Here is a 115,343-nt window from a genome sequence, read left to right on the forward strand (position 1 = left end):
CTGCGTGGGAATGCCTCAACGGACGCTCCGCGTTCGGCTTTGAATGGGACGCAGAGCGTCCCGGGCTGCATTCCCACGCGGAGCGTGGGAACGATCACTGACTGAGGAAGCACCCATGATCGAATCCCTGGAAAAAATGCTCGCCAAGGGTGTGGATAACTCATTGCTGCGCTTCGGCCTGGGCAAGGGTTATCTGGATATTGGGGAAAACACCAAGGCCGCAGAGCATTTCCAGCGCTGCGTCGAGTTCGATCCGAAGTATTCGGCAGCCTGGAAGCTTTTGGGCAAGGCTCATCTGGCGCTGGCGGACTACGCGGCGGCGCGGCAGGCCTGGGAACAGGGCCTGGAAGCCGCCCGCGCCCATGGCGACAAGCAGGCGGAGAAGGAAATGACGGTGTTTCTGAAAAAGCTTGAACGTCAGGCGCACTGATCAGAGATAACGCAGGCCAAGATCAAAAGATCTCAGCCTGCGGAGTTATCCACAGCAGCATCAATACCAGCGAGCTTCACCCGGTGGACGCTTCTTGAAGCGCTTCATGCTCCACATGTACTGGCTCGGATAAGCCCGCACATACCGCTCGACCACCTGGCTCATGGCCGCGCAGGAGGTTTCGGTATCGGTGCTGTACATGGCGTCCGGTGCGGCTTCGAGGATCACCTTGTAACCCGAACCGTCCGGCAGGCGCAGGGCATGCAGGAACACGCCGACCGCTTTGCCGCCGGCGAGCATGTTCGGCACGAATTTGCTGGTCAGGGCCTGAGTGGCGAAGAATGGCACGAAGATCCCGGCAGATTCGGCCGGTTCCGGATCAGCCGGAATGCCCACTGCGCCACCCTTGCGCACTTCCTTGATCACGCTGAGGATGCCTTCCTTGGTGGAAGCGGCCACCCGGTTCCCCAATTGCACCCGCTGCTTGCGCAGCAACTCATCCACCGCCTTCAGTTTTGGCGGGCGGTAGAAAATGATCGGTTTGCACTGGCTGCAATAGAAGTGGTTCAACACTTCCCAGTTGCCCAGGTGGCTGGTGATGCCAACCACACCTTTGCCGGACGCCAAAGCCTCTTTCAGAACGTCGAGGCCTTCGACTTCCCGCACCAGTTCAATGGAACGCTGGGCTGGCCAGATCCACGCGCAGGCGCTTTCGGTCAAGGACTTGCCAATGTCTTTCAGGCTCTGGCCGACCAGACGCTCACGCTCGGCCGGGTCCATCTGCGGAAAGCACTTGGCGAGGTTGATCCGCACCACGTCGCGGGAACGGTTGGGGGTTTTCCACATGATCCAGCCAATCGCCGAACCCACCGCCTGCACTGCCCGCCACGGCAGCAGGGCAAACAGCCGCAGAGCGCCTACCAGCAAGGCGCCTTTAAACTTATCCACAGGTCACTCCTGATCTTGTGCTGTGCGCGAGGCGGCTATTCTAACCGCCGTTCGCCAAGGGGGCGTAGCGATCGCAATCACGGGTGTGATCCATGACCATGCCCGAAGCCTGCATCAGCGCATAACAGATGGTCGGGCCGACGAACGTGAAGCCGGCTTTTTTCAAGCCTTTGCTCATCTCGATGGCGGCCGGTGTCACCGCTGGGACTTCACTGCGATCCTTGAAATGATTGATCACCGGCGTGCCGCCGACGAACGACCAGAGAAACGCCACCGGGTCCTCCAGCTCCAGCCAAGCCTGGGCATTGCGCCGGGCGGCGTTGAGTTTGAGGCGATTGCGGATGATCCCCGGATCGAGCATCAACTCATCGATTTCAGCGTCACTCATCTGCGCCACGCGCTGTACATCGAAGCCGAACAGCACCTCGCGATAACGCTCGCGTTTGCGCAACACGGTGATCCAGGAAAGCCCGGCCTGGAACCCTTCGAGCAAAAGCAACTCGAACAATCCCTGCGCATCGCGTAGCGGCGTGCCCCACTCCTGATCGTGATAAGCCATGTACAACGGATCTTCGGTACACCAAAAGCAGCGTGGCATAAGGCTCCAGGGGGCGTGCGCAGGACCGAATCGGGTATACTCCCGCTCTTTAAATCGCAGCCCAAGAAACAGGTGAATTTCGTGAGCCAGCCTACGCCAGCCGTGCGTACCTTCCAAGACTTGATCCTCGCCCTCCAGCAATACTGGGCCGAGCAAGGTTGTGTGGTACTTCAGCCCTACGATATGGAAGTAGGCGCCGGCACTTTCCACACTGCCACGTTCCTGCGCGCCATTGGCCCGGAAACCTGGAACGCCGCTTATGTGCAGCCCAGTCGTCGCCCGACTGACGGCCGCTACGGTGAAAACCCGAACCGTCTGCAGCACTACTATCAGTTCCAGGTGGTGCTGAAGCCGAACCCGGACAACTTCCAGGAACTGTACCTGGGCTCCCTCAAGCACGTGGGTCTGGACCCGCTGGTGCATGACATCCGTTTCGTCGAAGACAACTGGGAGTCGCCAACGCTGGGCGCCTGGGGCTTGGGCTGGGAAGTCTGGCTCAACGGCATGGAAGTGACGCAGTTCACTTACTTCCAGCAAGCGGGCGGCATCGAGTGCTACCCGGTGACCGGCGAGATCACTTACGGTCTGGAACGTCTGGCCATGTACCTGCAAGGCGTGGACTCGGTCTACGACCTGGTCTGGGCTGACGGTCCGTTCGGCAAGGTGACCTACGGCGACGTGTTCCACCAGAACGAAGTGGAGCAGTCGACCTACAACTTCGAACACGCCAACGTCGAGAAGCTGTTCGAACTGTTCGACTTCTATGAAAGCGAAGCCAAGCGCCTGATCGAACTCGACCAGCCGCTGCCGTTGCCGAGCTACGAAATGGTGTTGAAGGCCTCACACACCTTCAACCTGCTGGATGCGCGCCGGGCGATCTCGGTGACCGCGCGTCAGCAATACATTCTGCGTGTACGCACCCTGGCGCGTTCCGTCGCGCAAGCCTACCTGCTGGCTCGCGCCAAGCTGGGCTTCCCGATGGCGACCCCGGACCTGCGTGATGAAGTACTGGCCAAGCTGGAGGCTGCACAATGAGTGCTCAAGATTTTCTGGTTGAACTGGGCACCGAAGAACTGCCACCCAAAGCCCTGAACACCCTGGCCGAAGCATTCCTGGCCGGTATCGACAAAGGCCTGCAAGCCGCTGGCCTGAACTACGAGAGCAAAACCGTCTACGCCGCGCCGCGTCGTCTGGCCGTGCTGATCACCGCGCTGGCGACCCAGCAGCCGGATCGCAGCATCAACCTCGACGGCCCGCCACGTCAGGCTGCGTTCGATGCCGAAGGCAACCCGACTCAAGCGGCCCTGGGCTTCGCCAAGAAGTGCGGCGTCGAGCTGAGCGAAATCGATCAGAGCGGCCCGAAGCTGCGCTACAGCCAAAGCATCGCCGGCAAGCCGACCGCGAGCCTGATGCCAACCATCGTCGAAGACTCCCTGAACGACCTGCCTATCCCCAAGCGCATGCGCTGGGGTGCCCGCAAGGAAGAATTCGTTCGTCCGACCCAATGGTTGGTAATGCTCCTCGGTGACCACGTCATCGACTGCACCATCCTCGCTCAGAAGGCCGGCCGCGACTCCCGTGGTCACCGCTTCCACCACCCTGAAAGCGTGCGCATCACCTCGCCGGCCAACTACCTGAACGATCTGCGTGCTGCTTATGTACTGGCCGACGCCAACGAGCGTCGCGAGCTGATCAGCAAGCGCACCGAAGAACTGGCGACAATGCAGGAAGGTACGGCGATCGTTCCGCAAGCCCTGCTCGACGAAGTGACCGCGCTGGTTGAATGGCCGGTGCCGCTGGTGTGCTCGTTCGAAGAGCGTTTCCTCGACGTGCCGCAAGAAGCGCTGATCACCACCATGCAGGACAACCAGAAGTACTTCTGCCTGCTGGATGCCGACGGCAAGTTGCTGCCTCGTTTCATTACCGTGGCCAACATCGAAAGCAAGGATCCGCAGCAGATCATCGCCGGTAACGAGAAAGTGGTTCGCCCACGCCTGACCGACGCCGAGTTCTTCTTCAAGCAAGACAAGAAGCAAAAACTCGAAGAATTCAATCTGCGTCTGCAGAACGTGGTGTTCCAGGAAAAACTCGGCAGCGTCTACGACAAGGCCGAGCGCGTGTCGAAACTGGCGGCCTACATTGCCGCTCGCATCGGCGGTAACGCTTCCTGGGCGGCGCGTGCCGGCCTGCTGTCCAAGTGCGACCTGGCGACCGAGATGGTCGGTGAGTTCCCGGAGATGCAAGGTGTCGCCGGTTACTACTACGCCCTCAACGATGGCGAGCCGGAAGATGTCGCCCTGGCGCTGAACGAGCAGTACATGCCGCGCGGTGCCGGCGCTGAACTGCCGACCACCCTGACCGGTGCGGCCGTGGCCATCGCCGACAAGCTCGACACCCTGGTGGGTATTTTCGGTATCGGCATGCTGCCGACCGGTAGCAAAGACCCGTATGCCCTGCGGCGTGCAGCGCTGGGTGTGTTGCGGATCCTGATCGACAAGAAACTCGACCTCGACCTGAACGACGCCGTGGCCTTCGCCGTGAATGCGTTCGGTGCCAAGGTCAAGGCTGCCGGCCTCAATGACGCCGTGCTGGAGTTCATCTTCGACCGTCTGCGTGCCCGTTACGAAGACGAAGGTGTGGACGTCGCGACCTACCTGTCGGTACGTGCCCTGAAGCCGGGTTCGGCCCTGGACTTCGACCAGCGCGTACAAGCGGTGGAAGCGTTCCGCAAATTGCCGGAAGCCGCTGCCCTGGCCGCCGTGAACAAGCGAGTGTCGAATCTGCTGAGCAAGGTCGAAGGCTCTGTGCCGACGGTCGTTGAAGCCAAGTACTTCGACAACGCCAACGAGTTCTCGCTGTATTCGGCGATCCAGCAGGCGGACCAGGCTGTGCAGCCAATGGCCGCTGCTCGTCAATACAGCGAATCGCTGGCGCGTCTGGCCGCATTGCGCGAGCCGGTGGATGCGTTCTTCGAAGCCGTGATGGTCAACGCCGAAGACGCCAAGGTGCGAGCCAACCGCTATGCGCTGCTGGCGCGTCTGCGTGGGTTGTTCCTCGGCGTCGCCGACATTTCGTTGCTGGGCTGAGGGGCTGCTGTTGAAACTGCTGATTCTCGATCGGGACGGGGTGATCAATTACGACTCCGACGCGTACATCAAGTCGGTGGAGGAGTGGATTCCACTCCCCGGTTCGATCGCAGCGATCGCGCAGTTGAGCAAGGCCGGCTGGACGGTGGCGGTCGCCACCAACCAGTCGGGCATCGCTCGCGGCTATTACGACATCGCCACCCTGGAGGCCATGCACGCTCGCTTGCGCGAGTTGGTGGCGGAGCAGGGCGGCGAAGTCGGGCTGATCGTCTATTGCCCGCACGGGCCAGACGACGGCTGCGATTGCCGCAAGCCAAAACCCGGGATGTTGAAAACCATCGCCGCGCATTACAACGTTTCGCTGACGAATCTATGGTTCGTCGGCGATACTCTCGGTGACCTGGAAGCCGCCAAAGCCGTCGACTGTCAGCCAGTTTTGGTAAAGACCGGGAAAGGCGAAAAGACTCAGGGCAAGACCCTACCGGCAGGCACCTTGATTTTTGACGATCTGGCGGCGATTGCCGCAGAACTTATCCACAACTAAGGCTCTTCTGACATCCTGGCCAAGGACTGATCGGGAGTGCGCTTGAATAGGCGGGCAGTGCCCGCAACGGTAAATGTCGCCATGTCGATACTGCAGGCCATCAGAACCTTCCTCTTTTACCTGCTGCTGGGCACCAGTTCGTTGCTCTGGTGCACCCTGAGCTTTTTTATCGCGCCGTTTCTGCCGTTCAAGGCGCGTTATCGCTTTATCAACGTGTACTGGTGCCGCTGCGCCTTGTGGCTGAGCAAAGTCTTCCTGGGTATTCGCTACGAAGTGAAGGGTGCCGAGAACGTACCTGAGCAGCCCTGCGTGATTCAGTCGAACCACCAGAGCACCTGGGAGACGTTCTTTCTCTCGGCCTACTTCGAACCGTTGAGCCAGGTGCTCAAGCGCGAACTGCTCTACGTGCCGTTCTTCGGCTGGGCCATGGCCATGCTGCGGCCGATCGCCATCGACCGTGACAACCCGAAAGCTGCGCTCAAGCATGTGGCAAAAAAGGGTGATGAACTGCTCAAGGACAATGTCTGGGTACTGATTTTCCCGGAAGGGACTCGCGTTCCCTACGGCACCATCGGCAAGTTCTCCCGTGGCGGCACCGCATTGGCCGTCAATGCGTCATTGCCCGTGCTGCCGATTGCACACAATGCCGGCAAGTTCTGGCCAAAAACCGGTTGGGCCAAAAAGCAGGGCGTGATCACCGTGATCATCGGCGCGCCAATGTACGCCGAGGGTAACGGACCACGGGCCATCGCCGATCTGAATGACCGGGTGCAGGCCTGGAACGAACAGATGCAACGCGAAATGGGTTCGCTGCCAGCAGCCCCGGCGGCACCGAGTGCGACCGATCAAGTGACTGTCTGAGATTCTGTGGATAACCTGTGTACCGTTTTGTTGAAAATCGCTGTATTTAGTTTTTAAGCTTTTGATTTTCATACATATTTCTTAAGAAGATAAAATTTCGGAAAACGTGCATAAGTTTTTTTCGGACGTAAAAAAACCGGCTGATATAGCCGGTTTTTTTATGCCTGTGAAAAGTGTTCGGCTCATTCGCTCAATAGGGGCAGCTCGACACTGAACGTTGTGCCTTGCCCCACCACGCTATGACAGGAAATCCTCCCGCCGTGACGATCCACTACGGCCTTGACCATGGACAACCCCAGCCCCAGGCCGTCACTGCCGTGAGCCGATGCAAAGCGTCGATACTGACTGAACAGCTCGGGAAGTTCTTCGACGGCAATCCCTCGGCCCTGGTCGGCGATCTCGCACGTCAACCAGCCCTCGGCACAACTCACCCGCACGGTGATCCGCGAACCTGCCGGACTGTACTTGATGGCGTTTTCCAGCAGATTGAACAGTGCCCGTGTCAGTAACGACTGATCAGCCAGGACCAGCGCTTCAGCGTCTTCGTCGAGGTCATGCAGCAACTGAATGTTCTTCAGATGAGCGATGCTCGAGGCCTGGTCGAAGGTATCGAGCAGCAACATCGCGAACATGCTCGGCTGAAACTGATAGGCCTCGGATTCAGCCTTTGCCAACTGCACAAAAGCCTCGGTCAGGTTCAGCGCCTTGCGCACTTGTAATTCGATCTGACTGAACACTTGAGTGTCGCCAGACTCCTGATGCCGTTGAACGTCGAGCAAAGCCAGAATCGCCGAGTGGGGAGCCCTCAGGTCATGAGACAGGAAACGCAGCAACACGGCCCGCTGCTCCTCGGCGTCCCGTTCGACGCTCAAGTCAGTGAGGCTCAGTAACCAGCCAATCACCGAGTCGCCTTCGGCCGGCAACAGCGGCGCCAGGTCCAGACGCAGGCTGCGTGCCTGGGTGTCACGAAACTCCAGCGACTCCAGGGCCGACAACGCAGGTAGCGTTCCATTGGACGGTACCGGGTAACCTAACTCGCTCAGTTGCTCGAGCATGTCCTCGCCCACCAGGCTGCTGGAAAATATCTCTCGAGCCTTGCGGTTGGCCAACAGAATGCGCCCGTTCGGATCGCTGATCAGCGTCGCCACCGGCAAGTACTCAAGGCCATCGGCAATGAACCGCCGGGTGTCACGGGTCCGGCTCATGGCCTGCTCCAGCGCGACGATTTGCCCTTGCAGCACATCGCCGGCCGGGGCCGGGGTGCGGCGGCGTTCGGGAAAGACTTTCGGCTCGCTGTCCAGGCGCGCCAGTTCCCAGCCGAAATAGGCGAGCACCGCATTCAGCCTTCGCCAATTCCAGATCAGGTAACCCAACAGCATACCCAGCAGACTCGCGGCCGGTGACCACCACCAACCAAGACGTAACAGCAGGCCCGAGCCCAGCAGCGCGACCGCCATTGCCCCCAGGGTCAGCCATAGGGCGCGACGCGGACGCACCAACATCAGGCCCAGCAACTCACCGACAATCACCACCGATAACAACGCCGCCAAGCGTTCATCGAGAGCCACAATGTTGCGCTGTTGCAGCAGCCCGTTGAGGATATTCGCCTGAATTTCGATGCCCGGGGTGGTACCGATGCTCGCCGATTGCGGTGTCACGTAACGGTCCCCCAAACCTGGAGCGGTGGAGCCGATCAGGATCAAGCGATCGCGCAGCAACTCGGGCGGGACTTCACCGCGCAAGACGCTGACGTAGGGCACACTGGGAAAACCCGCATCGGAACGGATGAAGGGAATCCGTATTTCGTGGGCTCGCTGCCAGCCTTGCATCGACGGCGGGGCAGGGGTTCCGGGCATCGGTACATTTTCCTTGTCGGCAAGGGTCTGTTCGTACAACAGCCAGGCCAGTTGCGCGCGTGTTTGTTGTGCCGGTCCTTCGCTTAAATACACACTGCGCACGATCCCGTCGGCATCCGCTTGGGCATTGATGTGCCCGATGCCTTTGGCGCAATGGCTCAGTGGCGCCACCGGTTCAATTTCCCCCAAAGGCTGCCCATAACGCGCCACGCCTTCACGCAGCAACGGCACGAAGACATTTCCGGCACGGCAGGCCGCCTGGGCCAGAAGCTGATCGTTGCCGGGATGGCTATCGGGTTCGCTGAAAATGACGTCGAACAGAATGCCTTTGGCGTTCGCGGCGCTGAGCCGATCAAGCAGTTGCGCGTGCATGGCTCGCGGCCAAGGCCATCGGCCAAGCTGCTGCAAGCTGTAGTCGTCGATCGTGACGATGAGTATTCGTGGGTCCACCGGCAGCGGGCTCAGCCGGCGCAGGTTGTCGTATAGCAGATTGCTCAAGGTCAGGCCTTGGCTCATCGACAGCGCCGCCGTCAGCGGCAACAGGATCAGGCTGACCCACAACCACTCGCGGACCATTCGCCGAAACAGCCGCTGAGCCTGGGTCGGCTCGCGACCGTCCTTCCTTGGGCGGCCCTTCATCGGTCGTCGGCCAGGGTGTTATTGGACACGCGTGGTCCTGGGGTAATAGAAAATGTCATACACCCCGGTCTCTCCCTCTAACCCCTGAGCGTCATACGCCGACAGGCGAACATGGTAGAACAACGCTTTCAGCCCGCTGAATTTGACCTCGGGTGTGCTGGAAAACTGCTCTTGCTTGATGTCCAGAAAGGCCGCGTCGGTGGCCACTTGCGCCCGATAACGCGTGGCCCCTTCGATGGGCTTCATGATCAATTGCCAGACAGGCACATTACCCGTCTGACCGGCTTGCCCCAACAAACGCGGGGCGGGCAACAAGTCGATTGGCGTCAACGTGCCTTGTTTCTGAATACGCAACCCCTGACGGGCCATGACCTGGACTTCGTCATCCTCAGGGCCCTGAGTCCGTTTGGCAGTGGAGCGGGCAGAGCGGGGGGGCGACGGTACGTCATCACGATTGACCGCCACTTGCCCGTTCAGCACCTCCAGTAGTGCCTGGCCACCGTCATCGTTGCGCACCCGGAAGTGCGTGCCCCGTACGCCCAGTACACCGACCGGCGTGACGATCTGAAAACGATCATGGTCGCTGGCACGCTTGATCACATAGGACTCGACCTGGCCCTGCTCAAGGATAACCTGAGGGATCGAATGTTCTTCATTGAGGTGCAGCGTGATGTGGGAGCTGGAGGGCAACACTACCCGCGAGCCATCGCCCAGGGACAGGCTGACAAACGCCGAGGGCGAGGTCTTGACGCCTTCCTGCTCGTCGATCGGCATGCCTTCTTGCAGTGGCGTCTGTTTACCCTTGGTGTCCAGTTTCCAGGCTTCGCCGGTCAGGTGCTCGACAGTCGCGGGCAGCGGTTGGCCGCGGCATTGTTGATTGTCATCGATATAAGGCAGACGTTTTGCCGAGATGGCAGCCGCCGATGCACTCTGGGTGAGCAATCCCATCAAGCCGGCAACCAGTAAAAGACAAACGCCAGAACGGCGTGGGAGCAATAAGGTCATGGGGTTCATGGATTGGCTTTTATGCTCTTATACAAATCATGCCGGGAAACGCACGCGCTTGACGCACGATACCTGACCGGATGCTCTGGCAGATAGCCATGGGAGCAAAGGAAATGAGATGACACATCCCTGTGTCGGAGCCGAGCAGGCACTCCGTGTGTTTTCCCCTGAACTGCAGACCCGCCGAAAACCGGCGATCGACGGTCCTGCAGTTTGGCATTGACGCTCCCTGCGTCGGAGCACATCCCGATGCCCCTGTGCCGCTCAGCGAAAACGAATTTACCGGCATAAGCGACCTTGCGCGGTCATTCTCAATATTTGTTCAGAATTGACTGAAGGCGCCTAAAACACCCAACGTTGTTGCGCCGAGCGAATGTCGAGCTGGTCGGCTTCCACCTGTGCGGAGTGCACCGGGGCAAAGCCTGGCGAGTCGCCCATCACTGTGTTTGTCTCTGTTGGACCAAAGTAACGCGGCACAGCCGCCTGATCGATGACTGCAATCGACTGGACCGTGGTGCACCCCAGCCCCAGGCCAGCTGCCAACATCAACGCTGCCAGCCTTGTGAACCCATTAGAGAGAATATTTAGACGCATCTTCCCACAGTCCCTTGAACATTCTGCCGATGATTCAACGCCTACCGGCGAAGTGACATCAGCAGCGTATCCATACTTGGGAAATCCGCAGCAATTCGCCACAATTGTTCAGATTCAATCAATCAGCCTAAACTCCTGTAGGAATTTTCTTAACCGTTGCACTTACGAGATGAAGGAAGCACTCGGCATGCGTGTCGCAATACTGGATGACGAACCCGCCGAACTCCGCCGGGTGGAACAGACACTGCGGCAGATCCCCGTAACGGGGGAGCAGGCGTGGACGTTGCACAGTTACGAGCGGGGAGAGGACCTGTTACGGCAACTTCGCCGGGAAACTTTCGATCTGCTGATCCTCGACTGGCAATTGCCCGATATCAGCGGCCTGTCGTTGTTGCGCTGGACCCGGGAACACATGGACTCACCACCGGCCGCGATCATGCTTACCAGTCGCGATACCGAAAGCGATATTGTCCAGGCCTTGAACGCCGGAGCCGATGATTACGTGAGCAAACCGTTTCGTCCCAACGAACTGATGGCTCGGGTCAGCGCGGTGCTTCGTCGGCATGGGCTGCAACGCACAGCAGCCACCGAAATACTCACATTCAATGACCTCGAATTCGACGACGCCGAACTCACCGTCACCCGTGCCTCCACCCCCATCAGCCTGACCGAACGGGAATACCGTCTCGCCCGCTGCCTGTTCGCCAATCTGGGCCGACCTTTGTCCCGTGAATACTTGTATCAGCGCTTTTGGACCCATGAAGAAATCGTGTCCTCCCGCCCGCTCGATACTCATATTTATCGCCTGCGCAACAAGCTGGGCCTGACGGCTGATCGCGGTTGGCAACTGCTGACGATTTACGGGTATGGGTATCGGCTTGAGAGCGTAGCGACTACCGGCGAATGAAGAGCGGTTACATTTCTACGATCAATAAAAAAGGCCAACGCTTTGCGTTGGCCTTTTTTGGTTTGGCGGTACCGGATCAGAAGTCCAGGTTAGACACCGCCAAGGCGTTGCTTTCGATGAAGTCACGGCGCGGTTCGACCGCATCACCCATCAGGGTGTTGAAGATCTGGTCGGCGCCAATGGCGTCTTCGATGGTCACTTTGAGCATGCGGCGCGAGCCCGGATCCATGGTGGTTTCCCACAGCTGATCAGGGTTCATCTCACCCAGACCTTTGTATCGCTGGATGGTATGACGCTTGGTGCTTTCGGCCATCAACCATTCAAGGGCTTCCTTGAACTCGGTGACGGCTTTCTTGCGTTCGCCACGCTGGATATAAGCGCCATCGTCCAGCAAGGTGCTCAGTTGAGCGCCCAGGGAAACGACGGTCTTGTAATCGTTACTGCCGAAGAAGTCGCGGTTGAAGGTGACGTAGTTCGACAGGCCGTGGGAGATCAGTTCGACCTCTGGCAGCCAGACGTTACGTTCACGGTCTTCGCGCAGGCTGGCCTTGTAGACCAGGCCGGACTTCTCGACGGTGCGCAGGCGAACTTCGTACTGAGCCAGCCAATCCTGCATCGCTGCGTGATCGGACAGTTGCTCCATGCTGACGGCTGGCAGGTAGATGAAGTGCTCAGTCAGCTCCTGTGGGTACAGGCGCGACAGGCGCTTGAGGGTCTTCATCACCAGACGGAAGTCATTCACCAGACGCTCGAGGGCTTCACCGGAGATACCCGGGGCTTCCTCGTTCAGGTGCAGGCTCGCATCTTCCAGGGCCGACTGCGTCATGTACTCTTCCATGGCGTCGTCGTCTTTGATGTATTGCTCTTGCTTGCCTTTCTTGACCTTGTACAGCGGTGGCTGGGCGATGTAGATGTAGCCACGCTCGATCAACTCCGGCAACTGACGGAAGAAGAAGGTCAGCAGCAGGGTGCGGATGTGCGAACCGTCGACGTCAGCATCGGTCATGATGATGATGTTGTGATAACGCAGCTTGTCGATGTTGTACTCGTCGCGACCGATGCCGCAGCCCAGCGCGGTGATCAAGGTGCCCACTTCTTGCGAAGAGATCATCTTGTCGAAGCGCGCCTTCTCGACGTTCAGGATCTTGCCCTTCAATGGCAGGATGGCCTGGGTCTTGCGGTTACGTCCCTGCTTGGCGGAGCCGCCAGCAGAGTCACCTTCCACGAGGTACAGTTCGGAAAGGGCAGGGTCTTTTTCCTGGCAGTCCGCCAGTTTGCCCGGCAGGCCGGCGATGTCCAGCGCGCCTTTACGGCGGGTCATCTCACGGGCTTTACGCGCCGCTTCACGGGCACGGGCCGCGTCGATCATCTTGCCGACGACCAGCTTGGCTTCGTTCGGGTTTTCCAGCAGGAAGTCGGAGAAGTACTTGCCCATTTCCTGTTCGACCGCGGTCTTCACTTCGGAAGACACCAGCTTGTCTTTGGTCTGGGAGCTGAACTTCGGATCCGGCACTTTCACCGAAATGATCGCCGTCAGGCCTTCGCGGGCATCGTCACCGGTAGTGGCGACTTTGTGCTTCTTCGCCAGACCTTCCGCTTCGATGTAGGTGTTCAGGTTACGCGTCAGTGCCGAACGGAAACCCACCAGGTGAGTACCGCCATCGCGCTGCGGAATGTTGTTGGTGAAGCACAACAGGTTCTCGTTGAAGCTGTCGTTCCACTGCAGGGCGATTTCCACGCCGATGCCATCTTCACGCTGGATGTTGAAGTGGAACACCTGGTTGACCGCAGTCTTGTTGGTGTTCAGGTATTCAACGAACGCACGCAGACCACCTTCGTACTTGAACAACTCTTCCTTGCCGCTGCGCTCGTCCTTGAGGACGATGCCGACACCGGAGTTAAGGAAGGACAGTTCGCGAATCCGCTTGGCCAGGATGTCCCAGCTGAAGTGGATGTTCTTGAAGGTGTCAGCCGAAGGCTTGAAGTGAATCTGGGTACCGGTGGATTCGCTGTCGCCAACGATTTTCATCGGCTCTTGCGGAACACCGTGGACGTAAGTCTGTTCCCAGATCTTGCCGCTGCGGCGAACGGTCAGGACCAGTTCTTCGGACAGGGCGTTAACCACCGATACACCTACACCGTGCAGACCGCCGGAAACTTTGTAGGAGTTGTCGTCGAACTTACCGCCGGCGTGCAGCACGGTCATGATGACCTCGGCCGCCGAGACGCCTTCTTCTTTGTGCACGTCTACCGGGATGCCACGACCGTTGTCGCGAACGGTGATGGATTCATCCGGGTGGATGATGATGCTGATGTCGTCGCAGTGGCCGGCCAAAGCTTCGTCGATCGAGTTATCGACCACCTCGAACACCATGTGGTGCAGACCGCTGCCATCGTCGGTGTCACCAATGTACATACCGGGACGTTTGCGTACGGCATCCAGGCCTTTCAGCACTTTAATGCTCGTTGAGTCGTACGTATTTTCTTCGCTCAATGCCTTCACTCCCGATGGTCGTGGGTCTGGGTGATACGGCCCTGTTCCACGTGGAACAGAGCGACTGGCGTTTCCGTCTGCCAGCCTTCCCTCAATAATTCGTGATCTACACAGGTGATAAATACCTGGCAGCGTAAGTCTTCCAGCAAGCGGCAAAGCGCGCGACGGTGGTGCTCGTCCAGTTCGGACGGCAGGTCATCCACCAGATAAATACACTGGCCGCGTCGGGCCTGGCTGACCAAGTGCCCTTGGGCAATCCGCAATGCACAGACCACCAACTTCTGCTGACCACGGGACAAGATGTCCGCGGCGTTATGTGCGCCTAATCGGAGACGCAAATCAGCACGTTGTGGTCCGGCCTGGGTATGACCCATTTGCTGATCCCGCTGAAGGGATCCGGCGAGCACTGCACTCAACTCACGGTCTTTGTCCCAGCCTCGGTAATAGCTGAGCGTCAAGCCCTCAAGCTCAACCAGTTCGCTCAAGGTCTGTTCAAAGACTGGTTTCAAGGCTTTGATGTAAGCGCGGCGGTATTCATCTATTTCATTGCTGGCCTGGCACAGTTCCCTGTCCCAAACCGCTTGCGAAACGGCGTCAAGTGTACCATGCCGCAGCCAAGAGTTTCTCTGGCGCAAGGCCTTCTGCAAGCGCTGCCACGTGGACATGAATCGCGGTTCCACGTGGAACACACCCCAGTCGAGAAACTGCCGGCGAATCTTCGGCGCGCCTTCCAGCAGGCGGAAGCTGTCCGGGTTGATCAACTGCAGCGGCAGGATCTCCGCCAGTTGTGCTGCACTACGGGCGTTCTGCCCGTCGATACGGATCTGGAACTCTCCCTGACGATCGCGAGATATCCCCAATGCGCTGTGCCCGCCCTCGGCCAATTCGACCTGGCCAAATACCGTGCACGCCAATTGCTCGTACTGAATGACCGGCAACAGGCGGGTGCTACGAAACGAACGGGCAAGCCCCAGCAGATGAATGGCTTCCAGAACACTGGTTTTGCCGCTGCCGTTGGCGCCGTAAAGAATGTTGATTCGGGGGGAGGGGGAGAAGGTCACCGGGTGCAGATTGCGCACCGCGGTGACCGAGACGCGACTTAAGGACATCTAGCTTCTGCTGAGCATGATTACAGACGCATCGGCATGACAACGTAAGCCGAGTCGTCGTTGTCGGACTCTTGCACCAGCGCACTGCTGTTGGAGTCGGACAGGATCAGGCGAACCTGCTCGGTGGTCATCACGCCCAATACGTCGAGCAGGTAGCTCACGTTGAAGCCGATTTCCAGAGAGCCGCCGTTGTACTCAACGCCCACTTCTTCTTCCGCTTCTTCCTGCTCCGGGTTGTTCGCCTGGATCTTCAGCTGACCGTTGGCCAGTTGCAGACGGATGCCGCGGTACTTCTCGTTGGACAGAATCGCGGTACGGCTGAACGCTTCACGCAGGGCCTGGCGATCGCCGAGTACCAGCTTGTCGCCGCCTTTAGGCAGAACGCGCTCGTAGTCAGGGAATTTACCGTCGACCAGTTTCGAGGTGAAGGTGAACTCACCGGTGGTAGCACGGATGTGATGCTGGCCCAGCACGATGCTGACGTTGCCGTCCGGTTCGGTCAGCAGACGCGCCAGTTCCAGAATACCTTTGCGTGGCACGATGACCTGATGACGATCCGGCTGACCGATATCGGCCTGCATCGAGCACATGGCCAGACGGTGACCGTCGGTCGCCACGGCGCGGATGATCCCGGCCGAGACTTCCAGCAGCATGCCGTTGAGGTAATAACGCACGTCCTGCTGCGCCATGGCGAAGCTGGTGCGTTCGATCAGACGACGCAGTTTGCTTTGCTCCAGGCTGCAGGTCAGCGAACCCGGGCCTTCTTCCACCGTCGGGAAATCATTGGCCGGCAGGGTCGACAGGGTGAAGCGGCTACGGCCGGCCTTCACCACGAGCTTCTGCTCGTCGACCTTGATATCGATCAGCGCATCGTTCGGCAAGCTCTTGCAGATGTCCATCAGCTTGCGCGCAGGCACAGTGATGGAACCCGGGTCTGCAGGCTCTTCGAGTTGCACACGACCGACCAGCTCGACTTCCAGGTCGGTACCGGTCAGCGACAGTTGCTGGCCTTCGACAACCAGCAGCACGTTGGAAAGCACCGGCAAGGTCTGTCGGCGCTCGACGACGCCTGCGACCAGTTGCAGGGGTTTCAACAGGGCTTCGCGTTGAATGATGAAATGCATGGTCTAGTCCCTTGCCTTAATAAGCTGCGCTGGTGTTCATCAAGTGGTCAGTGTACGCAGCAGGTTCTTATAGTCCTCGCGGATGTCCGCGTCGGATTCCTTAAGCTCGTTGATCTTGCGGCAGGCGTGCAAAACAGTCGTGTGGTCGCGGCCGCCAAACACATCGCCGATTTCCGGCAGGCTGTGGTTGGTCAATTCCTTGGACAACGCCATAGCGACCTGACGCGGACGTGCTACCGAGCGTGAACGACGCTTGGACAGCAGGTCGGAGATCTTGATCTTGTAATACTCGGCGACGGTGCGCTGAATGTTATCCACAGAGACCAGTTTATCTTGCAGCGCCAACAAGTCTTTCAGGGATTCGCGAATCAGCTCGATGGTGATGTCGCGGCCCATAAAGTGCGAGTGGGCGATCACGCGTTTAAGCGCGCCTTCCAGCTCACGGACGTTGGAGCGAATACGCTGGGCGATGAAGAATGCCGCGTCGTGTGGCAGATCGACTTTGGCCTGGTCAGCCTTTTTCATCAGGATCGCTACGCGGGTTTCCAGCTCCGGCGGCTCGACGGCAACCGTCAGGCCCCAGCCAAAGCGGGATTTGAGGCGTTCTTCAAGGCCTTCGATTTCTTTCGGATAGCGGTCACTGGTGAGAATGACTTGCTGGCCACCTTCGAGCAACGCGTTGAAGGTGTGGAAAAACTCTTCCTGCGAACGTTCCTTGCGAGCGAAGAACTGAATGTCATCGATCAGCAACGCATCCACCGAACGGTAGAAGCGCTTGAACTCGTTGATCGCGTTCAGCTGCAGCGCCTTGACCATGTCGGCCACGAAACGCTCCGAATGCAGGTACACGACCTTGGCATTCGGGTTCTTCTTTAATAGGTGGTTACCCACAGCGTGCATCAAGTGGGTTTTACCCAAACCGACGCCGCCATAAAGGAAGAGCGGGTTGTAACCGTGTTTAGGGTTGTCCGCCACCTGCCAGGCCGCAGCCCGTGCCAGTTGGTTGGACTTACCTTCGACGAAGTTCTCGAAGGTGAAAGTGCGGTTCAGGTAGCTGGTGTGCTTGAGCGCACCTTCGACCTGCACAGTGCGCTGCTCGGAACGAACCGGGGCCTGTTGCGAACTGGCGCCCGCCATTGGGTCGAAGCTGTCGCGGGACGGCTCTTCACTGACCTCGGCAACTTTTTGCGTCGAACGCTTGGTCGGTGCCGCCGCCGGAGCAGGGGCTGGAGCGCTGACCGGTGCCGCAGCCGCCTGAGCCTGGGACGCCGCAGCGGCCAACGGGGCATTGGGTGCCGCACGCGGTGCCGAACTGCGTTTGCTGCCTATTAATAAGGAAAGCGCCGGCGCCATGCCATTGCCGTGCTCATCCAGCAGTTCAAGGACGCGGCCCAGGTACTTTTCGTTGACCCAGTCGAGAACAAAACGATTCGGTGCGTAGACACGCAACTCGTCGCCTTCGGCTTCGACCTGTAGCGGGCGGATCCAAGTGTTGAATTGTTGGGCAGGCAGCTCATCGCGCAAAAGCTCCACGCACTGCTGCCAAAGTTCCACTGACACGGATATCCCCTAAGTTGAAAGCCGGTGAGGCAAAAACAAGCGGTCATTGTAGCGGCCAGACGCCCACTTATCCACATGCAGGTTGCGCACAGGGCATGAATTATCAACGCGTTAACCCTCGAAAAGAAGACCAACGGTATGTGCATAAGCTCTGTGGATAACCGCCCATGAGGGCACTGGACAAGTGGGGGCGAAACTCGGTGGATAACCTGGCTGTGGATAACTGACCTTTCCACGCACAGCTTATCCGATAGCGCAGCACAGGCTGACCACCGTTTTCCACCGTAGTTGTCATTCTCTGTACATCACGTTTCTTAAGGGCTTAAGGTAGTTATCCACAGATGATCGTGCCCCTAGCTTTTACAAGCTTTACAGAAAAGCTTTAAATAATTCCCTTCTTTATTTCTATATCTAGCTAACGACCTGCGGACGAGCAAAACCTCTGGAGATCTATTTATAAGGAAACGTTGGTTGGAAATTGACCTAGAGGCTTGCTTTCTCTAGAATCCCCGGTCTCTTAAAACGGGGGCCATTCCGGCCCGTTGTGGACGAACCAGGTAACACGACAATGAAACGTACTTTCCAACCAAGCACTATCAAACGCGCTCGTACCCACGGTTTCCGTGCTCGCATGGCTACCAAGAACGGTCGTGCCGTCCTGTCGCGTCGTCGCGCCAAAGGTCGTGCGCGTCTGGCAGTTTGATAATCCGGCACTGGAGGTGAGTCAGGACTTCAGTCGGGATAAGCGTCTGCTTACTCCCCGGCATTTCAAGGCAGTCTTTGACTCCCCTACCGGCAAGGTTCCGGGGAAAAATCTCCTGCTCCTTGCGCGCAATAACGATCTTGATCACCCCCGTCTCGGGCTGGTTATCGGGAAAAAGAGCGTAAAGCTCTCCGTCGAGCGCAATCGCCTCAAACGTCTGATGCGCGAATCGTTTCGCCTGAACCAGGATTCACTGGTCGGTTGGGACATTGTTATCGTCGCGCGCAAAGGTTTGGGTGACGTAGAAAACCCCGAATTGATTCAGCATTTCGGCAAACTCTGGAAACGTCTGGCACGCAGCAAGCCGGTACCAGCAGTCAAAGCCGAAACTGTAGGGGTAGACAGTCCCGATGCGTAAACTGGCACTCGTTCCGATCCAGTTTTATCGCTATGCCATTAGTCCCCTGATGGCCAATCACTGTCGTTTCTACCCCAGTTGTTCCTGCTACGCGTTAGAAGCCATAGAAAATCATGGCCTTCTGCGCGGTGGCTGGCTGACCTTTCGTCGTTTAGGTCGCTGTCATCCGTGGAATCCCGGTGGTTATGACCCGGTTCCACCTATCCCTACCTCCCGTTCTTCTTCGATGGCCGAGTAATCATGGATATCAAACGCACGATCCTGATCGTCGCCCTGGCAATCGTGTCCTACGTTATGGTTCTTAAATGGAACCAGGACTATGGCCAGGCTGCCCTGCCGACTCAGAATGTTGCTTCCAGTACTACCGCACCGGGCCTACCGGATACGGCGACTGGCAATAATGCTTCCGCCAGTGACGACATCCCGCGTGCCGCAAGCGATACCAGTGCAACTGCAACTGCACCTGCTGAAACGCCAGTGGCTGCAAGCAAAGACCTCATCCAGATCAAAACGGATGTGCTCAACCTGGCTATCGATCCACAAGGTGGCGATGTTGCCCAGCTGACGCTGCCGCTGTATCCACGTCGCCAGGACCATCCGGAAATTCCATTCCAGCTGTTCGATAACGGCAACGAGCGGACTTATCTGGCTCAGAGCGGCCTGATCGGCACCAACGGCCCGGACGCAAGTCCTGCCGGTCGTCCGGTTTACTCCTCCGAGAAGAAGACTTATCAACTGGCTGACGGTCAGGACCAATTGGTCGTGGACCTTAAGTTCAGCAAGGACGGCGTCAACTACATCAAGCGTTTCACCCTGAAACGTGGCCTGTATGACGTGACCGTTTCCTACCTGATCGACAACCAGAGCGCTCAGCCCTGGTCCGGTGCAATGTTCGCGCAACTGAAGCGTGATGCCAGTTCCGATCCTTCTTCCAGCACTGCCACCGGCACCGCGACTTACCTGGGCGCCGCCCTGTGGACAAGTAACGAGCCGTACAAGAAAGTGTCGATGAAGGACATGGACAAGGCTCAGCTGAAAGAAACCGTCAGCGGTGGCTGGGTTGCCTGGTTGCAGCACTATTTCGTGACCGCATGGATTCCGGCCAAGGGCGAAAACAACGTCGTCCAGACCCGTAAAGACAGCAAAGGCAACTACATCATCGGCTACACCGGTCCTTCCCTGACCGCTGCGCCAGGTGCCAAGGTTGAAACCAGCGCCGTTCTGTACGCAGGTCCAAAAAGCCAGGCTGTGCTGAAACAGTTGTCCCCAGGTCTGGAACTGACCGTCGACTACGGCATTCTGTGGTTCATTGCCCAGCCAATCTTCTGGTTGCTGCAACATATCCACGCACTGGTTGGTAACTGGGGCTTCTCGATCATCTTCCTGACCATGCTGATCAAGGGGATTTTCTTCCCACTGTCGGCCGCCAGCTACAAATCCATGGCTCGCATGCGTGCAGTGGCACCGAAACTGGCCGCGCTGAAAGAGCAACATGGCGAAGACCGGCAGAAAATGTCGCAAGCCATGATGGAGCTGTACAAGAAAGAGAAGATCAATCCACTGGGTGGCTGCTTGCCAATCCTGGTGCAGATGCCGGTTTTCCTTTCGCTGTACTGGGTTCTGCTGGAAAGCGTGGAAATGCGCCAGGCGCCATTCATGCTGTGGATTACTGACCTGTCGATCAAGGATCCGTTCTTCATTCTGCCGATCATCATGGGCGCAACCATGTTCATCCAGCAGCAGTTGAACCCGACGCCTCCGGATCCGATGCAGGCCAAGGTGATGAAGCTGATGCCAATCATCTTCACCTTCTTCTTCCTGTGGTTCCCGGCCGGTCTGGTACTGTACTGGGTAGTGAACAACTGCCTGTCGATCGCCCAACAGTGGTACATCACCCGTAAGATCGAAGCGGCTACCAAAGCAGCTGCCTGATTTACACTGTGGATAACCACTCAAAACGCCCCCTAGTGGGGCGTTTTGCTATCTGTCACTTTTGTCTGGATACCGGTTTATGAGCGTTCCTCGTGAAACCATCGCTGCCGTCGCCACCGCTCAAGGTCGCGGCGGTGTGGGCATCGTCCGTATTTCCGGGCCGCTGGCGAGTGTGGCGGCCAAAGCCATCAGCGGCCGCGAACTGAAACCGCGGTTCGCCCATTACGGCCCGTTCCTCAGTGAAAACGAAGAGGTGCTGGACGAAGGCATCGCGCTGTATTTCCCGGGACCGAATTCGTTCACCGGCGAAGATGTGCTGGAGCTGCAGGGCCACGGCGGACCAATCGTCCTGGATATGTTGCTCAAACGCTGCCTTGAACTGGGCTGCCGTCTGGCCCGACCGGGTGAATTCAGCGAACGCGCCTTCCTCAATGACAAGCTTGACCTGGCTCAGGCCGAAGCCATTGCCGACCTGATCGAAGCAAGTTCTGCACAGGCAGCACGAAATGCCCTGCGTTCGTTGCAAGGGGCGTTTTCCCAGCGTGTGCATAACCTTACCGAGCAACTGATAGGCCTGCGCATTTACGTCGAAGCGGCCATCGACTTCCCTGAAGAAGAAATCGACTTCCTTGCCGATGGCCATGTGCTGAGCATGCTGGATAAAGTGCGCGACGAATTATCCACAGTGCTTAGGGAAGCCGGGCAGGGGGCCTTGCTGCGTGACGGCATGACGGTAGTCATTGCCGGCCGGCCGAATGCCGGCAAGTCCAGCCTTCTGAATGCCTTGGCCGGACGTGAAGCCGCGATCGTAACCGAGATTGCCGGCACGACCCGGGACATTCTTCGCGAACATATCCACATCGATGGCATGCCGTTACATGTGGTTGACACTGCAGGGCTGCGGGATACCGATGATCAGGTGGAGAAAATCGGCGTCGAACGGGCATTGAAAGCCATCGGCGAAGCGGATCGGGTGTTGCTGGTGGTCGATGCCACGGCTCCCGAGGCCCTTGATCCATTTGCCTTGTGGCCTGAATTCCTTGAAACCCGCCCGGATCCGGCAAAAGTGACGCTGATTCGTAACAAGGCAGACCTGACGGGCGAAGCAATTGCCCTGGAAGTCAGTAACGATGGCCACGTAACGATCAGCCTCAGTGCCAGGTCCGCCGGCGAAGGCCTGGAGTTACTGCGCGAGCATCTCAAGGCCTGCATGGGTTACGAGCAGACCTCTGAAAGCAGCTTCAGTGCTCGCAGGCGTCACCTGGAGGTACTGCGTCACGCGAGTGCGTCCCTCGAACACGGCCGCGCGCAGCTGACGTTAGCGGGTGCCGGTGAACTATTGGCCGAAGATTTGCGGCAAGCCCAGCAGTCTTTGGGCGAAATCACCGGCGCATTCAGCTCCGATGATCTGCTGGGCAGGATCTTTTCCAGCTTCTGCATCGGTAAATAGTCCTTCTGCGTTACCCACAGACAGGCCGTTCTGGCCTGTCTGCTCCTCTTCTTCTGAAATAGCCCTCCGCTGCCGAGCAGATTTTTCTGCTCGGGCAAATTTTCCGTGCCCGGGATTTGCTCGCTCAGCCCTTTTCTGTGGATTAAGCCCTGTGAATAACTGCCGCTAAGGGCAGTTGATAACAAGGCCTCAAAACTGAAGATAACCGCCTCTGTGGATAACAACCCCTTTCATCCACAGGCTTACACCGGTTATCCAAGGGCCTCCCTAGCACATGACCACAGGGTTTTGAATCTCTGTACACATTGAAAATAAAGGCGTGTATGAATCTATCCACAGAAAGGTGGGTCAGTAGAAATAAACATAAAAACAAAGATTTAATAAATTTCTCTCTTTTTAATTTCTATAACCCCGACTTCTCCACAGCTGGTTAAATTTTGTGCAAAGGGTTCTTTAGGAAGGGCGAAGTCCCTATACTTGCCGACCAGGTCCAAGAACCTGAGCTCAAACTATTCCGGATTACCTGACTAAAGCAGGCACGAGGTGCGTGGTGGATTTCCCTTCCCGTTTTGAAGTGATCGTCATCGGCGGCGGTCATGCCGGTACCGAGGCAGCACTTGCATCAGCACGTATGGGGGCAAAAACCCTGTTGCTGACGCATAACGTGGAAACCCTCGGTGCCATGAGCTGCAACCCCGCCATTGGTGGGATCGGCAAAAGCCATCTGGTCAAGGAAATCGATGCCCTGGGTGGCGCGATGGCCATGGCTACCGATAAAGGTGGTATTCAATTTCGCGTATTGAACAGCCGCAAAGGCCCGGCCGTGCGTGCAACTCGCGCCCAGGCAGATCGGGTGCTGTACAAGGCCGCTGTCCGCGAAGCTTTGGAAAACCAGCCGAACCTGTGGATATTTCAACAGGCCGCGGACGACCTGATCGTCGAGCAGGAACAAGTGCGCGGCGTTGTCACTCAAATGGGCCTGCGTTTCTTCGCCGACTCCGTGGTGCTGACGACGGGCACCTTCCTCGGTGGACTTATCCACATCGGAATGCAGAATTATTCCGGCGGTCGCGCCGGTGATCCGCCGTCGATTGCCCTGGCCCATCGTCTGCGTGAACTGCCATTGCGGGTCGGTCGCTTGAAAACCGGTACTCCGCCGCGTATCGACGGTCGGTCTGTGGATTTCTCGGTCATGACCGAGCAGGCCGGTGATACGCCGATCCCGGTGATGTCGTTCATGGGCTCCAAAGAGCAGCACCCGAAACAGGTCAGCTGCTGGATTACCCACACCAACGCCCGAACCCACGAAATCATTGCCGCCAACCTCGATCGTTCGCCGATGTATTCCGATGCCGGGTTGATCGAAGGTATCGGCCCACGTTATTGCCCATCGATCGAAGACAAGATCCACCGCTTTGCCGACAAGGAAAGCCACCAGGTCTTCATCGAACCGGAAGGGTTGACCACTCACGAGCTGTACCCGAACGGGATATCCACATCCTTGCCGTTCGACGTGCAATTGCAGATCGTGCAATCGATCCGTGGCATGGAAAACGCGCACATCGTGCGTCCGGGCTACGCCATCGAGTACGACTATTTCGACCCGCGTGACCTGAAGTACAGCCTGGAAACCAAAGTCATCGCCGGTCTGTTCTTCGCTGGGCAAATCAACGGCACCACCGGTTACGAAGAAGCCGGCGCCCAGGGTTTGCTGGCTGGAGCCAACGCCGCACTGCGAGCCCAGGGCAAAGATGCTTGGTGCCCGCGTCGCGACGAAGCGTACATCGGCGTTTTGGTTGACGACCTGATTACCCTTGGTACCCAGGAACCGTATCGGATGTTCACATCCCGCGCCGAATACCGCTTGATTCTGCGTGAAGACAATGCCGACCTGCGTCTGACCGAAAAAGGTCGCGAACTGGGTCTGGTGGATGACGTGCGTTGGGCGGCTTTCTGCAAAAAACGCGAAAGCATCGATCTGGAAGAACAACGCCTGAAAAGTACCTGGGTTCGCCCGGGCACCGAGCAGGGCGATGCGATTGCCGAGAAGTTCGGCACGCCGCTGACCCACGAATACAATTTGCTCAACCTGCTGAGCCGTCCGGAAATCGACTACGCTGGTCTGATCGCCGTGACTGGCGGGGGCGCAGAAGATCCACAGGTCGCCGAACAGGTCGAAATCAAGACCAAATACGCCGGTTACATCGACCGTCAACAGGATGAAATCGCACGCCTGCGGGCCAGCGAAGACACCAAACTGCCTGTGGATATCGATTACACGAACATCTCCGGTCTTTCCAAAGAGATCCAGAGCAAGCTTGGTGCGACCCGTCCGGAGACTTTGGGCCAGGCGTCGCGGATTCCGGGCGTGACCCCAGCGGCGATTTCGCTGTTGATGATTCATTTGAAAAAACGCGGCGCGGGCCGTCAGTTGGAGCAAAGCGCTTGAGTTCGTTGGTTACCTCGCAACATGCAGAAGAGTTATCCACAGGTGCTCGCCAGCTCGGTGTCACACTGACGGAAGCCCAGCACGCTCAGCTGCTGGGTTATCTGGCCTTGTTGATCAAATGGAACAAGGCTTACAACCTGACAGCCGTGCGCGATCCGGACGAAATGGTCTCCCGTCACCTGCTCGATAGCTTGAGCGTGATGTCGTTCGTCGAAAACGGTCGCTGGCTGGACGTTGGCAGCGGCGGCGGCATGCCGGGTATTCCGTTGGCGATCCTCTTTCCAGAGTCCCAGGTGACCTGTCTGGACAGCAACGGCAAGAAAACCCGCTTCCTGACCCAGGTCAAACTCGAACTCAAACTGGATAACCTGCAAGTTATCCACAGTCGCGTCGAAGCCTTCCAGCCTGAACTGCCATTCAACGGGATCATTTCCCGGGCGTTCAGCAGCATGGAGAACTTCAGCAACTGGACTCGCCATTTGGGCGACGCCGATACACGCTGGCTGGCAATGAAGGGCGTTCATCCCGCCGATGAGCTGGTAGCATTGCCGGCAGACTTCCACCTCGATAGCGAACACGCCCTGGCCGTACCCGGTTGCCAAGGCCAACGCCATCTGCTGATACTGCGCCGCACGGCATGATTGGGAACACAAGCAAGAATGGCTAAGGTATTCGCGATAGCGAACCAAAAGGGTGGTGTGGGCAAGACCACCACCTGCATCAACCTCGCAGCTTCCCTGGTCGCTACCAAGCGTCGGGTGCTGTTGATCGATCTTGATCCACAGGGCAACGCCACCATGGGTAGCGGTGTGGATAAACACGGCCTGGAAAACTCGGTCTACGATCTGTTGATCGGTGAATGTGATCTGGCCCAGGCCATGCACTATTCCGAACACGGTGGTTACCAGTTGTTGCCGGCAAACCGCGATCTGACCGCGGCCGAAGTCGTTCTGCTGGAAATGCAGATGAAGGAAAGCCGCCTGCGCAGCGCGTTGGCGCCGATCCGTGAAAACTACGATTACATTTTGATCGACTGCCCGCCATCGCTGTCGATGCTCACGCTTAACGCGTTGGTTGCCGCCGACGGGGTCATTATCCCCATGCAGTGCGAGTACTTCGCGCTCGAAGGGTTGAGCGACCTTGTGGATAACATCAAGCGCATTGCCGAACTGCTGAACCCGAACCTGAAAGTCGAAGGCCTGTTGCGGACCATGTACGACCCGCGCCTGAGCCTGATGAACGACGTTTCGGCGCAGCTCAAGGAACACTTTGGCGATCAGCTCTACGACACGGTGATTCCGCGCAACATCCGTCTGGCCGAAGCGCCAAGCTATGGCATGCCGGCGCTGGCGTACGACAAATCATCGCGCGGCGCGATTGCCTATCTGGCATTGGCCGGCGAGATGGTTCGCCGTCAGCGCAAAAATTCACGCACCGCCGCTGCCCAGGCAACTTAAGGAATCCCCATGGCCGTCAAGAAACGAGGTCTCGGACGTGGACTGGATGCACTGCTGAGTGGTCCGACTGTCAGCTCGCTGGAAGAACAAGCGGTGCAAGCCGACCAGCGTGAGCTGCAGCACCTGCCCCTGGACCTGATCCAGCGTGGCAAGTACCAGCCGCGTCGGGACATGGATCCTCAGGCGCTGGAAGAGCTGGCGCAGTCGATCAAGGCTCAGGGCGTGATGCAGCCAATCGTGGTTCGCCCGATTGGCAGCGGCCGCTTCGAAATCATCGCCGGCGAACGCCGCTGGCGCGCCAGCCAGCAGGCTGGCCAGGAAACCATCCCGGCGATGGTTCGCGATGTGCCGGATGAAACCGCCATCGCCATGGCGCTGATCGAGAACATCCAGCGCGAAGACCTCAATCCGATCGAAGAAGCGGTGGCCTTGCAGCGTTTGCAACAGGAATTCCAGTTGACTCAGCAACAAGTGGCCGAGGCTGTGGGTAAGTCCCGCGTCACCGTGGCCAACCTGTTGCGCCTGATTTCGTTGCCGGAAGTCATCAAGACCATGCTGTCTCACGGCGACCTGGAAATGGGTCATGCCCGTGCCTTGCTGGGTTTACCGGAAAACCAACAGGTCGAAGGGGCGCGACATGTTGTCGCACGGGGGCTGACTGTGCGCCAGACTGAAGCACTGGTTCGCCAGTGGTTGAGTGGCAAACCGGAGCCTGTGGAACCGGCAAAACCGGACCCGGATATCGCCCGACTCGAGCAGCGCCTGGCCGAGCGCCTAGGCTCTGCGGTGCAGATCCGCCACGGAAAGAAGGGTAAGGGGCAGTTGGTGATCGGCTACAACTCTCTTGATGAACTTCAAGGTGTGCTCGCACACATCCGCTGAAACAATTCCTCTTGTAGCGTGAAGTCGGAAATCACTACCTGACAGTTGAATAGGGGCAGAACCGCCCCTATACTCTGCGCGCATTTTGTCGGCACAAATTATGCCAAGTTATTGAATTTCGGCAGCCGACCATTGGGGAGCAAAAGTGATGGAAAACCGCACGCCAGACCGCTTGCCTTTCCATCGCCTGGCAGTTTTTCCGGTGTTAATGGCTCAACTTGTCGTTTTGCTGATCGCCGCTTTGGCGCTCTGGCGATGGTATGGAGTCGTTGCCGGGTACTCAGGACTTTGCGGAGGCCTGATAGCCTTGCTTCCCAATATTTATTTCGCTCACAGGGCATTTCGGTTTTCCGGCGCCCGAGCAGCTCAAGCCATCGTCCGGTCTTTTTATGCCGGCGAGGCGGGCAAACTGATTTTGACGGCAGTGCTGTTTGCATTGACGTTTGCAGGTGTGAAGCCATTGGCGCCGTTAGCAGTATTCGGCGTCTTCGTGCTGACCCAACTGGTCAGCTGGTTCGCTCCCCTGCTTATGAGAACAAGACTTTCGAGACCTTAGGGCGTTTGAGGCAACCATGGCAGAAACAACCGCTTCGGGCTATATCCAGCACCACTTGCAGAACCTGACCTTCGGTCAGCTACCCAACGGCGGCTGGGGCTTTGCCCACTCCGCAGCAGAAGCCAAGGAAATGGGCTTCTGGGCTTTCCACGTCGATACCCTCGGCTGGTCGGTCGCATTGGGTCTGATCTTCGTTCTTCTTTTCCGCATGGCGGCAAAGAAGGCGACTACAGGTGTACCTGGTGCTTTGCAGAACTTCGTTGAAGTATTGGTCGAATTCGTCGATGGCAGCGTGAAAGACAGCTTCCATGGCCGTAGCCCGGTGGTTGCACCACTGGCACTGACCATCTTCGTCTGGGTGTTCCTGATGAACGCCATCGACCTGGTACCGGTCGACTGGATTCCTCAGCTGGCCATCCTGATCTCCGGCGACCACCACATCCCGTTCCGCGCCGTGTCGACCACCGACCCGAACGCGACTCTGGCCATGGCCTTCACGGTGTTCGCGCTGATCATTTTCTACAGCATCAAGATCAAGGGCCTCGGCGGCTTCATTGGCGAGCTGACCCTGCACCCGTTCGGCAGCAAGAACATCTTCGTTCAAGCCCTGCTGATCCCGGTGAACTTCCTGCTGGAATTCGTGACCCTGATCGCCAAGCCGATCTCCCTGGCTCTGCGTCTGTTCGGCAACATGTATGCCGGTGAGCTGGTGTTCATTCTGATCGCTGTGATGTTCGGCAGCGGTCTGCTCTGGCTGAGCGGCCTGGGCGTAGTTCTGCAGTGGGCGTGGGCTGTGTTCCACATCCTGATCATCACCCTGCAGGCATTTATCTTCATGATGCTGACCATCGTTTACCTGTCGATGGCGCACGAAGAGAACCATTAAGACCAGTCTCGACTGGTCTGATGTCCCACCCGGTCAAACGGGTGGGTGCCCTGAACGGGCTATGAAACGATTTGTTTTACCGCTTTAAAATCTAAAAAACCTAAACCATACGACGTAAAAGTCGGGAGGAAAGATGGAAACTGTAGTTGGTCTAACCGCTATCGCTGTTGCACTGTTGATCGGCCTGGGCGCACTGGGTACCGCAATTGGTTTCGGCCTGCTGGGCGGCAAGTTCCTGGAAGGTGCAGCGCGTCAGCCAGAAATGGTTCCAATGCTGCAAGTTAAAATGTTCATCGTTGCCGGTCTGCTCGACGCCGTAACCATGATCGGTGTTGGTATCGCTCTGTTCTTCACCTTTGCGAACCCGTTCGTTGGTCAGATCGCTGGCTAATTACTCGGATCTTCCGGGTAATTTGGTGTGATGGACAACGTAACTGCGAGGTGTTGGCGTGAACATTAATGCGACCCTGATTGGCCAGTCCGTTGCGTTCCTGATTTTTGTACTGTTCTGCATGAAGTTCGTATGGCCTCCGGTCATTGCGGCTCTGCACGAACGTCAAAAGAAGATCGCTGATGGTCTGGACGCTGCCAGCCGAGCAGCTCGCGACCTGGAGTTGGCCCAAGAGAAAGCGGGTCAGCAACTGCGCGAAGCGAAAGCTCAGGCAGCTGAAATCATCGAGCAAGCCAAGAAACGCGGTAATCAGATTGTCGAAGAGGCTGTTGAAAAAGCCCGTGTCGACGCTGACCGTGTGAAGGTTCAGGCTCAGGCCGAGATCGAACAGGAACTGAACAGTGTCAAAGACGCGCTGCGTGCCCAAGTGGGCTTGCTGGCAGTCGGCGGCGCCGAGAAGATCCTGGGTGCAACAATCGATCAAAACGCGCACGCAGAGCTGGTTAACCAACTGGCTGCTGAAATCTAAGCGAGGGCGATCATGGCAGAACTGACCACGTTGGCCCGACCTTACGCTAAGGCGGCCTTCGAGCACGCTCAGGCCCACCAGCAACTGGCCAATTGGTCAGCCATGCTCGGCCTGGCTGCTGCGGTGTCGGAAGACGACACCATGCAGCGCGTGCTCAAGGCCCCGCGACTGACGAGCGCAGAAAAGGCCGCCACGTTTATTGACGTGTGCGGCGACAAGTTTGATGCCAAGGCACAGAACTTCATTAACGTCGTTGCCGAAAACGACCGTCTCCCGCTGTTGCCGGAGATCGCCGCTCTGTTCGACCTGTACAAGGCCGAACAGGAGAAGTCGGTAGACGTTGAAGTCACCAGTGCTTTCGCATTGAACCAAGAACAGCAAGACAAACTCGCCAAGGTTCTCAGTGCACGACTCAACCGGGAAGTGCGCCTGCAAGTTGCGGAGGACGCTGCCCTTATTGGTGGTGTCGTCATCCGCGCCGGCGACCTGGTTATCGATGGCTCGATTCGCGGCAAAATCGCGAAACTTGCCGAAGCATTGAAATCTTGAGTTTGAAGGGGCAGCAGAGCAATGCAGCAACTCAATCCTTCCGAAATAAGTGAAATTATCAAGGGCCGCATCGACAAGCTCGATGTGACCTCCCAAGCCCGTAACGAAGGCACTGTCGTCAGCGTATCTGACGGTATCGTGCGGATTCACGGTCTGGCCGACGTAATGTACGGCGAGATGATCGAGTTTCCGGGCGGCGTCTTCGGCATGGCCCTCAACCTGGAGCAAGACTCCGTAGGTGCCGTTGTATTGGGCGCATACCAGTCTTTGGCTGAAGGCATGAGCGCCAAGTGCACTGGCCGCATCCTCGAAGTTCCGGTTGGTAAGGAACTGCTGGGTCGCGTAGTCGACGCACTGGGTAACCCTGTTGACGGCAAAGGTCCACTGGGCAACACCGAGACCGACGCGGTCGAGAAAGTTGCTCCAGGCGTGATCTGGCGTAAGTCGGTAGACCAGCCTGTACAGACTGGCTACAAGGCTGTCGATGCCATGATCCCTGTCGGCCGTGGCCAGCGTGAGCTGATCATCGGTGACCGTCAGATCGGTAAAACCGCTCTGGCGATCGACGCGATCATCAACCAGAAAGACAGCGGCATTTTCTGCGTCTACGTAGCAATCGGTCAGAAGCAATCGACCATCGCCAACGTGGTTCGCAAGCTGGAAGAAAACGGCGCCCTGGCCAACACGATCATCGTGGCTGCCAGTGCTTCGGAATCTCCTGCGCTGCAATTCCTGGCACCGTACTCCGGTTGCACCATGGGTGAATTCTTCCGCGACCGCGGTGAAGACGCGCTGATCGTTTATGACGATCTGTCCAAGCAAGCAGTGGCTTACCGCCAGATTTCCCTGCTGCTGCGCCGTCCACCAGGCCGTGAAGCTTACCCAGGCGACGTGTTCTATCTCCACTCCCGTCTGCTGGAGCGCGCATCCCGCGTTTCGGAAGAGTACGTAGAGAAGTTCACCAACGGCGCAGTGACCGGCAAAACCGGTTCCCTGACCGCACTGCCGATCATCGAAACCCAGGCTGGCGACGTTTCCGCGTTCGTTCCGACCAACGTGATTTCCATCACCGACGGTCAGATCTTCCTGGAATCGGCCATGTTCAACTCGGGCATCCGCCCTGCAGTGAACGCCGGTGTTTCGGTATCCCGTGTGGGTGGTGCCGCTCAGACCAAGATCATCAAGAAGCTGTCCGGTGGTATCCGTACCGCTCTGGCTCAGTACCGTGAACTGGCGGCATTCGCCCAGTTCGCTTCTGACCTGGACGAAGCGACCCGTAAGCAACTTGAGCATGGTCAGCGCGTTACCGAGCTGATGAAGCAGAAGCAATACGCACCAATGTCGATCGCTGACATGGCGCTGTCGCTGTATGCCGCTGAGCGTGGGTTCCTGACTGACGTTGAAATCGCCAAGATCGGCAGCTTCGAACAAGCGCTGATTGCTTTCTTCAACCGCGATCACGCCGACTTGATGGCGAAGATCAACGTGAAAGGTGACTTCAATGACGAAATCGACGCTGGCATGAAAGCCGGTATCGAGAAGTTCAAGGCCACCCAAACCTGGTAAGCCGCAGCGGGAGCCGCAAGGCTCCCGCTTGCTAACCTGATAGGTGTTACATGGCAGGCGCAAAAGAGATTCGCAGTAAGATTGCGAGCATCAAAAGCACGCAAAAGATTACCAGCGCCATGGAAAAAGTGGCGGTCAGCAAAATGCGCAAGGCACAAATGCGCATGGCTGCTAGCCGTCCTTATGCGGAGCGCATCCGCCAGGTTATTGGGCATCTGGCCAACGCCAACCCGGAATACCGCCATCCGTTCATGATCGACCGTGAAGTAAAGCGTGTTGGTTATGTTGTGGTGAGCAGTGACCGTGGTCTGTGCGGCGGCTTGAACACCAACCTGTTCAAGGCCCTGGTCAAGGACATGGCGGTAAACCGCGAAAACGGCGTCGAGATTGATCTGTGTGTCGTTGGTAGCAAGGGTGCGGCCTTTTTCCGCAACTTCGGCGGTAACGTCGTTGCAGCTATCAGCCACCTGGGTGAAGAGCCGTCGATCAATGATCTGATTGGCAGCGTCAAGGTGATGCTGGATGCCTATCTGGACGGCCGTATTGACCGCCTGTCCGTGGTGTCCAACAAGTTCATCAACACCATGACGCAACAGCCTACCGTGGAGCAGTTGATTCCACTGGTGGCAACCCCGGATCAAGAACTCAAGCACCACTGGGACTATCTCTACGAACCGGACGCCAAAGAGCTGCTTGACGGCTTGATGGTCCGTTACGTCGAGTCGCAGGTCTACCAGGCGGTGGTCGAGAACAACGCGGCTGAACAAGCTGCGCGGATGATCGCGATGAAGAACGCTACCGACAACGCCGGTGATTTGATCAGCGATTTGCAGCTGGTCTACAACAAGGCGCGTCAGGCTGCGATCACCCAAGAGATCTCGGAAATCGTCGGCGGCGCTGCCGCGGTTTAACGGTTCAAATATTCAGAGGATCCAGCTATGAGTAGCGGACGTATCGTTCAAATCATCGGCGCCGTTATCGACGTGGAATTTCCACGCGACAGCGTACCGAGCATCTACAACGCGCTGAAAGTAGTGAGCGCGGCTGAAACCACTCTGGAAGTTCAGCAACAGCTGGGCGACGGCGTGGTTCGCACCATTGCGATGGGTTCCACAGAGGGCCTGAAACGCGGTCTGGAAGTTACCGATTCTGGCGCAGCCATCTCCGTACCGGTCGGTAAAGCGACCCTGGGCCGGATCATGGACGTCCTCGGTAACCCGATCGACGAAGCTGGTCCGATCGACACCGAAGAGCGTTGGGGCATTCACCGCCCAGCACCTTCGTTCGCTGAACAGGCAGGCGGCAACGACCTGCTGGAAACCGGCATCAAGGTTATCGACCTGGTTTGCCCGTTTGCCAAAGGCGGTAAAGTCGGTCTGTTCGGTGGTGCCGGTGTAGGCAAGACCGTAAACATGATGGAACTGATCCGTAACATCGCCATCGAGCACAGCGGTTATTCCGTGTTCGCCGGTGTGGGTGAGCGTACTCGTGAGGGTAACGACTTCTACCACGAGATGAAGGATTCCAACGTTCTGGACAAAGTGGCACTGGTTTACGGTCAGATGAACGAGCCGCCGGGTAACCGTCTGCGCGTAGCCCTGACCGGCCTGACCATGGCCGAGAAGTTCCGTGACGAAGGTAACGACGTTCTGCTGTTCGTCGACAACATCTATCGTTACACCCTGGCCGGTACTGAAGTATCCGCACTGCTGGGCCGTATGCCTTCCGCAGTAGGTTACCAGCCGACCCTGGCTGAAGAGATGGGCGTTCTGCAAGAACGTATCACTTCGACCAAGGAAGGTTCGATCACTTCGATCCAAGCGGTATACGTACCTGCGGATGACTTGACTGACCCGTCGCCAGCGACCACCTTCGCCCACTTGGACGCTACTGTCGTTCTGTCCCGTGACATCGCTTCCCTGGGTATCTACCCAGCGGTCGATCCACTCGACTCTACTTCGCGCCAGTTGGACCCGAACGTAATCGGCCAGGACCACTACGACACCGCTCGCGGCGTCCAGTACGTTCTGCAGCGTTACAAAGAACTGAAGGACATCATTGCGATCCTGGGTATGGACGAGCTGTCGGAAGCCGACAAGCAGTTGGTAAACCGTGCTCGTAAGATCCAGCGTTTCTTGTCGCAGCCGTTCTTCGTGGCTGAAGTCTTCACCGGTGCTTCGGGTAAATACGTTTCCCTGAAAGACACCATTGCTGGCTTCAAAGGCATCCTCAACGGTGACTACGACCACCTGCCAGAACAAGCGTTCTACATGGTCGGCGGCATCGAAGAAGCGATCGAGAAAGCCAAGAAACTGTAATCCCGGCGCCCGGCAACGGGCGCTAATTTAGGTTGAGGCAATCAGATGGCTATGACAGTCCATTGCGATATCGTCAGCGCGGAAGGGGAAATCTTCTCCGGCCTGGTCGAGATGGTGGTTGCGCACGGTGCACTGGGTGATCTTGGTATCGCCCTGGGTCACGCGCCGCTGATCACCAATCTCAAGCCGGGCCCGATCCGCCTGATCAAGCAGGGCGGGGAAGAGGAGGTGTATTACATCTCTGGTGGTTTCCTCGAGGTTCAGCCGAACATGGTCAAGGTTCTCGCCGACACCGTGCAACGCGCTGCCGACCTGGACGAAGCCGCAGCTTTGGAAGCCGTTAAGGCTGCCGAGAAAGCCTTGCATGAGCGAGGCGCGGAATTCGATTACGGTTCTGCTGCCGCACGTCTGGCCGAGGCTGCAGCTCAGCTGCGCACCGTCCAGCAGATCCGCAAGAAGTTCGGCCACTAATCGGCCATCGACTTGTTGTGCGATTGATTAAAAAGGGTAGCCTCGGCTACCCTTTTTTCTTTTCCGATATTCATCACCTGGTCGCAGTTGCTGACCACCCAGGATTGGTAGCCAGTCATGTCCCTTGAAATCGTTATCCTCGCTGCCGGCCAAGGCACTCGCATGCGTTCGGCCTTGCCGAAAGTCCTGCATCCGATTGCCGGTAATTCAATGCTTGGCCATGTTATCCACAGCGCCCGGCAACTTGATCCACAGCGCATCCACGTGGTGATCGGCCATGGTGCCGAAGCGGTGCGCGAGCGTCTGGCCGCCGATGATCTGAATTTCGTCCTGCAGGACCAACAGCTGGGTACCGGTCATGCGGTGGCCCAGGCGGTGCCGTTCATCGAATCCGACACCGTGCTGATTCTCTACGGCGATGTGCCGTTGATCGAAGTCGACACCCTGCAACGTCTGCTCAAGCACGCTGCACCGCAGCAATTGGGCCTGCTGACCGTCGAACTGGATGACCCGACCGGCTACGGCCGCATCGTCCGTGATGCCGCCGGCAAAGTGACTGCCATCGTCGAGCAGAAAGATGCCAACGCGGCTGAGCGTGCGATCACCGAAGGCAATACCGGCATTTTGGCGGTGCCTTCCCGGCGTTTGGGCGATTGGCTGGGCCGCCTCTCCAACAACAATGCCCAGGGCGAGTACTACCTGACCGACGTGATTGCCATGGCGGTCAGTGATGGTCTGGTGGTGTCCACCGAACAACCCCATGACGCCATGGAAGTGCAGGGCGCCAACGATCGCAAACAACTGGCCGAGCTTGAACGTCATTATCAACTGCGCGCCGCTCGCCGTTTGATGGCTCAGGGCGTAACCCTGCGCGACCCGACGCGTTTCGATGTGCGTGGTGAGGTTACCGTTGGTCGCGATATCCTGATCGACATCAACGTGATCCTCGAGGGCAAAGTGGTCATCGAGGACGACGTGGTGATCGGCCCGAACTGCGTGATCAAGGACAGCACCCTGCGCAAAGGCGTGGTGATCAAGGCTAACAGCCATATCGAAGGCGCGATTCTCGGCGAAGGCAGCGACGCTGGCCCGTTCGCTCGTTTGCGTCCCGGCACAGTGCTGGAAGCTCGCGCGCATGTGGGTAACTTCGTTGAACTGAAGAACGCTCACATGGGCGAAGGCGCCAAGGCCGGTCACTTGACGTACCTGGGCGATGCGCAGATCGGTGCGCGCACCAACATTGGCGCGGGCACCATCACCTGCAACTACGACGGTGCCAACAAGTGGAAAACCGTGCTGGGTGAAGATGTGTTCATCGGCTCCAACAACTCGTTGGTGGCGCCTGTGGATATCTCGTCGGGTGCGACCACGGCGGCCGGTTCGACCATTACCCAGAATGTGGATAACGCTCAGTTGGCCGTGGGCCGGGCTCGGCAGAAGAACATCGACGGCTGGAAGCGGCCGGAGAAGATCAAGAAGAGTTAAGTTATCCACAGATCAAAAGATCGCAGCCTCCGGCAGCTCCTACAGAGTGAACACGAATTCCCTGTAGGAGCTGCCGAAGGCTGCGATTTTTTTTGAGTTATCCACACATCTTTTTTCTGATGCTGGCTTGACGAAGTTTCGCTGATAGGCTTTGATTGCTTACGTTATCTTTCGAATCGAAACTTACCAAGCCATGTCGAAGCGCAACACGCCCCAACGCCGCCACAATATCCTCGCCTTGCTCAATGAGCAGGGTGAAGTCAGTGTGGACGAACTGGCCAAACGCTTCGAAACCTCGGAAGTTACGATTCGCAAGGATCTGGCGGCGCTCGAAAGCAACGGTCTGTTGCTGCGTCGTTATGGCGGCGCGGTCACCATGCCCCAGGAACTGGTCGCCGACATCGGCCAACCGGTTTCGAAATACAAGCAGGCCATTGCCCGCGCCGCCGTCACGCGGATTCGCGAGCATGCGCGCATCATCATCGACAGCGGCAGTACCACCGCCGCGATGATCCCGGAACTCGGCCAGCAACCGGGCCTGGTGGTGATGACCAACTCCCTGCATGTCGCCAACGCGTTGACTGAACTCGAGCACGAACCGGTGCTGTTGATGACCGGTGGTACTTGGGATCCGCATTCCGAATCCTTCCAGGGTCAGGTGGCAGAGCAGGTACTACGCTCATATGACTTCGATCAGTTATTTATTGGCGCCGATGGCATCGATCTGGTGCGCGGGACCACCACCTTCAATGAATTGCTGGGACTGAGCCGTGTCATGGCCGAGGTCGCCCGCGAAGTGATCGTGATGGTCGAGGCCGACAAGATCGGCCGCAAGATCCCCAATCTGGAGCTGCCTTGGAGCAGCGTCCATACCCTTATTACCGATGATCGCCTGCCGCTTGAGGCCCGCGATCAGATTCAGGCCCGCGGCATCAATGTGATTTGCGCCGCTGTCAGTCAGGAGAAATAGCATGTGTGGAATTGTCGGTGCAGTCGCAGAACGGAACATTACCGCCATCCTGCTCGAAGGCCTCAAGCGTCTGGAATACCGTGGTTATGACAGCGCCGGCGTGGCGGTGTACACCAACGATGAAAAACTCTTGCGCCTGCGTCGGCCGGGCAAGGTCAGCGAACTGGAACAGGCGCTGATCGAAGAGCCTCTGGTCGGTCGTCTGGGCATTGCCCACACCCGCTGGGCGACCCACGGCGCGCCATGCGAACGCAACGCTCACCCGCATTTTTCGGGCGATCTGGCGGTGGTGCACAACGGCATCATCGAGAACCACGAAGCCCTGCGCGAGCAACTCAAGGCCTTGGGCCACGTGTTCACCTCGGACACGGACACTGAAGTCATCGCCCATCTGCTCAACGAAAAACTCAAAGAGCAGCCCGACCTGACCGCGGCCCTGAAAGCGACCGTCAAAGAACTGCACGGCGCATACGGTCTGGCAGTGATCAGCGCTCGGCAACCGGATCGCCTGGTAGCAGCCCGCAGCGGCAGCCCATTGGTGATCGGTCTGGGCCTGGGTGAAAACTTTCTCGCCTCCGACCAGTTGGCCCTGCGCCAGGTCACTGACCGCTTCATGTACCTGGAAGAAGGCGATATCGCCGAAATTCGCCGCGACAGCGTGCAGATCTGGGACATCAACGGCGCGCTCGTCGAGCGTGAAAGCGTTCAGTACCGTGACGGTGCCGAAGCCGCCGACAAAGGTGAATTCCGGCATTACATGCTCAAGGAAATTCACGAGCAACCGGCCGTGGTGCAACGCACCCTCGAAGGGCGCCTGAGCCAAAATCAGGTGCTGGTCCAGGCGTTCGGTCCACAAGCGGCCGAGCTGTTCGCCAAGGTGCGCAATGTACAGATCGTTGCCTGCGGTACCAGCTATCACGCCGGTATGGTTGCCCGTTACTGGCTCGAAGAGCTGGCCGGCATCCCGTGCCAGGTCGAAGTCGCCAGCGAATTCCGCTATCGCAAAGTGGTGGTGCAGCCCGATACCCTGTTCGTGAGCATCTCCCAGTCGGGTGAAACCGCCGACACGTTGGCCGCGCTGCGCAACGCCAAGGAACTGGGTTTCCTTTCCAGCCTGGCAATCTGCAACGTCGGCATCAGCTCCCTGGTGCGTGAATCGGACCTGACGCTGCTGACCCAGGCCGGTCGCGAAATCGGCGTGGCATCCACCAAAGCCTTCACCACTCAATTGGTGGGCCTGTTGTTGCTGACCCTGGCCCTGGGTCAGGTTCGCGGCACGTTGGCCGCAGGCGTCGAAGCCACTCTGGTCGAAGAACTGCGTCGCCTGCCGGCCCGTTTGGGCGAAGCCCTGGCCATGGACAGCATTGTGGAGAAAATCGCCGAGCTGTTCGCCGAGAAGAACCACACACTGTTCCTCGGTCGCGGTGCGCAATTCCCGGTGGCGATGGAAGGGGCGCTCAAGCTCAAGGAAATCTCCTACATCCACGCCGAAGCCTACCCGGCGGGCGAGCTGAAACATGGCCCGCTGGCGCTTGTGGATAACGACATGCCAGTGGTCACCGTGGCACCGAACAACGAGTTGCTGGAGAAGTTGAAGTCCAACCTCCAGGAAGTCCGCGCCCGCGGCGGTGAGCTGATCGTCTTCGCCGACGAGCAGGCCGGCATGACCAATGGTGAAGGCACTCATGTTGTGCACATGCCGCACATCCACGACATCCTGTCGCCGATCCTCTACACGATTCCGTTGCAGTTGTTGTCGTACTACGTGGCGGTGTTGAAAGGTACTGACGTTGATCAACCACGCAACCTGGCGAAGTCGGTGACGGTGGAATAAGTTATCCACAGGTGATCGAAACCTGATCCTTCGCCACACACAAAACGACCCGCCATGTGCGGGTCGTTTTGTGTGTGCTGTCTTGCCTTCTGAACGCGTTCACTCCATCCACGGCTGGCGCCTGCGATGAAGCAGTTTTCAGATCAGAATTTGCCGCTTGCGTAGCCGCCATCGATGGGCATGACCACACCCGTGACGTAGGACGCTTGATCGCTGAGCAGCCAGAGTACGGCGTTTGCCACTTCACCCGCCGTGCCGAAGCGTTTCATGGAAGTGACGTTGATTTTTCTTTGGGTGTTTTCCGGTGCCGCTTTCAAGCGTGCTTCGCTGTTCATGCCGCCCAGAATAGGGCCAGGGGCAACCGCGTTGACGCGGATGCATCCTCCATCTTCCAGCCTGGCGTTTTCGATGGACGCCACCTGGGTCATGCCGTTGATGGCCTGTTTGCTGGCGACATAGGCCACTTGGCCGCCAATAGGGACCACGCCGGCACAGGACGATGTGTTGACGATGGCGCCTGTGCCCCGGCCGAGCATGATTTGCAGTTCATGCCGCATGCAGTGGTAAGTGCCGTTGACGTTGATGTTCATCACCTTCATCCAGTCATCCGGGCACGAGTCCGCCAGCGTGCCATAGCGGGCGGTCACGCCTGCATTGTTAAAGGCGCAATCGAGCCTGCCGTAGAGGGATCGAATGGTGTCGAATGCTTGCTCTACCTGAGTCGGGTCGGCGACATCGCAGGCAATGAACCGGCAGCGTTCACCCAGACGGTCTGCCAACTGCGCACCTTTTTCCGCGTCTCTGCCGAACACAATCACATCGGCTCCCGCCTCGATCAGGCGTTCGCTGACACCCTCGCCAATCCCGCTGGTTCCACCTGTTACCAGGCACACTTTTCCTGTGAAGTCGTACATGTGTCGCATCCTTATGCCAACGAGGGTCTCAAGTATTTCGGGTTCACGCAGCAATACACCCGGTCCAGGCGCGGATTGCTTTTGTCGCTGAAGCATTGACTGTCCCACTGGCATTTATGGATGTCGTTGGAACGGCCCTGAAGCGTTTTGTTGATCAGGTCGTTGTCGGCGAACAGGGCCCTGGACATCCCCACCCAGTCGCAGACGCCATCGGCCAGCAAGTGTTCGGCCTTGTCCAGCCCATCGATGAAGCCGGCATACCCCACCGGTACCGTCGACACCGCCTTGATGGCCCTGACACCGGCTTGCAGGTAGTCATCCATCGTGGAGGAGTGGACGATCAGCTGGCCGAAAGTTGCGCCCATGCACATCGAACACTCCAGTGCGGCAACGCCGGCCTGGCAGAGGGCCTGGACGGTTTCCTTGATATCCGGGAATTGCAGCCCCTGATCCCCCAGACGATCGTCGATACCCAGCCTGATGGTGACGATCAGCGCACCCTGCGTTCGTTCGCGAATGGCCCGGACCACTTCTAGCAGCAGGCGGGCACGGTTCTCTTCGCTGCCGCCGTAACGATCCGTGCGCTTATTGGTGTGTGGGGACAGAAAGCTGCTCAGCAGATAACCGTTGGACGCCTGCAATTGCACCAGTCGGGCACCGTTAGTCCAGGCCAGCCAGGCGGAATGGGCAAACTGCTCGATCACCAGGGCAATGTCGGCTTCGTCCATGATCCGAACCCGATAGTCCGGATCAAGCTTGGACACGCGCGGGCAGGGCACGCCACTGGGCGTCAGCACGGCAACGCCGGTGTGCGTCGTAGTGCCCTGACCACCGTAATGCTGCAACTGCACACCCACTGGCGTGTTGACGCGCTCAGCCATCTCGAACATGGCTTTGAGCGATTCGCCCTGGTGTTGCTCGAACAGCCCGAGCCCGGTGCTCTGCAGTCGGGACTGGGGCGATACCGTGGCGTTGCACAGAAACGCCATGGAACAGCCGCCCTCCATGATGCCCTGATAGAACTCGATCATGGCGGGCGTCACGCACCCGCTGTGATCGGCCAGATCCACGCCCATCGAAGCGAAAAACAGACGATTGCGCAGCTCCAGCCCGCCTGCCAGCCGAAGCGGCTCAAGCACATGGGGATAACGGTTCGTCATGCCTCGGCCCTTTGATCTGGCATTGGCGACGTCTGGCTGGACGTCATCCAGACCGGCTGCTCGAGAGCGGGGACGGGGGCTGTTTCCTGATGGGAGAAGTAAGTGAACTGCTTGAGCACTTCTCGCCATTTGAATCGCAGCTGCGAATCCAGCTCCGCCAGTTGCAGTTTGAGCTGGCGGCCCTTTGGCGCATCCGTTTCATGTACCGATTGCACAGGCAGGCTGATCATTCCCTCGTTTTCCAGATACAGATAGACATGCCCCTGCGCGGGCGTGTCGAGCGGGCTGTCACACTGCATTTGCAGTCCGGCCATTGAAAGCAACTCCAACCGGCCGGCCAGATGATGACCGGATTCAAGGCGTACCAGCACTTCATGCCGTATACCTTTGAGCGGCCGGAACCAGTGGGCCGGATCGATATTGATGTTTCGCATGCGCTTGAAGACCGGCATTTTGATGACTTCGCCGTGTAGCCGGATATCGGCCACCAGTTCGCCCCTCTGGAAGAAACGTGCGCGTTTGTCGACTTTTCGTGCCCGAGGTTGTGCCAGTTCGTCGTAATCGCCGACGAGTACGTCGACCTGAAAGGACGACTCGGTGTAATGGGGAAAGCTCGACAGCAGGTCCACGATGGAAATCGACACCTCCCCACGCGTGTACCCACTGTGTTCGTAGAATTGCGCGTACATGGCCTGGCGGGCGGCTTCGATCAACATCAGGCCGGGAACGTGTTCGTGGTGCTTGCGGTAAAAGAAGTAATTGGAGGTGTCGTTGAACAGGGTGAAGTACAGCAGGCCTTGCTGTGGGCAACCGTCCAGCTGCTTGAGGACATCGTGCACCCGCCGCCGTTGGCCGACGTCGAGAATGTCGTCGTAACCCAGCAGTTGCGCCAGCTTGGCTTCGGTACTTTCCAACACCCAGACACCGGTCAGTATCAGGTGATCGGTGGCTTTTTCGTAGCAGGCCAGAAGCTCTGGCAGACAGGCCGACATACCCGCCTGTTCGAGTTCGTCCAGGCCGATAATCGTCGGTAACGAGCGCAGCACCAGTCGATCGCTGTCCAGGCGATAGGCCTGGTTTACGGTGTCGAGATCCGCTGGATCAAGGTTCGCCCGCTGAACGATGGCGGCGGACAGCCAGGCGGGTAGCTGGTGGCGAGCGTCGTAAATCAAGACATCGTCATCGTGGCCTTTATGGACGATGTCTTTTCCAACCTTCCTTTCCATGTCGATCATGATCTTCCCTCTGTGTTGAACGTTGGTTTTCCTACTGCACGGTGATGTAACAGGCCCCCAGGGTACGGTTGTCCAGCACTTGGGGCGGCGCGAGCCATTTGAAATCGATACCGCCGCGCTTCAACAGACGACCGATAGCGACAGGGGAAACCGACACCAGATGCGAAACACCGCGGGTTTTGGCGTAATCCAGGGTGGCCATGAACAGGCCGACGGTGGTTTCGTCGGACATCATTTGTTCGTCTTTGCCGGCAGGAGCATCGAGGTCCAGAGAGGTAAAGCGTGACAGTTCCCAAATGTCATCCTGGCAAGGGGCAGGAACGTCGCCCAGCAATGAGGTGAACACTTCACTCAATAGATACGGCTGGGTGGTGGGTAAAAGGCGTGCGCATCCTTTTATGTTTCCGTCGTCCTGTTCCGCGACGATGTAATGAGTGCCACTATGGTCAAACTGGTCGAACTCGAAGTCGGCAGGGGTCGACAATTGCCAGCCGAGGCGTTCAACGAACACCTGATACCGATAATGTGCCAACCGCTGACGCTCTACTGTCGTTAGCTCGTCATAACGTCCTGACATGTAATCCATCACATCTTCCTTTTAGTGACTTATTGGGTTCCGATTAGAGCGCACGGTGAGATTGCGCACTACCTGTCACCCTTGACAGCTATCGGAAACATTTGGAAATATGCTAGGCATGTTGGCACGACGCCGATAGCAATAAAGAAGAGAAGGAATCTCTATGTCGCACTGGCAGGCTGAACTGTTGGAAAATGCTATGTCTGCAACGGATGTCGAATTATTGTTCGACAATATTAAGAACGTTGCCCGGCAGTTGGAGTTTGACTATGTGGCTTATGGCTCGAGAAGACTCTTCCCTATCACCAAGCCTAGCCTGTTACTCCTCAACAATTATTCACCCGTTTGGCAGGCGGCCTACTCGGACAATCGCTACCTGGAAATTGACCCCTACGTTATCCGGGCACTGAGAAGCGTAAAACCCGTGCTGTGGGATGCTGAACTCAAAGCCCAGGCTCCCGATTTCTGGCAGGAAGCGCAATGTCATGGGCTCTCGGAGGGATGGGGGCAAACCCTGCTCAATAGCGAGGCACAGGGCCTGGTGACGTTCGCCCGCGGCAGCGACCCGATCACCGCCCTGGAGCTCGAGACCAAACAGGCTGAGCTCTCCTGGCTTGCACAGATCACCCATTTGGGCATGACTCGATTACAGCTGCGGGGGGTGGGATCTGTTCTACCGGTACCCATTGAGTTGTCTCAACGGGAAAAGGAAATTCTGCAATGGACCGCTGATGGAAAAACATCGGACGATGTTTCCATCATCTTGGGCATTACCAAGAGAACGGTCAATTTCCATATAAACCATTGCCTCAAAAAACTGGGTTGCCAAAACAAGATTGCCGCTGCGGTCAAGGCGTCCCTTATGGGGCTTCTCTGGAAATAATTACCGTTGGTGAGCAAATCGATGTTGGGTTTTTAATGAACCAACTAGTGGGTACCAGAAAGGGCTATGCTCAAGAACTAACATCCGTTATTTGCTTATTGAATAAGCTTATTCTCAGAATGTTATTTTTTGAGTGCAATTAATTAGTCAAAAACTTAAGTTATGTAGACACCGCTGACACTCTATATTTACGCTACACAACCCTAAGAATCGCGGCCTACGGTGGCGATTTTTTTTATCTGAATGAAGGACATGCCCGATGGACCGATTCCAGGAAATGCAGGTCTTCGCTGCCGTCGCCCAGGAACAAGGCTTCTCGGCGGCGGCGCGGCGTTTGGGGATGTCGGCGGCCAGCGTCACCCGGGCGGTGGCGGCGCTTGAGCAGCGCATTGGCACTCAGTTGCTGACGCGCACCACCCGCAGCGTGCATTTGAGCGAGGCGGGTCAGCGTTATCTGGAGGACTGTCGGAGAATTCTCGCCGAGGTGCAGGAAGCCGAGGATTCGGCCGCCGGGAGCCATGCCCAGCCCCGTGGGCAACTGACGATCACGGCACCGGTATTGTTCGGCGATTTGTTCGTCACACCGCTCATGGTCGGTTACCTGACTCAATTCCCTGAAGTCAGCATCAACGCTGTACTGGTCGATCGGGTGGTGAGCATGGTCGAGGAGGGCATTGATGTGGCCGTGCGCATCGGTGAGTTGCCTGACAGCAATCAGCATGCAATTCGAGTGGGCGAAGTGCGGCGGGTGATCTGCGCTTCCCCCGGTTTCCTGACTGACCATGGTCGGCCTCGGCATCCTGCAGATTTGAGCCGCGCCCCGATCATCGCCACCTCGTCCATTGGGCAGCCCAGAAGCTGGCCGTTCCTTGAAGCGGGAGAGCCGATCAGCGTTCGTCCGGAGCCACGTCTGGTGGTCTCCGCCAATCAAGCGGCGATCACTGCCGCCGCCATGGGCCTGGGACTGACCCGAGTCCTGTCGTATCAAGTGGCGAGCAAGATCGCCGCCGGTGAACTGGAAATCGTTCTGGCTGACTTCGAACTGCCGCCATTGCCCATTCATGTGGTCTACCAAGGTGGGCGCAAGGCCCCGACGCGGGTTCGCAGTTTTGTGGACTTTGCGGTGAAAGTGCTGCGCGAACACCCGGCCCTGCACGGCTGAAGGGTTATTGCGCTGGCTGAAATAATGGATTGCGTTTGCTGGTTATTCTGTTGCTTTGGTTGCAGATGGAAGATAGCCCTCCATCGGCGCTGATCTTTCCTGAGCGGCGCCACCACCCAGCGGAGTCGACCATGCAAGCGATCAAACTCTACAACTTCCCACGTTCCGGCCATGCTCACCGTGTAGAGCTGATGCTGTCGTTGTTGCAACTGCCGACCGAGCTGATCTTCGTCGACCTGGCCAAGGGCGCACACAAACAAGCGGATTTTCTTGCGCTCAACCCCTTTGGTCAGGTTCCGGTGATTGAGGATCAAGGCATGGTGCTGGCTGACTCCAACGCGATCCTGGTCTACCTTGCGCAGAAATACGGCAACGGTCGCTGGCTGCCAACCGATCCGGTCGGTGCAGCCAAGGTTCAGCGCTGGTTGTCGGTCGCCGCCGGGCCGATTGCCTTTGGCCCTGGCAGGGCAAGGCTGATCACTGTATTCGGTGCGCCTTACAACGCTGAAGAGGTGATCGCTTATTCCCATACCTGGCTCAAAGTGATCGATCAGGAACTGGGTGCAACGGCCTACCTGGCTGCCAATGAGCCGACCATCGCCGACATCGCCGCGTACAGCTACATCGCCCATGCCCCGGAAGGCAATGTGTCGCTGGACGACTACGCCAACATCCGCGCCTGGCTGGCGCGGATTGAAGCCTTGCCAGGGTTTGTCGGCATGCCGCGCACCGTTGCCGGTTTGCAAAAAACTGCCTGATGTTCACGGCCCGATTCAGTTGGGTCGTTCATATTGCGCAATGAGCGCAGGGGAGAAGCCGTTATGGAACGTTCACCTTGGCACGCAGGCGAAAAACAGTTGCAGGCTCACGTGGGTGTCGCCGAACGAATGGACGCGTTGGGTCGTAGGGTGATTCGCGGCGAAATGCTGGACCAGCACCGCATGTTCTATCAGCAACTGCCATTCATGCTGTACGGCGCGGTGGATGCTGACGGCAACCCTTGGGCGAGCATTCTTGAAGGGCCGCCGGGCTTTGCGAAGTCCCCCGCGCCCGGGCTGTTGCAGCTCGGCAGCCTGCCCGGCCGTGACGACCCTGCACAACTGCAAGACGGGGCGGCGATCGGCCTGCTCGGTATCGAGCTGCACACCCGACGTCGCAACCGCCTCAATGGTCGAGTCGGCGCTGTAACGGCGAGCGGTTTCGAGGTGACGGTGGAGCAATCCTTCGGCAATTGTCCGCAATACATTCAATTGCGCCAGTTTCGCTCGGTGCCATTGGCGGATCCGGTGACCCGTATCGCGCAGCATCTCAATGGGTTGGATGACACGGCCAAAGCCATGATCGCCAGCGCCGATACCTTCTTCGTCGCCAGTTATGTAGACGTCGATGGCCAACGCTCGGTGGACGTTTCTCATCGGGGTGGCCAGGCCGGTTTTGTCCAGGTAGAAGGCAATTGCCTGACTATTCCGGACTTCGCCGGCAACCTGTTTTTCAATACCTTGGGCAACCTGCTGATAAACCCACGGGCCGGTTTACTGTTCATCGATTTCGAGTCGGGCGACCTGCTGCACCTCAGCGGTCGTACGCAAGTCATCCTCGAAGGCCCGCAGATCGAAGCCTTTCAAGGGGCCGAGCGGCTGTGGACATTCGAGGTTGAGCATGTGGTGCGTCGGCCCGCAGCACTGGCCTTGCGTTGGCGCTTTGACGGCGTATCGCCCACCAGTTTGCTGACCGGCACCTGGGCGCAGGCGAATGCACGCCTGCAAGCCCAGGCGCTGGGGAATCGCTGGCGGCCGCTGCGGGTGACGCGCATCGAGCGGGAGAGTCACAACATCCGTTCGATCTATCTGGAGCCTGCCGATGGCGCCGGATTGCCGGTGTTTCAAGCCGGGCAACATTTGCCCTTGCGGTTCAACATCGCAGGCGATGTGCACATCCGCACGTACAGCCTGTCGAGCGCGCCATCCGATGACTTTTTCCGCATCAGCGTGAAGCGTGAAGGCCTGGTGTCCTCGCACCTGCATGAGCAGATTCGTGTCGGCGATGAGCTCGAAGCCCGCGCGCCTCAAGGGCATTTCACCGTGGCTCCCAATGAGCGTCGGCCGCTGGTGCTATTGGCCGCCGGTGTGGGGATCACGCCGCTGCTGTCGATGCTGCGGGAGGTGGTTTATCAAGGCCTGCGCACGCGGCGCATCCGTCCTGTGTGGTTCTTCCAGAGCTCGCGGACCTTGGCCGATCAACCGTTTCGTCCTGAACTGGATCGCCTGCTCGACGGTCTCGGTGATGGGGTGCGTGTGCTGCGTTTGCTCAGTCAGCCGGAGCCCGATGCCCGCGAGGGTGAAGATTTCGACCTGACAGGGCGGATCGACGCCGACTTGCTTAAGACCATTCTTGAGGTGGAGGACTACGACCAAGTGGATTTTGTCCTGTGTGGTCCGGGCAGTTTTACCCAGGGGCTGTACGACAGCCTGCGGGATCTGGATGTCCCTGATTCAAGGATTCATGCCGAAACCTTTGGCCCGTCGACGCTACGTCGCAAGCCGGACCCGGACGCGGTGGTCATCGAGCAATTACCGGCCGCCACCGTTTCGGTGCCCGTCGTGTTCCAGCGCTCGGCCAAAGAGGCGCGTTGGCAGCCGGACGGTGGCAGTTTGCTGGAGTTGGCGGAAAGCCGTGGCCTGCGCCCGGAATTCAGTTGCCGCGGCGGTTCCTGCGGGACCTGCAAGACCCGGTTGATCAGCGGCCAGGTGAATTATCCACAGCCTCCGGCGGAGGTTCCCGATGCGGGAGAGGTGCTGATTTGCTGTGCGGTGCCGGCGCAGGGGTCGCAGCCGTTGGTGCTCGACCTTTAGAAAAAGATCGCAGCCTTCGGCAGCTCCTACAGGGTGTAAACAAATCCTGCGTAGGTGCTGCCGAAGGCGGCGATTTTTTGATCTTCAGGCAGTCCTACAGACGATGATTTTGGGGGGATGTTTCCGACAGGTTTTGACGGTTGTCGGTCGGAAATGGGGTGGATAGGCTTTGGGGGTCGCTGGCAATCCAGCGATCGGGCCTGGAAAACCCGAAGTATAGGATCACAGCAGGTGACATAATGCGGCGCTTTTTCAGCTCTGCAGTTATGGCGGCTGTGCGTGGGAGACCTTCGGGTCTGCCGGGTTTGATCCTCTACCGGTTTTTCCAGTCCGCGTACAGCTGCCACCCCTTTCGTCTGGAAAACGAAAAATGGCAGCTCCATCTCTTTAAGGATCTTTGCCATGTTTAAGCCGACACCAAATCCGCCCGAAGCGGACAGCACTTCCCCTTACGAATCCCCCAATTCAAAAAAGCTCAACGAAGCCGCCGAGCGCGCGCTCGATCACTACCTCAACCCCTCGGCCCTCAAAGCACCGGTCGCCCGCAAGCCGAGCACGATGTTTATGGTTGCGCCGGATATCAAAGACGAAGACCTGTTGGCCCACACCTGTGAATCGTTGGCCCAGGCCAGTGTGATGGCGAGTGACTTTGCGGGGTATCTGCAAGGGCCGCACCGGCATACGGCGATGGCGATTCAACAGATCGTCATGCTGGCGGAACTGGCGGTGAACCGGATGCTGGATAACGTCGCCATACCAAAACCTGCGCCACACAGCTGATCCCTTGTAGGAGCGAACCGTGGCGAGGGGGCTTGCCCCCGTTGGGCTGCGAAGCAGCCCCAAAATCTCTGATGTACCAAAGATTTTGTGAGTGCTACGCACTCAAGCGGGGGCAAGCCCCCTCGCCACGGTTCGTTCCTACGGAGTTATGCGTAGGACAGAGATTCCTCTTCCAACTACTGATACCGAAAAGTCAGGTGATCATTGCCCGCAAGCCGATAGCTGAGTAGGGTAACGAGCAGAGTGACAAAGGGCCTTGGGAGGCCCTTTTTGCATTTCAGGGATTGGTGTTCATGGTCTTTTTCACACGCTTGATCGTTTTGCTGGCGGCGGTGTTGCTCAACGGTTGCAAGCAACCGCACGCGCCGCCGCTCGATCAGCAACTCTATGTCTGGCAACGGCAATGGACGCCGGCCCATGACGCCGCGCTGCGCGACAGCCGCACAGATTTCTCGACCTTGCGCGTGCTGGCCTTGCAGGCATTTCCACAGTCTGGCTGGAGCCGGGCGCGGATCGATCCGGCGCTGCTCAAGCGTGATGGCCGACCGCTGATTGCGGTGGTTCGTCTGGATGGCCAGCTCAACGGGCTGGACCGGGACGAGGTCACGGTGCAGATCCAGCAGGTGCTCAGCGATTGGCAAGGGCAGGGGCTGACCCTGTCCGGCATGGAAATCGACCACGATGCGGGCAACGCCCGGTTACCGGCCTACCGCGAATTCCTCACCCACTTGCGTGGCGTTCTGCCGGCGTCCTTGCCGCTGAGCATCACCGCGTTGCCGGCCTGGCTCGACAGCCCTGAGTTGCCGGCGTTGCTGGCAACGGTCGACAGCAGCGTGTTGCAGGTGCATGCGGTGAGCGATCCACGGCGTGGGCTGTTCGACCCGGATCAGACACGGCAGTGGGCCAGGGCCTGGAGTCGCAACACATCGAAACCGTTTTATCTGGCGCTGCCGGCTTATGGCGTGGCGCTGTTGCCGGGGGCCGGGGGCGCGCCGGTCGTGGAAAGCGAAGTGCCCATCGAGCGAGGCGGCGAACGTCGGGAGTTGCTGGCGGATCCGCTGCAACTGAGTAAGCTCGGCGCCGAGTTGCGCGCTGATCCACCGGCCCATCTGGCCGGGCTGATCTGGTTTCGCCTGCCCCTGGCCAATGATCGCCGGGCCTGGAGCCTGACGACGCTGGGTGCTGTGGCGCGCGGCGATACGCTCGACAGTCGTGTGGGGCTGAAACTCTCGGCGCAGGACGGCCTCTACGACATCAGCCTCAGCAATCAAGGCAACCTCGACAGCGCCTGGCCCGAGCGCTTGACGCTGGCGGTGCAGGGCTGTGAAGGCGCCGATGCGCTGGCCGGTTATGCGTTGCAACAGCGCCCGGATCTGCTTACCTTCACCCGCCTGCGCGATGGTCGAATCCCGGCCGGCGGGCAGCGCGCCATCGGTTGGGCACGCTGCGCACACATTGATCAAGGAGGTTCGAATGTTCACCCGTAACTGGCCCCGCCATGTGCTTTGCCTGAGCCTCAGCCTGCCGTTGGGTTCGGCGCTGGCCTGCGGGCCGGACTTTCCCATGCGCCTGCTGGACAACCGTGGCCAGTCGCTGGCGGAACTGCCGGAAGGCAACTTCAACCTTGAGATCAACCGTCTGGGGCATGCCATCGCGGGACTGAAAAATGTCACCGCCGCCACCAACATTCCGGGGGACGGTTACGGCGATGCGCCCGATTACACTCGTCAGCGCGACACCGCCGAACAGGCCGGTCTGACGCCTGAGCAGCAAGCGCTGGTGAAACAACTGCGCAGCCTGACCGATGCCCGTCAGGTTGAAGAGCAAGGCGCGAACCTGCCGCCCGAGCACAGGCTCTATCTGGCTGGCGCCGTGGCGTTCAACGCCGGTGACCATGGCCTGGCCGCCGACTACTTCCAGAAAGTGCTGACGCTGCCGGCCGAACAACGCGCGTTGCGCAGCACCTGGGCGGCGTACTCGTTGGGCCGGGCGCTGTTTGCCATGAGTTCAGAAGCAGGCGCCGGGCCGGACCTGTTGGCTCAATCTCGCAAAGCCTTCGAGCAGACCCGTCAACTGAGCATCGACGGCTTCAGCGACCCGTTGGAACTGGGTGTCGCCAGCCTCGGCGAAGAAGCGCGAGTGGCCCGCACCGCGGGCGACTGGGACAATGCCATCCAACTCTACGCCACGCAGAACCTTCACGGTTCGGCGGTGGGCTACACCTCGCTTAAGCTGTTGATGGCGGATCTGGCGGCGATGCCCGACGATCAACTGGCCGGGTTGCTCAAGGGCAAAGCGGTGCAGCAACTGGTGACGGCGTCGTTGATCAGTCGAGTGGGCTGGTCATTCGGCGATCAACCGCCGAACGAACAGAAACTGATCAAACTGCTGCAAAGCAGCACCCGTGGCAGCCTGGATAACGCCGATCGCCTGGCGGCGATGAATTATCAACAGGGCGATTACGCCAGCGCCAAAGCCTTCCTCGAACAGGCTGGTGACGGCGGTCTAGCGTGGTGGTTGCGGGCGAAGCTGGCGGTGCGTGATGGCGACAAAAACGCCGCCGCTGCGGCCTATGCCAAGGCCGCCCAGGCGTTCCCACAGAACGAATCCTGGGGCGGGCGGCGGACGCCCGACTGGGATTACGAAACGCTCCAGCCCAAGTGCCGGGTCGAGGGTGAAAGCGCGATTCTGGCCCTGCAACGCGGGGATTACCTGCAGGCCTTCGATCAGCTCTATCGCAGCCAGGGCATCTACTGGTTCGACGCGGCCACCGTGGCCGAGCGGGTACTGACCCTCGATGAACTCAAGCAGTACGTCGACACCCAGGTACCGGCACCGCCGCCGCTCAGCCAGCAGGATCGCGACAATTATGTGTCGTTGCCGGTGGCAGCCAACCTGCGCAATCTGCTCGGGCGGCGTTTGTTGCGTGAAGAGCGCTACGATGAGGCTCCGGCTTACTTCGACAACGTCGATTTGCAGAACAAGGCCAAGGCGTATGGGCAATTGCGTCAGGAGGCGGCCGCTGCCTGGTGGCCGACCAAGCGTGCTGCGGCCCTATTTAACGCAGGTTGGCTGACGCGCGAGTGGGGGATGGAGATTCTCGGCTATGAAATGGCGCCGGATTACGCCACGTTCGGCGGTAATTACAGCCTTGAGAGCAGCGAGCTCAAGGTGGGTCCATTAGTGGCTGAAGATGAAGTCCAGCGTCAGCAAGCCAGTGCTGCACAGCCCGATCAGCGTTACCACTATCGTTATGTCGCCACGGCATTGGCCAGCCGCGCTGCCGATAATTTGCCCCATACCAGCCAGGCTTTTGCGGCAGTGTTGTGTGCGGCTGCGGGGTGGAACACCAGCCTTGAAGAAGAAAGCGCCTTCTATCAACGCTATGTGAAGGAAGGGCCGTACGTGGATTGGGCGGTGAACTTCGGTCACCGATGTCCTTATCCGGATTTTCAGAATGCAGATAAGCGTTACGTTACCCAAGTGTTGAGCCCGATCCGCTCGGCATTGCGACCGTATAAAAAGTGGCTGCAGATGGGCAGCGTGGTGGTGTTTACCGCGATTGCGCTGGTGTTGATCAACCGACGCCGGCGCAATGCGCGATAGTCATCAGGCTTGTTGAACAAAGGTCAGCCGCACCGCAAAACCAATCAGCAGGCTGCCAAACAACCACTGCTGTACCCGCTGGGCCGATGGGCTGCGTTGCAGCCAACGGCCCAGCGCCGCGCCGACCAGCGCGTAGGCGCTGTCGAACAGCAACCCGACACTGACCAGCATCATGCCTAGCGTCGCAAATTGTGCGAGCACCGGCCCGGCTTGGGGGTTGATGAACTGCGGCAGCAGCACCGAGCAAAACAGCAGCGCCTTGGGGTTGAGCAGGTTAGTCAGCAAACCGCGCTGGATCGCCTCCGGCCACCGTGGTTTATCGGTCGTTGCGTCTGCGCCGCTCAAGCTCGGCAGCATCGTGGTGCGCAGGCACTGAATGCCGATCCACAACAGGTACGCGGCGCCGGCCAGGCGCACCACGTCGAAGGTCCAGGGCGCAGTCTTGAACAGCGTCGCCAAACCCAGCGCCGCCAATGCCACATGACAACCGCGCGCCACGCCCAGCCCCAATGCCGTGGCCAGCGCCGCGCCTTTGCCCTGGCGCGCACCGGTCTGCAACAGCAGAATCATGTCCGGGCCGGGCAACAGATAGACCACTGCCAACGCCATGAAAAACAGCCAGAGCTCTGTCATGTTGCACCCCATTCGTTGTCGATTTGGTGCGGTCAGTCTACGGCCGAGGGGCGGGGCAGGTGGTTGCGTAGTCAGCTTCTAAAGCTTCGATATTTGGCATAACCTGCCAGTTTGTGATGATCGAACCATCAGGATCTGCCAAATCATGAAACTGGACGCCTACGACCGCAAAATCCTCGCGGCGCTGCAACGGGACGGACGCCTGAGCAACGTGCAACTGGCCGATGAGATCGGCTTGTCGGCCTCGCCCTGTTTGCGTCGAGTACGGATGCTGGAAGAGGCGGGCGTGATTCGCGGTTATCAGGCCAACCTCGATCGAGATGAAGTGGGTCTTGGGCTGACGGTGTTTGTCGGGGTCAAGGTCGAACGACACAACGATGAACAAGCCGAAGCGTTTCGCTTGGCCGTGACGGCATTGCCTGAGGTGATTTCGGCGTTTCTGGTGTCAGGGGAATCGGATTTTCTGCTGCAGGTGGTGGTGCCGGATTTACGCGCCTACGACCGTTTTCTCACCGGGCGATTGCTGAAATTGCCTGGGGTGAGCGATATCCGCAGCAACTTTGCGATTCATACGGTGAAGACGCCGGGGGCGTTGCCGTTGGGGCATTTGCCTGGCTGAAAAGCAAAAAGATCGCAGCGCCCACAGGCGCGTAGGAGCTGCCGAAGGCTCGGGCCGCGTTCGGACGATCTTTTGATCTTTGATCTTTCTAAATCTGCGTCGCCATCCCCTCCACATTCATCGCCGCCTGGCGCAATGCCTCGGAGCGGGTCGGGTGTGGATGGCAGGTCAGGGCGATGTCTTCGGCCGAGGCGCTGAACTCCATGGCCACGCAATATTCGCCAATCATTTCGCTGACGCTCGGGCCCACAAGGTGCACGCCGAGGACTTCGTCGGTGCGCTCATCGGCCAGTACCTTGGCGAAGCCTTCGGTTTCGTGGTTGATCTTCGCCCGGCTGTTGGCGGTGAAGGGAAATTTGCCGGCCTTGTAGGCGCGACCTTCGGCCTTCAGCTGTTCTTCGGTCTTGCCGACGCTGGCCAGCTCCGGTTTGGTGTAGATCACATTGGGGATCAGGTCGTAATTGACCTCGCCAGCCTTGCCGACGATCTGCTCGATGCAGGCCATGGCTTCGTCTTCGGCTTTGTGGGCGAGCATCGGCCCTGAGGTAACGTCACCGATCACCCAGACCCCCGCAGCTTCGGTGCGGTGGCCCTTGTTGGCGAGCATGCCGCGTTTGTCGGTGGCTAGGCCGACGTTCTCCAGCCCCAGGCCTTGGGTATAAGGACGACGACCAATAGCCACCAGCACGTAGTCGGCTTCCAGCAACTCGGCGGTGCCACCTGCGGCCGGTTCGACGCTGAGCTGAACACCGCTCGCCGAGGGGGTGGCGCTGGTGACTTTCGAACTCAACTTGAAGCTGATGCCTTGCTTGCTCAATGAGCGCTGCAGGGTTTTACCGGCTTCAGCATCCACACCCGGGCAGATTCGGTCGAGAAATTCGACGACCGTCACCTGAGCGCCCAGGCGCCGCCATACCGAGCCCAGCTCCAGGCCGATCACCCCGGCGCCGATCACCACCAGGTGCTTCGGCACTTCAGTCAGCGACAGCGCGCCGGTGGAGTCGAGGATGCGTTGGTTGTCGATGTCCACGCCCGGCAGGGGAGTGGGTTCGGAACCGGTGGCGATGATGATGTCTTTGGCGCTCAGCCGGGTCTTGCCACCCTGGCTGTCGGTCACCGTGACGTTGCCCGGCCCGTCGATGTGGCCCCACCCCTTGATCCAGTCGACCTTGTTCTTGCGAAACAGAAACTCGACGCCCTTGGTCAGTCCTGTGACGCTTTCATCCTTCTGTTTCATCATCTGAGCCAGGTTGAGCACAGGTTTGACCTCGATCCCCAGGTTGGCGAATTCCGCCCCCATGGCCGCGTCGTAGAGCTCGGAGGCATGCAGCAATGCCTTGGACGGCATGCAGCCGACGTTCAGGCAGGTCCCGCCAAGGGTGGCGCGGCCTTCCACACACGCCGCTTTCAAGCCCAACTGCCCGGCGCGGATCGCTGCGTTATAACCGCCGGGGCCGGCGCCCAGAATCACGACGTCATAGGTGCTCATGGTGCAACTCCTGGATTGAGAGGGACGGGATCGATAAAAAGTAGTCTTCAGTAAAAAATTACGTATGTAATATGTGCGTTTCTCACCATTTCGGTCAAGGCTTCAGCTTGGCGACAGGTTCAGCGCTTTTAGATAGAACGATTCAGGACGAAAATTTCACCATTTTCGTTATATCGTAACGAATTGTGATGTGAGCAATGGCTGGGGTGGTATGCAAGTCGATCTCGATGGCGATGAAGCACAGATAGCAGGGCTGCCGCGCTTTCAGCAGGCGGTCGTTCAAGGACGTCGATTGCGCCAATGGGCAATCGGTTTGGGTGCCTTGGCGGCAGTAGGGCTGGTGCTGGCGTTTTTTGTCGGGTTGTTTGCACCGCAGTCGCTCTGGCCCGCGTTGCTGGTCAATCAGGGCGCCGGTTTGCTGGTGTTGGTCGCCGGCCTGCAATCGGCCTGGTGGGTAACGCAGTGGCGTGCACGAGCGATGACTCCGGCCGTGTTGGTGCCGGTGGCGATCACTGAAGAAGTCGTTGTCGCCGAAGGCTGGTACGAGCGCTTGCTGGACCGCATCAGTCAGCGTTGGCTGCGCTTGCTGGGGCAGATCGGTGCACCGACGCTCTGGCTTGGCGGCTGGGCGTTGTTGACGTTGTACGGCATCGAGCAAGTCTGGAACCTCGCGTTGCCGCCCGCCGCGTTAGGGTTGTCGGCCAGCGTCGGCGCGGCGTTGTCGTTGCTGCTGGCTTTCGGTTTGCTGGTGCTGGAGCGGCATCTGGCGCAGGAAAATGTCGCCCAATGGCCTGAAGCCGGGTCGTTGGCGCAGCTGACGCGGGTCGCGATTATTTGCCTGGTGCTCAGCGCCTTGTGTCTGTTGTTCGGCAGCGAAGCATCGGTCTGGCCGGTGCGCCTGGCGGTGCTGATCGGCTTGCTGCCGGGGTTGGTCGCCATCGAGTTGTTGCTGCGCGCCGTGTTGTCACTGTTCAGTCCCCGTCGTGAACAGCTTGAACCGGCCTTGCTGGCGCGCAGCTTCGTTGCCGATATGTTGCGCTGGCCGCCGCAGCCCCTGCTCGCATTGCAGCACGAGTTGCACAACCGCTTCGGCATCGACCTGCGACAAATCTGGGCCTTCACCTACATGCGCCGGGCATTTTTGCCGGTGCTGGCGGTGGTGGCGATCGTCGGTTGGTCGCTCACCGGCATTCATGAAATACCGCTGCAGGGGCGGGGCATCTACGAGCGTTTCGGCAAACCGGTGGAAGTGTTCGGCCCCGGTTTGCACGCCGGTTTGCCGTGGCCGCTGGGTCGCGTGTTGAGCGTCGAGAACGGCGTAGTCCACGAGTTGGCCACCAGCGTGGGCGAAGCGTCTGCCCCGGTCGCGGCCGAACCTGCCGAAGGCCCGGCACCGGCCATTGCCAATCGCTTGTGGGACGCCAGCCATGTGAATGACAAATCCCAGGTCATTGCCAGCAGCCGTGCCGACAAGCAGAGCTTTCAGATCGTCAACATGGACGTGCGCTTCGTCTATCGCATCGGCCTGAGCGATCAAGCGGCACTGGCCGCGACGTACAACAGCGCCGACGTGACAACGTTGATTCGCAGCACCGCCAGCCGGATTCTGGTTCACGATTTCGCCTCGCGAACCCTCGACGGTTTACTCGGCCAAGACAGGGTAGGGCTCGCTGAAGAAATCGGCCGCGCCGTGCAAGCGGATCTGCAAAAACTCGACAGCGGCGTGGAAATTCTCGCCACGGTGGTCGAGGCCATTCATCCGCCAGCGGGGGCGGCCAATGCCTATCACGGCGTGCAAGCAGCGCAGATTGGCGCCCAGGCATTGATCTCCCGCGAGCGCGGTGCAGCGGCGGAGGCGACCAACCAGGCGCAATTGCAGGCCAGCATCGCTCGCGATCAAGCCACGGCCAGCGCGCATGAAATCAACTCGAGCGCTCAGGCCGCTGACCTGAAATTTGCCGCCGAGCGAAAGGCTTATGCCAGCGCCGGCCAGGCTTTTGTACTGGAGCAATACCTCAGCCAGCTGACCCGGGGTTTGGCTAACGCCAAGCTGCTGGTTCTCGATCATCGCCTGGGTGGCAGCAGCAATGCGCCGACCATCGACCTACGTACATTCACGCTGCCGGCTGACCCTGCGCCGCCGCGTAATACCGCTCAGCCAGGAGCCGCCCATTGAACCAGTCGACGCCTACTCACGATCATCACGATCACGATGACCACGCCGGCCACGATCACGGCCATGGCGGGCATCACCACGGTCATCATCACCATCACCACCATGGTGATCCACAGGAAGCAGGCCCTTTTCCGTGGCGGCGAATGGGCTGGGCGGCATTGCTGGTGGCGTTTGCCATTGCGGCGGCGAGCCTGGTGCAAGTGCGCTCGGGGGAGGCCACGGTGATCACCCGCTTCGGTAATCCATCGCGGGTGTTGCTGGAGCCGGGTCTTGGCTGGCGTTGGCCGGCGCCGTTCGAGGCGGCGATACCGGTGGATCTGCGGCTGCGCACCACCTCCAGTGGTTTGCAGGATGTGGGCACGCGCGACGGTTTACGCATCATCGTGCAAGCCTACGTGGCCTGGCAGGTACAGGGCGATCCGGACAACGTGCAACGCTTTATGCGCGCCGTGCAGAATCAACCCGATGAAGCCGCGCGGCAGATTCGTACCTTTGTCGGCTCGGCGCTGGAAACCACGGCCAGCAGTTTCGACCTGGCCAACCTGGTGAACACCGACGCGAACCAAGTGCACATCGCCGATTTCGAAGCGCAGCTGCGTCAGCAGATCGATCAGCAGTTGCTCACCACCTATGGCGTGCGAGTTCTGCAAGTCGGCATTGAGCGTTTGACCCTGCCGTCGGTGACGCTCACCGCGACCGTCGATCGTATGCGCGCCGAGCGTGAAACAATCGCCACTGAACGCACGGCCATCGGCAAACGCGAAGCCGCGCAAATCCGCTCCGCGGCTGAGCGTGATGCGCGAATCGTGCAAGCCGATGCGACGGTGAAAGCCGCAGACATCGAAGCCCAATCCCGCGTCGAAGCCGCGCAGATTTACGGCCGGGCCTACGCCGGTTCACCGCAGCTCTACAATTTGCTGCGTTCGCTCGACACCTTGGGCACCATCGTCGCACCGGGCACCAAACTGATTTTGCGCACCGATGCAGCGCCGTTCCGGGTGTTGGTTGATGGCCCGCCGACGCTCGATAACAAGTCCGGGTCGCAGCCATGAGTTTGGTTCCACGTGGAACAAATGAATTGAGCAGCCCCTGGATTCAGGCCGGGCGCTTGGCTTTTCTCGCGCTTTACGCTGTGACTGTGCTGGCTGCTTTGGCGTGGGCATTTTCCAATGTCCGGCAGATCGACCCGCAGAATCGTGCCGTGGTGCTGCACTTCGGTGCACTGGATCGTATTCAAAATGCTGGTTTGCTGTTGGCGTGGCCGCGACCGTTTGAGCAGGTGGTTTTGTTGCCGGCAGCGGACCGGGTGATCGAGCGTCGGGTGGAAAATCTGCTGCGCACCGATGCCGCGTTGCAGGCCGACCGGGTGGCGAGCTTCGCCACGCCCATCAGCGATGCGCTCGCCGGCTCCGGTTATCTGCTGACCGGTGACGCGGGCGTGGTGCAGCTGGATGTGCGGGTGTTTTACAAAGTCACTGAGCCCTATGCCTTCGTTCTTCAGGGTGAACATGTGTTGCCGGCTCTGGATCGAATGGTGACGCGCAGTGCCGTGGCACTCACCGCGGCGCGAGATCTGGACACCATTCTGGTGGCTCGACCGGAACTGATCGGCGCCGACAATCAGGCTGCCGAACGTCGCGAACGTCTACGCGGCGATCTGGTGCGGGGCATCAATCAACGCTTGGCCGAACTGACGGCGACCGGGCAGGGCTTGGGTATCGAAGTGGCGCGGGTCGATGTGCAATCGAGTCTGCCCGGCCCGGCGGTGAGCGCGTTCAACGCCGTGCTAACTGCCAGCCAGCAAGCTGACAAGGCCGTGGCCAATGCGCGCACGGAAGCCGAGAAGCTGACTCAGTCCGCCAACGAACAAGCCGACCGCACGCTGCAAGTGGCTCACGCCCAGGCCAGCGAACGTTTGGCCAAAGCCTCCACCGACACCGCCACAGTATTGAGCTTGGCCAAGGCGCAACAGCAGGGCACGGACCCGCAAATGCTGCTGCGTATTTACCGTGAGCGGATGCCGAAAATTCTCGGGCAGGCCGGCTCGGTGACCACGGTCGATCCGAAAGACGATTCCCGCCTGATCATTCAGGGAGCTGCACAATGACTGCCCCAACCGCCGCCGCGCCGAGCATGTTGTCCTCGGCTGAACAACGTAGCGCCGCGCGCCAGTTGACCCTGGCCATGCTTGCACTGGGCTTGCTTGCGCTCGGCCTGATCTGGCGCTGGTTGTCGCCGGAGCAGACCGGGGTCAGCCAATTGCTGCTGGGTTTTGCATCGTTGCTGGTGGCCGTGCCGGTCATGCGTTCGGCGTGGTACAGCCTGCGTTATCCGAGCCTGCACGGGATCACCGATCAATTGATCGCCCTGGCCATGCTCGGCGCCTGGGCCACTGGCGATCTGCTCACTGCAGCACTGCTGCCGATCATCATGATCTTCGGCCATGTGCTGGAAGAGCGCAGCGTGATCGGCTCCCAGGAAGCGATTCATGCCCTCGGCAAACTGACGCGCAGCCATGCGCGCAAGATTCAGGCTGACGGCGCCATCGTTGAAGTCGACAACGGCACCCTCAAGGCCGGTGACCTCGTGGAGGTGCGTGCCGGTGATCGAGTGCCGGCCGATGGCCGGGTGTTGTCCGGTCAGGCAAGCCTCGACACGGCATCGATCACCGGTGAGTCTGTGCCCATAGAGGCTGTTGTGGGCATGCCGGTGTTTGGCGGGGCGATCAACCTCGATGGCCTGCTACGCATTGAGGTGACCCGCACCGGTCACGAGTCGACGCTGGGTAAAGTCATCGCGCTGATGCAAAACGCCGAACGTTCCAAGCCGCCGATCACGCGTTTGCTCGAACGCTACGCCGGTAGCTACATGGTGCTGGTGTTGCTACTGGCCGCCGTAACCTGGTTCGTCACCAACGATGCCCAGGCGATGCTCGCGGTGTTGGTGGCGGCCTGTCCTTGCGCGCTGGTGTTGTCGGCACCGGCCACGGCGATTGCCGGGGTGGCGGTGGCGGCCCGGCACGGAATTCTGATTCGCAGCTCGGCGTTCCTCGAAGAGTTGGCTGACCTGACGTCGTTGGTGGTCGACAAAACCGGAACCCTGACATTCGGTACCTTGCGCCTGCAATCGATTGACAGTCCGCTGGAAGATCGCAGTCACGTACTGAAACTCGCCGCCAGCCTTGGCTCTGCCAGCAGCCACCCGGTCAGTCGCGCGTTGGCCGGGTTGGTCACTCAGGAACATTTTCTGCTGCTCTCTGACATTCGCGAGCGTCAGGGGCTGGGTGTCGTGGCGATGACCGAGCAGGGCGAAGCGGCCCTCGGTCGTCCGGAGCTGTTCGCGCAACTGGGCATCGCCACTTCAACTGTTCCCGAACACGATGGCCCGATTGCCGGGCTGGCACTCGACGGTGAATTCCTCGCTTGGCTGTTGCTCGCCGACAGCGTCAAACCCGAGGCGCGGTTTGCCCTGAGCGAGTTGCGTGAACTGGGCCTGGGTCGTCAGTTGTTGCTGACCGGGGATCGACAAAGCGTGGCGCACACGCTGGCCCGGGATGTGGGCATCAGCGATGTCGAAGCCCAGGCCTTGCCCGAGGACAAACTCAATCGCGTGTTGAAAGAAATCGGCAGCGGTTTCCGGCCGATGGTGGTGGGGGATGGCATCAACGATTCCCTGGCGCTCAAGGCCGGTGTGGTCGGAGTGGCCATGGGCGCGGGCGGCGCCGACATCGCGCTGGCCTCGGCCGATATCGTACTGATCGGCAGCGACCTGCGCCGTCTCGGAACCTGTGTGCGCCTGAGTCGCCAATGCCGGCAGACTTTGCAGGTGAACGTAATCATCGGTCTGGGCTGGACCCTGGCGATTGTCGCCTTCGCCGCATTCGGCTGGCTTGGCGTGGCAGGGGCGATGATTGCCGCACTGTTGCACAACTTGAGTACGTTGTTGGTGCTCGGTAATGCCGGGCGTTTGCTACGCTTTCAAGAACCATTACTCAAGCTTAAGGATGAGGTGTGAGCGGCGACTCGACTTTTCAGAACTGTGTGCCGGGTTTGTAGTCTTTTAGGTTAGAGGCGGTCATTTCAATGCTCGCCTGTTGGCTGGCTTTACCGTTGGTGGTAACACCGGGAATAGAAGGAGGCTATTAAATCGATAGCCTGCTATTTTTCAGGGATGGTCTACCCTCAGATCTGACGTCTGAAACAAGGGGGACTTTTCATGCTCGCGCAACTTCCACCGGCCTTACAGAATCTGCAACTACCGCTTCGCTTGCGACTCTGGGACGGCCATGAGTTCAATCTGGGGCCGACGCCCAGCGTCACCATTGTGGTCAAGGACCCGCACATGGTTACCCAGTTCACCCATCCGAGCCTCGACGCGCTGGGGGCGGCGTTTGTCGAAGGCAAACTGGAGCTGGAAGGCTCCATCAGCGACGTGATTCGTGTCTGCGATGAATGGAGTCAGGCGCTGCTCAACGAAGACGACGATGCGCAACCGGTGCGCCTGGTCCACGACAAGGAAACCGACGCCAAAGCCATCTCCTATCACTACGACCTCTCCAATGAGTTTTATCAGCTGTGGCTCGACAGCGACATGGCGTATTCCTGCGCTTACTTCGAGACCGGCAGTGAAACCCTTGAGCAAGCTCAACAAGCCAAGTTTCGCCACTTGTGTCGAAAGTTGCGCTTGCAGCCAGGGGAGTATCTGCTGGATGTCGGGTGCGGCTGGGGCGGGTTGGCGCGGTATGCCGCGCGGGAGTTCGGCGCGAAGGTGTTCGGGATCACGCTTAGTCAAGCGCAATTGGATTTGGCTCGTGAGCGGGTGAAAGCCGAAGGCCTGGAAGACCAGATCGAACTGCAATTGCTCGACTACCGCGATCTGCCTCAGGACGGGCGTTTCGACAAGGTGGTCAGCGTCGGCATGTTCGAACACGTCGGCCATGCCAATCTGGCCGAATACTGCCAAACCTTGTTCGGCGCGGTGAAAGAGGGCGGCCTAGTGATGAACCACGGGATCACCGCCAAACACACCGACGGTCGTCCGGTCGGGCGCGGCGCCGGTGAGTTCATCGAGAAGTACGTGTTCCCCAACGGCGAGCTGCCGCACCTGTCGATGATCTCCGCCGAGATCAGCGAAGCGGGGCTGGAGATTGTCGACGTCGAGAGCCTGCGCCTGCATTACGCGCGGACCCTGGACCACTGGAGCGAACGCCTGGAAGACAATCTGGAAGCTGCCGCTAAACTGGTGCCGGAGCAGGCACTACGGATCTGGCGGTTGTACCTGGCGGGATGCGCCTATGCCTTCGCCAGAGGCTGGATCAACCTGCATCAAATCCTCGCGGTGAAAACCCACCCCGATGGCAGCCATGAACTGCCATGGACCCGCGACGACATCTACAACTAGAGAATCGGCGAAATAAGCCGGGCGATCCGCATGCCGACCTGTTGCAGGCGGTGGGTCTCCCGGCTTTCTTCTTTGGCGATTTCGTGAGCCTGGGCGAAGTCGTTGTTGAGCATCTGCTCCACTTCGGCGGCAAACCCACTGTCGACCGTCAGCAACATCACTTCGAAATTCAGCCGGAACGAGCGGTTGTCCATGTTGGCACTGCCGATGGCGCTGATCTCGTCGTCGATCAGCACCACTTTCTGATGCAGGAAGCCGGGTTGATAGCGGAACACACGCACCCCGGCGCGTACCGCTTCGAAGGCATAAAGGCTGGATGCAGCGTAGACGATCCGGTGATCCGGCCGCGACGGCAACAGGATCCGTACATCCACACCGCGCAACACTGCCAGCCGCAGCGCAGCGAATACTGCTTCGTCAGGGATGAAGTAAGGGCTGGTGATCCACACTCGCTCCGTCGCCGCATGGATGGCTTCGACGAAGAACAGCGAACAGGTTTCGTAGGAATCCGCCGGGCCGCTGGCCAGTAATTGGCAGAGTACGCCGTCGTCCGGATAAACGTCTGGCAGGATCAACGGGGGCAGCGAACGGGCTGCCCAGAACCAGTCTTCGGCGAAGGACTCCTGCATGCAGGCCACCACCGGCCCGCGCACTTGCACGTGGGTATCGCGCCAGGGCGCCAGGGGTGGTTTCTCGCCCATGTATTCGTCGCCGACGTTATGCCCACCGACAAAACCGACAAGCCCGTCGACCACCACGATCTTGCGGTGGTTACGGAAATTCACCTGAAAGCGGTTGAGCCAGCCGCTGCGGGTGGCGAAGGCTTTGACCTCGACGCCGGCATCACGCAACGGTTGCACATAGCCGTGGGGCAGGGAGTGGCTGCCGATGCGGTCGTAGAGCAAGTAAATCGCCACGCCCTCGGCGGCTTTCTTCGTCAACAGGGTGTGCAGGCGTTGGCCGAGGCGGTCATCGTGGATGATGAAAAACTGGATCAGCACCGCTTCACGGGCGTTGTTGATGGCGTCGAAGATTGCATCGAACGTGGCCGGGCCGTCGATCAACAAGCGCACATCGTTGTTTGCCAGGCATGGCATGCGCCCCAGCTTCGGCATGGCCCGCAAAGACGCGTAAGCGCTGGAGGCCCGCGCCGCCAGTGCCTCTTCTACCCAGGGGCGCCAGTTCAGTTCGGAGATGGCCTTGCGCATTTCCTCGTTGGCTTGCCGTCGGGCCTTGATGTAACCATCGAAGGTGCTGCGGCCGAAGACCAGATAAGGGACAAGCGTGAGATAGGGAATGAACAGCAGCGATAGAGCCCAGGCAATCGAGCCCTGAGCGGTCCGAACGGTCAATACAGCATGGATGGCGGCGATCAAGCCCAGCGTGTGCAGCAGTGCGATCAGATAGCCGAAAACATGCGGTCCGAAATAATCCATGGGGGCAGCCTTGCTCCTTGAAGATTCAATGCTTAACAGACCATGTTCCGGGCAGAATGTCGCTATTTAATTGGCCCATGAACCGAAGCCCGTAGCCGACGTCTAACGGCCACCAATGATCAGGAGTTACTCGATGAACGTTCGTCTGCTGGGCTTGGCCATGGCGTTTGGTTTGGCACTTCCTGTGGCCGCTCAGGCACAGATGCTGCAACCGGGTTTGTGGGAATTGACCTCAAGCAACATGAAGGTCGATGACCAGAACATGCCCGATCTGCAATTGATCCTGGGCCAGCTACAAAACCAGATCACCCCCCAACAGCGGGCCATGCTGGAGAAACAAGGCATCACCATGGGCGGCAAAGGGATTCGGGCGTGCCTGACGCCTGAACAGGTGAAGACTGACAACATTCCGCTGACGGACCCGCAATCGGGCTGCAGGCAGGAAATCACCGAGCGTACCGGTAACCAGTGGAAATTCCGCTTCAGCTGTCCGAAAGCCCAGGGCAGCGGAGTGGCCACTTTTATGAGTGATCGTGAGTTCACCACCAAGGTCAACGGCACTTTCAATGCCACTGGCATTCAGCAGAAGGGTAGCCTCGATACCCGCGCTGTGTGGTTGGGCCAGGATTGCGGGACCGTGAAGCCAAGGGCCTAAAAGCTTCACGGGCAAGTCGGATCGCCGCACCGCTCGCTCCTACAGGGTATCAATGTCGTTTCGTGATCGTGCGAACGACCCAAATCCCGTAGGAGCGAGGCTTGCCCGCGAAGGCGTCCGCTTAGTCACTTCGAATCTTCGGTGGACTCAACAATTCACACACCGCCTCAATCCCTTTCTCCCCGAAATCTTCCCCGCTGCCACTGCGCATGCTGACAAACCCACCGTCCTTTTCCTTCTCTCCGACCACCAACAGATACGGCACTTTCTGGCTGTGCTGGCGAATCTTGTGGCTGATTTTCTCGTGACGCAGGTCGGAGTTGGCGCGCAGTCCGCGACGGCGCAGCGCTTCGGTCACCGAGTGCGCATAATCGCTCTGACGCTCATCGATGTTCACGACCATCACCTGGGGCGACACTCGCCAGGTGTCCAGTTCCTGTTGGCTGGACCAGCACGTGCCATAGATTCGTTGCTGCAACGTGCCGCTGATGTGGTCCAGTGCGAAGGCCTGCAATACCTTGGTGGTGGGAACGTGCGGGCCTGCCGCGAAACCCTCGAAGTCCCCGAGGCGATAAAGCGATAGCCTTTCGGTTGGCGTTTGCTCCCTCCGGCGGATCGAATGGTTGGTCGCCGCCAGTGCACGCATACGCGCTTCGATCACTGGCAGCGCGGCCAGGGTTAAAGATCGCTGGAAAGCAAACTCATAAAAGAAACCGTCACCCAGCACCGATCCGGCCCGCAACTGCGCATTCGGATGCAACTGTTTGACGGCCATGGCCAGCATCAATGCGCAGGAACGGCGAAGGATCTCCAGACCGTCGGGCTCCTGGGACGTGACGATACTGACCCGGGCATCGCCCTCGATCAGGAATCCACAGTCCACCAGCACGCCGTCCACCCGACCCGCGATCGCCGCATTAGCCAGGCCGAGGCTGATACTCGCGGCAACCTCATACACGGACAGCGGCTGGTCGTATTCACGCAAGGAGCCGTCGGGCAGGGTGATGTGGATCATGGTCGGTGTTCTCGAAGGCTTCTAGACGTGCGTTAGCGCATGAACCGCAGGGGTAAACCCTGGCAGTTGTCATGTAGACGATTGGCATGCCAGGCAATTTGCCCCGACACGACGGTGGTGCTGACGCTGTGTCGAAAGCGATGGCGGGCGAAGGGTGTCCAGCCGCATTGCGAGAGGATCGGCTGCGGGGAGACGGCAATGCCATCGGGTTCGGATTTGATCAACACCAGGTCGGCCCAATAGCCTTCGCGCAGGTAGCCGCGGTCTGGGATGGCAAACAGATCGGCGACCCGGTGACTGGTTTTGGCCACAAGGGTGGTGATCGGCAGGATCTCATCGGCCACCAGCTCCAACAGCGCGGGCAGGGCGTGTTGCACCAACGGCAAACCGGATGGCGCCTGGCTGTAGGGTCGCTGTTTTTCGGCCCAGGTGTGAGGCGCGTGATCGCTGCCGATCACGTCCAGTCGATTGCTCGACAGTGCTTTACGCAAGGCATCGCGATCGGCCTGGGTCTTGATCGCCGGGTTGCATTTGATCAGGTTGCCGAGGCTCGGGTAGTCGCGGTCGTCGAACAGCAAGTGGTGCAGACAGACCTCGGCAGTAATGCGTTTCTGTGCCAGCGGCTTGTCTTCGAACAGTGCCAGCTCACGGGCGGTGGTCAGGTGTAATACATGCAATCGAGTGCCGTGTCGTTTGGCCAGATCGACGGCCATTGAGGAGGAACGAAAGCACGCTTCGGCATTGCGGATCAGCGGGTGAGCAGCGGGCGTAAGGTGCTCGCCGAACAGCTCTCGCAGGTTCGCCGCGTTGGCCTCAATGCTGGGCGTGTGTTCGCAGTGGGCCAGCAAAATAGTCGGCACCTCGGCGAACAGTCGCTCAAGAGTCCGCGGATCGTCCACCAGCATGTTGCCCGTGGAGGCGCCCATGAACACTTTGACCCCGGCCACTTCACAAGGATTGAGCGCGGCGACGGTATCGAGATTGTCGTTGCTCACGCCGAAATGAAAACCGTAATTGGCCACCGAATGGGTTGCCGCTCGACGCTTCTTGTCAGCCAACGCGGCGAGGGTCAGGGTGGCAGGAGAGGTATTGGGCATGTCCATGAAACTGGTGATGCCTCCGGCCACCGCCGCCCGGGATTCGGTATGGAAGCTGCCCTTGTCCGGTGCTCCGGGATCACGGAAATGCACTTGGTCATCGATCATGCCTGGCAGTAGCCATTGACCGTCGGCATCGATTTCCACGGCGGCTTTTTCGCCTTCGATGCTGCTGGCGATCTTGACGATGCGACCGTGGCTTACCAGCAAATCGCCGTCAAATTCACGACCTTCATTCACCAACCGGGCGTTGCGAATCAGCACGCTGCTCATGATCAGAACTCGTTCTGCAGGGCTTTGTAGCCGCGGACTAAATCAACGTTGGTGCGCGCCACGTCTTCGGAAAACTCCGAGGCGCTGACGCTGACGGGTGGGAACTGCGACAGGTCGGTGTTGGGGCCGATGCGTGTGGTGGAGGGCACGTAGAAGGCTTCAGGCAAGTCACGACCGTCGACCACCGAGTTGTGCCGCACCACGCAGCCGTCACCCACCGTGCAGTTGAACAGCACGCTGTTGAAACCGATGAACACACGATTGCCGACGGTGCAGGGGCCATGGACGATGGAGCGGTGGGCGATGGAGCTGAACTCGCCGATGGTCACCGCCGCGCCGGACTTGGAGTGGATCACCACGCCGTCCTGGATGTTCGAATTGGCGCCGATGGTGATTGCTTCCATCTCGCCCGAGTCGTCCACTTCATCGGCGCGAATCACCGCGTAGGGACCGACGAAGACGTTCTCGCCGATCACCACTTTGCCGCAGATGATTGCGGTTTTATCCACGTACGCCGACTCCGCAATCAACGGCAGATCACCTGAAGGATTCTTGCGGATCATGGCTTGCTCAACGCCTCGTACAAGGTGTTGAGGTTGTATTCGAACAGCCCGATGAAGGTGCTGGCCGGGCCGGTCGCCGCAAGGGCGTCGGAGTACAGCGTGCCGCCGATGTGCGCGCCGCTTTCATCGGCGATCTGCTTGAGCAGGCGCGTGTCCTTGATGTTTTCCATGAACACCGCTTTGACTTTGGCCTGACGGATCTGTGTGATCAGCGCAGCGACTTCGGCGGCCGAAGGTTCGCGTTCGGTGGACAGACCTTGAGGCGCCATGAAGTCGATGCCATAAGCCTGACCGAGATAGCCGAAGGCGTCATGGGAGGTCACGATCTTGCGATTACCCGGCGGCAGCGAACCGAGCTTGGCTTTAGCCTCGGCGAGCAAGGCGTAGATCTTTTTCAGATAGGCCTGGCTGTTGTGTTCGTAGTCGGGTTTGTTTGCAGGGTCGGCGGCGATCAGCGCTTTGGTGATGTTGCTGATGTACAACTCGGTGTTCGCCAGGTTGTGCCAGGCGTGCGGGTCGGGAATGGTTTCGCCGTCTTCATCCAGCGAGCGCGGAATGACACCGTGGCTGGCACTGATGACCGGGGCTTTGGTCTCGGTGCTGGTCACCAGGCGGTCCAGCCATGGCTCGAAACCCAGCCCGTTCTTGATGATAAGTCTGGCGTTGAGCAATGCCTTTGCATCGTCCGGCGTCGGCTCGTAGGTGTGGGCATCGGCGTCCGGGCCGACCATGTTGGTGATCTGAATATGGTCGCCGCCGACCTGACGGGTCATGTCGGCGAGGATGCTGAAGCTGGTGACCACCTGGAGTTTTTCCGCGGCAGACAGCGACATCGACAGCATCAGACTGAACAGCACGAGTAAAGCGCGCATCGGGTTACACCTCATTGGGATGTGAGCAAAGGCGGGCGGCGCAGCAAACCGTGTACCGGACCGAACACCACGGACAGCAGATACAAACCGCCAGCCACCAGCACGATTGCCGGGCCGCTGGGCAGCGAGTAGTAGAACGACAGCAACAATCCGAGCCAGACCGAGAGGCTGCCGAGCAGCGCGGCGATGGCGATCAGCACCGGTAAGCGACGACTCCAGAAGCGAGAAGCCGCAGCCGGCAGCATCATCAAACCGACCACCATCAATGCGCCGATAGCCTGGAAACCGATCACCAGGTTCAGCACCACCAACGTCAGAAATACCCCGTGAGCCAGCGGCCCGAGGCGGCTGACGGTTTGCAGAAAGAGCGGGTCGAGGGTGTCCAGCAACAGCGGTTTGTAGATGAGGGCCATGGCGATCAGGCTGAAGCCCGAGACCCAGAGCATGCCGGTCAAGGTCGGGCCATCGACCGCCAGCGCCGAACCGAACAACAGGTGCAACAGGTCCAGACGCTTGCCGGCAATGCCAAGGATCAGCACGCCGCTGGCCAGCGATATCGGGTAGATCGCGGCCAGGCTCGCGTCCTCCCGCAGGCCGGTGCGGCGGGTAATCCAGGCGGCCAGTCCGGCCATGCTCAGGCCGGCACCGAGGCCGCCGATGGTCAGCGCGGGCAGGCTCAACCCTGCGAACCAGAAGCCCAATGCGGCGCCGGGCAAGATGCCGTGAGCCACCGCATCGCCGATCAGACTCATTCGCCGCAGGATCAGAAACACCCCAAGTGGCGCCGTGCTGCAGGCCAGAACAAGGCCACCAAGCAGTGCCCGGCGCATGAACACGAATTCGTGAAACGGTTGCCAAAGGTGAGCAGCGGCAATCATCAAGCCACCTGCGTCTGAGGTTGTTGGCGAATCAGCTCGGTGCTGGGACCGAGGACGCAGCCGCTGCCTTTGATCAGTAGCGCTTGTGGAATGTGTTGGCGCACGGCGGCCAAGTCGTGACACACCACGACCAGGGTTCGGCCGTCGGCATGCCAGGCGTGGATGTGTTTCCACAGCAGCGCCTGGCCGAGTTCGTCGAGTGCGGCGTGGGGTTCGTCGAGCAGCAGCAAGGGCGCTTCGGCGAGGCTCAGTCGGGCGAGCAGGGCACGCTGCAATTCTCCTCCGGATAGGGCCATCAACGGGCGATGCTCCAGACCGGTCAGGCACCAGTCTTCCAGCGCAGACTTGAGGCGCTGGCTGCGTATCTCTGGCGCTTGTTTGTTGCCCCAGAAACCGGCAGCCACTAACTCTTGCAGACTAATGGGGAACTGTCGGTCCAGGTGTTGTTGCTGAGGCAGGAACGAAAGGCCGCCCTTGCGTGGAACATCAATGACGACGTTGCCGGCCAGTGGCTTTTGCAGGCCGGCGATGACTTTCAGCAGGCTGCTTTTGCCCGATCCGTTGGCACCGATGACGGCGGTCAGACTTCCCTTGGGTAATTCGAAATCAACCGCTGGAGTGAGCGGCTGACCGGGTGCGCCCCAGCGCAAGGCTCGGCATCGGATCATGCGGCCTCCCAGTTCCAGCGGCTTTCGGCGACAGCATCGTGGGCGTGAAGACTTTCGGCGTGGACGACTCGCACGTGAAAGGCGTTGATGCCCGGAGAGCGTTTCAGTGCCAGGTTCAGGCGTCGCGCGGCGTCTTCGCAGAACATCAGGTTCTGACCATTGGCGAGGGCAAAAGCTTGTTCGTCGGCGCGTTTCACGGCGGTTTGCACAGCCGTGCCGAGAGCCGCTTCCGCGTCGTTGATCGCAGCGATCAGCGGCAGGTCATCCAGATAGTCATCCAGACGCAGCTGCAATTGCGCATTGCTGCGTTGGCTATGCGGCGTCGCGACGATGCCTTTCGTGGAGCCGAGCCAAGCCAGAACGTCTGCGTGTTGCAATGGTTGATTGGCGAAGTCATCAACGAATTGCTGCTGAATCAACTGCCTCGAAAGGGCTGCTGAGCAAGGACAGGTTGAGGAGTAAGGCACGTCGATTTTTAGTTCCACGTGGAACATCGCGTTTTTCAGACTCGCTTCGACGCTCACCGGATAGGTTTTCCAACCGGCCAGTGGACTGACGAGCGCGGGTCTTTTGAGCAGTAGATCGGTATGAATTTTTAGGTAAGCGTTGTGGGAAAGTCCTTCATGAGTCTCAAGAAAACTCCGCAAGACTCGCCGCAACAACGCGGGTGAGAGGTTTTCCTGCTCAAGCATTTCCAGCGCCAGATACAGCCGCGACATATGGATACCGCGTGCCTCTCCATCGTCGAGGCTAACGCCAGCGTCTGCCTTTGCACTCAGTCGCTGGCCATCGAACAAAACAGGAAGAGCAATGCCGCACATGCCCACCCAATCGAGTGGCAGGGCTTGGCGTGAGGCCTGCGCGGCGATATCCGGCAGAGTCAGCGCATTCATGAGCAGGTCCATCGTGGGAGTTGATTTGACATGTTATATTATAACAATCAAATCGACGATGCCTTTTTCGTGAACGAGCTTTCATCATGCACAGACGTCACTTGCTCAACCTGATTCTGGCCAGCGCGGCTTTCGCGTTACCTTTTGGTGTGTCGGCCACGCAAATTCGCAATGCACGACTGTGGCGTTCGGACGACAAGCTGCGACTGGTGTTCGATCTGAGCGGGCCGGTGCAGTACAAAACCTTTTCCCTGAGTGCTCCGGAGCGGCTGATCATCGATCTGAGTGGCGCCAACCTCAGTGGCGACTTCAGTCAGTTGGTGCTCGACAACTCGGTGATTCGCGCGATCCGTTCCGGGCATTTAGGTCAGGGCGATACGCGGATCGTCCTCGACCTCAGCAGCCCGGTGCAGCTCAACAGTTTCCTGCTGCCACCACAGGATGGGCAGGGGCACCGATTGGTGTTCGATCTGAAGGCTTCGGCACCGCTACAAATCGCGACGGCGCCGTCGGAAAAACACGAACCCGTCACAGGCAAGACTCACCCCAAGCGCGACATCATCGTGGTGGTCGACCCTGGTCACGGCGGCAAAGACCCAGGCGCGGTCGGCGCCAAAGGCGAGCGGGAAAAAGACGTAGTGCTATCGATCGCCCAACTGTTGGCCAAGCGGCTGAAGCGCGAAAAGGGCTTCGACGTGAAGCTGGTGCGCAACGACGACTTTTTCGTCCCACTGCGCAAGCGCGTGGAGATTGCCCGCAAGCACAAGGCCGACATGTTCATCTCGGTCCATGCAGACGCTGCGCCGCGTCTCACTGCTTCAGGTGCGTCGGTGTACTGCCTGTCCGAAGGCGGCGCGACCTCGGCCACGGCGCGCTTCATGGCGCAACGGGAGAATGGAGCGGACCTGTTGGGCGCCACCAGCCTGCTCAATCTCAAGGACAAGGATCCGATGCTCGCCGGGGTGATTCTCGACATGTCGATGAACGCCACTATCGCCGCCAGTTTGCAGTTGGGCAATACGGTGCTTGGCAGCCTGGCGGGCATTACCACGCTGCATCAGAAGCGTGTGGAGCAGGCGGGATTTGCGGTGTTGAAGTCGCCGGATGTGCCGTCGATTCTGGTGGAAACCGGCTTCATCTCGAACGCCCGCGACAGCCAGCGATTGGTTACCGCGCGGCATCAGCAGGCCGTGGCTGACGGATTGTTCGAGGGTTTGCAGCGTTATTTCCAGAAGAATCCGCCGATGAACAGCTACATCGCCTGGCAGCAGGAGCAGAAGAAGGCGCAGGTCTAGCAACCGGTCATCCGGCTACAGGTGAACTTCGCGCTGCTGCCCCCGGAGCTGGAGAACCGATTGATGGTTGTCCAGCCAACCCGACGGTTGTAGCCGACCCAGGCTTCGCCATCGGACGCGATGCCGGTAAAGAACGTCAGTTGCCCGTAGCGGCTATTGGTCTGCGCCCAATGGCGTTTACCGGCCACTTCAAAGCCACGCAAGTAGATCGTGCTACCGACGGTGTTAACGCTGTAGGCATTGCCGTCGGCATCCACGCAGGCCAGCAGATTGGCGCTGCGGGTGCATTTGGCCAGGCTGGGGATCTGTCCCCAGGCATCGACCGCGACCAGCAGCGAAAGGCTCAACAGCGAGAATCTCAGGGCGTTTCCCATGGCATTTCTCAAGGGGCGGACGGGTTAAAGCATCGTGCCCTTTGTCGTGATGAGCAAGAGGGGAGTGGTTCGATTGTGTTGTTATACTATAACATAAACTAAGCCCGACATTGCGACCGGGCATCCCTGTGAGGAATACCTGATGCCCAATCGTCTCCCCGTGACCGTCCTGTCGGGCTTTCTCGGCGCCGGAAAAAGTACACTGCTCAATTACGTACTACGTAATCGCGATAATCTGCGGGTCGCAGTGATCGTCAACGACATGAGCGAGATCAATATCGATGGTAGTGAAGTTCAACGCGATGTCAGCCTGAACCGTGCCGAAGAAAAACTCGTGGAAATGAGCAACGGCTGCATTTGCTGCACCTTGCGTGAAGATTTGCTCGAAGAAGTCAGCAAACTCGCCAAGGACGGTCGTTTCGATTACCTGCTGATCGAGTCCACCGGCATTTCCGAGCCGCTGCCCGTGGCGGAAACCTTCACGTTTCGCGATGAAGAAGGGCAGAGCCTGGCCGATATTGCGCGGCTCGACACCATGGTCACCGTGGTCGACGGCATGAACTTCCTGCTCGACTACCAGGCCGCTGAAAGTCTTGCTTCCCGTGGTGAAACCCTGGGCGAGGAGGATGAACGCTCGATCACTGACCTGTTGATCGAGCAGATCGAATTCGCCGACGTGATCCTGATCAGCAAGATCGATTTGATCAGTAGCCGCGAGCGCCAGGAGTTGATCGCGATCCTCGAACGGCTCAATTCCCAGGCCGAAATCATTCCGATGGTCATGGGTGAAGTACCGCTCACGAAAATTCTCAATACCGGGCGTTTCGACTTTGAGAAGGCCGCTCAGGCGCCGGGATGGTTACAGGAACTGCGCGGTGAACATGTACCGGAAACCGAGGAGTACGGCATTGCCTCCACGGCCTATCGGGCGCGGCGACCGTTTCATCCGCAGCGCTTTTTCAGCTTCATCGACCGCCCGTGGGTGAACGGCAAACTGCTGCGATCCAAGGGTTTTTTCTGGTTGGCCAGTAAACACATGGATGCCGGCAGTTGGTCCCAGGCCGGCGGCTTGATGCGCCACGGGTTTGCTGGGCGCTGGTGGCGTTTCGTGCCGAAAAACCAGTGGCCGCAAGACGAAGAAAGCACCGCCGGGATCATGGAAAACTGGACGGCCGCCACCGGCGATTGCCGCCAGGAACTGGTGTTCATCGGCCAGAACATCGACTTTGCGCAACTCACCGCCGAACTCGATAACTGCCTGCTGACGGATGATGAAATGGCCTTGGGCGTCGAGGGTTGGCGGTTGTTGCCCGATCCGTTCGGTCCCTGGCACGAAGAGGCGGCTGCTTGATGCTGGCGCCTAGTCTGAAGCTGCGACCGGTCATTGCTCAGGTTCAAGGTGAAACGCCAAAGGTGCTGACCGGGATTCTGGACGACGGTGTGAACCTCGCCCTTTGGCAACGCCAACTGCCGGCGCACATTGCCGATTTCGGTCGCTTGCTGTTGTCCCTGAACGAGCCGCTGGCTGAGTCGCTGTCCCTTGAAATGGCCAGTGATGACGCTGAACCCAACCTCCACGGCTTAGCCTCAGGCTTCAGCGACCTTGAAGGTTACGAAGGCTTTATCGCCGACGTTTCCTGGCTGGTCAGCGCGTTCGCCTGCCTGTTGGGCGCCCAGCGCATTGGCCTGCGCCTGCGGGTTCTGGACAAGGCCATGTGCCCGCGTTTCCATGTCGATCATGTGCCGGTGCGGTTGATCACCACCTACGCAGGCATCGGCAGCCAATGGCTGAAAGAGGGGGCGATGGATCGCTGTCAATTAGGCAAACCTGACGCCGAACCCCAGGATGATTCGCTGATCCAGCAAATCACCAGTGGCGAAGTGGCGATGCTCAAAGGAGAGAAGTGGCACGGCAACGAAGGTTTCGGTCTGATTCACCGTTCGCCGCAGCCGGCACCGGGGGAGCGTCGTTTGATCCTGACCCTCGATTGGCTGAGCTAGCGGCTCAAGGTTTGAGCCAGGTTCCCTGGCTCTGGGCTTCGCAAAACGGCTTCAGATACGCCGCATCGGTGACCACGCCGTAATAGTGAATATCCTGCCGGTAAGGCATATTGGCGACTTGGGCGTTGCTGCACACCCCGAACGCGCCGGCGGGGCACTGGTTGACGTACTGCACCTCGACTTTCTGCCCGGCCAGATTCGGCTGGCAGAAGCCGTCGGCGAACAGTTTTTCCGGGATGTTGCGGTTCTGCTGGCAGACCTTCACGTCCAGCCGCGCAGCCGTACTATGTACCACGCAGGCCTGGGCCAGCGCTTCACCCGACGTGAGTGCCAGAAGCAACGACCATCCCATCAACCGCATCCTTTACCTCCTCAGAAAACCTCGACCATGTTGCAGAACATTCCCACCCACGTCATCGCCGGCCCGCTGGGTGCCGGCAAGACCAGCCTGATCAAGCACCTGCTGGCGCAGCGGCCGGCCGGTGAGCGCTGGGCGGTGCTGATCAACGAATTCGGCCAGATCGGCCTGGATGCTGCGCTGCTGACCCAGGACGCCGATGGTATCGCACTGGGGGAAGTGGCCGGGGGGTGTTTGTGTTGCGTCAATGGTGCGCCGTTTCAGATCGGCCTCGGGCGGTTGCTGCGCAAGGCACGACCGGATCGACTGTTCATCGAGCCTTCCGGGCTGGGGCATCCGGCGCAGTTGCTCAGGCAATTGAGCGAGGCGCCGTGGCAAGGCGTCCTGGCGGTGCAGCCTTGCGTACTGGTGCTGGACGCCCGGGCACTCGCGGCCGGAAAACCGCTGCCAGCGGCGCAACAGCAAGCCTTGGACAGTGCCGGGTTGCTGTTGCTGAACAAGGCAGAAGGCCTCGACGACGGTGATCGCCAGCGAGTTGTCGCACAGTTGCCGCCGCGTCCTTTGTACTGGACGCAGCAAGCTGTCTTGCCGCTGAGCGAGTTACCGGGCCTCAAGGCTCAGGCCGTCGTGGGTGTGGATAACTTTATCGTCCCCAAGGGATTGGCGCAGATGCCGGCCATCTGGACCGACCCCGCGCAGCCGATTTGCTTGAGTCAGGCGCAAGAGGGGGGCTGGAGCGTCGGCTGGCGCTGGCATCCGAGTCAGACGTTCGATGCCGTGCTTGTCGGACAGTGGCTTGAGAACCTTGAATGGTTGCGGGCGAAGCTGGTTATCCACAGCGTCGAGGGTTGGGTGTCGGCCAACGCGTTGGATAACTCGTTACTGGATTGGCAGCCCAGCGAATGGCGGCGGGATTCGCGCATCGAGCTGATTTTCAGTGAGCCCCAGGTTGTTGAGTCGCTGCAAAGAGATCTGGCCGACTGCCGGTCGGGGTGAAGATCAAAAAATCACAGGCTGCGATCTTTTGATCTTCAAGGACGCCACTTGGTGTGTTCTTGCCGCCACTGGCTCAATTCAATCACCTCGGCGCTGGGTTTTGCGACTTCGACCACCGGCGGTGTGTCGTCGAACGGCATCGGGTAGGGCGCGAGCTCGATCTGTGCGCTATGGGCGCCGAACTGGGTGATGGTGCCGGTGTGGCGGGTTTCGCCGGTCACGGTGAATTCGAAGTTATACACACGGGCCAGGCGCCGACGGCCGTTGGCGTCTTTAATGAAAGCGATCTTTTTCAAGGCCACGTTGCCGTCCAGCAGCTCGATCCGCAGCTTGGCGCAATGCTGCTGAACCCGCTCCAGTGCGCGTTCGCGCAAGCCGTGGTTGTGCCACAGCCACGCGCCACCGGTGGCGAGCAGCATCAGCACGAAGATATTTCCTAGAGTCAGCATCAACAGGGTGCTCCAACAAGATAGTGCCAGCTTAACTGCGTCTCTGGTCTGTCGTACAGGCTGCGTTTAGTCGCATACTGCGCGGCTAGAATTTCAATCGGTTTATGGAAAACTCACCGCATGAAACGTACGCCCCATCTGCTCGCCATCCAGTCCCATGTGGTGTTCGGACACGCTGGCAACAGCGCCGCGGTTTTCCCGATACAGCGGGTCGGGGTGAACGTCTGGCCGCTCAATACCGTGCAGTTCTCCAACCACACGCAATATGGCCAGTGGGCCGGGGAAGTGCTGGCCCCGCATCAGATTCCGGAATTGGTGGAAGGGATCGCGGCGATTGGCGAACTGGGCAACTGCGATGCCGTGTTGTCCGGCTACCTCGGCAGCGCGGCCCAGGGCCGGGCAATTCTGGCGGGGGTGGAGCGAATCAAATCGATCAATCCCAAAGCCTTATACCTCTGCGATCCGGTGATGGGCCATCCGGAGAAGGGCTGCAGCGTTCCAGCCGAAGTCAGCGATTTCCTGCTGGAAGAGGCAGCGGCAATAGCCGACTTCATGTGCCCGAATCAGCTGGAGCTGAACAGCTTCTCGGGGCGCAAGGCGCAGTCACTGTTCGATTGCCTGGCCATGGCGCGAGCACTGCTGGCGCGCGGTCCGAAGGCGGTGCTGGTCAAGCATCTCGACTACCCCGGCAAACTGGAGGATGGTTTTGAGATGTTACTGGTGACCGCTGAAGGCAGCTGGCATTTGCGTCGGCCGCTGCTGGCGTTTCCGCGTCAGCCGGTGGGCGTTGGCGATCTGACTTCCGGGCTGTTCCTGGCGCGCGTGCTGCTGGGTGACAGTCTGGTGAGCGCCTTCGAGTTCACCGCGGCGGCGGTGCATGAAGTGCTGCTGGAAACCCAGGCTTGCGCCAGCTACGAGCTGGAACTGGTGCGAGCTCAGGACCGGATCGCCCATCCCCGGGTGCGGTTCGAGGCGGTAGCGATCAGTTTGTAACGGTGTGGCGGTAGAAAAGATCGCAGCCTTCGGCAGCTCCTACGCGCCTGTGGGCGCTGCCGCAGGCTGCGATCTTTTGCTTCAGGCGTCGCCCTTGATTTCCTGATAGCGCTTTTCCAATTCCTGACGAATCTGCCGACGCTGCTGGGCCTGCATGTACCGACGCTTGTCTTCGCTGTTCTGCGGTTGCAGCGGCGGGACGGAGGCCGGTTTGCGCTGGTCATCCACCGCGACCATGGTGAAGAAGCAGCTGTTGGTGTGGCGCACCGAGCGCTCGCGAATGTTCTCGGTCACGACCTTGATACCTACTTCCATCGAGGTATTACCGGTGTAGTTGACCGAGGCCAGAAAGGTCACCAGTTCGCCGACATGAATCGGCTCGCGGAAGATCACCTGATCCACCGACAAGGTCACTACGTAACGGCCGGCATACCGGCTGGCGCAAGCGTAGGCCACTTCATCGAGGTATTTGAGCAGGGTGCCACCGTGGACATTGCCAGAGAAGTTGGCCATGTCGGGGGTCATCAATACCGTCATCGACAGCTGGGCGTTTCCGGGTTCCATAACGTACTCACGGGTTCAAGGCAGGATTTCGGGGGTACACCTCTGTGGGTGCTTGTCGGTGTTTTTCAAACCAACAGTTATCGGGACGCCGGGCGGGGAGGCGCCGTCACGCCCGAAGCGATCTGTTTCCATATATTGCACCGTCTTTGCGCCGGAAGTCGCGGTGTTACCCTTCAAAAGCCCACCCCCGACGGAGCCACACACCATGCATGCCATCAGTTTCATTCAGGATCTGGCAGTGATCATGTTGATCGCGGGTGTGGTAACCGTGCTTTTTCACCGTCTCAAACAACCGGTGGTGCTCGGCTACATCGTCGCCGGTTTCATCATCGGCCCGCACACGCCGCCCTTCGGTCTGATCCACGACGAAGAAACCATCAAGACCCTCGCCGAGCTCGGGGTGATTTTCCTGATGTTCTGCCTGGGGCTGGAGTTCAGCCTGCGCAAACTGTTCAAGGTCGGCGCCACGGCGTTTATCGCGGCCTTCCTGGAAATCGTCCTGATGATCTGGATCGGCTACGAAATCGGCCGCTGGTTCGACTGGAATACCATGGACTCGCTGTTCCTCGGCGCGATCCTGGCGATTTCCTCGACCACCATCATCGTCAAGGCGCTCAACGACCTGAAGATGAAGAATGAGCGTTTTGCGCAGTTGATCTTCGGCGTACTGATCGTCGAGGACATCCTCGGTATCGGCATCATCGCCTTGCTGTCGAGCATCGCGGTCAGCGGCACGGTCAGTTCCGGCGAAGTCTTTTCCACCGTCGGCAAGCTTTCCCTGTTCATGATTGTCGCACTGGTCATCGGCATTCTGCTGGTGCCGCGACTACTGGCCTATGTGGCGAAATTCGAAAGCAACGAGATGTTGCTGATCACCGTGTTGGGCCTGTGTTTCGGTTTCTGCCTGCTGGTGGTCAAGCTTGAATACAGCATGGTTCTCGGCGCGTTCCTGATCGGCGCGATCATGGCAGAATCACGCCAACTGCTGAAAATCGAGCAGTTGATCGAGCCGGTTCGCGACTTGTTCAGTGCCATCTTCTTCGTCGCCATCGGCCTGATGCTCGACCCGATGATCCTGCTGCAATACGCTTGGCCAATTGCGGTGATCACGGTGGCGGTGGTGCTGGGCAAGATGCTGTCCTGCGGCCTCGGCGCGTTTATCGCCGGCAATGACGGGCGCACCTCATTGCGCGTGGGGATGGGCCTTTCACAGATTGGCGAATTCTCTTTCATCATCGCCGCGCTGGGCATGACGCTGCAGGTCACCAGCAGCTTTCTCTATCCGGTGGCTGTGGCCGTCTCGGTGATCACTACGCTGTTGACGCCGTATCTGATCCGCGCGGCCGATCCGCTGTCGATCAAGCTTGCTGCAGTGATGCCGCAGCGTCTGGGTCGTGTGCTGGGGATGTATGGCGAATGGCTGCGCAGCATCCAGCCTCAGGGCGAGGGCGCGCTGTTGGCGTCGATGATTCGGCGGATTCTGTTGCAGGTGGGGGTCAATCTGGCGCTGGTGGTTGCGATCTTTTTATCGGGCGCCTTCTTCGCCGAGCGCATGTCCGTTTACCTGCAAGACTGGATCAGCGACCCGAGCTGGCAGAAAGCGTTGATCTGGGGCGGGGCATTGCTGCTGTCACTGCCGTTCCTGATCGCCGCTTATCGCAAGCTCAAGGCATTGTCGATGCTGCTAGCAGAGATGGGAGTGAAGCCGGAGATGGCCGGCCGCCACACACAGCGAGTGCGTCGGGTGATCGCCGAAGTGATCCCGATCCTCTCGCTGTTGGTGATTTTCCTGCTGCTGGCAGCCTTGTCGGCCAGTATTCTGCCGACCAACAAGTTGCTGGTGCTGATTGTCGTGGTCGCGGCCGCGGTGGCGGCGCTGCTCTGGCGCTGGTTCATCCGCGTGCATACGCGGATGCAGGTGGCCTTGCTGGAAACCCTGGACAACCACAAGGATTCCTCAAGCCACTGACGTTGCGCGTCTGTAGCAAAAGTCGTGCAGGGGTAAATCAGCTTTCCAGCCAGACGTCCCGTGCCCAGTGCCAGACCGACTCCCAGGTTTCTTCGGCGAGTAACTCTTCTTCGGCCAGCCACAACACCACGGTGCCGTCTTCTTCGACGCAGTAGTAGTTGTCACCGTCCTGGCAGATCGGGATCAGGCTGCGATCAACGCCAGCGTCCCAGGCGTTGGCGGCAACGTCCGGCAGGTAGGTGTGGGATTGCGGGTCGGTGACAGTCACCGGCTCCAGGCTGCCGTAAACCACGTCACTGACAGTCAGCAGGAACTCTCTGAATACGAAGGGAATGTCGATGAACAGTTGTTCTTCGATTTCTACCAGCAGATCTTCGTCGGGCAACTCCAAGGGGACCGGTACCGGTTCGTTGGCTTCACGCAGTTGTTCGATGATTTCTTCCACGTCCGGGATCCTCTTGCTTGATGGCGCGGTTTAGTTGGGGCGGTTTATACAGTAGCTCGCTATAGATGCAACCGTGAAATAGAAAACCCCGGCAGAGCCGGGGTTTTCATTACAGCATGCGAAAGCGCGGAGCTATCAGCCGTTCTGGCGGATACCTGCTACCAGCCAAGGCTGGTTTTCGCCCTGTGGACGTTCCATGTTCCAGCTTTCGCTGAACACTTCGCCCTGGTCGAAACGCGAGGTCTTCGACACGCCGCTGAAGGTCAGGGTGGCGATGGTCTTGTCCGCACGGTCATCAACGCCGTCCAGTTGTACCTGGAGGTTGTCGATGTAGGTCGACTGGAAGACGTCGCCCAGGTCGGCACGTTCGCGCTTGAGGAACTCCAGCAATTGCGGGGTCACGAATTCGGCGATCTTGTCCATTTCGTTGGCGTCCCAGTGCTGTTGCAGGGACTGGAAATGATTGCGGGCGGCTTCGACGAAACGCTGTTCGTTGAACCAGGCCGGAGCATTGATCACCGGGCGCGCGGCAACAGGTGCAGCCGAACCGCCGAAGATCGAACCCATGGCTGGCTTCTGCTCGAACACTTCACGTTGCATCGGCGCGCCAGCCGGAGCCAGGTGCTCCTGTTGCTTGCGACGACGAGCGGCAATAAAGCGGAAGACCAGGAAGGCGATGACCGCCATGATCAGGATGTCGAAGAACTGCATGCCCTGGAAGCCGCCGCCCATGAACATGGAGGCCAGCAGGCCACCGGCCGCGATACCGGCCAGAGGGCCGAGCCAGCGCGAAGCACCGCCGGCCTTGGCGGCAGCGCCAGCGGCACCGGCCGCGCCGGCAGTGGCGGCTGCACCGCCCACGCCAGGAGAAGAAGGAGCCATTTGGCTGGTCTGGTGAGTCGGCGCCGCACCGGCGCTTTTGCCGCCACCAAAGCGCTTGGCGTTGGCGTCCAGGCTCATCGTCAGGCCGATGCACAACGCCATGGCGATGCTAAGAAAACGTTTCATAAAGGGAATTCCCATTTGTGGATGGCACGCGCGCCATGTTGCACAGCTGAAGTGTTACTGGCTAGCGGCAGAGTGTTTCGGGCTTTTGCCTGACAGGTTGTGTTCAGGTTCTGTCAGCGCAATAAGGCCTGTTAGCGTTAGTCTGTAGGACGAGTGGACAGCTTCTGTAGGAAGGATGCTTAGCGCCGCAGTGCCAGCATGACCACACCGGCCGTAATCAGGCCGATTCCGCCCCATTGGCGCAGGTCGAGTTTTTCGCCCAGCAGGATTACGCCGAGCACCGCCACCAGCACCACGCTGAGCTTGTCCACCGGAGCGACCAACGAGGCCGGCCCCAGTTTCAGCGCGCGGAAGTAGCAGATCCACGAGGCACCAGTGGCCAGTCCCGACAGCAGCAGGAACAGGTAGCTCCTGGCCGAGATCGATCCTAATGACTGATATTGGCCCGTGGCGTACAAAATCAAGGCCAGGCTGACCAAAACCACCACAGTGCGCAGCAGCGTGGCGAAGTCCGAGTTAACGTTTTCGATGCCGATTTTGGCGAAAATCGCGGTCATGGCGGCAAACGCCGCCGACATCAGGGCCCAGAATGTCCAGGAAGAAAAGAAACCCGAGCCCATGTTTTCGCGCCTTTTATAAGATCAATCTGAAACACAGAACCTTGTGGGGGCGAGCAGGCTCGCCCCCACAGTAAATCACTGGCAGGTTTTAGATCGCTTCCAGCTTGGCGTAGCCGAGCATCAGCCACTTGCTGCCTTCGCTGAAGTTCACCTGCACCCGCGCCTGAGCACCGGCGCCTTCGAAATTCAGGATCACACCGTCGCCGAACACCGAATGCCGCACAGTCTGGCCGAGGCTGAACCCTGTGTCCGGGATCTCGCTGCCACCGAACAGGCTGCTGGAACTCTGCTGCTGGCCACCGCCGAACGGACGGCTGACGCTGTTGGACAGCCGCACTTCCTGGATCAGGCCTTTCGGCACTTCACGGACGAAACGCGACACCTTGTTGTAGGTCTCGCTGCCGTACAAGCGTCGGGTTTCCGCATACGTCAGCACCAGGTTCTGCATTGCCCGGGTGATACCGACATAGGCCAGACGACGCTCTTCTTCAAGGCGACCGGGTTCTTCCAGGCTCATTTTGTGCGGAAACAGGCCTTCTTCCATGCCCACCAGGAATACGTAAGGGAACTCCAGACCCTTGGCGCTGTGCAGGGTCATCAACTGAATGCTGTCTTCGTGCTCGTCGGCCTGGGTGTCCCCGGCCTCCAGCGAGGCGTGGCCGAGGAACGCCGCCAGTGGCGATTGCTCTTCGTCCTCTTCCGGGTTTTCGAAGTTGCGCGCGGCGCTGACCAGTTCCTCAAGGTTTTCTACCCGGGCCTGGCCTTTCTCGCCTTTTTCCGCCTGGTGGTAGGCGATCAGTCCCGACTGTTCGATGACGGTCTGGGTCATCAGGTGCAACGGCATTTCCATGCACTTGGCGGCGAGGTTCTCGATCAGCTCCATAAACGCCCCAAGGGCGCCGGCAGCGCGACCGGTCAGGCCCTTGTTGGCCACCAACTGACGCATGGCTTCCCACATCGACACATCGCTGTGGCGCGCATGATCGCGAATCGCTTCGACGGTTTTTTCGCCGATGCCACGGGCCGGAACATTGATCACCCGCTCCAGGGCTGCATCGTTGCCACGGCCTTCCAGCAAGCGCAGGTAAGCCATGGCGTTCTTGATTTCCGCCCGTTCGAAGAAGCGCTGACCGCCATAAATGCGGTACGGGATGCGCTCGCGCAGCAAGGCTTCTTCCAAAACGCGCGATTGGGCGTTGGAGCGGTACAGAATCGCGATATCACTGCGAGCCAAGCCGGTTTTCAGCGCGCTTTCAATGGTTTCAACCACGTAGCGTGCTTCATCGTGTTCGTTGAACGCGGCGTACAGATTGATCGCTTCGCCTTCGCCACCATCGGTCCACAGCTCTTTGCCCATGCGCCCGGTATTGTTGGCGATCAGGGCGTTGGCGGCCTTGAGGATCCCGGCGGTGGAGCGGTAGTTCTGCTCCAGACGAATGATCTCGGCATCCGGGAAGTCGTCGGAATACTGATAGATGTTCTCGATTTTCGCGCCGCGCCAGCCATAGATCGACTGATCGTCGTCGCCGACCACCATCAGGCTGTCGCCACCCTTGGCCAGCAGACGCAGCCAGGCGTACTGCACGGCGTTGGTGTCCTGGAACTCGTCCACCAGAATGTGCCGGAAGCGCTTCTGATAATGGGCGAGCAGGCCCGGGTGGTCGCGCCACAGATCGAGGGCGCGCAGCAGCAGTTCGGAGAAGTCGATGACGCCGGCGCGCAGGCACGCAGCCTCGTAGGCTTCATAAATGCTGCGCATGGTCGCCAGGAACAGATCGCCGCTGGCTTGAATATGTTGTGGACGCAGACCTTCGTCTTTCTGCCCGTTGATGAACCACTGGGCCTGTCGGGCCGGCCAGCGTTGCTCGTCCAGGCCCAGCTCGCGGATCACCCGCTTGACCAGCCGTTGCTGGTCGTCGCTGTCGAGAATCTGGAAGGTCTGGCTCAGGCCTGCCTCTTGCCAGTGCGCCCGCAATAAGCGGTGCGCCAGGCCGTGGAAGGTGCCGACCCACATGCCGGCCGGGTTGATACCCATCAGCTGCTCGATGCGATGACGCATCTCGGCAGCGGCCTTGTTGGTGAAGGTCACCGACAGAATGGAGTGGGGCGAGGCGTTTTCGACCTGGATCAACCAGGCGATACGGTGCACCAGCACTCGGGTTTTACCGGAGCCAGCACCGGCCAGGACCAACTGACGACCCACGGAGGCAGCTACGGCCTGGCGTTGGGCATCGTTGAGGGAGTTCAGCAGAAGGGAGAGATCATCGCGCATCGGGGCATTCTAGGGTGCGCCGTCACACCGGGCAAACCGAGCTTTGCATTAGCCGATGAAAGAAGCATCGATGACGACCGGTCGGTCACTGGCTGCGAGCAGGGGCGGGGCTCGTCTGGATGCTTTTGCGCCGGATGCGGGCGACTAAAACTTTTGTCTATTTTATGACCTGGGGCAGTTTGGTCCGGGCATTTGCTTGTGTATGCTCCGTTCACAATTCGGGCTCACATGCTCACTATAAGAACAAGAACATTGCCTATGACCCTCAGTTCCGACCTGTCGGGCCCCTCTGTGGAGCCGCGGGCTATCCGTAAACAATACGCCATGGAGATGGCGGTCGAGCGCACGCGTCTGCTGTACCAGGGCTCGTTGTTGCCGACGCTGTTCATGCTGATCAACGGTCTGGTGTGCGCCGGGTTGCTCTGGAGCCCGCAGCGTTACTTCGTGGTCAGCGTCTGGCTGATCTGGTTGTTGTCGCTGGTGGCGTTGCGAGTGATTCAGGTCGCGGCCTTCGATTCGGCGATTCCCAACCGTCAGGCCCATCCGATCTGGCGTCGCATGTTCCTGCTCGGCTCGGCGATGACCGGCCTGACACTGGCCGGTGCCGGCATCGCGCTGGTACCCGCCGACAATTTCATCCAGCAAGCCTGGGTGTTCGGCCTGATCGGCGCCGCAGCCCTCTCGGCCAGCGTCGCTTATGCGGTCAGCCTGCCGGCTTTTCTGTCCTTTACCTTGCCCTGTCTGTTGCCGGCCATCGGCTATCTGTTCTGGGGCGGCGATGAACAAGAGCAGGGCTGGGGCTGGTTCGGGCTGATTCTGCTGGGCTCGTTGAGCGTGGTCGCCTGGCAGGTCAATCGGTTGATCGATCAGGGTTTGTTGCGGCGTTTTCAAAATCAGGCGCTGATCGAGCACTTGCAGCAGGCGCAAAGTCGCAGCGAGCAACTCAATCACGAACTGGCCAAGGAAATCGACCAGCGTCGTCGCGCCGAAGAAGAATTGCGCGAAACCCAGGTCGACCTTGAAAACCGGGTCGCCCAACGCAGTCTGGAACTGGACGCGGCCAACCAGGCCTTGAGCAAGAGTGAAGCGCGGCTGGCGCTGGCGTTGAAGGCGAGCGAGCTCGGTTTGTGGGACTGGAACCTGCAGACCGACGAAGTCCATCACACTCATCTGCAGGAGTTGTTCGGGCTGGAGCCGGAATACGTGACGGCGATGCTCCGCCACCTCAAGCCGAGGCTGCACCCCGACGACTTGCCAGCGCTGAAGCGGGCGCTGGTCGAGCATTTGAAGGGCCGCACCGAGGATTATCAGATCGAGTACCGGGTGCGACATGGCGATGGCCATTGGGTCTGGATCGAGGACCGTGGTCGAGCGGTCGAGCGCAGCGAAAACGGCCGGGTGATCCGCATGGTCGGCACCCGCCGCGATATCAGCGCCAGCAAGCACCTGGAAGAACAGCGCCAACTGGCGGCGACAGTGTTCGAGGCGGCCAGCGAAGGCATTGTGATTTTCGACCCGAATTATGCGCTGATCGCGGTCAATCAGGCGTTCAGTCGGGTGACTGGCTATGAAATCGACGACATGCTTGGGCGCAACGTGGTCGATTTGCCCTGCAGCCGCGACGCCCGCCGGCATTACGCAGCGATTCGTCAGGCGCTGGAGCAGCACGGTAGTTGGCAGGGTGAGTTGGTCGAGACCCGCAAGAATGGCGAGTTGTATCCGCAGTGGCTGCAACTGAATGCCGTGCGCGATATGCGGGGAAATGTCAGTCATATTGTCGGCTTCTTCGCCGATTTGTCTGCTCGGCGTGAATCCGAAGAGCGTATGCGCTATCTCACCCATTACGACGAGCTCACGGGGCTGGCCAACCGTTCGTTGTTCCGTGAGCGGCTGAGTGAGGCTCATCAGCGGGTGCGCCAGGGCGGTCGGCGCAGCCTGGCGTTGCTGCACATCAATCTGGATCGTTTCAAGCTGCTCAACGACAGCCTCGGCCACGAAATCGCCGATCAGTTGTTACAGAAAATCGCCCGACGGTTGGTCAATGCGCTGCCGGAAGCGGACACCATCGCTCGATTGTCCGGCGATGAATTTGCGGTGTTGTTCGACGCCTACGGCAACCTGTCGAGCCTGGCGCGCGTGGCGACCCGATTGTCGACCAAGCTGCGTTTGCCGATCACCGTCGAGGGGCATGAGCTGGTGATGAGCGCGTCCATGGGCATCAGCCTGTTGCCGGACACCGCGCGGGAAATTTCCGCGTTGGTCAGCCAGTCGAACATGGCCATGCAGCATGCCAAACACTTGGGCGGCAACAACTTCCAGTTCTACACCGACAGCCTGCAGGCCAGCACGCTCGAGCGTTTGCAGCTTGAGAACCAATTGCGCAAAGCCATCGAAGAAAAGCAGTTGAAGGTGTTTTATCAACCGAAACTCTGCCTCGCCACCGGCCGGCTGAATGCCGCCGAGGCGCTGGTGCGCTGGGATCACCCAACCCTGGGCCGAGTGCCGCCCGGGGACTTCATTGGTCTGGCCGAGGAAACCGGACTGATCAACGCTATCGGCGAGTTCGTTTTGCGTCAGGCCTGTTGGCAAGCCTGCGAATGGCAGCGTCAGGGACTTGAGCCGATTCGGGTGTCGGTCAATCTGTCGGTGCATCAACTGCGTCAGGGGAAACTGGTCAGCCTGGTGCGCCAGGTACTGGAAGAAACCGGCCTGGCGCCGCATTACCTGGAGCTGGAACTTACCGAAAGCCAGTTGCTGGACAGCGTCGAGCACATCATCGCGACCTTCCAGCAATTGCGCGATCTGGGGGTGAAGCTGGCGATCGACGATTTTGGTACCGGTTATTCGTCTCTGAGCTACCTCAAACGCATCCCCGTCGATTACGTGAAGATCGATCAGGCATTTATCCGTGGGCTGGGGGAGAGCAGCGAAGATGCAGCGATCACCCGGGCGATCATTGCCATGGCCCACGGGTTGTCGTTGAAAGTGGTGGCTGAAGGCGTCGAACGGCCGGAGCAGCTGGAGTTTCTCAAGGCCGAGCGCTGTGATGAAGTGCAGGGCTATTGGATCAGCCGTCCGGTTGAGGCCGCTGACCTGGCCGAGCTGTTGCGCGCGGACGAAAAAACCTCGTAGGTGCTACATGGAGCATATGTCGCGTGAAACGGGGACATTGAGTTACGCATTGAGCAGGCAAAAAGCCGATTCATGTAGTATAACTACAAGCGTGCTACATCCCCGGCAACTGCCAATAACAAAGAGTCCAGCCCCTTGAATCTGCTGCAACACATCGCCCAGTCACGCCACCTGTTACGCAAGTCGGAGCTCAAGGTCGCCGACCACGTGCTGCTTGATCCTGCGGCGGTGATGCACAGTTCCATGGCCGACCTGGCCCACAGCGTGGGCATCAGCGAGCCGACCATCGTGCGTTTTTGCCGCGCCATCGGTTGCTCCGGGTTCCAGGATCTGAAGCTGAAACTGGCGCAGAGTCTGGCGGCCGGTGCGAGCTTCGGGCAATTCGCGATCCATGAAGACGATTCGGTTGCCGATTACAGCCTGAAAATCTTCGACACTACCCTGCACACCCTGATGGAAGTTCGCGAGAAACTTGACCCGGTAGCGTTGCAGAAAGCCGTGACCGCGATGTCCCAGGCCCAGCGTGTCGAGTTCTACGGCTTCGGCGCGTCCGGTGCGGTAGCGGCAGATGCCCAGCACAAATTCTTCCGTTTGCTGCTGACCGCGGCGGCGTATTCCGACCCGCACATGCAGGCGATGTCGGCGGTGACGTTGAAGCCGACCGACGTGGCGATCTGCATTTCCCAGTCCGGTCGCTCAAAAGATCTGTTGATCACCGCCAACCTGGTGCGCGAAAGCGGCGCCTCGCTGATCACCCTGTGCCCGAGCCAGACACCATTGGCCGAGCTGTCGACCGTCAACCTGGCGATCGATGTGCACGAAGACACTGAAATCTACACGCCGCTGACTTCGCGTATTGCGCATCTGGTAGTGATCGATGTGCTGGCGATGGGCGTGGCCATGGCCCGTGGTCCGAGCCTGGTCAATCACCTGAAAAGCGTCAAGCGCAGCCTTCGCAGCTTGCGGCTGTCGCCCAAGTCAGTAAAAGCGCTGGACGATTAAGATCAAAAGATCACAGCCTTCGGCAGCTCCTACGCACCTGTGGGCGCTGCCGAAGGCTGCGATCTTTGCTTTTACAATTTTCATCTCCCTGTAACCCTCCCGCCGCCAAACCGTCATCCCCCGCGCCTATCTTGAAACTCCCGTACTCGCCTTGGGAGACTCGAAATGGCCCAGCCCTACGAAGAACGCAACAGCGCCGTCAAAACCCGTCGTCAGCAAGAAGACCAGCGCCGCATGGAATTTCGCCGCGCCATCGAAGATCGCTGCGAACGCCGCCAGCTTCTGGCCGAAATCGGCGAATTTCCTGACGGCCTCGAACTCAACTACTGGCAGGCAGCACCGGCAACTTCCCGTCGAAACGCTCAACCAGCGCGCTGATCTGCGCCCGTTCGCTGCGGATAAACGCAAGGAATGCGTGGGCCACCGGCGATAGCCGTTTGGCCTTGGCCTGCACCAGGCACCAGCTACGCAGCAGCGGCAGTTCTTCGACCGGCAGTTCGATAAGGGCGCCGGTCGCCAACTCAAGGTTCAGGGCATGGCGCGTCAACAGCGCCAGGCCCAGACCCGCCAGCACGCATTCACGCTGAGCTTCCGCCGAGGCGACCTCCTGGGTCTGGGTGAAGTGCACGCGCTTCTCTTTGAAATACTCCTCACAGGCCAGTCGCGTGCCGGAACCGGGTTCGCGCAACAGCAGCGTGTAGGGCTCCAGATCCTGCAAGCGCAGCGGCCCCATGTGGCACAGCGGATGATCCGGCGGAGCCACGGCGACAATCGGGTTGTTGAGGAACGGCAGGAATTCCAGCCCCATGTCCTGTGGGACCATCGACATGATCACCAGATCGTCACGGTTATCCGACAGGCGCCGGATGACCTGGCCGCGGTTGACCACCGTCAGGTGCAGGTTCACTTCCGGGTGCTGGCGTTTGAACGCGGCAAACAGGTGCGGCACGAAGTACTTGGCGCTGGATTCCACCGCCAGCTTCAGTTGGCCCTGCAATGAGCCTTGCATGTCCGACAGCTGCATATCGAGGTTTTCCAGACGCCCGAAAATGTCACGGCTGGCGCGCTGCAGTGCTTCGGCTGCTTCGGTCATGTAGAGTTTTTTGCCGACGTAATCGAACAAGGGCTGACCAATCAGCTCTTCAAGTTGACGAATCTGCAGGCTCACGGCAGGTTGTGTGAGAGACATTTCGTCGGCAGCGCGGCTGTAGGACCTTAAGTCGCACACCTCATTGAAGATCTGCAATTGACGCAATGTCATACGCATCAATGACTTACGCATTTTCTATAAATCCTGAGCGAAGGCCGATGACTCAACTATAAGTCTTTGCTTATGCGTGACCCAATTATTATTCATTTTTGTTAATCCCTTGCGAGCGCTAGTGTGGAGCTGCGACTGAATTGAAACATTTGGTCACGCGTCGACCTGGTTTGACAGGTCGTGGGTACCACCGGCTCAAGGGAACCTCCAAGTGATAAAAAAGATCCTGATCGCCAACCGTGGTGAGATTGCCGTACGAATCGTGCGTGCCTGCGCCGAGATGGGCATTCGCTCGGTCGCGATCTATTCCGACGCCGACCGTCATGCCTTGCATGTGAAGCGTGCGGACGAGGCCCACAGCATCGGTGCCGAGCCACTGGCCGGCTACCTGAACCCGCGCAAGCTGGTGAACCTGGCGGTGGAAACCGGTTGCGATGCGTTGCACCCCGGCTACGGCTTCCTTTCGGAAAATGCCGAGCTGGCGGACATCTGCGCCGAACGCGGAATCAAATTCATTGGTCCATCGGCTGAAGTGATTCGCCGCATGGGCGACAAGACCGAAGCGCGCCGCAGCATGATCAAGGCCGGCGTACCGGTCACCCCGGGCACCGAAGGTAACGTGTCGGGCATCGAAGAAGCCCTGACCGAAGGCGATCGCATCGGTTACCCGGTGATGCTCAAGGCCACGTCCGGTGGCGGCGGCCGTGGTATTCGTCGCTGCAACAGTCGCGAAGAACTCGAACAAGCCTTTCCGCGAGTGATTTCCGAAGCCACCAAGGCTTTCGGTTCGGCGGAAGTGTTCCTGGAAAAATGCATCGTAAACCCGAAACACATCGAAGCGCAGATCCTCGGCGACAGCTTTGGCAACGTGGTGCACCTGTTTGAGCGTGACTGCTCGATCCAGCGTCGTAACCAGAAGCTGATCGAGATCGCTCCGAGCCCGCAACTGACCCCGGAACAGCGCGCCTACATCGGCGACCTGTCGGTGCGTGCAGCCAAGGCCGTGGGTTACGAGAACGCCGGCACCGTGGAGTTCCTGCTCGCCGAGGGCGAGGTGTACTTCATGGAGATGAACACCCGGGTGCAGGTGGAACACACCATCACCGAAGAAATCACCGGCATCGACATCGTTCGCGAGCAGATCCGCATCGCTTCCGGTTTGCCGCTCTCGGTGAAACAGGAAGACATCCAGCACCGCGGTTTCGCACTGCAATTCCGGATCAACGCCGAAGACCCGAAAAACAACTTCCTGCCGAGCTTCGGCAAGATCACCCGTTACTACGCGCCCGGCGGTCCCGGCGTGCGCACCGACACAGCGATCTATACCGGCTACACCATTCCGCCGTTCTACGATTCGATGTGCCTGAAACTGGTGGTCTGGGCGCTGACCTGGGAAGAGGCGATGGACCGTGGCTTGCGGGCCCTCGACGACATGCGTCTGCAAGGGGTCAAGACCACCGCCGCGTACTACCAGGAAATCCTGCGTAACCCGGAATTCCGTAGCGGCCAGTTCAACACCAGCTTCGTTGAAAGCCACCCTGAACTGACCAACTACTCGATCAAGCGCAAACCCGAAGAGCTGGCCCTGGCCATCGCCGCCGCCATCGCCGCCCACGCAGGCCTGTGAGGAATAGAACAATGAGCAAACAAATCCACGTTACCGACACAATCCTGCGCGACGCCCACCAATCGCTGCTCGCCACCCGCATGCGCACCGAAGACATGCTGCCGATCTGCGACAAGCTCGACAAAGTCGGCTACTGGTCGCTGGAATGCTGGGGCGGCGCGACGTTCGACGCCTGCGTACGCTTCCTGAAAGAAGACCCGTGGGAGCGTCTGCGCCAACTGCGCGCCGCGTTGCCTAACACGCGCCTGCAAATGCTCCTGCGTGGCCAGAACCTGCTGGGCTACCGCCATTACAGCGACGATGTGGTCAAAGCCTTCGTCGCCAAGGCTGCGGTCAACGGCATCGACGTGTTCCGCATCTTCGACGCCATGAACGACGTGCGTAACCTGCGCGTGGCCATCGAAGCGGTGAAAGCTGCCGGCAAACACGCCCAGGGCACCATCGCCTACACCACCAGCCCGGTGCACACCATCGAGGCTTTCGTGGCGCAAGCCAAGCAAATGGAAGCCATGGGTTGCGACTCGGTGGCGATCAAGGACATGGCCGGTCTGCTGACCCCATACGCCACGGGTGAACTGGTCAAGGCACTGAAGGCCGAGCAATCGCTGCCGGTGTTCATCCACTCCCACGACACCGCTGGCCTGGCTGCAATGTGCCAACTCAAGGCTATCGAAAACGGCGCCGACCATATCGACACCGCGATCTCCAGCTTCGCCTGGGGCACCAGCCACCCGGGCACCGAATCGATGGTTGCCGCCCTTAAAGGCAGCGAGTTCGACACCGGCCTGAACCTGGAACTGCTGCAAGAGATCGGCCTGTACTTCTACGCCGTGCGCAAGAAGTACCACCAGTTCGAAAGCGAGTTCACTGCCGTCGACACTCGCGTGCAGGTCAACCAGGTTCCGGGCGGGATGATTTCCAACCTGGCCAACCAGTTGAAAGAGCAGGGCGCCCTGAACCGCATGAGCGAAGTGCTGGCCGAAATCCCGCGCGTTCGCGAAGACCTCGGCTTCCCGCCGCTGGTGACCCCGACCTCGCAAATCGTCGGCACCCAGGCATTCTTCAACGTGCTGGCCGGCGAGCGTTACAAGACCATCACCAACGAAGTGAAGCTTTACCTGCAAGGCGGCTACGGCAAGGCGCCGGGCACTGTGAACGAAAAACTGCGTCGCCAGGCCATCGGCAGCGAAGAAGTGATCGACGTGCGTCCGGCTGACCTGCTCAAGCCAGAGATGACCAAGCTGCGTGCCGAAATCGGCGCCGTGGCCAAGTCTGAAGAAGACGTGCTGACCTACGCCATGTTCCCGGACATCGGCCGCAAGTTCCTCGAAGAGCGCGCAGCCGGCACCCTGACGCCAGAAGTGCTGCTGCCGATTCCGGAAGCGGGCGGTGTGGCGTCGGCCGGTGGTGAAGGCGTACCGACCGAGTTTGTCATCGACGTCCACGGCGAAACCTACCGCGTCGACATCACGGGTGTGGGCGTCAAGGCCGAAGGCAAACGCCACTTCTACCTGTCCATCGACGGCATGCCGGAAGAAGTGGTGTTCGAACCGCTCAACGAATTCGTCAGCGGCGGCAGCAGCAAGCGCAAGCAAGCCACTGCACCGGGCCATGTCAGCACCACCATGCCGGGCAACATCGTCGATGTGCTGGTCAAGGAAGGCGACACTGTGAAAGCCGGCCAGGCTGTGCTGATCACCGAGGCGATGAAGATGGAAACCGAAGTCCAGTCGGCCATCGCCGGTAAAGTCACCGCCATCCACGTGGCCAAGGGCGACCGGGTGAACCCGGGTGAGATTCTGATCGAGATCGAAGGCTGAGTTAACAGCCTCGATATACCGCTTTAAACCTCGGGGGGGCATGTGCTCCCCTTTTTTTTCGGCCCGGATTTGTGAGGGGTTAGAAACTCATCCGCCACTGCCCCGTGACGCCATGGTTTCGGCTGTCTGTGCCGATCTCACCGTTGAGGCTTACGCCTAGCGTATGTTTGGCTGACAACCCGAGGTCCAGGCCCGCATCCAGCTTCAGGCTGTCACGATCCAGTGGCGCGCCGGAAACGGTGAAGTTTTTCCCGCCCGTTGCCAATCGTTGACGGGTGTCGCTCTCGATATCCCCGTAAGTGTGTTTCCAGCCAGCACTGAATCGCGGCGTCAGTTGCATGCCGTTATCGAGTGTATTGATCTTCGCCAGTCGCAGGCCGAATGTGCTGTTGAGGTTGTTTTGGGTTTGGCCGTGGACTTTCAGCGTTGCGGCGCCACCTTTTTCCGTGTAGCCGTCGCGCTGATAGCGTTGGTAGCCAAGGCTGGCAAACGGTTCGATGCTGACATTCGCTCGGCTCAGGTTGTAACCCACTTCCGCAAAGGCCTGCTGGGTGCTGGCATCGTAGCGGCCTTCGGGACGGTCGCTGAAATCGTTGAAGGCAATCCGGCGTTTAGTGCTGCCGTCGTGATTGCTATAGGTTGCGCCCAGGCGTAGCGACATGGGACCACTCTGGCGTAGGGCGTAGGCACCCAGGTGCCAGCTGTCGAGATCGCCGTCGAGTTCGCGACTGTCCAGGCGAGTTTCGGATTTGCCACCCATCACACCGATGCGCCATTGCTCATCAATGCCCCAATCCGCGCCCAAAACGAGACCTTTGGTGGAGTGTTGCAGGGCATCGTGGTCGCGATCCAGCGTTCCGCCGTGGCCCAAGGCTTGTAACCAGACTCTGCCGTTTTCTTCGCTGCCGGCGGCGAGGCGTGGTGCGTTGGTTCGACTGCCGGGTTTGTTGTAAGCGCTGGCGCTGTCCAATTGGCGCATGGCCGAAAGCAGGGTGGCACTGACAGGGCTGTCACTGTTCAGGGTTGCCTTGGCGAGGTTTGCGTTGTTGCCGCCGGCAAGTTGCTCGATTGCGTGGGAGGCGGTCACTTTGTCACTACCGAGCAGGGCCGTGACAGCGGCGTTTGTGGGGATGGTTGGTTTTGGTGCTGTGGCGACGGGATTGGTCGCTGTCGATGGAGTTGAGGCGGGCGCGGGGGCCTGTTCTTGCGGTATGTCCTTCGGCTCTTCAATGCTTTGGGCAAGTTCCTTACCGTTGTCAGTGCTCGCGACACTCTCGAGCGTCACATCGTTACGGGTAAAGATCAGGCCGACGTTCTGTGCTCCGTATTCAATCTTGGGTGTTAAAAACGCAAGGTTGTTGATAACCGTCCCGAATTCCCCTTCGATTTTGTTCGCAATGAGGATGTTGTTTTCGCTGATCAGCGGGTAGTCGCCTGGTGCTGCAAGGATGTTCAGCGTGGCGCCGCCAAGACTGGCAGTTCCACCGACTATCATCGTTTCACTTTTACGGTTGGCATTGACCTCGTAGACCAGCTCGGCGGTTTTGGAAAGATTCAAATCACCTTTAACTTTCGGCGCGCCGTGCAAGCCGTCGACAGAAAGCTTTCCGTCCACCTTCAGCGAGCCCACTAGACCGTTGCCGGTAAAAGCACCTTTTTCATTGATGGTCACGTCACCTTCGATCGTTCCAGGGTTGGTCAGGGAACCGCCAGATTGCACGGTCGCGCCGCCGCCGATCTGCTTGTTGTTGATAAGCGTACCTTGGACCAGTGCCCCTCCCTGAATATACCCATCGTTGATCAGCGTTGCTTTCGCACGTACCAGAACACCGGTATTGAAGTCACCGGAACCTTTCGCGGTCCAGGTGCTTCGTTTGAGTTCCAGGCCTTCGAAATGGCGACTCTCCCCTAACGTGCCGCCGCTCGCGGTATCGAGTTGCAGGAAGTTGGTACCACCCCCACCGTCGATCGTTCCGGTCAGGACGCCGCGACCGGAAACGGTGACCAGATCATCTGCCTCGCCAAATGTCCGATCGATTCCATCCGCTGCTTTGTTAATGGTGTGCGGGAGGGTGGCGGGATCGTTGATAAAGGCGTCCAGCGCCGCCATGAGCTGCTGCGGTGTTTCGGTGGAAGAAGGGGGGGCATCGACGGAGGATTGCTGGGCAAGCGAAATTTCAGTGCAACCCAACGCAAGCGCAATGGCCAGCGCCAGGTGTTGTGGGCGAAATTTGTGTTGAACGGGCATCGGGTTTGGCCTCTTTTTACAGGAGGCCAAACTCTAAGAGTGAGGCTATAGGTGCCGATGTCAGCTGCTTCCGGCAGGCTTGCGGGGGTTGTCAGAAGGTTGTGTAGAAAATTTCCAATCGTCTGAGGAAGGTTGTTTTTACCCGTTCGAGCTGACGCTTTTTCTTACAACAAATCAGGACATAGGGGCTATCGCTCTGTCGAAAACGCACCTGCCGAAGGCTGCGATCTCTTTTTGTTAAACCAGGCTACGGCTCAAATACGCCTTCCCATAATGCCGCTCCATCCGCGCCTGAATCAGCTCCAGTCCAATCGACATCAGCCAGTAAATGACCGCCGCCGTCGTCAGCATTTCGATATAGCGATAGCTTGAGCGCCCATACGATTGGGCCAGGAACATCACTTCCCAAACCCCCATCACCGAGATCAGTGATGAGTCCTTGAGCATGGAGATGAACTGGTTGGTGGTGGGCGGGATGATGGTGCGCATGGCCTGGGGCAGGGTGACGCGCCAGAAGATCACGGTTTCACGCATGCCCAGGGCCAGCGATGCTTCGCGTTGGCCGTGGGGGACGCCGAGGATGCCGGCGCGGAAGATTTCGCTCAGATAGGCGCCGTAGTTCAGCGACAGCGCGATGATGCCGGCGGCGATGGCGCCCGGCACGACGCCCAATTGCGGCAAGCCGAGGTAGATCAGCAATATCTGGATCAGCAGCGGCGTGCCGCGAAAGAACGAGGCATAGAAGCTTGCGATGCCGAACGCCACGGCGCTTTTCGACAGCCGCGCCAGGGCCGTAATGAAACCCAGCAGCGACGAAGCGACGATTGAACACAGGCACAAAAACAGCGTCAGCGCTGCGCCTTGCAGAAAGCCGTTGGGCGCCAGGTGCAGGCCGATCAGGTTCGGCAGTTTGTCGAGGATGATCGAGAACTTCAGGTCGAAGCTCAGGAAGAAACTCGCGAACAAGCCGAACATCGCCGCCCAGGTCAGGTACAGCCGCGTGCGGAAACCGAAAATCCGTTGCAGCAACGACTCAGCCACCGGTTGCGGTGGCTGAGGAGGTTTGGGGAAAGAAGTCATTTACTGATGTCGGCACCGATCCATTTTTGCGACAGCTTACTCAAAGTGCCGTCCTGTTTCAGTTGGGCAAACACATCACGCACTTTGGCGTCCCACTGAGCGTCGCCTTTTTCGATGGCCACCGAGTTCGGCTCCGAGTACAGCGGCTCACCGGCGAGTTTGAAGCGTTTGTCTTCGTTCAGGCGTGGTTGAGCGGTGACAAGGTTGGTGAGGATCGCGTCCAGTCGTACGCCAGCGCCCAGGCCCAAATCCTGGAACGCGACGTTGTCGGTGTCGTACGGAGCGATCTGCACATTCTCGAACGGGTACTGCAATTGGGTGTCTTCGGCGCCTTCGATCACCAGGTTCTTGTTCAGGTAGCTTTCATAGCTGGAGGCGCTGGTGAGGCCGACTTTCTTGCCGCTCAAGTCCTTGGCGCTGTGAATGCTGTTGTCCTTGGCATTGACCACGATCACGGCGGGGGAGGCGTAGTACTCCACCGGGAAGTCGAAGACTTCGGCGCGGGCTTTACTCGGGGTCATGGAGCAGATGCAGATGTCGTAACGCCCGCTCCAGCGGCCGGCGGCGATCACATCCCAGGACGGTGTTTCGAGGCGCAGCTTGACGCCCAGTTTGTCCGCCACGGCCTTGGCCACGTCGACATCGAAACCATCGAGCTGGTTCTGATCGTTGAGGAACGAGAAGGGTGGATAGCTTTCCATCAGCACGCCGACCAGTTCTTTCTTTTGCTCGATGCGATCCAGGGTGGCACCCGCAAGGGCTTGGGAGGAGGCAGCCAAAATCGTCAGGCCCAGGGCCAGCAGCGGTTGAAATTTCACAGTTGGATCCCTGAAAAAAGAGGTTGTTATTAACCGGGTGGTGCGTATTAAATAGTTATAAGAACGACTCTGATAGTGAGTTATTTTCATAAGCTTATGAGTGAAAAGCATATGGATGCAGGCAGCACGGTAATTCTGGATGGCGGCATGGGTCGTGAACTGCAACGCCGAGGGGCACCGTTCAGGCAGCCCGAGTGGTCGGCGCTGGCCTTGAGCGAAGCGCCGCAAGCTGTGGAGGCCGTGCATGCGGCTTATATCGAAAGCGGTGCCAACGTGATCACCAGCAACAGTTATGCGGTGGTGCCGTTCCACATTGGCGAAGAGCGTTTTGCCGCTGAAGGCCAGGCCCTCGCGGCATTGGCCGGTGAGCTGGCGCGGCGTGCGGTCGAGGCTTCGGGCCAACCGGTGCGCGTGGCCGGTTCATTGCCGCCGTTGTTCGGCTCCTACCGCCCGGATTTGTTCGATGCTGCCCGGGCGACTGAACTGCTGACGCCTCTGGTCAATGGCCTGGCGCCGCATGTCGACCTGTGGCTTGCCGAAACCCAGAGCTCGATCGTCGAGGCACGGGCGATCCATGGCGGTCTGCCGAAGGACGGCAAGCCGTTCTGGCTGTCGTTTACCTTGAAGGATGAAGACACCGACGAAGTGCCGCGTTTGCGCTCCGGTGAGCCGGTGGCTGAGGCTGCCGCAGTGGCGGCTGAGTTGGGTGTTGAAACCTTGCTGTTCAACTGCAGCCAGCCGGAAGTGATCGGCGCGGCGATTGATGCGGCGCGGGAAACCTTCGAGCGCTTGGGGGTGAAGATTCATATCGGTGCCTACGCCAATGCCTTCCCGCCGCAGCCGAAAGAGGCTACGGCCAACGACGGTCTGGACCCATTGCGTGACGATCTTGACCCGCCGGGTTATCTGGTTTGGGCGGCTGACTGGCAAAAGCGCGGGGCCAGCCATTTGGGCGGGTGCTGCGGGATCGGGCCGGAGCATATTGCGGTGCTCGCCAGTACATTGGCGTGATGCCATGAAAGATCGTTCCCACGCTCCAGCGTGGGAACGCATCCCGCGACGCTCTGCGTCGCCTTCCGGATCGAACGCAGAGCGTCCGTGGCGGCATTCCCACGCAGGAGCGTGGGAATGATCATCAGGTGCGACACTCCGCCAACGTTTTCACCTGCCCCGATTCCGTCTGGTTCTCATCGCTCAGCCACCGTTCGAACCCCGCCTGAACCGCCGGCCATTCCGAATCCAGAATCGAATACCACGCGGTGTCGCGGTTCTGACCCTTGACCACCATGTGCTGGCGAAACACCCCCTCAAAACTGAACCCCAACCGCTCTGCCGCGTATTTGGAGCGAGCATTGCCGTTGTTGCACTTCCACTCCAGGCGCCGGTAACCCAGCGCGAAGGATTCCCTGGCCAGCAGGTAAACCGCCTCGGTACTTTTCGGTGAACGCTGCATCGCTGCGCCGAAGGTCACATGGCCGATCTCGATGCGACCCTGGGTCGGGACGATCGACATCAGGCTGAGGATGCCTTGCACATCGCCGCTCGCGCGGTCGATCACCGTGAAAAAATACGGATCGCTGTTGGCCGCGTGGTTATTCAGCCAATCGTTGAACGCGCTGCGCTCCGGGAAAGGACCGTAGGGCAAATAATCCCAGAGTTTCGGATCCGCGCCCGGGCCTTCCAGGGCTTTCCACAAACCGTCGGCGTGACGTGCCGGGTCAAGTTTTTCCAGGCGAATGAAGCGCCCTTCGATCAGTTGAACCGAGGGCGCTGGAACGCCTTTCCAGTCCGCGAGTGAAATCGACATGCTGCTCTCCTTGAACCTTAAAGGGCTTTGCGAAACTGGATGAAACCAGGGCGTTCGGCGATGCGCTCATAGAGCTGGATCGCGGTGGCGTTGGTTTCGTGGGTCAGCCAATGGACCTTGCAGCAGCCGTCGGCCTTGGCCGTGCTGTAGACGAATTCGATCAGCTGCCGGCCGACACCGGTGCCGCGGGTTTCGGGCATCACCAGCAAGTCTTGCAGATAGCAGGAGTTTTCGATGCTCCAGTTCGAGCGGTGATAGATGAAATGCACCATGCCCACCGCTTTGCCATCGGCCCAGGCCAGTGCCCCGTGGGTCGGTTCGCTCGGGTCGAGCAGGCGTTGCCAGGTGCTTTGAGTGACTGCGTCGGGCAGTTCGGTGTTATAGAACCGCAAGTAGGCTTGCCACAACGGCAACCAGGCTGCGTGATCGTCGGCGGTGACCTGGCGGATGTCGATCTGACTCATGTTCGTTCCTTAACGCATCAAGTGGGCGAGGGCCTGGTCGTGCACGTCAGGGCTGGCGGCCAGCCCCTCACGCACACCGGCGATGTCTGCAGCATTACGGTTCTGGCTGAGCTTGCGTTTGCCTTCCAGGCGCTGGATCGGCAAGGCAAAACCGACGATGGCCTTGAGCATGCCGTCAATGTAGTCGGCGGGGGCGTCGGCGACTTTCCACGGGCTGGCGCGGCCTGACTCATGACGATCGGTGAGGACGCTGACCAGATTGCGTAGACGGTCGGCATCGCTGAACACTTCGGCGGTGCCGTAGGCATGCACAGCGACGTAGTTCCAGGTCGGCACGACTTTGCCGTGTTCGGCTTTGCTCGGGTAGAACTCCGGGCTGACATAGGCATCGGCACCGGCAAAAATCACCAACGCCTCGGCGCCGTTCTGCAGTTCCCGCCACTGCGGATTGGCCCGGGCGAAGTGGCCATAGAGGGTGCCATTCGGGCCGTCATCGACATTCAGCAGTAGCGGCAGATGGCTGGCTTGCAGGCCTTGCTCACCGTGGGTGACCAGGATTGCAAGGCGAGTGCCGAGGATCTGCTGGTGCAGTTCATTCAAATCATTGATGGCGAAGGCGTTGGGCGTATACATGGAAATATTCCTTGGCGAATGCCTGCATCCTAGGCAGGCTATTGGTCTGTTGTAAGAGCCATTAATGACAAATTTCGTGGGTCCATTACGATGTCGAATCCCCCGCTTCCTTCGTCATTCAACCCGGCAGGTATTGAACTCGACCGTCGCCAGGGCCTGAGCCGTCAGCTCTATCAAGCGCTGCGGGTGCGAGTGCTCGACGGACGACTGGCCAGCGGCACACGCCTGCCGGCCAGTCGTGATCTGGCGGCGGCGCTGTCGATTTCCCGCAACAGCGTGGTTCGTGCCTACGATCAGCTTTACGCTGAAGGTTTCATCGAGGGGCGTGTCGGCGATGGCACTTACGTTGCGCAATTACCTCAAGCCGCGTGGCCGGTGAAAAAATTATCCACAATAGTATCCACAGGGTTTTCAACAGGGTTACCCACAGCCTTATCCACAAATCGGCTGGATTTGCCTGGGGTTTCATCCAGTAAAGTTATCCACAGCGGCGCTTTGGGGCGCGTTGAACAGAACCATTTGCCCTTGCCCCCCAGCGGTCCACCTCGCGCCTTCAGGGTCGGGGTTCCGGCTTTCGATCTGTTTCCTTTCGAGGTTTGGGCCAAGCTGAATGCGGCTTTCTGGCGTAAGCCGGATTTACAGCAACTGTGTTATGGCGATCCGGCAGGCGATGAACGCTTGCGCGGATTGATTGCTGCCTACTTGCGCAGCTCGAGAGGGATGCAATGCACCGCTGAGCAAATTGTGATCACCAGTGGCGCGCAGCAGGGGATCAGCCTTTGTGCACAGTTGTTGGTGGAGCCTGGCGATGGGGTGGGGATCGAAAATCCGGGGTATCGCGCCGCCGGTCATGCCTTTGCCGTAGCCGGTGCGCGGTTGCACGGTGTGCCAGTGAATGAGGAGGGAGTCGACTGCAGCGTGCTGGAGCAGTTGAGCGATTGTCGGCTCGCTTACGTCACACCCTCCCATCAATACCCGACGGGTGTGGTCATGAGCCTGGCCCGGCGTCTGGAACTGCTCGGCTGGGCCGAGCGCAATCAGGGCTGGATCATCGAGGATGATTACGATGGAGAGTACCGTTACAGCGGCGCGCCACTGGCGCCATTGGCGGCACTCGACCGGAATGGGCGGGTGCTGTACGTCGGCACCTTCGGCAAGGTCGCTTTTCCGGCGTTGCGCCTGGGTTATCTGGTGTTGCCTGTGGGGTTGGTGGAAGCATTTGCGCAACGTCGAGCAGTGGATGTGCGGCATTCCGAGGTGAGCACTCAAGCAGTGATGGCCGAATTCATGGCCGCCGGGCATTTCCAGCGGCATATCCGCCGCATGCGACGCGCGGCCCTGAGCCGACGCAACACCTTGCTGGCCGGCTGGCCCCAGAATATTCCCGGCATCGGCAGCATGCCGAGTGTCGCGGCAGGGCTGCATTTGACGGTGGCGGTCGACTCACAGGCCCGTGAGTGCGAACTGATCGAAAAGGCTGCCAGCGTCGATGTCGAGATCAATGCGCTGAGCAGCTATTGGTTGCCGGATTCGGCAAAACCTGCGGACCAACGCGCCGGGCTGGTCCTGGGTTTTGCGGCGGTGCCCGAAGCTGCCATCAGTGCAGCCCTCGGGCGTCTGGAAAAGGTCTGGCGCTCCTGAACGGGTCAAGGCTAAGAATCAGCCTTAGGCTCCAGGTCCAAAAACAGTTTGCGGAGCACGGGATCTTCTATCTTTCGGAACACCCCATCGATAGGCTCGAAGGTATTCAGAACCTGTTGCAGGTCTGGTGACAGCGTTTTCAGATAGTCATCCGAGACCTTCAAATGGGCTGTTGTGGGAGCGCTCGCCTCACTTGTGGAGGTTTCGTAGTGGAAATGCGCAACCCATAACGGCTTATTGCGTGTCTTGTCGAAAATCCGGTATTCCTGGAAAAAGTCGCCGAGTCCTCTGGTCTGGATGCGCCCTCGTTTATCGCGGCTGATCTCGAGCTGCCCGTTTTCATGCATCCATTTGAAAATGCTCTGGGTAGGTTTGCGTCGCGTGTACAGGTCGGCTCGAACGCTGACACCTTCTTTGCGCAGACGGCCGGCCCCTTCACGCAGTTCGCTGCTCAGCGTGGCAACCGGGATAGGGGAGCCTTCGGCTTTCCTGCTGTTGATTACGGCTTGATCAACGCTGTTGGCAGCCTGCTCGAGTTTCAGCGCCTGCTGATCGAACGCATCCTGTATATCGGCAGGGATGCGTCTTGGGAGCAAAGCGTCTTTACGGGTGCGTTCGATGAACGTGTTCGTGTCCAGGTTCAGCTCTATGCCGGCCTCGATCGTTCCCGGATCATCCAGCACCGGAACGGGTTGCTGGTAAACGGCGGGGGTAAATGGCTTGAGCGGATCTTCCCTGGTTTGTTCGCTTTCATTTTTTCCGGAATCGCGTGGCCGGGTCTTGCGCACTTTGATCGGCTGTCGTGACGTGCCCGGCTGCACTCGTTCTACAGGGGGCTGCATGGCAACGGGCTCCGGCTCTGGCAGTAACGTCTGTAATCGGTTTTGTGCCAGTTGCGCGAACTCATCGATGAGCGATTGCAGATGTTCGAGTTTGGGTGGCTTGACCAGGTCGGGGTACGTGTCCGGTAATTCCTGAATGCGCTGGTCGGCGTCGGCAAATGTCTCCACGAGACTGTTCAACTCCTCGACATGCACTTTTACATCGGAATGTTCGCCTTCAGCTTTTATCAGGTCCGCCACTCGAATCGCGGCCTTTGCGGCGCTCACAACGATATTTGCCACCGCGCTACGAGCCTGCTGCATCAGGGGGCTGGCCTGCTCATTGAGGCACAGCTCCTGCGCCATGCCGATTTCGTTGGCCTTGATATCCAGCACGGTAAACGAAGGCGCCAGTTTTCTGAGTTCCATCGCGCGTTCAATGCCGGGGCGTCCGGCCGCGCGCATGCCCTCGAGTGTCGATGTCGAGAGGGTCAGCTTTTCAACCATCTCCTCACCGAGGTCGGACGCTTTCTGGACATTGTCGACGAAAGTTTGCCTGGGAACGGGTTCGTTTTGTCCGGCCTTGATCATGACACGAGTGGCTTGAGCGTACTCGGATCGTTTCAGGACAAACCATAAAGACAGATTCTTCTGCAGCACCATGCTCATGCGGATCAAGTCTTCTCTGTAGTTTTCCGTACCGCCGAGGGTGCGCCATTCGCGTAATTGTTCCAGCGCCTGGCGATACTCGCCGATCGTTGCATCCAGTTTCTCCATGTACGTCGCCGCTTGTTGATCGTAGTTTTCGGTGGTGGCCTGCTGGATGCTGTCCTGTAACTTTTTCAGTTCGGCTTCCTTCACCTTTTCCAGGCTTTTGAAGGCATTCAGGGTGTCACCCAGATTGACTCTGCGCTGCTCGTTAGCCGCCTCCAGATGCCGGCTGAACGCATTCCCGGCACCCCCTCGCAAGCGCAGGCGCAGGTCGAGCACCCATTGCCCTTTGCGGTTATCCATCAGCATCGGACCATTTCGCCCGGGCTGATCCGGGTAAACGATATGAATCTCTTCGTCGCCTTTCACGTCGACGTAAAACCACCGATCACCCACCTGTGCGTAGTTTCTGAGGTTATGTTGGTAAAGATGCGGAGGAGCGTCCTTAACTTTCGTCACGCTTGCGCTGGAAATGTCGGGGGCCGCGACTTTGAGCGTGTCCAGGTAGGCGCCCAGCGCGGTCGGTGTTCGGCGTGGAACCGAGCCGGCCAGCTCCAGCGAGGAAAGGTGACTGGAGGGAAGATCCGGTGCCAGCGGGGCGGGATTGAGTGTGACGGTCACGGGCTCGACGGCGGGTTCTGGAGCTTTCTCCTTCGACAACTGCTCGATTCGAGGTTTGCTCGAAACCCTTTTACGTCGCATCACGGCGTGATGGCTGAGGAGAATGCCGATCGCCAGCAGGATGTCCGACACCGACGTCCATTCGATGAAGCGGTCCTCCCGGTCATGGGCATCGAGTGCCTGTTGAATCTGATTGATGGTTTGCCAGACCCAGACGGCTGTGCCGACCGCGCCGCTGAGGAAATTTGAGGCGACGTTGAAGAGCGCCCAGCCGCTGTCCTTCAACACACTCCAGCGCCGTTCCGCATTGGATTGCGATTTCCGGTCGGCGAGGCTGACCAGCATCCGCGCGTTGCTTTTGAACAGCGCAGACAGGATGTCGCCCCTGATCTCGACGCTTTCGAAAACCACGTGCCCGAACTTGTCCGCGCGCTGCAATGGATTGACGACTTGTTCCACGATCAGCCATGGAGAGGGCAGCCCGGTGGGGAAAACGTACTGGGCATATTCAAAACTCAGGGTTTTGTTGGGTAGCCAGGCCAGTATCGAATCCCTGAGGTCGCCGGGTTGATACAGCTTGTACAAAAGGTTTTGCCTTGAGGGGTATTGCAGCAGGGGCTCATCGAGCATCGGCCGATAGAGCAGGCAAGGCCCGCTGTGGGCGTCTCGAGGGCTGATGATGAACATGTTGTCCACTGTGTCGCTGCTGCTGATCAAGCGGTGTTGCGGCGTCATCGTCAGCGGATAGAGGGCGATGGTTTTGACTGTGACATCGGGATCGAGCAGCTCGCAGACGTATTGGTAACCGCGTTCGTCCACACCGGTTTCAGGTTTGAATCTGGCCTCTAATGCCTGGAGTGGCAACAAGGTGCGTAGTTGTTGGCGATAGAAGTTTTCCTGACGCAGAGACGCGACCGAATCCTCCAGGAGCTTGGGCTTGATCAGTTCAGGATAAGTTTTGCCGACGTCCACTTGTGCTGACAGGGTGGTGAGAAATTCAGCTGTGAGCCAATCCGGCACCGTCTCCCCGCCCTTGAAGAATACGGTCGCCATGTAGGGCGCTTCGTTCTCCAGGGCGAAGTCGGCCAGGGTTTCAATGCGTTGATCGAGCGGGTTGGGGAGCGTGAAATCGCCGGCGGAAAAACTGTTGGTGATTTTGATCCGCAGATCATCCAGCGCAAGCGTCGTGGCGCCAACCGCCAGTGGATCCGCGATGATCGCCTCACGCATCCGCCGCTGAGCGTAATCGGTGATGGACGGGATCTCGGCTCTGGCCAGTTTGCTGTCCGGTTGACGATACAACTTGCCCAGTGCCCTGATGTAACGGCTGTAGTCTTGAAGATCGTTGGACGAGCCGTTGCGCAACCAATCGGGAATTGCGTCGTTCAGTTGCAGGAGTCGCGCTTCGTTGAGGTCGGGCCCGGTTGCAGGCTCGACCTTATCGTCTGCCGGTGGCTCAAGAAACTGCAATGAGTTGATGGCATCCAGTTGTGACGACACCAACGCCCACGCCATGTGGTCGAAGACATTGCCTTGTGGTTCGTAAAGCCGCCACGTCAGATCGCGTCCCGACCGTTGTTCTTCCAGGCGTGCGGGAAGCAAGTTACCCAGCTCTTCCAGCGAACTGAACGACTCGTATGCGCGCTCGATGGTGTACATCACCAGCAGCTGACGCTTGCGATACGTGGCCTTGAGCACCAGCGCGCCGCCGATCAACAGATGGCGGGTGATGTCATTCTCGACGGTATCGATATCGAGAAGGCACGCCTGAATGGCGGAAAATTCGCTGTTTACATTTTTACGGGTGGTTTTGTCCGGGGCGCTGAAGACTTCTCGCGCCATCGCGCATTCATCGGCGTCCCAGCCTTTGACCGACTGCACGTTCAACGCCTTGCGCAGTGTGTCGGAAAGCTCCTGCCAGCGGGGGAGCGCATGCCCCTTGGCATTCCAGAACTCCAGTTGCCGTACTTGAACCTCGACGAACAGCATCGACGCCGAGTCATTGAGCATCCTTGCAATGTCCTCAATGCTGACGGCAAGGTGAACCGGATTTTCGTTGTCCGGCTCGAGGGTCAGGAAATGCTCGCCTTCGAGATAGTTGGCCACCGTTCCATGCAGGCCTTGGCGCATCAGTGCCAGGGTCAGTGATTCGAATCCGATCGGGCCAGCCTCGACGTGGTTGTCCACAATGAGCCATTGAGGCGTGGCGACGAAGGCTTTGTCAGGATCGATGTGCAATTCCGGCCAGGACTTTTCCAGGTTCTGGCGCAGCAGGTGCGAAGCCACTTCGTTGAGCACGGGGCCGTGGCTGGTCAGGTTCACCAGGTCACTGGTTTCCAGCAAGGGCGTCGAATCTGTCTGGAGCGATGAAGTGTTGTTGCTCATGGCGAATACCCGGGGCAATGGCGAGGCCAGGAAAGCCTCTTGGTGCACCGAAGGTAATCAGGCGTCGCCGCTCCAGGGTGGTAGATATATATCGCGGGCAAAAAATGACCCGCGAATGCGGGTCTCGGGTTCAGCACAACCTACGCCTTACGATCCTGAGGCCGACGGCGCTTTTGCGAAGAACAGCGTGGTCGCCAGTTGCGGACTGATCTCGCTGCGGTAGATCGAAATCGCCTGGAGATCGTCGTTCGCATGGCGGGCATCGAATGCGCCTCCCAGCAGGCGTTGCTCCACCGTTTTCAGGTGCGCCGCCGTGAAGGTTTGTGCAGGCGATGCGGGCTCTGAATAGTGGAAGTGGGCATACCACAGAACTTTGCGGGTGCCGTGGTCACGGATCTCATATTCCTCGAGGTAGTCTCTTTTGCGGCTTTTGAGCAAGCGTCGGCCGGGGTTCTTGACGATGTCGACCTGACCTTCGCTTCGCAGCCACCGGACGCGCTCCGCCGTCGGCGGCTGTAGTTTTGTCATGCTGATTCGCGTTGCGCGTCCCTTGCTGTTGAGCCGGGTTGCTCCCTCATTCAGCTGCTTGGCCAGTGTCACGGCGGATCCCGGTCCGTCATCGGTGGCGTTGCTGGAAATCAGCGCTTCGTCTATTGCCTTGGCGGCGTTCTGGAATCGATGGGCCTGTTGATGGAACATTTCCTCGATTTCCACGGGAATTCGCCGCGCCCCTTTTGAGTGGGCGTCTGTTCGACGAATGAAACCTTCCAGCCCGCCCAGTATTGCCTGGCCCTGAGCAATACTTGCGCTCAAGTCGGGTTGGGCAATGGCGGGGGAAGCAGGTTTCGAGGCCACTCGTTCAACCCAGACACCCGAGGTTTTTTCATGAAATGTAGAGATGACTTTGCCCGTCAGTGTCGAGATTACGTCGACCAGTTCTGCCCCGTCCGCCACGGCGTCGGTGCGCAGCTGGCCGACCACCGTACCCTTGTAGCGGGTCTTGATGATGCGTTTGGCGGGAGCAGTCGGCAGACGGGAAGGGCCGGGCTGCGGTTCGAGAGCCTGACGCTCGCGCAGCAGGCTCGCCAGGTGCTTCACCGTGCTCTTTTGAAAGGCGTCGATACGCTGGCGCATCAGGTCGAGCGGCGGTTGCAGGAACTGGCCGGGAAATTCACCGGGCAGATCGACGATGCGCTGATCGGTGACCGTGAGTTGCTCCACCAGATCGCTGAGCCCTTCGATTCGCTCCGATAGGCGCAGCACCTCTTCGTCGGCGGCCAGATCCAGTGAAGCCTGTATGGCGAGCGCTGCGTTTTCGACAACATTTTCCAGCGCCGGGCGTGCTTCATGGGTGACTGCAACAGAGGGGGCGAGGCACAACTTCTGACCCAGTTTGATCTGGAACAGTTTGAGGTCCTGCAAATCGAACGTCGGCAGGTTGGATTTGACGTCTGCGATCACCTTGATGGCTTCTTTGCCGAGCAGGTTCAGTTGCTGGAAGCGCGAATGCGCAAACTCGATTTTGTGGATGTAGCTTGCGGTCAAATCGCTCATGAGTTGATGGGTTTGCCGGGCGCTCTGGGTGTTTGCCGTTGGCTGGTTGTCGAGAAGATCGAGGGAAAGACGCATTTGATTGCCGAAAACCGAATGCTGGTGAGCGAACCATTTTTGCAGCAGCGAAAGCTGAAAATTCAGGCGGCTGACCATCGCTTCTCGGTAATTGGGAATGGTCTCGCGAGCATTGAAAGCTTTTATTTGTTCAATGTTGGTGCTGATGAACGACATCTGCGCGTCGAGCATTTCAAGGTACAAGCGACGATGGGTGTCGGTGGCTGCAGGCGCCCGAGCGTTTTTTTCAGCCTCCTTGAGTTCTGTCTCCCGGCTTTTGGTTTGGCTTTCGAACGCTATCAGTTGCTGTTTCAATTCAGCCTGGCGTTGCCGGTTTTGTTGTTCCAGCCGTTGTTTCTCCTTGCCCCCACCCCGAAGCCTTAACCGTGTATCGATGAACCATTCGCCTCCGGCGTTCTTGATCAGCAATGGCCCGGTGCGTGTGGGAGACCGGCGTGAGTCAATGATCTGCACATCGTTATTGTCGTTGAGGGTGACTTCGAACCATCGCTGACCCACCTTCGCATGCCATTTTCCATTGAGTGAGCGCAGGTGTTGATAAGGACCGGGTTCGCTGGAAGCGGCTGCCATTCCTTTGGGTTTGGTGATGGCCAGTTCATCAAGCAAGACGCCCAAGGCCGAAGGAGGCAGCGTAGCGGTGGCGTGCAGAGACGCCTCATGGGAGGTTGGAAGCTGATTGAGATCGGGCAGATGGGTGACCGTGATTTTATGCGCTGGCTTGCTTTCGGGTGTTACGGGGGGCAGCTCGACCTTCTCGGGCATCCGCGAGACGGGTTCATGGCGAGTGGCAGCCCGATGGGCCAGCACCATGCCGAGCGTCAACAGCAGATCGGTCACGGCGGACCAGGCGAGTTCGCTGTCGTCGTTCTCTGCGGCATCGGTAATTTCCTGCAAGTCGTCCATGATCTGCCAGATCCACGCGGCAACCCCGGCAGTGCGACCGAGGAAGGGCAACGCGACGTTGAACAGCATCCATGAGCCTTGCTTGAGCGTTGCCCAGCGAGCTTGCGTATTGGACACCGACTGGCGGTCAGCCAGGGTAATCATTGCGTTGGCGTTGGCTTTGAACAGGGTTGCCAGCGATGCGTCATCGAGGGCTGCCTCACTGAACGTCACCGCGCCCATCTTGCCCAGGGCTGAAGTGGGATCTACCAGCAATTGGGTCAGCGTCCAGACCGAAGGCAGCTCACCCGAAAACACAAACTGGGAATAGTTGAATCGCACATCGTCGGGAAGCCAGGCCAGGATCGATTGGCGAAGGGATTTTTCGTGCTTGATCGCATACAGCAGATTGGCCTCGCTTGGGTACTGCGTCAGCGAGGGGGAGAGCAATGGCCGGTAGAGCAGACACGGTCCTTTATCGGTGGGTCGCGGACCGATGATGAACATGTTGGCGACTTCATCACCTTTGCTGCCGGTGCGATCACCGGTCATAAAGGCCAGCGGCCGAATGACGATCTCCTGTCCGTTCACCCTGCGGTCGGCAGTGTTTTCCTGCAGGGCTGCAGTGACATATTGATACCCGCGCTCATCAATCCCGGCCTCGCCGCGCATCTTGTGCTGCAGCGCCTGCAAGGGCAGCTGGATGCGCAAATGGCGGGTGTAGAGAGCCTGGCGTCGCAATGTTTCTGGCGGGTCTTCAAGCAGCTTGCGCTTGATCAGCGCCGGGTAAACCGCACCGATATCGACCTGCGTGACGAGTTTTTCCAGATAGGCGGGGGTCATCCAGTTGGGCACTGCGTCGCCGTTTTTGTAGTTCACCGTCTTGTTACCCAGTGGAACGGCAATCAGGTTTTGCAGCGCCAGCTCGATCAGCGACAGCGTGGTGGTTTGCGTCTTGCCGGGTACCACGAAAGTGCCCAGCACTACGAGGCTGGTGATGCTGATTTCAATGTCTTTCAGATCCAGGTTGGCAGCCGCTGGATGATCCTTGACCATCTGCTCTCGCAAGGTTTGCAGCGCAAATTGCGGCAGTGACGGGATGCCTTCGTCGAAAGTTTTTCCGGCATCCTGTTCCCGCAGCTGTGCCAGGTCCATCAAGTGTCGGCTGTAACGGGTGAGATCCGCTGGCGAAGCGTTTTTCAACCAGCCTGCCAGTAACCCCTGAACCTGGTTGAAGCGCGACGACGGCAGGGCTTCAAATTCAGTGAAGCTTTTTGCTGCGGCACTGATTTGTGGTGAAAGAGGCGTAAAAGAAGCTTGCTGAACGGTATTGAATGTACCGATGGCTTCGGCTTGGAGTGCGATCAGCGCGCAGGCCTGGTGGTGAAAGAAATTGCCGTCGGGTTCATACAGACGCCATTGCAGTGTCTGCTCGGTGCTTGACGTTCCAGGGCGGGCGAACAAGGCTTCACCCAGTGCCGCAACAGAGTCATAACGCCTGAACCCTTCGACAATCGAGTGCGTCAGCACCAGGGTACGCGTGCCCAGTGTGCCCACGAACACGGCGATATCCAGAACTCGCAGATGTTTACTCACCGCGTTTTCAACGCGGTCGGTGTCGATCAGGCAGGCCTTGGTCAGGTACTTGTCTTGTGAGCGCCGTGTTGCGCGATCCGGATGATTGAACACGGCTCGGGCCATTGCTTGTTGATCCGCGTCCCAGTCCGAGGCGGGATCGGGGGTCCAGATGTCCTGCAGCGATTGCGAGAGCAAATGCCAGCGCGGGGTCGAAGGGCTTGTCTCCTGGTTCCAGTAATCCAGTTGCTGTTGCTGATAGGTGATGAACAGCTGCGGTGCCAGCGTGTTGAGCAGGCACCCGATGGCATTGATTTTCACCGGCAGTTGAGCCAGCGGTTCAGCCCCCGGTTGCAGGGTCAGGAAATGTTCGCCATCGATGAGCGTCACCGTCGACCCCGACAAGCCGAGTCGCACCAGCACATCGGTGAGCGATTCATACACGTTATGGCCGGGCACGACATCGGTGCCGGTATCGACCCAGGTCGGGGTGACGACCGTGGCGAGCGTCGGATCAATCTTCAACTGTGGATAAAGCGCGTTGAGCGCAGGGCTCAATGCGCTCGCGGCGACCTCTCTGATCAAGGGGCCGGTGACCAGTTGGGTCAGCACATCTTCTTCACGCGGGGCGAGGGTTTCGGGCATGGTCTTCTCCTGGCTGAGAACGCGCCGCTGTTGATCGCGCAGCGCTGGATCAGGAGAAGGTATCGGGCGGCCGAAGGTGCCTGGTGGTACATAAATATCGCAGGCAAAAAAAAAGACCCGCGTCACGGCGGGTCTTCGGTTTTCAGGTGTTGTTTCAGGTTCCGGACTTGATCTTGGTCCAGGCCCGGGTCCGCGCCCGTTCAGCATCGCGCGGCAGCGGTTGCAAGGTGTAAAGCGTGCTCATCGCCGTTTCGGTCGGGTACAGGTTCGGGTTGTTGCGGATCGCCGGGTCGACCATTTCCGTGGCGTCCTTGTTCGGGTTCGGGTAGCCGACGAAGTCGCTGACGGGTGCGATCACCTGAGGTTGCAGCAGGTAGTTGATGAAGGTGTAGGCGTCTTCCGGGTTTTTCGCACCTTTGGGGATCGCGAGCATATCGAACCAGATCGGTGCGCCTTCTTTGGGCAGGCGCATATCGACGATCACGCCATTCTTGGCTTCCTTGGCGCGGTTGGCGGCCTGGGAGAAGCTGCCGGAGTAACCGACCGCGACGCAGATGTCACCGTTGGCGATGTCGGCCATGTACTTGGACGAATGGAAGTAGGTGATGTACGGCCGGATCTTCATCAACAGCGCTTCAGCCTTGGCGTAGTCCGCCGGCTTCTTGCTGTTGGGGTCCAGACCGAGGTGTTGCAGGGCCAGCGGCAGGATCTCCGACGGTGAGTCGAGCAGGGCCACGCCGCATTGCTTGAGCTTGCTGATGTTCTCTTCCTTGAAGATCAGGTCCCAGCTGTTCACCGGTGCGTTGTCGCCCAAAGCCGCCTTGACCTTGTCCGGATTGAAACCGATCAGGATGGTGCCGTACATGTACGGCACGGCGAATTTGTTGCCCGGGTCGTTGGCTTCGATCAGCTTCATCAGCTTGGGATCGAGGTGGTTCCAGTTCGGCAGTTTGCTACGGTCCACGGGCTGGAATACGCCGGCTTCGATCTGTTTGGCGAGGAACACGTTGGACGGCACCACCACGTCGTAGCCGGAGTTACCGGTCAGCAGCTTGGCTTCCAGCGCTTCGTTGGTGTCGAAGATGTCGTAGACCAGTTTGGTCTGGGTGTTCTGAGCCTTGAAATCTTCCAGCGCTTTGGGGGTGATGTAGTCGAACCAGTTGTACACCCGCAAAGTACGTTCTTCAGCATGAACGGCGCCACTGAGTAGCGTGGCGCATAAAGCTGGAGCGATAAAACGCTTGAGTCGGTTCATTGTTCTAATTCCTCATTGGGCGCTTTCAAAACCTTCGAGAACGTTCACGGCATTGATGCCGATTTCTTCTACTGCGTAACCGCCTTCCATCACGAACAGCGTCGGCTTGCCGAGGCCCGCGATGCGCGCGCCCATCGCCAGGTAATCCGGGCTGTCGAGTTTGAATTGGGAGATGGGGTCGTCCTTGAACGTATCGACGCCCAGCGATACGACAATGATGTCGGCGCCGTACGTTTCGATTTCTTTGCAGGCTTGTTCCAGTGCGGCGCTCCAACGGTCCCAAGCGCTGCCGGCGGGCAACGGGTAGTTGAAGTTGAACCCTTCGCCTGCGCCTTCACCGCGTTCGTCTTCGTAGCCGAGGAAGAACGGAAACTCGGCTTCTGGATGACCGTGGATCGAGGTGAACAGCACGTCGCTGCGTTCGTAGAAAATCGATTGAGTGCCGTTGCCGTGGTGGTAATCGACATCGAGGATCGCGACCTTTTTGTGGCCTTGATCGAGGAAGGCCTGGGCGGCGATGGCGGCGTTGTTGAGGTAGCAATAACCTCCCATCAAATCGCTGGCGGCATGGTGTCCCGGTGGACGGCACAGGGCGAAGGCACTGCGGGCGCCGTACTGGATCGCCGCTTGGGCCGTGAGGGCTACTTGTGCTGCGCTATACGCTGCTTGCCAGGTGCCGACGGTAATCGGTGCGCCGCCGTCGAAGCTGTAATAGCCGAGTTGGCCGTGCAGGCTGGTGGGCATGATTCGGCGCAGGGTGCGGGCCGGCCAAGTGTAGGGCAGCAAGTCGCCGTCGGTATTGAATTCGGTCCAGCGCGCCCAGGCACCTTTGAAGAAGTCGAGGTAGTCGCGGCTGTGGATGCGCGCGATGGGGGCCAGGCCGAAATCCTGCGGCGCTTCAACGGGGCCGAGGTTTTGATTTTGCACCCGTGCCAGTACATGGTCAGCGCGCGAGGGCATTTCGAAGCAGGGCATCAATTGCCCGTCCATCAATTCACAACGGCCATGATGCAGGTGGTGGTCGTCCGAGTAGATCGTCAGCATTCTTGTTCTCCGCAGGCTGATTCGGTTTGAACACAGTCTTGCGGCAGGCGACGTTTGGGAGAACGGCAGGAAAGGCCAAAAGGGGATCTATATGGCCAAAACATTTGACCGAAATTCGCCCCCTATTGGCGCAATGATGCCCTCGAATGACGCATCCGACCCTGTAGGAGCGAGCGGGTTGTTATGGGCGAAACTGGCTGGGCGCCACCCCACTCCAGCGCACAAACGCATGCCGGAAGCTCGCGGTCTCGCTGAACCCCAGTGCTTCGGCGATTTGATAGATCGGCAGTTGATCCTCGCAGAGCATGCGTTTGGCCTGTTCGAATCGCAGTTCATCGAGCAGTTCCTGATAACTGCATCCCAGGTCCTTCAGATGTCGGCGCAGGGTGCGCGACGAGCAGTTCAACTGGTCGGCCAGCCCGTCCAGGCCCGGCGCCGCACTCAGTTGCGCGGCGAGCAATTGGCGGATGCGCCCGAGCCAGGCCTGACGCCCGGTGAACTCGGTGTTTTGCTTGCGACAGCGCTCGGCCATGGCCTGGTGGGTGATGGCGTCTGCCAGCGGCAGGGGGTGCTCGAGCCAGCGTTTGTCGAAGGCAAATCCGTTGGACGCCGCATCAAACTGCAACGGACAGTCGAAACGCTCGGTGTAGCGCGCCTGATAGTCCGGTGCCGGGTAATCGAAGCGAGCGCCGAGCAGAGGCAGGGGGTGGCCGAGCAGGTCTTCGCAGGTGACTTTCATCGAGACCAGGCAAAACTCGACATTGAACGGTGCCAGCGCGGGGTTTTCCCGATAGTCGCCAGCGGTGAGCCAGATGCGCTCGCCATCTTCTTCCAGGCTCAACTCGAACAGTGTTCCCAATAGCGCCGGATAGTGCAGCGCCAACTGCAAGGCGTCACCTAAAGTGGCGCTGGTGAGTAAGGCGTACCCGAGCATGCCGTAGGAAGAAACGTGCATCCGCCGGCCCAACTCCAGACCGATATCGCGGCGCAGCGCGACGGCGTTGGCGCACACCAGCATTTCTTGATTGGTGGTGATGCGCGTGTCCGCCCGGCTCAGATCCGCCGCGCTGATGCCGCTGCCAGCCAATAACGCCTCGCTGGACAGGCCCTCGGCTTTGAAGGTGTTGAGCACCAGGGAGACAGCGTTGAGGGTGGTGAGGTGGGAGTGGAGCATGGAGTGTTCCAGCGTCGAGATGCTGGAACGGGAGCAAGTTATGTGCCCAACAACGATCCTGTGGGAGCGGCGGTGCGGCGATCCCACAAGGTTATGTGTTGTGTCAGATGAGTTCGCCGCACAGGTCGAGCTCGACCAGCCGCCGCACTTCTGCAGTTTCAAGCCCTGCACCCAGCAATCCATGCAACTTGCCGAATGCTGCTTCGCGGGTCATGCCGCCACCGGACAACAGACCGGCATCATGCAAGCGACTGCCCGCCTCGTACACATCGAGCTTCACGCCACCTTCATGACATTGCGTGACCGCGACCACCACCACACCGTTGTCTCGCGCCCGTTCCAGGGCGGCGAGAAACCCGGGGTTGTCGCTGGGCCCGGTACCGCTGCCATAACATTCCAGCACCAGACCCTGAATACCGTTGTTGAGCAGGCCATCCAGTTGCTCGGCGCCGATGCCGGGGAACAGCGGCATTACCGCAACCTTCGCCAGTTGCTTTGGCTGGTTGTAGTTCAGTTGGGCAGGTACCGAGGAAGCTTTCACGCCGCCGCCCTGACGCTCCAGCCGCTTGAACGGATGACGACCAAAACTGCGAACCTTGGCGCAACGGGTCGGGTCGAGCAGTTCACCGTGGAAGTACAGATGAACACCCGGCGCGAGTCCTTGGCCAAGGGCAACCAGTGCGCCGCTGATGTTTTCCCAGGCATCGCTGTCGGTCACGCCGGCCGGCAGCATGGAGCCGGTGAAACATACGCGGGCATGCAGGCCGAGCAACTGAAAGCTCATGGCCGCGGCGCTGTAGGCCAGGGTGTCGGTGCCATGCAGGATCAACACGCTGTCGCAGCCCTGGACGTCAACGGCGTCGACCACGGCTTCACGTAGTTGCTGCCAGTACGCGGGGGTCATGTTCGCGCTGTCGATCAGCGGTGACATCTCGCGAAAGCGCCACTGCGGCACCACCAGCTCGGGCTGGCTGTGCAGGTAGTCGCGCATCCGCGCTTCGAAACCGGACGCCGGGGCCAGGCCGTGGGCACTGGCTTGCATGCCGATGGTGCCACCGGTGTAGAGCACCATGACGGTTTGGGCGGCAGGATAGGTCGAGGAATTCATGGAGACTCTCCGAAAACGATGACTTGTGGGAGCGAGCCTGCTCGCGATTGGACTTCAGGCTCGACACCGAAACAACGTACAACCGAGCATGACGCCGGTCATACGCTGTGTCACGCCGGGCGCAGGGGATGCGCCCGGTTTTTTACCGATCAGCGTTGCGCTGCGGTCACGCCTGCAGG

General features: G+C 59.2%; 99 protein-coding genes (1 of these 99 running past the window's edge). 54 read left to right on the forward strand and 45 right to left on the reverse strand.

Annotated features, from left to right (window positions below; genetic code table 11):
* Nucleotides 1–115 precede the first annotated feature (115 nt).
* Nucleotides 116–430: a tetratricopeptide repeat protein gene (locus tag PMI21_RS24595; RefSeq protein WP_007934299.1), complete on the forward strand. Its 315-nt coding sequence runs from the start codon at nt 116–118 to the stop codon at nt 428–430.
* A 60-nt stretch (nt 431–490) separates the two neighbouring features.
* Here the strand turns inward: PMI21_RS24595 and PMI21_RS24590 are convergent, their stop codons facing one another.
* Nucleotides 491–1,378: a lysophospholipid acyltransferase gene (locus PMI21_RS24590; protein WP_007934302.1), complete on the reverse strand. Its 888-nt coding sequence runs from the start codon at nt 1,376–1,378 to the stop codon at nt 491–493.
* Nucleotides 1,379–1,418: 40 nt separating this feature from the next.
* Entirely contained in the window at nt 1,419–1,976 is a 558-nt protein-coding gene (tag, locus tag PMI21_RS24585; RefSeq protein WP_007934310.1) for a DNA-3-methyladenine glycosylase I, read from the reverse strand.
* 81 nt (nt 1,977–2,057) lie between these two features.
* Between tag and glyQ the strand changes: the two genes are divergently transcribed.
* From glyQ to PMI21_RS24565, 4 genes are all read left to right on the forward strand, one after another.
* Nucleotides 2,058–3,011 (forward strand): glycine--tRNA ligase subunit alpha, encoded by a 954-nt coding sequence (gene glyQ / locus PMI21_RS24580; protein WP_003213601.1) that lies wholly within the window; start codon nt 2,058–2,060, stop codon nt 3,009–3,011.
* Nucleotides 3,008–5,062 carry a glycine--tRNA ligase subunit beta gene (gene glyS / locus PMI21_RS24575; protein ID WP_007934311.1) on the forward strand — a complete coding sequence of 685 codons (2,055 nt, stop codon included), beginning with the start codon at nt 3,008–3,010 and terminating at the stop codon, nt 5,060–5,062. The genes glyQ and glyS overlap by 4 nt, the downstream gene beginning before the upstream one ends.
* A gap of 4 nt (nt 5,063–5,066) precedes the next feature.
* Entirely contained in the window at nt 5,067–5,606 is a 540-nt protein-coding gene (gmhB, locus tag PMI21_RS24570) for a D-glycero-beta-D-manno-heptose 1,7-bisphosphate 7-phosphatase (protein ID WP_177318271.1), read from the forward strand.
* Between the two features lie 81 nt (nt 5,607–5,687).
* Nucleotides 5,688–6,467 (forward strand): lysophospholipid acyltransferase family protein, encoded by a 780-nt coding sequence (locus PMI21_RS24565; RefSeq protein WP_033063807.1) that lies wholly within the window; start codon nt 5,688–5,690, stop codon nt 6,465–6,467.
* Nucleotides 6,468–6,649: 182 nt separating this feature from the next.
* Here PMI21_RS24565 and PMI21_RS24560 read toward each other — a convergent pair whose 3' ends face one another.
* The 3 genes from PMI21_RS24560 to PMI21_RS24550 form a co-directional block, all read right to left on the reverse strand.
* Nucleotides 6,650–8,962, reverse strand: coding sequence for a CHASE2 domain-containing protein (locus PMI21_RS24560; RefSeq protein WP_007934314.1), 2,313 nt, complete (start codon nt 8,960–8,962; stop codon nt 6,650–6,652).
* 18 nt (nt 8,963–8,980) lie between these two features.
* On the reverse strand, nt 8,981–9,976 hold the full coding sequence (locus tag PMI21_RS24555; protein ID WP_007934315.1) for a FecR family protein: 996 nt from the start codon (nt 9,974–9,976) through the stop codon (nt 8,981–8,983).
* Nucleotides 9,977–10,309: 333 nt separating this feature from the next.
* Nucleotides 10,310–10,513: a hypothetical protein gene (locus PMI21_RS24550; RefSeq protein ID WP_177318270.1), complete on the reverse strand. Its 204-nt coding sequence runs from the start codon at nt 10,511–10,513 to the stop codon at nt 10,310–10,312.
* 235 nt (nt 10,514–10,748) lie between these two features.
* Between PMI21_RS24550 and PMI21_RS24545 the strand changes: the two genes are divergently transcribed.
* Nucleotides 10,749–11,468 (forward strand): response regulator transcription factor, encoded by a 720-nt coding sequence (locus PMI21_RS24545; protein WP_007934318.1) that lies wholly within the window; start codon nt 10,749–10,751, stop codon nt 11,466–11,468.
* Between the two features lie 76 nt (nt 11,469–11,544).
* On the opposite strand, the gene gyrB is transcribed toward PMI21_RS24545, so the two are convergent.
* Genes gyrB through dnaA form a run of 4 tightly spaced genes read right to left on the reverse strand, consistent with a single transcriptional unit; the run spans nt 11,545 to nt 17,755 of the window.
* A complete protein-coding gene (gyrB, locus tag PMI21_RS24540; RefSeq protein WP_007934319.1) occupies nt 11,545–13,962 on the reverse strand; it encodes a DNA topoisomerase (ATP-hydrolyzing) subunit B in 2,418 nt (805 codons plus the stop codon).
* Nucleotides 13,963–13,967: 5 nt separating this feature from the next.
* Nucleotides 13,968–15,071, reverse strand: a complete 1,104-nt coding sequence (recF, locus tag PMI21_RS24535) for a DNA replication/repair protein RecF (RefSeq protein WP_007934320.1) — start codon at nt 15,069–15,071, stop codon at nt 13,968–13,970.
* 20 nt (nt 15,072–15,091) lie between these two features.
* Nucleotides 15,092–16,195, reverse strand: coding sequence for a DNA polymerase III subunit beta (gene dnaN / locus PMI21_RS24530; RefSeq protein WP_007934321.1), 1,104 nt, complete (start codon nt 16,193–16,195; stop codon nt 15,092–15,094).
* Between the two features lie 39 nt (nt 16,196–16,234).
* Nucleotides 16,235–17,755, reverse strand: a complete 1,521-nt coding sequence (dnaA, locus tag PMI21_RS24525) for a chromosomal replication initiator protein DnaA (protein WP_007934322.1) — start codon at nt 17,753–17,755, stop codon at nt 16,235–16,237.
* Nucleotides 17,756–18,323: 568 nt separating this feature from the next.
* Between dnaA and rpmH the strand changes: the two genes are divergently transcribed.
* The 21 genes from rpmH (at nt 18,324) to glmS (ending at nt 38,601) form a co-directional block, all read left to right on the forward strand.
* Nucleotides 18,324–18,458, forward strand: a complete 135-nt coding sequence (gene rpmH / locus PMI21_RS28565) for a 50S ribosomal protein L34 (RefSeq protein ID WP_003213577.1) — start codon at nt 18,324–18,326, stop codon at nt 18,456–18,458.
* A gap of 16 nt (nt 18,459–18,474) precedes the next feature.
* Nucleotides 18,475–18,876, forward strand: a complete 402-nt coding sequence (gene rnpA, locus PMI21_RS24520) for a ribonuclease P protein component (RefSeq protein ID WP_026286513.1) — start codon at nt 18,475–18,477, stop codon at nt 18,874–18,876.
* Nucleotides 18,869–19,114: a membrane protein insertion efficiency factor YidD gene (yidD, locus tag PMI21_RS28570; protein ID WP_003213574.1), complete on the forward strand. Its 246-nt coding sequence runs from the start codon at nt 18,869–18,871 to the stop codon at nt 19,112–19,114. The genes rnpA and yidD overlap by 8 nt, the downstream gene beginning before the upstream one ends.
* A gap of 2 nt (nt 19,115–19,116) precedes the next feature.
* Complete coding sequence (gene yidC / locus PMI21_RS24515; RefSeq protein ID WP_007934324.1) at nt 19,117–20,808, forward strand: membrane protein insertase YidC; 1,692 nt, start codon at nt 19,117–19,119, stop codon at nt 20,806–20,808.
* A 79-nt stretch (nt 20,809–20,887) separates the two neighbouring features.
* Nucleotides 20,888–22,258, forward strand: coding sequence for a tRNA uridine-5-carboxymethylaminomethyl(34) synthesis GTPase MnmE (gene mnmE, locus PMI21_RS24510; RefSeq protein WP_007934325.1), 1,371 nt, complete (start codon nt 20,888–20,890; stop codon nt 22,256–22,258).
* 550 nt (nt 22,259–22,808) lie between these two features.
* A complete protein-coding gene (mnmG, locus tag PMI21_RS24505; protein WP_007934327.1) occupies nt 22,809–24,707 on the forward strand; it encodes a tRNA uridine-5-carboxymethylaminomethyl(34) synthesis enzyme MnmG in 1,899 nt (632 codons plus the stop codon).
* Nucleotides 24,704–25,348, forward strand: a complete 645-nt coding sequence (gene rsmG / locus PMI21_RS24500; RefSeq protein ID WP_007934329.1) for a 16S rRNA (guanine(527)-N(7))-methyltransferase RsmG — start codon at nt 24,704–24,706, stop codon at nt 25,346–25,348. The genes mnmG and rsmG overlap by 4 nt, the downstream gene beginning before the upstream one ends.
* Before the next feature lie 18 nt (nt 25,349–25,366).
* Nucleotides 25,367–26,164, forward strand: coding sequence for a ParA family protein (locus PMI21_RS24495; RefSeq protein WP_007934331.1), 798 nt, complete (start codon nt 25,367–25,369; stop codon nt 26,162–26,164).
* A 9-nt stretch (nt 26,165–26,173) separates the two neighbouring features.
* Complete coding sequence (locus tag PMI21_RS24490) at nt 26,174–27,046, forward strand: ParB/RepB/Spo0J family partition protein (protein ID WP_007934333.1); 873 nt, start codon at nt 26,174–26,176, stop codon at nt 27,044–27,046.
* A gap of 148 nt (nt 27,047–27,194) precedes the next feature.
* Nucleotides 27,195–27,602 (forward strand): F0F1 ATP synthase subunit I, encoded by a 408-nt coding sequence (locus tag PMI21_RS24485; RefSeq protein WP_007934335.1) that lies wholly within the window; start codon nt 27,195–27,197, stop codon nt 27,600–27,602.
* 16 nt (nt 27,603–27,618) lie between these two features.
* Nucleotides 27,619–28,488 (forward strand): F0F1 ATP synthase subunit A, encoded by an 870-nt coding sequence (gene atpB / locus PMI21_RS24480; protein ID WP_007934337.1) that lies wholly within the window; start codon nt 27,619–27,621, stop codon nt 28,486–28,488.
* 133 nt (nt 28,489–28,621) lie between these two features.
* Nucleotides 28,622–28,879 (forward strand): F0F1 ATP synthase subunit C, encoded by a 258-nt coding sequence (gene atpE / locus PMI21_RS24475; protein WP_003097235.1) that lies wholly within the window; start codon nt 28,622–28,624, stop codon nt 28,877–28,879.
* A gap of 58 nt (nt 28,880–28,937) precedes the next feature.
* The gene (locus tag PMI21_RS24470) at nt 28,938–29,408 is read left to right on the forward strand and encodes a F0F1 ATP synthase subunit B (protein WP_007934339.1); all 471 of its coding nucleotides are present in this window, start codon (nt 28,938–28,940) and stop codon (nt 29,406–29,408) included.
* A 12-nt stretch (nt 29,409–29,420) separates the two neighbouring features.
* Entirely contained in the window at nt 29,421–29,957 is a 537-nt protein-coding gene (locus tag PMI21_RS24465; protein ID WP_007934341.1) for a F0F1 ATP synthase subunit delta, read from the forward strand.
* Nucleotides 29,958–29,978: 21 nt separating this feature from the next.
* Nucleotides 29,979–31,523, forward strand: coding sequence for a F0F1 ATP synthase subunit alpha (gene atpA, locus PMI21_RS24460; protein ID WP_007934342.1), 1,545 nt, complete (start codon nt 29,979–29,981; stop codon nt 31,521–31,523).
* Between the two features lie 50 nt (nt 31,524–31,573).
* Complete coding sequence (atpG, locus tag PMI21_RS24455; RefSeq protein WP_007934344.1) at nt 31,574–32,434, forward strand: F0F1 ATP synthase subunit gamma; 861 nt, start codon at nt 31,574–31,576, stop codon at nt 32,432–32,434.
* Nucleotides 32,435–32,461: 27 nt separating this feature from the next.
* Complete coding sequence (gene atpD, locus PMI21_RS24450; RefSeq protein ID WP_007911961.1) at nt 32,462–33,841, forward strand: F0F1 ATP synthase subunit beta; 1,380 nt, start codon at nt 32,462–32,464, stop codon at nt 33,839–33,841.
* 45 nt (nt 33,842–33,886) lie between these two features.
* Nucleotides 33,887–34,312, forward strand: coding sequence for a F0F1 ATP synthase subunit epsilon (locus tag PMI21_RS24445; protein ID WP_007934346.1), 426 nt, complete (start codon nt 33,887–33,889; stop codon nt 34,310–34,312).
* A 117-nt stretch (nt 34,313–34,429) separates the two neighbouring features.
* Nucleotides 34,430–35,797 (forward strand): bifunctional UDP-N-acetylglucosamine diphosphorylase/glucosamine-1-phosphate N-acetyltransferase GlmU, encoded by a 1,368-nt coding sequence (gene glmU, locus PMI21_RS24440; protein WP_007934348.1) that lies wholly within the window; start codon nt 34,430–34,432, stop codon nt 35,795–35,797.
* Nucleotides 35,798–35,990: 193 nt separating this feature from the next.
* Complete coding sequence (locus PMI21_RS24435) at nt 35,991–36,767, forward strand: DeoR/GlpR family DNA-binding transcription regulator (RefSeq protein WP_007934349.1); 777 nt, start codon at nt 35,991–35,993, stop codon at nt 36,765–36,767.
* Nucleotide 36,768: 1 nt separating this feature from the next.
* Nucleotides 36,769–38,601, forward strand: coding sequence for a glutamine--fructose-6-phosphate transaminase (isomerizing) (glmS, locus tag PMI21_RS24430; RefSeq protein ID WP_007934355.1), 1,833 nt, complete (start codon nt 36,769–36,771; stop codon nt 38,599–38,601).
* Nucleotides 38,602–38,744: 143 nt separating this feature from the next.
* Here the strand turns inward: glmS and PMI21_RS24425 are convergent, their stop codons facing one another.
* Genes PMI21_RS24425 through PMI21_RS24410 form a run of 4 tightly spaced genes read right to left on the reverse strand, consistent with a single transcriptional unit; the run spans nt 38,745 to nt 42,496 of the window.
* Nucleotides 38,745–39,515 (reverse strand): SDR family NAD(P)-dependent oxidoreductase, encoded by a 771-nt coding sequence (locus tag PMI21_RS24425; protein WP_007934357.1) that lies wholly within the window; start codon nt 39,513–39,515, stop codon nt 38,745–38,747.
* 11 nt (nt 39,516–39,526) lie between these two features.
* Nucleotides 39,527–40,675 (reverse strand): oxidoreductase, encoded by a 1,149-nt coding sequence (locus PMI21_RS24420; protein WP_007934359.1) that lies wholly within the window; start codon nt 40,673–40,675, stop codon nt 39,527–39,529.
* On the reverse strand, nt 40,672–41,910 hold the full coding sequence (locus PMI21_RS24415; RefSeq protein ID WP_007934360.1) for an AfsA-related hotdog domain-containing protein: 1,239 nt from the start codon (nt 41,908–41,910) through the stop codon (nt 40,672–40,674). The genes PMI21_RS24420 and PMI21_RS24415 overlap by 4 nt, the downstream gene beginning before the upstream one ends.
* Before the next feature lie 31 nt (nt 41,911–41,941).
* On the reverse strand, nt 41,942–42,496 hold the full coding sequence (locus PMI21_RS24410) for an acyl-homoserine-lactone synthase (RefSeq protein WP_007934361.1): 555 nt from the start codon (nt 42,494–42,496) through the stop codon (nt 41,942–41,944).
* A 154-nt stretch (nt 42,497–42,650) separates the two neighbouring features.
* Between PMI21_RS24410 and PMI21_RS24405 the strand changes: the two genes are divergently transcribed.
* The 7 genes from PMI21_RS24405 (at nt 42,651) to PMI21_RS24375 (ending at nt 51,770) form a co-directional block, all read left to right on the forward strand.
* The gene (locus PMI21_RS24405) at nt 42,651–43,370 is read left to right on the forward strand and encodes an autoinducer binding domain-containing protein (RefSeq protein WP_007934362.1); all 720 of its coding nucleotides are present in this window, start codon (nt 42,651–42,653) and stop codon (nt 43,368–43,370) included.
* 259 nt (nt 43,371–43,629) lie between these two features.
* Nucleotides 43,630–44,532, forward strand: a complete 903-nt coding sequence (locus tag PMI21_RS24400; protein WP_007934363.1) for a LysR family transcriptional regulator — start codon at nt 43,630–43,632, stop codon at nt 44,530–44,532.
* A gap of 131 nt (nt 44,533–44,663) precedes the next feature.
* Nucleotides 44,664–45,290, forward strand: coding sequence for a glutathione S-transferase family protein (locus tag PMI21_RS24395; protein WP_007934364.1), 627 nt, complete (start codon nt 44,664–44,666; stop codon nt 45,288–45,290).
* Between the two features lie 63 nt (nt 45,291–45,353).
* Nucleotides 45,354–47,384, forward strand: a complete 2,031-nt coding sequence (locus tag PMI21_RS24390; RefSeq protein ID WP_007934366.1) for a 2Fe-2S iron-sulfur cluster-binding protein — start codon at nt 45,354–45,356, stop codon at nt 47,382–47,384.
* 402 nt (nt 47,385–47,786) lie between these two features.
* Nucleotides 47,787–48,164, forward strand: coding sequence for a DUF6124 family protein (locus PMI21_RS24385; RefSeq protein ID WP_007934367.1), 378 nt, complete (start codon nt 47,787–47,789; stop codon nt 48,162–48,164).
* Nucleotides 48,165–48,457: 293 nt separating this feature from the next.
* Nucleotides 48,458–49,651, forward strand: coding sequence for a DUF3142 domain-containing protein (locus tag PMI21_RS24380; protein WP_007934369.1), 1,194 nt, complete (start codon nt 48,458–48,460; stop codon nt 49,649–49,651).
* A complete protein-coding gene (locus tag PMI21_RS24375) occupies nt 49,638–51,770 on the forward strand; it encodes a hypothetical protein (protein ID WP_007934371.1) in 2,133 nt (710 codons plus the stop codon). The genes PMI21_RS24380 and PMI21_RS24375 overlap by 14 nt, the downstream gene beginning before the upstream one ends.
* Nucleotides 51,771–51,773: 3 nt before the next feature.
* Here PMI21_RS24375 and PMI21_RS24370 read toward each other — a convergent pair whose 3' ends face one another.
* Complete coding sequence (locus PMI21_RS24370; RefSeq protein ID WP_007934373.1) at nt 51,774–52,403, reverse strand: LysE family translocator; 630 nt, start codon at nt 52,401–52,403, stop codon at nt 51,774–51,776.
* 145 nt (nt 52,404–52,548) lie between these two features.
* On the opposite strand from PMI21_RS24370, the gene PMI21_RS24365 reads away from it, so the two are divergent.
* Complete coding sequence (locus PMI21_RS24365; RefSeq protein ID WP_007934374.1) at nt 52,549–53,022, forward strand: Lrp/AsnC family transcriptional regulator; 474 nt, start codon at nt 52,549–52,551, stop codon at nt 53,020–53,022.
* A gap of 88 nt (nt 53,023–53,110) precedes the next feature.
* On the opposite strand, the gene lpdA is transcribed toward PMI21_RS24365, so the two are convergent.
* The gene (gene lpdA / locus PMI21_RS24360; RefSeq protein WP_007934376.1) at nt 53,111–54,511 is read right to left on the reverse strand and encodes a dihydrolipoyl dehydrogenase; all 1,401 of its coding nucleotides are present in this window, start codon (nt 54,509–54,511) and stop codon (nt 53,111–53,113) included.
* A gap of 211 nt (nt 54,512–54,722) precedes the next feature.
* Between lpdA and hflK (PMI21_RS24355) the strand changes: the two genes are divergently transcribed.
* From hflK (PMI21_RS24355) to cfaB, 5 genes are all read left to right on the forward strand, one after another.
* Nucleotides 54,723–56,687, forward strand: coding sequence for a protease modulator HflK (hflK, locus tag PMI21_RS24355; RefSeq protein ID WP_007934378.1), 1,965 nt, complete (start codon nt 54,723–54,725; stop codon nt 56,685–56,687).
* On the forward strand, nt 56,684–57,739 hold the full coding sequence (gene hflC / locus PMI21_RS24350) for a protease modulator HflC (protein WP_081499448.1): 1,056 nt from the start codon (nt 56,684–56,686) through the stop codon (nt 57,737–57,739). Before hflK (PMI21_RS24355) ends, hflC begins: the two co-directional genes overlap by 4 nt.
* On the forward strand, nt 57,736–58,794 hold the full coding sequence (gene hflK / locus PMI21_RS24345) for a protease modulator HflK (protein ID WP_007934386.1): 1,059 nt from the start codon (nt 57,736–57,738) through the stop codon (nt 58,792–58,794). Before hflC ends, hflK (PMI21_RS24345) begins: the two co-directional genes overlap by 4 nt.
* Nucleotides 58,791–60,701 (forward strand): cation-translocating P-type ATPase, encoded by a 1,911-nt coding sequence (locus tag PMI21_RS24340; RefSeq protein ID WP_007934388.1) that lies wholly within the window; start codon nt 58,791–58,793, stop codon nt 60,699–60,701. Before hflK (PMI21_RS24345) ends, PMI21_RS24340 begins: the two co-directional genes overlap by 4 nt.
* A 201-nt stretch (nt 60,702–60,902) precedes the next feature.
* A complete protein-coding gene (gene cfaB, locus PMI21_RS24335) occupies nt 60,903–62,087 on the forward strand; it encodes a C17 cyclopropane fatty acid synthase CfaB (RefSeq protein WP_007934390.1) in 1,185 nt (394 codons plus the stop codon).
* Here the strand turns inward: cfaB and cls are convergent.
* On the reverse strand, nt 62,084–63,523 hold the full coding sequence (cls, locus tag PMI21_RS24330; protein ID WP_007934392.1) for a cardiolipin synthase: 1,440 nt from the start codon (nt 63,521–63,523) through the stop codon (nt 62,084–62,086). The genes cfaB and cls overlap by 4 nt on opposite strands.
* Nucleotides 63,524–63,656: 133 nt before the next feature.
* Here cls and PMI21_RS24325 point away from each other — a divergent pair, with 133 nt between their 5' ends.
* A complete protein-coding gene (locus PMI21_RS24325) occupies nt 63,657–64,178 on the forward strand; it encodes a DUF3617 domain-containing protein (protein ID WP_007934393.1) in 522 nt (173 codons plus the stop codon).
* Nucleotides 64,179–64,299: 121 nt separating this feature from the next.
* Here PMI21_RS24325 and PMI21_RS24320 read toward each other — a convergent pair whose 3' ends face one another.
* Genes PMI21_RS24320 through folE2 form a run of 7 tightly spaced genes read right to left on the reverse strand, consistent with a single transcriptional unit; the run spans nt 64,300 to nt 70,437 of the window.
* Nucleotides 64,300–65,193, reverse strand: a complete 894-nt coding sequence (locus tag PMI21_RS24320; RefSeq protein WP_007934394.1) for a His/Gly/Thr/Pro-type tRNA ligase C-terminal domain-containing protein — start codon at nt 65,191–65,193, stop codon at nt 64,300–64,302.
* Nucleotides 65,194–65,225: 32 nt separating this feature from the next.
* Nucleotides 65,226–66,563, reverse strand: coding sequence for a dihydroorotase (locus tag PMI21_RS24315; RefSeq protein WP_007934395.1), 1,338 nt, complete (start codon nt 66,561–66,563; stop codon nt 65,226–65,228).
* Nucleotides 66,564–66,565: 2 nt separating this feature from the next.
* Entirely contained in the window at nt 66,566–67,126 is a 561-nt protein-coding gene (locus PMI21_RS24310) for a gamma carbonic anhydrase family protein (protein WP_007934396.1), read from the reverse strand.
* The gene (locus PMI21_RS24305; RefSeq protein WP_007934397.1) at nt 67,123–67,998 is read right to left on the reverse strand and encodes a metal ABC transporter substrate-binding protein; all 876 of its coding nucleotides are present in this window, start codon (nt 67,996–67,998) and stop codon (nt 67,123–67,125) included. The genes PMI21_RS24310 and PMI21_RS24305 overlap by 4 nt, the downstream gene beginning before the upstream one ends.
* Nucleotides 67,999–68,009: 11 nt before the next feature.
* Nucleotides 68,010–68,876 carry a metal ABC transporter permease gene (locus PMI21_RS24300; RefSeq protein ID WP_007934399.1) on the reverse strand — a complete coding sequence of 289 codons (867 nt, stop codon included), beginning with the start codon at nt 68,874–68,876 and terminating at the stop codon, nt 68,010–68,012.
* Nucleotides 68,876–69,544 (reverse strand): metal ABC transporter ATP-binding protein, encoded by a 669-nt coding sequence (locus PMI21_RS24295; protein WP_007934401.1) that lies wholly within the window; start codon nt 69,542–69,544, stop codon nt 68,876–68,878. The genes PMI21_RS24300 and PMI21_RS24295 overlap by 1 nt, the downstream gene beginning before the upstream one ends.
* Nucleotides 69,541–70,437 (reverse strand): GTP cyclohydrolase FolE2, encoded by an 897-nt coding sequence (gene folE2 / locus PMI21_RS24290; RefSeq protein ID WP_007934403.1) that lies wholly within the window; start codon nt 70,435–70,437, stop codon nt 69,541–69,543. Before folE2 ends, PMI21_RS24295 begins: the two co-directional genes overlap by 4 nt.
* Nucleotides 70,438–70,523: 86 nt before the next feature.
* Here folE2 and PMI21_RS24285 point away from each other — a divergent pair, with 86 nt between their 5' ends.
* Nucleotides 70,524–71,732 carry an N-acetylmuramoyl-L-alanine amidase gene (locus PMI21_RS24285; protein WP_007934412.1) on the forward strand — a complete coding sequence of 403 codons (1,209 nt, stop codon included), beginning with the start codon at nt 70,524–70,526 and terminating at the stop codon, nt 71,730–71,732.
* Here the strand turns inward: PMI21_RS24285 and PMI21_RS24280 are convergent.
* Nucleotides 71,729–72,106: a hypothetical protein gene (locus PMI21_RS24280; RefSeq protein WP_007934414.1), complete on the reverse strand. Its 378-nt coding sequence runs from the start codon at nt 72,104–72,106 to the stop codon at nt 71,729–71,731. The two genes, PMI21_RS24285 and PMI21_RS24280, sit on opposite strands and share 4 nt — an antisense overlap.
* A 142-nt stretch (nt 72,107–72,248) precedes the next feature.
* Here PMI21_RS24280 and zigA point away from each other — a divergent pair, with 142 nt between their 5' ends.
* Nucleotides 72,249–73,457, forward strand: coding sequence for a zinc metallochaperone GTPase ZigA (gene zigA, locus PMI21_RS24275; RefSeq protein ID WP_007934416.1), 1,209 nt, complete (start codon nt 72,249–72,251; stop codon nt 73,455–73,457).
* Nucleotides 73,457–74,107, forward strand: a complete 651-nt coding sequence (locus PMI21_RS24270) for a DUF1826 domain-containing protein (RefSeq protein WP_007934419.1) — start codon at nt 73,457–73,459, stop codon at nt 74,105–74,107. The genes zigA and PMI21_RS24270 overlap by 1 nt, the downstream gene beginning before the upstream one ends.
* Nucleotides 74,108–74,111: 4 nt before the next feature.
* Here the strand turns inward: PMI21_RS24270 and PMI21_RS24265 are convergent, their stop codons facing one another.
* The gene (locus PMI21_RS24265; RefSeq protein WP_007934422.1) at nt 74,112–74,468 is read right to left on the reverse strand and encodes a hypothetical protein; all 357 of its coding nucleotides are present in this window, start codon (nt 74,466–74,468) and stop codon (nt 74,112–74,114) included.
* Between the two features lie 27 nt (nt 74,469–74,495).
* Between PMI21_RS24265 and PMI21_RS24260 the strand changes: the two genes are divergently transcribed.
* A complete protein-coding gene (locus PMI21_RS24260) occupies nt 74,496–75,461 on the forward strand; it encodes a CobW family GTP-binding protein (RefSeq protein ID WP_007934425.1) in 966 nt (321 codons plus the stop codon).
* A 35-nt stretch (nt 75,462–75,496) separates the two neighbouring features.
* On the opposite strand, the gene PMI21_RS24255 is transcribed toward PMI21_RS24260, so the two are convergent.
* Nucleotides 75,497–75,910: a DUF3301 domain-containing protein gene (locus tag PMI21_RS24255; RefSeq protein WP_007934428.1), complete on the reverse strand. Its 414-nt coding sequence runs from the start codon at nt 75,908–75,910 to the stop codon at nt 75,497–75,499.
* A gap of 120 nt (nt 75,911–76,030) precedes the next feature.
* Here PMI21_RS24255 and pdxY point away from each other — a divergent pair, with 120 nt between their 5' ends.
* Nucleotides 76,031–76,903: a pyridoxal kinase PdxY gene (gene pdxY, locus PMI21_RS24250; RefSeq protein ID WP_007934429.1), complete on the forward strand. Its 873-nt coding sequence runs from the start codon at nt 76,031–76,033 to the stop codon at nt 76,901–76,903.
* A gap of 81 nt (nt 76,904–76,984) precedes the next feature.
* Here the strand turns inward: pdxY and PMI21_RS24245 are convergent, their stop codons facing one another.
* Nucleotides 76,985–77,467, reverse strand: a complete 483-nt coding sequence (locus PMI21_RS24245; RefSeq protein ID WP_007934430.1) for an acyl-CoA thioesterase — start codon at nt 77,465–77,467, stop codon at nt 76,985–76,987.
* Between the two features lie 205 nt (nt 77,468–77,672).
* On the opposite strand from PMI21_RS24245, the gene PMI21_RS24240 reads away from it, so the two are divergent.
* Nucleotides 77,673–79,436, forward strand: coding sequence for a cation:proton antiporter (locus PMI21_RS24240; RefSeq protein ID WP_007934431.1), 1,764 nt, complete (start codon nt 77,673–77,675; stop codon nt 79,434–79,436).
* A 37-nt stretch (nt 79,437–79,473) separates the two neighbouring features.
* Here PMI21_RS24240 and PMI21_RS24235 read toward each other — a convergent pair whose 3' ends face one another.
* The 4 genes from PMI21_RS24235 to uvrD all read right to left on the reverse strand — a co-directional run bounded on the left by PMI21_RS24235 (nt 79,474) and on the right by uvrD (nt 83,781).
* On the reverse strand, nt 79,474–79,881 hold the full coding sequence (locus tag PMI21_RS24235; protein WP_007934432.1) for an SMI1/KNR4 family protein: 408 nt from the start codon (nt 79,879–79,881) through the stop codon (nt 79,474–79,476).
* Between the two features lie 135 nt (nt 79,882–80,016).
* Nucleotides 80,017–80,889 (reverse strand): Tim44 domain-containing protein, encoded by an 873-nt coding sequence (locus PMI21_RS24230; protein WP_007934434.1) that lies wholly within the window; start codon nt 80,887–80,889, stop codon nt 80,017–80,019.
* 179 nt (nt 80,890–81,068) lie between these two features.
* Nucleotides 81,069–81,509 carry an EamA family transporter gene (locus PMI21_RS24225; protein WP_007934436.1) on the reverse strand — a complete coding sequence of 147 codons (441 nt, stop codon included), beginning with the start codon at nt 81,507–81,509 and terminating at the stop codon, nt 81,069–81,071.
* A gap of 88 nt (nt 81,510–81,597) precedes the next feature.
* A complete protein-coding gene (gene uvrD / locus PMI21_RS24220; protein ID WP_007934438.1) occupies nt 81,598–83,781 on the reverse strand; it encodes a DNA helicase II in 2,184 nt (727 codons plus the stop codon).
* A gap of 258 nt (nt 83,782–84,039) precedes the next feature.
* On the opposite strand from uvrD, the gene PMI21_RS24215 reads away from it, so the two are divergent.
* The 3 genes from PMI21_RS24215 (at nt 84,040) to PMI21_RS24205 (ending at nt 88,293) form a co-directional block, all read left to right on the forward strand.
* Complete coding sequence (locus PMI21_RS24215) at nt 84,040–86,913, forward strand: EAL domain-containing protein (RefSeq protein WP_007934440.1); 2,874 nt, start codon at nt 84,040–84,042, stop codon at nt 86,911–86,913.
* A gap of 135 nt (nt 86,914–87,048) precedes the next feature.
* Nucleotides 87,049–87,915 (forward strand): transcriptional regulator HexR, encoded by an 867-nt coding sequence (gene hexR, locus PMI21_RS24210; protein ID WP_003187110.1) that lies wholly within the window; start codon nt 87,049–87,051, stop codon nt 87,913–87,915.
* A 165-nt stretch (nt 87,916–88,080) separates the two neighbouring features.
* Entirely contained in the window at nt 88,081–88,293 is a 213-nt protein-coding gene (locus PMI21_RS24205; RefSeq protein WP_007934450.1) for a PA3496 family putative envelope integrity protein, read from the forward strand.
* Here the strand turns inward: PMI21_RS24205 and PMI21_RS24200 are convergent.
* Nucleotides 88,235–89,197: a LysR family transcriptional regulator gene (locus PMI21_RS24200; protein WP_007934452.1), complete on the reverse strand. Its 963-nt coding sequence runs from the start codon at nt 89,195–89,197 to the stop codon at nt 88,235–88,237. The genes PMI21_RS24205 and PMI21_RS24200 overlap by 59 nt on opposite strands.
* Nucleotides 89,198–89,387: 190 nt before the next feature.
* Between PMI21_RS24200 and PMI21_RS24195 the strand changes: the two genes are divergently transcribed.
* Together PMI21_RS24195 and oadA are read left to right on the forward strand one after the other, a co-directional pair.
* Complete coding sequence (locus PMI21_RS24195; protein WP_007896523.1) at nt 89,388–90,803, forward strand: acetyl-CoA carboxylase biotin carboxylase subunit; 1,416 nt, start codon at nt 89,388–89,390, stop codon at nt 90,801–90,803.
* A gap of 11 nt (nt 90,804–90,814) precedes the next feature.
* Nucleotides 90,815–92,623: a sodium-extruding oxaloacetate decarboxylase subunit alpha gene (oadA, locus tag PMI21_RS24190; protein ID WP_007934455.1), complete on the forward strand. Its 1,809-nt coding sequence runs from the start codon at nt 90,815–90,817 to the stop codon at nt 92,621–92,623.
* Nucleotides 92,624–92,702: 79 nt separating this feature from the next.
* Here the strand turns inward: oadA and PMI21_RS24185 are convergent, their stop codons facing one another.
* The 3 genes from PMI21_RS24185 to PMI21_RS24175 form a co-directional block, all read right to left on the reverse strand.
* Nucleotides 92,703–94,871 (reverse strand): autotransporter outer membrane beta-barrel domain-containing protein, encoded by a 2,169-nt coding sequence (locus PMI21_RS24185; RefSeq protein WP_007934457.1) that lies wholly within the window; start codon nt 94,869–94,871, stop codon nt 92,703–92,705.
* A gap of 237 nt (nt 94,872–95,108) precedes the next feature.
* A complete protein-coding gene (locus PMI21_RS24180) occupies nt 95,109–95,951 on the reverse strand; it encodes an amino acid ABC transporter permease (protein WP_007934459.1) in 843 nt (280 codons plus the stop codon).
* A complete protein-coding gene (locus PMI21_RS24175; RefSeq protein ID WP_007934461.1) occupies nt 95,948–96,769 on the reverse strand; it encodes an ABC transporter substrate-binding protein in 822 nt (273 codons plus the stop codon). Before PMI21_RS24175 ends, PMI21_RS24180 begins: the two co-directional genes overlap by 4 nt.
* A 111-nt stretch (nt 96,770–96,880) precedes the next feature.
* Between PMI21_RS24175 and PMI21_RS24170 the strand changes: the two genes are divergently transcribed.
* Nucleotides 96,881–97,780, forward strand: coding sequence for a homocysteine S-methyltransferase family protein (locus PMI21_RS24170; RefSeq protein WP_007934463.1), 900 nt, complete (start codon nt 96,881–96,883; stop codon nt 97,778–97,780).
* A gap of 124 nt (nt 97,781–97,904) precedes the next feature.
* Here PMI21_RS24170 and PMI21_RS24165 read toward each other — a convergent pair whose 3' ends face one another.
* From PMI21_RS24165 to PMI21_RS24155, 3 genes are read right to left on the reverse strand one after another with little or no spacing between them, the layout of a single operon-like run.
* Nucleotides 97,905–98,576 (reverse strand): GNAT family N-acetyltransferase, encoded by a 672-nt coding sequence (locus tag PMI21_RS24165; RefSeq protein WP_007934467.1) that lies wholly within the window; start codon nt 98,574–98,576, stop codon nt 97,905–97,907.
* 17 nt (nt 98,577–98,593) lie between these two features.
* The gene (locus PMI21_RS24160; RefSeq protein ID WP_007934469.1) at nt 98,594–99,040 is read right to left on the reverse strand and encodes a GNAT family N-acetyltransferase; all 447 of its coding nucleotides are present in this window, start codon (nt 99,038–99,040) and stop codon (nt 98,594–98,596) included.
* 9 nt (nt 99,041–99,049) lie between these two features.
* Entirely contained in the window at nt 99,050–99,673 is a 624-nt protein-coding gene (locus PMI21_RS24155) for an FMN-binding negative transcriptional regulator (protein WP_007934471.1), read from the reverse strand.
* Nucleotides 99,674–99,763: 90 nt separating this feature from the next.
* Here PMI21_RS24155 and pdxR point away from each other — a divergent pair, with 90 nt between their 5' ends.
* Nucleotides 99,764–101,314, forward strand: coding sequence for a MocR-like pyridoxine biosynthesis transcription factor PdxR (gene pdxR, locus PMI21_RS24150; RefSeq protein WP_007934473.1), 1,551 nt, complete (start codon nt 99,764–99,766; stop codon nt 101,312–101,314).
* A gap of 11 nt (nt 101,315–101,325) precedes the next feature.
* Here the strand turns inward: pdxR and PMI21_RS24145 are convergent, their stop codons facing one another.
* From PMI21_RS24145 to PMI21_RS24115, 7 genes are all read right to left on the reverse strand, one after another.
* Nucleotides 101,326–105,852 carry a dermonecrotic toxin domain-containing protein gene (locus PMI21_RS24145; RefSeq protein ID WP_007934475.1) on the reverse strand — a complete coding sequence of 1,509 codons (4,527 nt, stop codon included), beginning with the start codon at nt 105,850–105,852 and terminating at the stop codon, nt 101,326–101,328.
* Nucleotides 105,853–105,999: 147 nt separating this feature from the next.
* Nucleotides 106,000–110,583, reverse strand: coding sequence for a dermonecrotic toxin domain-containing protein (locus tag PMI21_RS24140; RefSeq protein ID WP_007934478.1), 4,584 nt, complete (start codon nt 110,581–110,583; stop codon nt 106,000–106,002).
* 154 nt (nt 110,584–110,737) lie between these two features.
* The gene (locus PMI21_RS24135; protein ID WP_007934480.1) at nt 110,738–111,838 is read right to left on the reverse strand and encodes a polyamine ABC transporter substrate-binding protein; all 1,101 of its coding nucleotides are present in this window, start codon (nt 111,836–111,838) and stop codon (nt 110,738–110,740) included.
* Between the two features lie 12 nt (nt 111,839–111,850).
* Nucleotides 111,851–112,882 (reverse strand): histone deacetylase family protein, encoded by a 1,032-nt coding sequence (locus PMI21_RS24130; protein WP_007934482.1) that lies wholly within the window; start codon nt 112,880–112,882, stop codon nt 111,851–111,853.
* A gap of 181 nt (nt 112,883–113,063) precedes the next feature.
* Nucleotides 113,064–114,056 (reverse strand): AraC family transcriptional regulator, encoded by a 993-nt coding sequence (locus tag PMI21_RS24125; RefSeq protein ID WP_007934484.1) that lies wholly within the window; start codon nt 114,054–114,056, stop codon nt 113,064–113,066.
* Nucleotides 114,057–114,159: 103 nt separating this feature from the next.
* Nucleotides 114,160–115,164: an asparaginase gene (locus PMI21_RS24120; protein ID WP_007934485.1), complete on the reverse strand. Its 1,005-nt coding sequence runs from the start codon at nt 115,162–115,164 to the stop codon at nt 114,160–114,162.
* Nucleotides 115,165–115,313: 149 nt separating this feature from the next.
* Nucleotides 115,314–115,343: the 3' portion of an alanine/glycine:cation symporter family protein gene (locus PMI21_RS24115; RefSeq protein ID WP_007934487.1), read on the reverse strand. Its footprint extends 1,422 nt past the window's final position; the window shows 30 of its 1,452 coding nt (coding positions 1,423–1,452); its start codon lies off the right edge, out of view — the gene reads right to left on this strand; its stop codon occupies nt 115,314–115,316.

Source organism: Pseudomonas sp. GM18 (assembly GCF_000282195.1).
Lineage (GTDB): Bacteria > Pseudomonadota > Gammaproteobacteria > Pseudomonadales > Pseudomonadaceae > Aquipseudomonas.

Bases quoted from the DNA above. Each gene is read 5' to 3' on its own strand.
- PMI21_RS24595 (WP_007934299.1), top strand. From the start codon at position 116: ATGATCGAATCCCTGGAAAAAATGCTCGCCAAGGGTGTGGATAACTCA.
- tag (WP_007934310.1), bottom strand. From the start codon at position 1,976: ATGCCACGCTGCTTTTGGTGTACCGAAGATCCGTTGTACATGGCTTAT.
- glyS (WP_007934311.1), top strand. From the start codon at position 3,008: ATGAGTGCTCAAGATTTTCTGGTTGAACTGGGCACCGAAGAACTGCCA.
- PMI21_RS24565 (WP_033063807.1), top strand. From the start codon at position 5,688: ATGTCGATACTGCAGGCCATCAGAACCTTCCTCTTTTACCTGCTGCTG.
- PMI21_RS24560 (WP_007934314.1), bottom strand. From the start codon at position 8,962: ATGAAGGGCCGCCCAAGGAAGGACGGTCGCGAGCCGACCCAGGCTCAG.
- PMI21_RS24555 (WP_007934315.1), bottom strand. From the start codon at position 9,976: ATGAACCCCATGACCTTATTGCTCCCACGCCGTTCTGGCGTTTGTCTT.
- PMI21_RS24550 (WP_177318270.1), bottom strand. From the start codon at position 10,513: ATGTTGGCAGCTGGCCTGGGGCTGGGGTGCACCACGGTCCAGTCGATT.
- PMI21_RS24545 (WP_007934318.1), top strand. From the start codon at position 10,749: ATGCGTGTCGCAATACTGGATGACGAACCCGCCGAACTCCGCCGGGTG.
- recF (WP_007934320.1), bottom strand. From the start codon at position 15,071: ATGTCCTTAAGTCGCGTCTCGGTCACCGCGGTGCGCAATCTGCACCCG.
- dnaN (WP_007934321.1), bottom strand. From the start codon at position 16,195: ATGCATTTCATCATTCAACGCGAAGCCCTGTTGAAACCCCTGCAACTG.
- rpmH (WP_003213577.1), top strand. From the start codon at position 18,324: ATGAAACGTACTTTCCAACCAAGCACTATCAAACGCGCTCGTACCCAC.
- yidD (WP_003213574.1), top strand. From the start codon at position 18,869: ATGCGTAAACTGGCACTCGTTCCGATCCAGTTTTATCGCTATGCCATT.
- yidC (WP_007934324.1), top strand. From the start codon at position 19,117: ATGGATATCAAACGCACGATCCTGATCGTCGCCCTGGCAATCGTGTCC.
- mnmE (WP_007934325.1), top strand. From the start codon at position 20,888: ATGAGCGTTCCTCGTGAAACCATCGCTGCCGTCGCCACCGCTCAAGGT.
- PMI21_RS24495 (WP_007934331.1), top strand. From the start codon at position 25,367: ATGGCTAAGGTATTCGCGATAGCGAACCAAAAGGGTGGTGTGGGCAAG.
- PMI21_RS24490 (WP_007934333.1), top strand. From the start codon at position 26,174: ATGGCCGTCAAGAAACGAGGTCTCGGACGTGGACTGGATGCACTGCTG.
- PMI21_RS24485 (WP_007934335.1), top strand. From the start codon at position 27,195: ATGGAAAACCGCACGCCAGACCGCTTGCCTTTCCATCGCCTGGCAGTT.
- atpB (WP_007934337.1), top strand. From the start codon at position 27,619: ATGGCAGAAACAACCGCTTCGGGCTATATCCAGCACCACTTGCAGAAC.
- atpE (WP_003097235.1), top strand. From the start codon at position 28,622: ATGGAAACTGTAGTTGGTCTAACCGCTATCGCTGTTGCACTGTTGATC.
- PMI21_RS24465 (WP_007934341.1), top strand. From the start codon at position 29,421: ATGGCAGAACTGACCACGTTGGCCCGACCTTACGCTAAGGCGGCCTTC.
- atpA (WP_007934342.1), top strand. From the start codon at position 29,979: ATGCAGCAACTCAATCCTTCCGAAATAAGTGAAATTATCAAGGGCCGC.
- atpG (WP_007934344.1), top strand. From the start codon at position 31,574: ATGGCAGGCGCAAAAGAGATTCGCAGTAAGATTGCGAGCATCAAAAGC.
- atpD (WP_007911961.1), top strand. From the start codon at position 32,462: ATGAGTAGCGGACGTATCGTTCAAATCATCGGCGCCGTTATCGACGTG.
- PMI21_RS24445 (WP_007934346.1), top strand. From the start codon at position 33,887: ATGGCTATGACAGTCCATTGCGATATCGTCAGCGCGGAAGGGGAAATC.
- glmU (WP_007934348.1), top strand. From the start codon at position 34,430: ATGTCCCTTGAAATCGTTATCCTCGCTGCCGGCCAAGGCACTCGCATG.
- PMI21_RS24435 (WP_007934349.1), top strand. From the start codon at position 35,991: ATGTCGAAGCGCAACACGCCCCAACGCCGCCACAATATCCTCGCCTTG.
- glmS (WP_007934355.1), top strand. From the start codon at position 36,769: ATGTGTGGAATTGTCGGTGCAGTCGCAGAACGGAACATTACCGCCATC.
- PMI21_RS24425 (WP_007934357.1), bottom strand. From the start codon at position 39,515: ATGTACGACTTCACAGGAAAAGTGTGCCTGGTAACAGGTGGAACCAGC.
- PMI21_RS24420 (WP_007934359.1), bottom strand. From the start codon at position 40,675: ATGACGAACCGTTATCCCCATGTGCTTGAGCCGCTTCGGCTGGCAGGC.
- PMI21_RS24415 (WP_007934360.1), bottom strand. From the start codon at position 41,910: ATGATCGACATGGAAAGGAAGGTTGGAAAAGACATCGTCCATAAAGGC.
- PMI21_RS24410 (WP_007934361.1), bottom strand. From the start codon at position 42,496: ATGGATTACATGTCAGGACGTTATGACGAGCTAACGACAGTAGAGCGT.
- PMI21_RS24405 (WP_007934362.1), top strand. From the start codon at position 42,651: ATGTCGCACTGGCAGGCTGAACTGTTGGAAAATGCTATGTCTGCAACG.
- PMI21_RS24400 (WP_007934363.1), top strand. From the start codon at position 43,630: ATGGACCGATTCCAGGAAATGCAGGTCTTCGCTGCCGTCGCCCAGGAA.
- PMI21_RS24395 (WP_007934364.1), top strand. From the start codon at position 44,664: ATGCAAGCGATCAAACTCTACAACTTCCCACGTTCCGGCCATGCTCAC.
- PMI21_RS24390 (WP_007934366.1), top strand. From the start codon at position 45,354: ATGGAACGTTCACCTTGGCACGCAGGCGAAAAACAGTTGCAGGCTCAC.
- PMI21_RS24385 (WP_007934367.1), top strand. From the start codon at position 47,787: ATGTTTAAGCCGACACCAAATCCGCCCGAAGCGGACAGCACTTCCCCT.
- PMI21_RS24380 (WP_007934369.1), top strand. From the start codon at position 48,458: ATGGTCTTTTTCACACGCTTGATCGTTTTGCTGGCGGCGGTGTTGCTC.
- PMI21_RS24375 (WP_007934371.1), top strand. From the start codon at position 49,638: ATGTTCACCCGTAACTGGCCCCGCCATGTGCTTTGCCTGAGCCTCAGC.
- PMI21_RS24370 (WP_007934373.1), bottom strand. From the start codon at position 52,403: ATGACAGAGCTCTGGCTGTTTTTCATGGCGTTGGCAGTGGTCTATCTG.
- PMI21_RS24365 (WP_007934374.1), top strand. From the start codon at position 52,549: ATGAAACTGGACGCCTACGACCGCAAAATCCTCGCGGCGCTGCAACGG.
- lpdA (WP_007934376.1), bottom strand. From the start codon at position 54,511: ATGAGCACCTATGACGTCGTGATTCTGGGCGCCGGCCCCGGCGGTTAT.
- hflK (WP_007934378.1), top strand. From the start codon at position 54,723: ATGCAAGTCGATCTCGATGGCGATGAAGCACAGATAGCAGGGCTGCCG.
- hflK (WP_007934386.1), top strand. From the start codon at position 57,736: ATGAGTTTGGTTCCACGTGGAACAAATGAATTGAGCAGCCCCTGGATT.
- PMI21_RS24340 (WP_007934388.1), top strand. From the start codon at position 58,791: ATGACTGCCCCAACCGCCGCCGCGCCGAGCATGTTGTCCTCGGCTGAA.
- cfaB (WP_007934390.1), top strand. From the start codon at position 60,903: ATGCTCGCGCAACTTCCACCGGCCTTACAGAATCTGCAACTACCGCTT.
- cls (WP_007934392.1), bottom strand. From the start codon at position 63,523: ATGGATTATTTCGGACCGCATGTTTTCGGCTATCTGATCGCACTGCTG.
- PMI21_RS24325 (WP_007934393.1), top strand. From the start codon at position 63,657: ATGAACGTTCGTCTGCTGGGCTTGGCCATGGCGTTTGGTTTGGCACTT.
- PMI21_RS24320 (WP_007934394.1), bottom strand. From the start codon at position 65,193: ATGATCCACATCACCCTGCCCGACGGCTCCTTGCGTGAATACGACCAG.
- PMI21_RS24315 (WP_007934395.1), bottom strand. From the start codon at position 66,563: ATGAGCAGCGTGCTGATTCGCAACGCCCGGTTGGTGAATGAAGGTCGT.
- PMI21_RS24310 (WP_007934396.1), bottom strand. From the start codon at position 67,126: ATGATCCGCAAGAATCCTTCAGGTGATCTGCCGTTGATTGCGGAGTCG.
- PMI21_RS24305 (WP_007934397.1), bottom strand. From the start codon at position 67,998: ATGCGCGCTTTACTCGTGCTGTTCAGTCTGATGCTGTCGATGTCGCTG.
- PMI21_RS24300 (WP_007934399.1), bottom strand. From the start codon at position 68,876: ATGATTGCCGCTGCTCACCTTTGGCAACCGTTTCACGAATTCGTGTTC.
- PMI21_RS24295 (WP_007934401.1), bottom strand. From the start codon at position 69,544: ATGATCCGATGCCGAGCCTTGCGCTGGGGCGCACCCGGTCAGCCGCTC.
- folE2 (WP_007934403.1), bottom strand. From the start codon at position 70,437: ATGAATGCGCTGACTCTGCCGGATATCGCCGCGCAGGCCTCACGCCAA.
- PMI21_RS24285 (WP_007934412.1), top strand. From the start codon at position 70,524: ATGCACAGACGTCACTTGCTCAACCTGATTCTGGCCAGCGCGGCTTTC.
- PMI21_RS24280 (WP_007934414.1), bottom strand. From the start codon at position 72,106: ATGGGAAACGCCCTGAGATTCTCGCTGTTGAGCCTTTCGCTGCTGGTC.
- zigA (WP_007934416.1), top strand. From the start codon at position 72,249: ATGCCCAATCGTCTCCCCGTGACCGTCCTGTCGGGCTTTCTCGGCGCC.
- PMI21_RS24270 (WP_007934419.1), top strand. From the start codon at position 73,457: ATGCTGGCGCCTAGTCTGAAGCTGCGACCGGTCATTGCTCAGGTTCAA.
- PMI21_RS24265 (WP_007934422.1), bottom strand. From the start codon at position 74,468: ATGCGGTTGATGGGATGGTCGTTGCTTCTGGCACTCACGTCGGGTGAA.
- PMI21_RS24260 (WP_007934425.1), top strand. From the start codon at position 74,496: ATGTTGCAGAACATTCCCACCCACGTCATCGCCGGCCCGCTGGGTGCC.
- PMI21_RS24255 (WP_007934428.1), bottom strand. From the start codon at position 75,910: ATGCTGACTCTAGGAAATATCTTCGTGCTGATGCTGCTCGCCACCGGT.
- pdxY (WP_007934429.1), top strand. From the start codon at position 76,031: ATGAAACGTACGCCCCATCTGCTCGCCATCCAGTCCCATGTGGTGTTC.
- PMI21_RS24245 (WP_007934430.1), bottom strand. From the start codon at position 77,467: ATGGAACCCGGAAACGCCCAGCTGTCGATGACGGTATTGATGACCCCC.
- PMI21_RS24240 (WP_007934431.1), top strand. From the start codon at position 77,673: ATGCATGCCATCAGTTTCATTCAGGATCTGGCAGTGATCATGTTGATC.
- PMI21_RS24230 (WP_007934434.1), bottom strand. From the start codon at position 80,889: ATGAAACGTTTTCTTAGCATCGCCATGGCGTTGTGCATCGGCCTGACG.
- PMI21_RS24225 (WP_007934436.1), bottom strand. From the start codon at position 81,509: ATGGGCTCGGGTTTCTTTTCTTCCTGGACATTCTGGGCCCTGATGTCG.
- uvrD (WP_007934438.1), bottom strand. From the start codon at position 83,781: ATGCGCGATGATCTCTCCCTTCTGCTGAACTCCCTCAACGATGCCCAA.
- PMI21_RS24215 (WP_007934440.1), top strand. From the start codon at position 84,040: ATGACCCTCAGTTCCGACCTGTCGGGCCCCTCTGTGGAGCCGCGGGCT.
- PMI21_RS24205 (WP_007934450.1), top strand. From the start codon at position 88,081: ATGGCCCAGCCCTACGAAGAACGCAACAGCGCCGTCAAAACCCGTCGT.
- PMI21_RS24200 (WP_007934452.1), bottom strand. From the start codon at position 89,197: ATGCGTAAGTCATTGATGCGTATGACATTGCGTCAATTGCAGATCTTC.
- oadA (WP_007934455.1), top strand. From the start codon at position 90,815: ATGAGCAAACAAATCCACGTTACCGACACAATCCTGCGCGACGCCCAC.
- PMI21_RS24185 (WP_007934457.1), bottom strand. From the start codon at position 94,871: ATGCCCGTTCAACACAAATTTCGCCCACAACACCTGGCGCTGGCCATT.
- PMI21_RS24180 (WP_007934459.1), bottom strand. From the start codon at position 95,951: ATGACTTCTTTCCCCAAACCTCCTCAGCCACCGCAACCGGTGGCTGAG.
- PMI21_RS24170 (WP_007934463.1), top strand. From the start codon at position 96,881: ATGGATGCAGGCAGCACGGTAATTCTGGATGGCGGCATGGGTCGTGAA.
- PMI21_RS24165 (WP_007934467.1), bottom strand. From the start codon at position 98,576: ATGTCGATTTCACTCGCGGACTGGAAAGGCGTTCCAGCGCCCTCGGTT.
- PMI21_RS24160 (WP_007934469.1), bottom strand. From the start codon at position 99,040: ATGAGTCAGATCGACATCCGCCAGGTCACCGCCGACGATCACGCAGCC.
- PMI21_RS24155 (WP_007934471.1), bottom strand. From the start codon at position 99,673: ATGTATACGCCCAACGCCTTCGCCATCAATGATTTGAATGAACTGCAC.
- pdxR (WP_007934473.1), top strand. From the start codon at position 99,764: ATGTCGAATCCCCCGCTTCCTTCGTCATTCAACCCGGCAGGTATTGAA.
- PMI21_RS24145 (WP_007934475.1), bottom strand. From the start codon at position 105,852: ATGAGCAACAACACTTCATCGCTCCAGACAGATTCGACGCCCTTGCTG.
- PMI21_RS24140 (WP_007934478.1), bottom strand. From the start codon at position 110,583: ATGCCCGAAACCCTCGCCCCGCGTGAAGAAGATGTGCTGACCCAACTG.
- PMI21_RS24135 (WP_007934480.1), bottom strand. From the start codon at position 111,838: ATGAACCGACTCAAGCGTTTTATCGCTCCAGCTTTATGCGCCACGCTA.
- PMI21_RS24130 (WP_007934482.1), bottom strand. From the start codon at position 112,882: ATGCTGACGATCTACTCGGACGACCACCACCTGCATCATGGCCGTTGT.
- PMI21_RS24125 (WP_007934484.1), bottom strand. From the start codon at position 114,056: ATGCTCCACTCCCACCTCACCACCCTCAACGCTGTCTCCCTGGTGCTC.
- PMI21_RS24120 (WP_007934485.1), bottom strand. From the start codon at position 115,164: ATGAATTCCTCGACCTATCCTGCCGCCCAAACCGTCATGGTGCTCTAC.